The organism is Rhizobium sp. NZLR1 (genome assembly GCF_017357385.1).
Lineage (GTDB): Bacteria > Pseudomonadota > Alphaproteobacteria > Rhizobiales > Rhizobiaceae > Rhizobium.
This window is the reverse complement of record NZ_CP071632.1, coordinates 3449173-3561653: the sequence shown is the minus strand read 5'-3', so window position 1 is coordinate 3561653 and position 112481 is coordinate 3449173. Positions and strand designations below refer to the sequence as shown.

Below are 112481 nucleotides of genomic sequence, written 5' to 3'. Positions count from 1 at the left end.
GCTGTCGAGCTTGATCAGCAAGGCGACGAACAGAAGGAAAGGGGCGAGGACGAGGAGGGCGCTCAACGACGAAACGATGTCGAACGCCCGCTTCAAGACGAGATCCATCCACGGCGCCTGCGGCGCATCGCTATGGATGACAGGGGTCTGGATCTTCGGGCTGGGCTGCTGGCGGCGGCTTGGCCTAAAGGACTCTGTCGAAATGCTGTTGTTTAGTTCCGTGATGCTCAAGGATCGTACTCTGTTGTCTTCGAGGGGTGCGGCGGCAATAGGCGATCAATGGTTTACCCTGTCACCAGGGCTGCACTCAGGTCTTGGTAACCCTACTAAAACGGAAAAATGCGACAATTGTGTAATGGTGTCCAGAGAAATATCGCATCGCAGCAAATCTTTCGCATTTGCGATAAGTTGAGGCAAGCTCATGATATTTCGTTAATAATTGGAATTTCGTCAAGGTTTCTAGGCCTTTGGCGAGGGCTTCCAGGGGTGTTCCGACGTGCTGTTTCGGCACGCGACCGACGGTCGTCAGACGGTAATTTTAACGATTGCCGACGCGAAAACTTTTTAGCGAGGCTGCTCGATCATTCTCAAGCTGTGTCGGAATATGACAAAATCAAGGCGGAATGGGTCACGATCTGGCGTCGGAACGATGAAAAAACGGCGTCGCACCCCAGAATCACTTGATCCGCCCACGCCGTTTGCGAATCACTCTCAGACCACTGCTAGCGGTCCGGTCCCGTGGACAGCCGCTCGATCATGACAAGACGATATGACCTGGATCACGTGGCGCCCGCTTCCAAAGCGCGTGTTGTTGTCCCGGAACCGCTGCACACTTCCGGCAGACATTAGGAGAAAAGGGGCGGGCTCCAAGCCGGGGCCGGTTGCGACTGCCGCGGCAGGTGCAGAAATCGTCACGGTGCGAGAAATCGCGCCGCTGCCCGACGTTCAGGGATTGCTGCGGGTGGCTACACCGGTTCGAGGACGCGTTTGGTGCCGCCCCAGGAGATGAAGTTCGGGTTGGCAAAGTCGAAATCAGCGGCAGTTCCGGTCTTGCCGTAGCTCAGCGGCGCGCCGTCGAGCGTCACCGTCGAACCGCCAGCGGCGCGCAGCACCGCATCGCCAGCCGCCGTGTCCCATTCCATAGTACGCGTGAAGCGCGGATAGACGTCGGCCTTGCCTTCGGCCAGCAGGCAGAATTTCAGCGAGGAGCCGATATTCGTGCATTTGGAGATCGCGTGGTGGGCGAGGAAGTTTCCGGTCTCCGGGCTGTTGTGACGAAGGCTTGCAAGCGCCAGCCTGTCGTCCGGCTGTTCGCGCACGGCGATTGCGGCGCGTGCGCCAACCGCGAAATCATCGGTCACGACGAACCTTTGCGCCCGCCCCCGTTCTCCTGAGAAGGCAAGGCCGAGCGCCGGCGCATAGACGATGCCGGCCACCGGGGCGCCGTTCTCGATATAGGCGATGTTGACGGTGAATTCCTGCCGCCCATCGACGAATTCGCGCGTGCCGTCGAGAGGGTCGACCAGGAAGAAGCCTCGGCCGGCGATGTCGGGCACCTTTCCGGCGGCGACGGATTCTTCCGCCACGACGGGTATTTCGGGATAATCTCTGGCGAGATGAGCGAGGATGATGCGTTCGGCCTCCTCGTCGGCGACCGTCACTGGACTTGCATCCGCTTTCATGGCGACCGGGAAGCCATTGCGCAAGACCGTGATAATGGCCTTGCCGGCTTCGAGCGCCGCCCGTTCAAATGTCCTCAGCATTGTCCTTTTGCCGTTCGCCATGCGGCGAGCACCCCACGGTCGCTCATCCGCAAACCATCCCTTTCACCACATGCTTGATATGGTGCTTCCCGTCGCGCTCTGCATCCCCGATACCGCAGTTCCACGATGCTACCATAAGTTTTCAGTGATGTCAGACGAAGATCGGGCGTCTGCTGGTGAAATGGTATTCGTAAAAGAACCTGGGTTGGGGTTTGAATTTGCGCCATCTTCCAATTCTATGGAATAGCTTGTGCGACGAACGGCGTAGAAAATCGACGGCGACATCTTCGGATCGTTAACTCGCTGGCAGTTTATGACCAAAAATAGGTCCTTCCTTGCCGATTTTCTGTGGACTTTGGTTCAAAATGCGCCAGTTAGGCCTGTTCGGACAAGAATTTGTCGGAGTAAATCCTTTTTGTCTTCACATTTCCAACGAAACCGGTATGCATTCGGCCTATGAGGTTCTCTGAAACGGGGAACCAAAGAACCAAAAAGAGATGCAGCCTGTTGGGCTCGTATCCAGGGGAAAACGACATATGGAGTATTTCGTCCAGCAGCTCTTCAATGGGCTGACGCTCGGATCCATCTATGGCCTTGTGGCTATTGGCTATACGATGGTTTACGGCATTATCGGCATGATCAATTTCGCCCATGGCGACATTTTCATGCTCGGTGGTTTTGCCGCTCTTATCGTCTTTCTCGTCCTCACATCCATCTTCGCAGGTCTTCCGGTGGCGGTTCTGCTGCTGGCGATGCTTGTCGTCGCGATGCTGATGACGAGTTTGTGGAATTGGACGATCGAGCGAGTCGCATACCGTCCGCTGCGCGGTTCCTTCCGCCTGGCGCCGCTGATCACCGCCATCGGCATGTCGATCGTGCTGTCCAATTTCATCCAGGTGACGCAGGGTCCGCGCAACAAGCCGATCCCGCCGATGATCAGCTCGGTCTATCAGTTCGGCAACGTCTCGGTGTCGCTGAAACAGATCGTCATCATCGTGATCACGGTCGTGCTGCTCGCCGTCTTTTGGTACATCGTCAATCGTACCGCACTCGGCCGTGCCCAGCGCGCCACGGAGCAGGACCGCAAGATGGCGGCGCTGCTGGGCGTCAATGTCGACCAGACGATTTCGATCACCTTCGTCATGGGTGCGGCACTGGCCGCCGTCGCCGGCACGATGTACCTGATGTATTATGGTGTCGCCTCGTTCGCCGACGGCTTCACGCCGGGTGTCAAGGCATTTACGGCAGCCGTTCTCGGCGGCATCGGCTCATTGCCGGGCGCGGTTCTCGGCGGATTGATGATAGGCCTGATCGAATCGCTGTGGTCGGCCTATTTCACCATCGCGTACAAGGATGTCGCGACGTTCGCCATCCTCGCTTTCGTGCTGATCTTCAAGCCGACGGGTATTCTTGGACGGCCGGAAGTCGAGAAGGTGTAACGTCATGGCAAACATTGATAATTCCGCAGGCAAGCCCGATGCAGGACTTGTCCGTAAAGGCCTTACCGAAGCTCTTTTCGCCGCCATCCTGTCGTTCGGCATGTTCGTTTTGTATGTCGGCCTCAAGACCGATCAGAACATCAACAACGAGTTGATCATCGTCCAGCGCTGGGGGCTGCTTGCGATCTTCGTCGCTGTCGCCGCGATCGGCCGCTTCGCCACGGTGGTTTTCCTGCGGCCGCATCTCGACAGCCGCAAGCTGGCAAAGGCGAGACAGGGTGAACTCGCCATCTCAACCGAGAAGAGCTTCTTCCACCGGCATTTCCTAAAGATCGCGCTGATCGCGCTGCTGCTTTATCCCATGGTGGTGGTGGCGATCAAAGGGCCTCAGGGCTCGCTGACATATGTCGACAATTTCGGCATCCAGATCCTGATCTATGTGATGCTTGCCTGGGGGCTGAACATCGTCGTCGGCCTCGCCGGTCTTCTCGATCTCGGCTATGTCGCCTTCTACGCAGTCGGCGCCTATTCTTATGCGCTGCTTTCGAGCCATTTCGGCCTGTCCTTCTGGGTTCTCCTGCCGCTTTCCGGCATTTTCGCCGCACTCTGGGGCGTCATCCTCGGCTTCCCGGTGCTGCGCCTGCGCGGCGACTACCTCGCCATCGTGACGCTCGCCTTCGGCGAAATCATCCGCCTCGTCATCATCAACTGGACGGATGTCACCAAGGGGACTTTCGGTATCTCGAGCATTCCCAAGGTGACGCTCTTCGGCATTCCCTTCGATGCGACGGCCGGCGGCTTCGCCAAGCTTTTTCACCTGCCGATGTCCTCGGCTTACTACAAGATCTTCCTTTTTTACCTTATCCTGGCGCTCTGCATGCTGACCGCCTACGTGACCATCCGACTGCGCCGCATGCCGATCGGGCGCGCCTGGGAAGCGTTGCGCGAAGACGAGATCGCCTGCCGTTCGCTCGGCATCAATACGGTGACGACCAAACTCACGGCCTTTGCGACGGGAGCGATGTTTGCCGGTTTCGCCGGGTCCTTCTTTGCTGCCCGTCAGGGCTTCGTTTCGCCGGAATCCTTCGTCTTCTTGGAATCGGCCGTCATCCTCGCCATCGTCGTCCTCGGCGGCATGGGTTCTCTGACCGGCATTGCGATCGCCGCAATCGTCATGGTCGGCGGCACCGAGTTGCTGCGCGAAATGGACTTCCTGAAAGTGATCTTCGGGCCGACTTTCACGCCAGAATTGTATCGCATGCTGATCTTCGGCCTCGCCATGGTCGTGGTCATGCTGTTCAAGCCGCGCGGTTTCGTCGGTTCGCGTGAACCGACCGCCTTCCTCAAGGCGCGCAAGGCAATATCCGGAAGCTTCATCAAGGAGGGCCATGGTTGATGAGCCCCGTCACCAACACCATGTCCAGCGATACGCTTCTCAAGGTCGAACACCTGTCGATGAAGTTCGGCGGTCTGATGGCCATCAACGACTTCTCCTTCGAAGCCAAGCGCGGCGATATCACCGCGCTGATCGGGCCGAACGGTGCCGGCAAGACCACCGTCTTCAACTGCATCACCGGCTTCTACAAGCCGACGATGGGGATGATCACGCTCAACCAGAAGAGCGGCAAGCAGCACCTGCTGGAGCGTTTGCCGGACTTTCGCATCACTAAAGAAGCCAAGGTGGCGCGCACCTTCCAGAACATCCGGCTATTCTCCGGCCTGACGGTTCTCGAGAATCTGCTCGTCGCCCAGCACAACAAGCTGATGAAGGCGTCGGGTTATACGATCCTCGGCCTCATCGGCATCGGTCCCTACAAACGGGAGGCGGCCGCATCAATCGAGCTTGCGCGCTATTGGCTGGAGAAGGCCGATCTGATCGACCGCGCCGACGATCCGGCAGGCGATCTGCCCTACGGCGCCCAGCGGCGTCTAGAGATCGCCCGTGCCATGTGCACCGGCCCGGAACTGCTATGCCTGGACGAACCGGCCGCCGGCCTGAACCCGCGGGAATCGGCTACGCTCAACGCGCTGCTGCAGAGCATCCGCGCTGAAACCGGAACATCTATCCTGCTCATCGAGCACGACATGTCGGTGGTCATGGAAATATCCGACCACGTCGTCGTCCTAGAATACGGCCAGAAGATTTCAGATGGCACGCCGGATCACGTGAAGAACGATCCGAAGGTCATCGCGGCCTATCTCGGTGTCGAGGATGAAGAAGTGGAAGAGGTGATCGCAACCGTCGAGCAGCTCGAAGGAGGCGCAAACTGATGGGCGATGAAGTAATGACGGGTCAACCGCTCCTTCAGGTAAATGGCGTCGAAACCTATTATGGCAATATCCGTGCGCTGGCTGGCGTCGATGTCCAGGTCAACAAGGGCGAGATCGTCAGCCTGATCGGCGCCAACGGCGCCGGCAAGTCGACGCTGATGATGACGGTCTGCGGCAGCCCGCAGGCCCGTGTCGGTTCGGTCGTCTTCGAGGGCCGCGACATCACCAAGCTTCCGACCCATGAAATCGCCCGCCTGCGCATCGCGCAGTCGCCGGAAGGTCGCCGCATCTTCCCACGCATGACGGTTCTGGAGAACCTTCAGATGGGCGCCGGCCTCGACAATCTCAAATACTTCACCGAGGACGTCGAGAAGATATTCACGCTCTTCCCACGTCTCAAGGAACGCCATGCCCAGCGCGGCGGCACCCTTTCAGGCGGCGAGCAGCAGATGCTGTCGATCGGCCGCGCGCTGATGGCGCGCCCGAAGCTGCTGCTTCTCGACGAACCCTCGCTTGGTCTGGCGCCGCTGATCGTCAAGGGCATCTTCGAGGCGATTCGGAAGCTTAATGAACAGGAAGGGTTGACGGTGTTTCTTGTCGAACAGAACGCATTTGCCGCCCTCAGGCTTTCGCACCGCGCTTACGTGATGGTGAACGGCAAGGTAACGATGAGCGGCTCCGGCAAGGAGCTGCTCGCCAATCCTGAAGTCCGTGCTGCTTATCTCGAAGGCGGAAGACACTAGCTCGAAGGGGGAGTTTGACATGCAGGGACTTTTCTTCGAAAGCGATACCGGCGCCCGCTTGATCATCCGCGCGATCGTCGTGCTGATTGGCTTCTGGACGGCCTGGCGCGCCGGCAAGGCGGTTGCCGAAGGCTGGAACGACTATCCGCTGACTGTCGTCTACACCTTCCTACTCGCCTGGGCGATGCAGTTCCTGCACCACGCCCTGTTTGATGGGCCGATGCTCAGCACCCTCTACTACTGCATCGATTTCGTAATGCTGCTGGTCTTCTCGACGGCCGGCTTCCGCTTTCGCCGTACCAATCAGATGGTCAACAACTATTACTGGCTGTATGAAAAAACTTCCGCGTTTTCGTGGAAGGACAAACATTGACAGTCCGTTGAAACTAGGCATGAATTGCCTTCAGAGTGGAACAGCTTTCCTAGCGCAGTCAATGGTGGGTAGTGCGCTGGGCCTTGGACCGGAACCCGCCCAAAAATTGGGAGTAACAATATGAAGAAGTCTCTTCTGTCGGCAGTGGCTCTGACGGCGATGGTCGCCTTCAGCGGCAACGCATGGGCCGACGTCCTCATCGCAGTCGCTGGTCCGCTGACTGGCCCGAACGCCGCGTTCGGCGCTCAGCTCCAGAAGGGCGCCGAGCAGGCGGCCGCCGACATCAATGCTGCTGGCGGCATCAACGGCGAGCAGATCAAGCTCGAGCTCGGCGACGACGTCTCCGACCCGAAGCAGGGCATCTCGGTCGCCAACAAATTCGTTGCCGACGGCGTCAAGTTCGTCATCGGCCACTTCAACTCTGGCGTTTCGATCCCGGCTTCGGAAGTCTATGCCGAAAACGGTATCCTCGAAATCACCCCGGCCGCTACGAACCCGAAGTTTACGGAACGGGGCCTCTGGAACACGTTCCGCACCTGCGGCCGTGACGATCAGCAGGGCGCCATCGCCGGCAAGTATCTTGCCGATCACTTCAAGGACGCCAAGATCGCCGTCGTTCACGACAAGACACCTTACGGTCAGGGTCTTGCTGACGAAACCAAGAAGGCGATGAATGCCGCCGGTCTGACGGAAGTCATGTACGAAGGCATCAACGTCGGCGACAAGGACTTCTCAGCCCTCATCGCCAAGATGAAGGAAGCCGGCGTCTCGATCATCTATTGGGGCGGCCTGCACACGGAAGCCGGTCTCATCATCCGCCAGGCCGCCGATCAGGGCCTGAAGGCAACGCTGGTTTCGGGCGACGGTATCGTTTCGAACGAACTGGCCTCGATCGCTGGCGACGCTGTTGCCGGTACCTTGAACACTTTCGGTCCTGATCCGACGCTGAACCCGGCCAACAAGGAACTCGTCGAAAAGTTCAAGGCCGCCGGTTTCAACCCGGAAGCCTACACGCTCTATTCCTATGCTGCGATGCAGGCGATCGTCGGTGCCGCCAAGGCTGCCGGTTCGGTGGATCCTGAGGCTGTTGCTACGGCCATGAAGGAAAAGGGTCCGTTCCCGACGGTTCTCGGCGACATTTCGTTCGACGCAAAGGGCGACCCGAAGATCCCTGGTTACATCATGTACGAATGGAAGAAGGGCGCGGACGGCAAGTACACCTACGTCCCGCAGGGCAAGTAAGCTTTCGCTACCTTTGTGAGCGATGACTATCGAAGCCCGGTTCCGACCGGGCTTCTTTCTTTTTGCGAAACGTTCCAATTTCCGCCGGGCTGGTCTAAAGTTCGTCGCGATCTTTCGGAATCGCTCCTCGCGCTTTAGGTCTTTGTTTTTACGCAAGTCGTTAGCGCAAAACCGCTGCACACTTTTGCGCGACATGCTTTAACTCTCGTCATCCTTTTGAAGCGTCGAGTGGAGCCGCCCATGTCTAAACCCCGCATTCTCGTCACCCGGCGCTGGCCAGCCGCGGTGGAGGCCGTCCTTGCCGAACGTTTCGATGTGACGCTCAACGGCAACGACAGTCCGCTCGGCGAATATGAGCTGAGGCTGGCGCTTTCTACCTATGATGCGGTGCTGCCGACGGTTTCCGATCGGTTGCCGGTCGCCGTCTTCGAAGGCGCGCCTGTGGTCACTAAGATCCTCGGAAATTTTGGCGTCGGCTATAATCATATCGAGATATCAGCCGCCAGGGCGAAGGGCATTGCGGTGACGAATACGCCCGGCGTGCTGACCGACTGCACGGCCGATATCGCCGTGCTGCTGCTGCTCTCCGTTGCCCGGCGCGGCGGCGAGGGCGAACGGCAATTGCGCGGCGGCGAATGGACGGGCTGGTGCCCGACCCATATGATCGGCACCAAGGTAACCGGCAAGACGGTCGGCATCATCGGCTTCGGCCGGATCGGCAAGGCGTTTGCGCAACGCTGCCATTTCGGCTTCGGCATGGACGTCGTGTTCTTCAATCGCTCGACCGTCGATCCCGCGGAGGCGGCGCGGTACGGCGCGCGGCAATTGCCGGCGATCGAGGATGTGCTGGCGGCTGCCGATTTCGTTTCGTTGCACTGCCCTGGCGGAGCAGAGAACAGGCACCTGATGAATGCGGCGCGGCTTTCGACGATGAAGCCGAATGCTTTTCTCATCAATACCGCGCGCGGTGACGTGGTGGATGAGATGGCGCTCATTGCAGCACTTGAAGCGGGGACGATTCGTGGCGCCGGGCTTGACGTCTATGAGGCGGAACCTGACGTGCCGAAGGCGCTGCGGCGGATGGAGAACGTCATGGTGCTGCCGCATCTCGGCAGCGCTACGGAAGAGACGCGGACTGCCATGGGTATGAAGGTGGTCGACAACGTGACGGCATTCTTCGAGGGCAGGGACCTGCCGGATCGGGTGGCTTGATGCGGTTGTCGTCCCGTCCTCACATCTCGTGCAGCACGTGCGTGGCCTTGACGGCTGCTGACGCCCGGTTCTCAACGCCGAGCTTCACGTAGATCTGTTCGAGGTGCTTGTTCACCGTGCGCGCCGACAGTCCCAATATTTCGCCGATGTCGCGGTTAGCCTTGCCTTTGGCGATCCAGAGCAGAACTTCGGATTCGCGCTGGGTGAGCGAGAAGCGCTGGCGCAGTGCCTCGTCGTCGCGCCGCTGGTTGGCGGCGGTCAGGCGGAAGAGATATTCGTCAGGCCCGATTGCGCCAAGGAAGGCGAGTTGCAGCGCCGCCTGGCCGGCATGGGCGATAGAGATAACGCTATCGCGCACTGCGGCTGCGCGGTCGCGCATCCAGCCCGCGATATGGCGGACGACGATTTCCATGCCGTCGTCGCTGCCCATGGCGGCGTTGACGAGCCGTGTTGCTTGCGGCGTCGACCAATGGATGGCGCCATCGCCTTTGACGGCCAGCAAATGGCGGCCGGCTGCGTCGAGCGCGACGCGGGCGCTTTGGGCCGAGCGAGCATTGCGCAGATGGACACGAATGCGGGCGCGCAGTTCGTCGATATTGATCGGCTTGCTGAGATAGTCGACACCGCCGGATTCCAGCGCGTGCACGACATGTTCGGTCTCGGTCAGGCCGGTCATGAAGATGACGGGCACCTGCGCCACCGCGGCATTCGCCTTCAGCCGGCGGCAAGTCTCGAAGCCATCCATGGCGGGCATGACGGCGTCGAGCAGGATGAGATCGGGGGTGATGCGCTCGACGATACCCAGGGCCGCGGTGCCTGACGTGGCGATCAGTACGGAAAAGCCGGATTGTTCGAGCGCGTCGGTCAGGAAGCCGAGCGCTTCGGGCGAGTCGTCGACGAGCAGAACGATGTCGCGAGGGAGGGCCGGCTCAGCCAATGGGTTCCACCTTTTCGTCGAAGTCGTGCAGGAAGGTCATGAAGCCGGCGAGATCGAAGGCGGCGACATAGGCGCGAAGTTTCTCGGTGAATGGCTGATTTGCCTCCACCCTGGCAAGGTCCGAAAGCTTGGCTTCGATGCCTCTGATATAGCCGATCTCACCGAGCCGCAGCAATTCCTGCACATGGGCAGCACCTGGGCTCGGCATCGGCGCTTGGGTCTTAACGGGAACTGCGGGTGCAGCGTCGGCATAGACCCATTTCAACCCAAGATGCAAAGCGAGCTTGTCGCGGAGCTGGCGGATGTCGACCGGCTTGCCGATCGCATCATTGTGGCTGTCGTCACTGTCGCTGAGAACAGCGGCATCACCGATATTGGCCGAGAGCATCAGCACCGGCGCTGTCTGGCCGGCCTCGCGCAGACGCGAGACGAGCTGCCAGCCGTTCATGCCGGGCATCAGGATATCGACGAGGAAGAGGTCCGGCATGATGCCTTCGATCAGCGTCAGGCATTCGGCGCCGCCCGCCGCCGTCAGCATGATGAAATCGAGGGGTGCCAGGATTTCGCGCATCATCTCGCGATGGTCTTCGTTATCGTCGACGATAACGAGCGTGCGGCGCGGGCCGTCATAACCGGCGATGCGCTTCTCCTGCGGCGCGGCGGCCACGGCGCGCATGACGGCCGATAGCATGAGGCGGACGCGGAAAGTCGAGCCCTCGTCCTTGACGCTCGAAACCGAAATCTCGCCGCCGAGCGTGTTGGTCAGAAGCCGGGTGATGGTGAGGCCGAGGCCGAGGCCCGGCATCGGCCGCACGCTTTCGGCCTCGCCGCGCTGGAAGGGTTCGTAAATGCGGGGAAGATCTTTCTCGGTGATGCCGCGGCCGGTATCGGCAACGGTGAAGGTCGCCACCTGGTTGCGATAGCCGACATCGAAGGTGACGCTGCCTTCGTCGGTAAACTTGATGGCATTGGAGAGCAGGTTGACGAGGATCTGGCGCAGCCGCTTTTCGTCGGTACGGACGAATTGCGGCAAGGCCGGCGAGCGCTCGTGGATGAAGACGAGGCCTTTTGCCTGCGCCTGCGGGCGGAACAAATCGACGATCTGGTCGAGGAAATCCTGGATGTTGATCTCATTGGAGTAGACCTGCAGGCGGCCGGCCTCGATCTTGGAAATATCGAGCAGGCCGTCGATCAGTCCGGAAAGGTGTTCGGCGCTGCGGCGGATGACCTTGATCGAGGATTGACGTGGCGCCGGGATGGTTTCGTCGCGCTCAAGGATCTGGGCATAGCCGAGCACGGCGTTGAGCGGCGTGCGCAGTTCGTGGCTCAAGCCCACGACGTAGCGGCTCTTGGCGCGATTGGCGGCCTCTGCCGTCTCCTTGGCGCTCTGCAAGGCGGTGTCGGTCTTCTTGTGGGCGGCGATCTCCTTGAGCAGCAGCGTATTCTGGCGCGAGGATTCCTCCTCGGCGACGACGCGGCTGTCATGGGCGAGCACATAGAACCAGCAAACGACCCCTGATATCACCGAGAAGACGAAGAAGACGATGAGGATAGTGCGGTTGACGACCTCGGCTGTTTCAGGCGAGGCGGCGGCGACCTGATGGGCGATCATCGCCAGGATTGCGCCGATGGCGGTCAAGGCCAGCACGACGGCGATGCCGTAGCGGCCGAGTCGCGTCGTCAGCTTCCCCAGAATGGCGTCGGGCAGCAGTACCTTGGCGACGGTGCCGACCTGCGCGTTGAAACGGGCGGCCGGCTTGCACATGTCGTGGCAGCGGCTGTCGAGCGAGCAGCAGAGCGAACAGATCGGCGCGGCGTAGGCCGGACACCAGGCCATGTCCTCCGGCTCGAACGGGTGTTCGCAGACGGAGCAAGTGATGTTCGTCAGGTTCTTCCAACCGTGTCGCGGCTTGCGGGCGAGGTAAAACTTGCCTTTCGTCGCCCAAGCGAGCACCGGCGAGGCGATCAGCGCGATGACGAGGGTGATATAGGGAGCGAGCGAGGCGGCGATCTCGCCGAAGGCACCGAAATGGGCAATCAGCGACACCGTCGCCGACAGCGTCATGGCGCCAAGGCCGACCGGGTTGATGTCGTAGAGATGGGCACGCTTGAACTCGATGCCGGGTGGAGCGAGGCCAAGGGGCTTGTTGATGAAAAGATCGGCGGAGATCGTGCAGAGCCAGGCCATGGCGATGATCGAGAAGATGCCGAGCGTTTCCTCCAGCAGCCGGTAGATGCCAAGCTCCATCAAAAGCAGGGCGATCGCGACGTTGAAGACCAGCCAGATGACGCGGCCAGGATGGCTGTGGGTCAGCCGCGAGAAGAAATTCGACCAGGCGAGCGAGCCGGCATAGGCATTCATCACGTTGATCTTCAACTGCGAGATGACGACGAAGGCGGCCATCAACAACAGCGCAGCGTTGTGCCAGGGGACCATGTAGCCGAAAGCGGTCAGATACATCTGCGCCGGGTCCGCGGCACGATCAAGCGGCACGCCCGAGGCAAAGGTCAGCACGACGAGGAAGGAGCCGGCAAGCAGTTTCGGCGCGCCGATAATGACCCAGCCGGGTCCGGCGAGAAAAACAGCCAGGCGATGGCGCCACTTGCGCTGCGGGTCCGGCGGCAGGAAACGCAGGAAGTCGGCCTGTTCGCCGATCTGCGACATCAGCGCCAGGATAACGGCAGAGGCAGCACCGAACTCCACCAGATCGAAATCGGCGATGGTGCCGGGCGGACCGGAGGCATGGCGGATGCCGGCAAAGGCGCGCCAGAGATCGAACTTTTCCCAGTCCAAACAGGCGATGAAGATGAAAGGCAGGATATTCAGCACGATCCAGAAGGGCTGGGTCATCAGCTGGAACTTGCTGATCAGCCGCACGCCATGCGTCACCAGCGGGATCACCATGACGGCGCTGAGGATGTATCCGATCCAGAGCGGGATGCCGAGGGTGAGCTCCAATGCGCCGGACATGATCGAAGCCTCGATCGCAAACAGCATGAAGGTGAAGCTCGCATAGATCAGCGAGGTGATGGTCGAACCGATATAGCCGAAGCCGGCGCCGCGCGTCAGAAGATCGATGTCGACGCCGTGGCGGATGGCGTAGCGGCTGATCGGCAGGCCGATCGCCAGCATCGCGATGCTTGCGACGATAATGGCATAAAAGGCGTTGGTGGTGCCGTAGGAGAGGGTGATTGCGCCGCCGATCGCCTCGAGCGCCAGGAAAGAGATTGCGCCGATCGCCGTCTGCGAGATGCGTTGCGAAGAGAAATGGCGTGCGCTCTTTGCGGTGAAGCGCAACGCATAATCTTCCAGCGTCTGGTTGGCGACCCAGCGATTGTATTCGCGTCTTACCGGAATGATGCGTTGGCGCGCTGCCATGTCTTCCTTTCAGCATTCCGGTTGGGGCTCATCGTCTTCCAGCGAGTTTTGGCGGGATGGAGCGGAAAGGCAAGAGGCGGACGCCGGGTGGTTCACAGAATGGCAATATTTTTGAAATTGACCTGTCACACAAGAACTCTACCTCTCCCCGCGTTCGTTCAACTATTTCGGGTATTCCATGTCTGCTTTAAGCCTTTGCCGCCTGAGCACCGCCCTCGTCTGCCTTGTTTCCATCGTGCCTTCGTTTGCCAGCGCCGATCAGGCCACGGCGGCGAAAGCGCCCTATGCCGAAGCCGGAAACACCAACAAGCGCGGGGACGCCTGCTTCTCGACGGTCGACACCAACGCCGCCGTTCACCTCCTCTCCGGCTTCCTTGAAATCTGGACCCCGCGCACGTCCTTCGTCGATGCAGGTGTCGAAGCCCCGGCCAAGGACAATTGCCCGGCGGTCGCCAAGACGGATTGGGATGGCATTCCCTCCAGCAAGACCGACGGCCATATCGTCAACCAAGCCGTCCATGACGCCAACATCGCCTATGTCGTCAATGCGACGCGGGCGCGGACGGCCGATCAGGCGGTGGCCGCCTATCTCGACGACCGGCGCGGCAAGAATGCTAGCATCGTCGATGGCCTCGGTCCGCTGACGGATGCCTGGAAAGCCGGCTCGAAGCAGACCACCACGATCACCGAAGTGGCGGCTGATGCAACGACGGTCAAATATGACGACAAGGGCAACAATCGCGGCGCCGGCAGCAAGCGGGATACGGAAAACAAGACCGATGCAAACCCGGACATGGGCCTTGCTATCGATTTCATCAACGCCGCAAGCGGTGACGGCTCGACGGAACCCGCCAAGCGCTATTTCAAATATGGCCGCCCCTATCGCTGGAGCCAGGACGTGTCGGTCGTCCCGACGCTTGAGCCGGCCAAGAGCGGCAAGCCGGTCGAGGACGGCGGTTTCCCGAGCGGGCATACGGCGGAAGCCTGGCGGGATGCGCTTGCCATGGCCTATCTCGTGCCGCAGCGCTTTCAGGAAATGATCACGCGTGCCAGCGAACTGGGCGAGGATCGCATCCTCGCCGGCATGCATTCCCCTCTCGACGTGATGGGTGGCCGGATGCTCGGCACTGCGACGGTCGTCTATAATCTGAACAAGGCCGACAATGCCGCGCTGAAGAGCGATGCGTACACCCGGGCACAGTCATGGCTCCTCGCCAAATCAGGCGTTGCCGATGCGGGCGCGCTTGCAGTCGCCGCGCATGCGGCGCCGCTCGCCGCAGACCGTTTTGCCGATCATGACGCCAATCGCGCTTACGTGCTGCAGCGCCTGAGCTACGGAATGCCGACGATCCATGCGACCGATCAGCCGGCTCGCGTGCCGCAGGGCGCTGAAGCGCTTCTCGAAACGCGCCTGCCCTATCTCGACGTCGAACAGCGCCGCGACGTGCTGAAGACCACCGAAATCGCCTCGGGTTATCCGCTCATTGACGATGCGGAAGGTTACGGTCGTCTCAACCTGTTTGCCGCCGCCGATGGTTACGGTGCCTTCGAGCAGGATGTCACCGTGACGATGGACGCGGCAAAGGGCGGCTTCAATTCGATCGATACCTGGCGCAACGACATCGCCGGCAAAGGCAGGCTGGTAAAACGCGGCAGCGGCACTCTCGGGCTTTCGGGCGCCAACAGCTATGCCGGTGGCACCGTGCTCGAAGACGGCGCGCTGGTGGCTGGATCGCCCTCGGCCTTCGGTGCCGGCGCCCTTACGGTCAATGGCGGTTCGCTCGTCGTGGCGGCAGACAAGCCTTTGATCGTAGGCGGTGATTATCAGCAGCTCGCCCATGCAACGGTAAAGCTGGCGCTCGGCGCGAACGGCGCCGGCACGCTGGCCGTCGAGGGCAAGGCTGCGCTCGCCGGCGATCTCGAGGTGACGCTTGCCGATGGCATTACCCCTATACCCGGAACGAAGATCGAGATCCTGAAGGCGGGTGGTGTCGTCGGCACCTTGGGTAAGGTCACCGTTTCCGAGCACAAGGCCAGCCTCTCTTACGGCCCGACAGCCGTCATCTTGACGATCGACGAATAATTCTTCGCATAGAACCGACAGGGCATCTCCCGCTGGGGGGATGCCGCTTTCTTCGATCTGTCCGTTTGCCCCCGCGCCTACGTCATTTTGCGTATGTGTTTTTGCGATGCAGCACCCGATAGTCCCCTCGGCAACAGTTAAATTCCGTTTCCGGCCTGTTGCGGAACAAGAAGAGGGGCTCAACCAGATGAATCTCAGATCCACGATCACCGGCGCTGCGCTCGGTGCCGTCATGGCGGCATCGGCCGCATTCCACGGCGCGGTGGCCGCCGAGGACACGATTAAAGTCGGCGTATTGCATTCGCTTTCCGGCACGATGGCGATTTCCGAAACCACGCTGAAAGACGCCATGTTGATGCTCATCGACGAGCAGAACAAAAAGGGCGGCCTTCTCGGCAAGAAGCTCGAGGCCGTCGTCGTCGATCCGGCTTCCGACTGGCCGCTGTTTGCCGAAAAGGCCCGTGAACTGATCCAGAAGGACAAGGTTGCCGCCGTCTTCGGTTGCTGGACCTCGTCCTCGCGCAAATCCGTGCTGCCGGTATTCGAAGAGCTGAATTCGCTGCTCTTCTATCCCGTGCAGTATGAAGGCGAAGAATCCTCGCGCAACATCTTCTACACCGGTGCTGCTCCGAACCAGCAGGCCATTCCGGCCGTCGACTACCTGATGGAAAAAGAAGGCGTCAAGCGCTTCGTTCTTGAAGGGACCGACTACGTCTATCCGCGCACGACCAACAAAATTCTCGAGGCATACCTGATTTCGAAGGGTATTCCGAAAGAAGACATCATGACCAACTACACGCCGTTCGGCTTCTCCGACTGGCAGACCGAAGTTTCCAAGATCAAGGAATTCGGTTCGGCTGGCAAGAAGACCGCCGTCGTCTCGACGATCAACGGCGACGCCAACGTTCCGTTTTACAAGGAACTGGGCAACAAGGGCATCAAGGCAACCGACATTCCTGTCATCGCCTTCTCGGTCGGCGAAGAAGAACTTGCCGGTCTCGACACCAAGCCGCTTGTCGGCCATCTCGCTGCCTGGAACTATTTCGAGTCGGTCGAAAGCCCGGCCAACAAGAAGTTCATCAAGGACTGGCACGCATACACCAAGAACGACAAGCGCGTGACGAACGACCCGATGGAGGCTGCGTATATCGGCTTCAACGCATGGGTTAAGGCCGTCCAGGCTGCCGGCACGACCGATACCGACAAGGTTCTCGACTCCATCATCGGCGTCAGCGTTCCGAACCTCTCCGGCGGTTATGCGACCGTCATGCCGAACCACCACATCACCAAGCCAGTGCTGATCGGTGAAATCCAGGCCGACGGCCAGTTCGAAATCGTCCAGCAGACGCCCGCCGTGGTCGGCGACGAATGGTCCGATTACCTGCCTGATTCCAAGGACCTGATCTCCGATTGGCGCAAGCCGATGTCCTGCGGCAACTTCAACGTCGCTACCGGCAAGTGCGGCGGCAAGGGTTCCTGAGTACGACCCCGGTCAGATGATTGCCTGAAGACTTCCGTCCGGGTTTGATACCGGGCGGAAGCTCCGTCCCAGCGATTGCGCCGCGAGGCCAACACACTCAAGGGCGAGAAAGCTGATGTATCGCGCCATAAAGATTTTCCTCATCACGCTCTGCCTGACGTTCTCGGGCCTGACATTTTCCGGCCTCGCATTTCCGGGCCTGGCAACATCGAGCGAAGTTCGGGCAGAGGACGATATCCACGTGCTCATCGATGCGCTCGGCGCCGGCGACTTCCCGGAACGCGAGGCGGCCATCAAGGCGCTGGTCGCCTCCAAGGACCCGCATGTCAGCCAGATCCTGCAGCAGTTGAGCACCGGCTTTCTCTACGTCAATTCCGATGGCGGCCCAGTGCTCCTCCAGGGCGGCACCGATGACGAACCGACCTATTCCGATCCGATCACCGGCGAAGCCGCTGCCGATGTCGATCCGGATCTGATGACCAAGGTCAAGATCAACAATGCACTTCGCGGCGTCATCAGCGCCGCCACCAGCCAGCTGACGCTGATGAGCCCGGACCGTTCGGCGCGGCTCGCGGCGGCGCAGGGCCTGCTGAAAGACGCCAATCCCGCCAATCTCGACCTGCTGAACGCGGCGCTTGCGGCTGAAAAGGACGCCGAGATCAAGAATACGATGGAAGCGGCGCGCGCAGTGCTGCTGCTCAAGACGGATGCGAGCGTCGAAGACAAGAAGGCTGCGATCGATACGATCGCAGCTCGCGGTAATCGTGATGCACTGACCATTCTCACGACCACACTCGAAACTGCGCCCGATGATCTGAAGCCGGCGATCCAGGCAGATATCAGCACGATCAATCGCAGCCTGGCGCTGTGGGATGTCGTCCAGAACGTCTGGTACGGATTGTCGCTCGGCTCGGTGCTGTTGCTTGCCGCGATCGGCCTTGCCATCACCTTCGGCGTCATGGGCGTCATCAACATGGCGCATGGCGAAATGGTGATGATCGGCGCCTACACCACCTACGTGGTGCAGGAATACATTACCTCGACCTTTCCCGGTGTGGCGGACTATTCGCTTGCCTTTGCCGTGCCTGCCGCCTTCGTCTTTACCGGCTTCGTCGGCCTTGTCATCGAGCGCGCCGTCATTCGCTATCTCTACGGCCGCCCGCTCGAAACGCTGCTCGCCACCTGGGGCGTGTCGCTGATCCTGCAACAGGCCGTGCGCAGCATCTTCGGCCCAACCAACCGCGAGGTCCGCAATCCGACCTGGATGTCCGGTGTCTTCGATCTCGGCGGGCTCTCCATCACCTGGAACAGACTGTGGATCATCGTCTTTTCGATGGTCGTCTTCGTAACGCTGCTCCTGCTGCTCAAGCGGTCAGCTTTCGGGCTGCAGATGCGTGCCGTCACGCAGAACCGCCGCATGGCATCGTCGATGGGCATCCGCACAGGCTGGGTCGACGCCTTCACCTTCGCGCTCGGTTCGGGCATTGCCGGTATTGCCGGGGTGGCGCTCAGCCAGATCGACAACGTCTCGCCGAACCTCGGCCAATCCTACATCATCGACAGCTTCATGGTGGTCGTCTTCGGCGGTGTCGGCAATCTCTGGGGCACGCTGGTCGGGGCGCTGTCGCTCGGCGTCGTCAACAAGTTCCTCGAGCCCTTCGCCGGCGCCGTGCTCGGTAAGATCCTGGTGCTCGTCCTCATCATTCTCTTCATCCAGAGGCGTCCCCGCGGACTCTTCGCACTCAAAGGAAGGGCGGTGGAAGCATGATAACGGCCTTCCTTCTCCGATCACTCGATCGTAAGATCGTCATTGCCATCGCCCTGCTGCTTCTGGTCGCGGTTCTCGTGCCGGTGCTGAACCTGATGACCGGGCCGACCAATCCGCTGCACGTGCCGACCTATATCATGTCACTGTTCGGCAAGTATCTGACCTATGCGCTGCTGGCGCTGGCGCTCGATCTCGTCTGGGGCTTCTGCGGCATTCTCTCGCTCGGCCACGGTGCCTTCTTTGCGCTCGGCGGTTATGCGATGGGCATGTATCTTATGCGCCAGATCGGCACCCGCGGCAGCTACGGCGACCCAATCCTGCCCGATTTCATGGTGTTCCTGAACTGGAAGGATCTGCCCTGGTTCTGGTACGGCTTCAACCACTTGTGGTTTGCGGCGCTGATGGTGCTCGTCGTGCCCGGCCTGCTCGCCTTTGTCTTTGGCTGGTTCGCCTTCCGCTCACGCGTCAACGGCGTCTATCTCTCGATCATCACCCAGGCGATGACCTACGCGCTGCTGCTGGCCTTCTTCCGTAACGACATGGGCTTCGGCGGTAATAACGGCCTGACCGATTTCAAGGACATTATCGGCTTCAACGTCCAGGCTGACGGCACGCGTGCAGCCCTGTTTGCGGCAACCGCGGTCTTGCTGGCGCTGTCGCTGCTGCTTGCCTCGGCGATCGTTCGTTCGAAGTTCGGCAAGGTGCTGGTCGGCGTGCGTGATGCCGAAAGCCGCACGCGCTTCCTCGGTTACCGCGTCGAGCATTTCAAGCTCTTCACCTTCGTCGTCTCGGCGATGATGGCGGGCATTGCCGGCGCGCTCTATGTGCCGCAGGTCGGCATCATCAATCCCGGCGAATTCGCTCCTGCAAACTCGATCGAAGTGGTCATCTGGACAGCGGTCGGCGGACGGGCGACGCTGATCGGACCGATCATCGGCGCGATCCTCGTCAATGGCGGCAAGACGATCTTCACCGGCCTCTTCCCGGAGTTTTGGCTGTTTGCGCTCGGTGGTCTCTTCGTCGCCGTCACTCTGTTTCTGCCAAAGGGTGTCGTCGGCACGATCGCCCAATATCTCGGCAGGCGGAAAGCCGTCTCCAAGGCTGCCCCACCGGTGGCGCAGGAAGACGGCATCGAACCTAAAATCCAGGCCGCGGAGTGAGCAGCATGATCCCCGACGTCAAACCCACCAGCGTGCTTTATCTTAACGGCGTCTCGGTTTCCTTTGACGGCTTCAAGGCGCTGAATTCGCTGTCGATCGTGATCGAGCCCGGCGAACTGCGCGCCATCATCGGCCCGAACGGGGCCGGCAAGACCACGATGATGGATATCATCACCGGCAAGACGCGGCCCGATGAGGGTGAAGTGTTCTTCAATGGCATGATCGACCTTACCAAAAAGGACGAGGCCGATATCGCCGAGCTCGGCATCGGCCGCAAATTCCAGAAGCCGACGGTCTTCGAAAGCCACACGGTCTGGGACAATCTGGAACTGGCGCTGAACCGCCGCCGCGGCGTGTTCTCGACGCTGTTCTATCGGCTTTCGCGCGGGGACAAAGCACGCATCGAAGAAATCCTCGAAACGGTGCGGCTGACGTATCGGCGCGACGAATTCGCCGCCAACCTCTCGCATGGGCAGAAGCAGTGGTTGGAGATCGGCATGCTGCTGGCGCAGGAGCCGAAGCTCCTGCTCGTCGACGAGCCGGTGGCCGGGATGACGGATGCGGAGACGGCGGAAACGGCGATCCTGCTCAAGGACATCGCCAGGACCCGCTCGGTCGTCGTCGTCGAACACGACATGGGCTTCATCCGCGACCTCGGCGTCAAGGTGACCTGCCTTGCCGAAGGCTCGGTCCTGGCTGAGGGATCAATCGACTTTGTGAGTTCCGATCCGAAGGTGATCGAGAACTATCTGGGGCGGTGAGGGATGATGCGTCGATTGAATGTTGGTGGGTGTGTCACCCCTCTTCAACCCCTCCCCACAAGGGGGAGGGGCTTAACCTGGGCGCTCGCTCATCACTACGATTGCCAGCTTTCTTATGATCTCTTGGGAAGTGGGACGGTAGCTCCGAGCTTGTCCCTCTCCCTTGTGGGGAGGGGTTGGGGAGGGGTCTTTTTGGGACCCACAAAGATTCTGGAGACGGCATCATGCTGACAGTCGAAAACGTAAACCTGCACTATGGCGCCGCCCAGGCGTTGCGTGGCATCTCCGTCAAGGCGGAGATGGGAAAGATCACCTGCGTGCTGGGGCGGAACGGCGTGGGGAAGAGTTCGCTTCTGCGCGCCGTGACCGGCCAGCATCCACTGTCGGCCGGCACCGTTACCTTCAATGATACCAGACTCAATGGCCTGCCGCCTTTTGCCCGCGCCAAGCAGGGCATCGGCTATGTGCCGCAGGGGCGCGAGATCTTCCCGCTGCTGACAGTCAAGGAAAATCTCGAAACCGGCTTTGCTCCGCTTGGCCGCGGCGACCGGAATATTCCCGACGACATCTTCAGTCTCTTCCCGGTGCTGAAGTCGATGTTATCGCGTCGTGGCGGCGATCTTTCCGGTGGCCAGCAGCAGCAACTGGCGATCGGACGCGCCATGGTGACCCGGCCTCGGATTCTCGTGCTCGACGAGCCGACCGAGGGCATTCAGCCGTCGATCATCAAGGATATCGGCCGGGCCATCCGTTACCTGCGCGATTCCACCGGCATGGCGATTCTGCTTGTCGAGCAATATCTCGACTTTTGCCGGGAGCTTGCCGATTACGTCTACATCATGGATCGGGGCGAGATCGTGCATGAAGGCCTTGCCGAAACGCTGGATACGCCGGAGGCCCGCCGTCACCTGACCGTCTGATCGGCAAATGCTGCATTTTTCGGCAGCTAGCAGAGCGCCTTTCAAATCTTCCAGCTCCGCTGCGGGTATCCCTGGACGGCATGGGACTTGCTTGCTTTCCGTTATCCGCGCGATGGAATGAAACCGGTGGCGCGACCGAAAGGGACGGTACGATGATTGCGGCGGCAGGGACGAGACCGCAAAGAGCGGAGGGACGCGGGCATCTGGCGGCAAAGCTGTTTGATGGCCGCACGCGTCTGCGTGAACTCTATCAGGAGGGCGCGGCGAAGATCCGCCTGCCCGATACGTTCGATGCCTCGATGGAAGCCGTCATCATCAACACAGCAGGCGGGCTGACCGGCGGCGACCGGATGGACTGGAGCGTCGTGGCCGGTCCCGCCACGAAGATCGACGTCACCACCCAGGCCTGCGAGAAGATCTACAAGGCGTCGGCCGGCACGGCCGAGGTGACGACCAGCATTAAGGTCGGAGCCCAAGCGAGGGTCGACTGGCTGCCGCAGGAAACGATCCTCTTCGATCGGGCCGCACTTTTCCGCAGGCTCGATGTCGATCTTGACGAAGGCTCCGAATTTCTGGCCGTCGAAGCTGTGTTGCTCGGCCGCAAGGCGATGGGCGAGACGGTGGAAACCGGGCTGTTTCGCGACCGCTGGCGCATCCGACGCTCGGGTCAACTGATCCACGCCGAAGAGCTCAGACTTTCCGAAGGTGTCTCGGCACTGGCGGCGCGGCAGGCGGTGCTCGGCGGACAGGTGGCCTTTGCGACGCTGCTTTATGCCGGGCCGCTTTCGGAAGCCTATCTCGGCAGGGTGCGGCCGCTCATAGAAGGATCGATGGGCGGTGCGAGCGCCTGGGATGGCAAGCTCGTCGTCCGTCTTGCAGCGGCCGACGGCTTTGCACTTAGAAAAATCCTGATCCCGGTCATTTCCGCCTTGCGCAATGGTGCGCCTGTGCCGAAAGTCTGGAATCTATGAGTTCAATAGGCAGGTAGACGATGAACCTCACTCCGAGAGAAAAAGACAAGCTGCTGATATCCATGGCGGCGATGGTGGCGCAGCGGCGGCTGGAGCGTGGCGTCAAGCTGAATTATCCCGAGGCGATCGCGCTGATCAGCGATTTCGTCGTCGAAGGCGCCCGCGACGGCCGTCCTGTCGCCGAGCTGATGGAGGCCGGCGCCCATGTGATCGGCCGCGACCAGGTGATGGAGGGCATTGCCGAGATGATCCATGACGTGCAGGTGGAGGCGACGTTCCCGGATGGAACCAAGCTCGTCACCGTGCACGAACCGATTCGGTAAGGAGACAGGGATGCTCGAACTCAGGCCCAACTGCGAATGCTGCGACAAGGATCTGCCGCCGGAGAGCACCGAGGCACGGATTTGCACCTACGAATGCACCTTCTGCGCCGATTGCGTCGACGACGTGCTGAAGGGTGTCTGCCCCAACTGCGGCGGCAATCTCGTTGTCAGGCCTATTCGGCCGGCGGCGATGCTCGTCAAAAACCCGGCGTCGACAAAGCGTGTGCTGAAGGCCGAGGGCTGCGCGCCCAAGGCGGCTTAAGGAGGACGAGATGATTCCAGGCGAGATCATTGCCGCAAGCGGCGACATCGAACTGAATGCCGGCGCGCCGACGGTGACGTTGGATGTTTCCAATACGGGCGACCGGCCGGTGCAGGTCGGCAGCCACTATCATTTCGCCGAGACCAATGCCGGGCTCTCCTTCGATCGCGCGGCAGCGCATGGCACGCGGCTCGATATTCCGGCGGGAACGGCCGTGCGCTTCGAGCCGGGGCAGACGCGTTCGGTTACGCTCATCCCGCTTTCCGGCAAGCGCGAAGTCTATGGCTTCCGTCAGTTGGTAATGGGCAAGCTTTAACGGGAGAGGCGCATGCGCTTGAACATTTGCCTCATCGGGGCGGCGATGCTGGTAGCGGCTGGTACCGCCTCCGCTCAGGATGTCGATTGCAACAATCCGAAGACGCAATCGGAGATGACCGCCTGCGAGGCGGCGCGTCACGAGACCGCCGACAAGGCGCTGAATGCGCAATATAAGAAGACGCGTGCCGCCATGGTGGCGATCGACAAGGATCTGGATGGCGACATGAAAGGTGCGGAACAGGCGCTGGTCAAGGCTCAGCGCGCCTGGATCGATTATCGCGACGCCGAATGCGATGCCTTCGGCTTTCAGGCCCGCGGCGGCACGCTGGAGCCGATGCTGGTTGTTGGATGTCTCGCCGACATCACCGACAAACGCACGAAAGAGCTGAAAGAGCTTGAAGACACGATGAGCAACTAAGGTGACCAAGAAGATCATGATCGTCGGCAATGGCGAGATCGCAGAGAAAGAGGCAGGCGTCATCGATGCCGCTGATTTCGTCATCCGTTTCAATGATTGCCGTTCCTACGGGGCTGGCGGCAGCCGCACGGATGCCGTCGCGGTCTGCAATACCGGCCGGCCGGCAAAGGCGATGCTCGGTTCGCCACAATGGCGTGCCCATCCCGGCGTCGTTTCGGCGCGCGAAATCTGGAGTGTGCGCGATCCGGAAAAATTCGCCGCGATGCGGGCGCCGCTTGCCGTCTCACATCCGGAACTCGACGATTTCTGCGACGACTATACGGATGAATTCACTGCCTTCTGCGCTGATACCGGCAAGACGCATGTCGTCATCGGCAAGGCGGTCCACGAGGCTGTCGATGCCTCGCTGTCGGCCTTCGCGCCGGCGCCTTACATTGTGCCGAGCAGCGGCATGATCGTCATTGCCGAGGTGCTGAACAGCTATGCCGATGCCGAGGTGACGCTTGCCGGGTTCGGTCATGTCGGCTGGGAATGGCACCCGTTTGCCGCCGAAAGGCAGCTTGTCGATGCCTATATTGCCGCGGGCCGCCTCAAGCGGCTTAGCGGGGAAACGCTTATCTCTTCCTCCCATGGAGCCTGATGGATGCCCTACAAGATCTCGCGCGCCGCCTATGCCGGCATGTTTGGACCGACCACCGGCGACAAGGTGCGCCTTGCGGATACGGAACTCTTCATCGAGATCGAGAAGGACTTCACCACCTATGGCGAGGAGGTGAAGTTCGGCGGTGGCAAGGTCATTCGTGACGGCATGGGCCAGAGCCAGGTGACGCGGGCGGATGGTGCGGTCGATACCGTCATCACCAATGCCGTGATCGTCGATCACTCCGGCATCTACAAGGCCGATATCGGGCTTAAGGACGGGCGCATCGTTGCGATCGGCAAGGCGGGCAATCCCGATATGCAGCCTGGCGTCAATATCATCGTCGGTCCGGGCACGGAGGCGATTGCCGCCGAAGGCAAGATCGTCACTGCTGGCGGCATGGACAGCCATATTCACTTCATCGCGCCGCAACAGATCGAGGAAGCGCTGATGTCAGGCATGACCTGCATGCTCGGCGGCGGCACGGGACCGGCGCACGGCACGCTTGCCACCACTTGCACGCCCGGTCCCTGGCATCTCGCGCGCATGATCGAAGCGGCCGACGCCTTCCCGATGAACCTCGCCTTTGCCGGCAAGGGCAATGCGTCGTTGCCGGGGGCGCTGACCGAGATGGTGCTGGCCGGCGCCACCTCGCTGAAGCTGCACGAGGATTGGGGCACGACGCCAGGCGCTATCGATTGCTGCCTGTCGGTCGCCGACGAATATGACGTGCAGGTGATGATCCACACCGATACGCTGAACGAAAGCGGCTTTGTCGAAGATACGATCAGTGCCATCAAGGGCCGCACCATTCATGCTTTCCACACGGAAGGGGCGGGCGGTGGGCACGCGCCTGACATCATCAAGATCTGCGGTCAGCCGAACGTCATTCCGTCGTCTACCAACCCGACCCGGCCCTATACGGTCAACACCATCGCCGAACATCTCGACATGCTGATGGTCTGCCATCATCTGTCGCCGTCGATCCCCGAGGATATCGCCTTCGCGGAAAGCCGCATCCGCAAGGAGACGATCGCCGCCGAGGATATCCTGCACGATATCGGCGCCTTCTCGATCATCTCGTCCGACAGCCAGGCCATGGGCCGCGTCGGCGAGGTGGCGATCCGCACCTGGCAGACGGCCGACAAGATGAAGCGGCAGCGCGGCCGGCTGAAGGAGGAAAAGGGCGATAACGACAATTTCCGCGTCCGCCGTTATATCGCCAAATATACGATCAATCCGGCGATCGCTCATGGCCTCAGCCATGAGATTGGCTCGGTTGAGGTCGGCAAGCGTGCCGACCTGGTGCTCTGGAATCCGGCCTTCTTCGGCGTGAAGCCCGACATGGTGCTGCTCGGTGGCTCGATCGCCGCCGCGCCGATGGGGGATCCGAACGCGTCGATCCCGACGCCGCAGCCGGTGCACTACCGGCCGATGTTTGCTTCCTATGGCAAGAGCCTCACCAATTCCTCCGTCACCTTCGTCAGCCAGGCCTCGCTCGACGGTGGCTTGAGGGGCCGGCTCGGCGTCGCCAAGCAACTGGTCGCGGTGAAGAATACGCGCGGCGGCATCTCCAAGGCATCGATGATCCATAACGACCTGACACCCGAGATCGAGGTCGATCCGGAGACCTATGAGGTCAGGGCAAACGGCGAATTGCTGACTTGCGAGCCGGCGACGGTGCTGCCGATGGCGCAGCGCTATTTCCTGTTTTAGGCCGGCTCGCTCCGTGCGTCCCGGACGGTTCCGATGAGAACAGGCATCCGCTGGGTTTTACGGATCGTATTCCTGCTTGTGCTTTTGGTGGCTTGCGGAAGCTTCATTCCCCGGCCGCTGATTGCCCCGGTCAAGGCGTCGTCTGTGGCCGCGACGCATCGGATTCTCCTGCTGTCGGGACCGATCCACACCGATATTGCAATTCCGCTCGACGAGGAGGCGCGGAGTGCCTTTTCCTTTCTCGTCGATGACGGTTTTCCGCTCGGCCATCCGGATGCGGAATGGCTCATCGTCGGCTGGGGCGGCCGCGCCTTCTATCTGGAAACCCCGACCTGGGCGGAGCTGAAACCGCTGCCGGTGCTGCGAGCGCTGACAATCGACCGTTCGGTCCTGCATGTGGACCTTGCCGGTCATATCACCGAGCCGCAGTCCAGTGTTGCGCCATTCGATGTCAGTGACGATCAATTGGCGCGGCTGCGCAATTTTATCTCAGACAGCTTCGTTCGCGACGCGGGCTCGGTGGTGCCGATCCCGGATGCAGGTTACGGCGAAATCGACCGGTTCTTCGAGGCCAAGGGATATTTCAACGCCCTCTTCGGCTGTAACACCTGGACGGCTGCAGCGCTGCGCTCTGCGGGGCTTCGGACCGGCTTGTGGAACGCGTTTCCACAATCATTGCGATTGTCTGTTGCTGTCTACAATTGAGGCAGCCGATGGCCGTCCCGCTCTTAAAGTGAATTGTGAAGGGCACTCTCCATTCGGTTGTAAAAATCGTTGAAGAAACCGGTATTTTCTCCAGATAGATCATTCTGAAACAGCCCCATTCCCTGACCCCGTAAATCTGTTTTAAATCAATCGCCTAAGTGTGTCTGCGTACTGTCCGATTCAGGGATTGGAAGGCTGCATCTCCTGCTAGAAAAAATCTGTCCACCGAATCGTCTAAAACCGTTCGAATTTTAACGAGTCGATTAAGACACCCGCAGCAATTCGGCTCTTATCAATGTCTTGAAACGCCGGGCAGGAAGGTCGATTCTCATGAGAAACTGGATGTCGCTGCAGGCCGATTTCGGCAATTTTCAACATCGCAGGAATGTCTATCTCTTTGCGTTGAAGATGAGCTTTCTTGCAGTCATTCTCTCCGGCGTTATCATTTCGCTGACGATACCGCCGCTCGGCTTTTTCGGGCTGCTACCGATGACACTCGCGCACGCGATCGGCTTCGGAGCCATTTTTTCCTGGCTCGTTGGTGGGACGGTTTCCGGCATGCTATCGCTGGCCGCCGGTTTTGCCCTGCATGAGTTGACGCTGTCGCGGGCGGAGTTTGAAAAACTCAGCCGAACGGACACGCTCTCCGGACTATTGAACCGGCGCGCTTTCACAGAGGCGCTTGAAAACACCGAGGGCAACGCCTCGCTTGTTGTTTTCGATGTCGACCGCTTCAAGGCGATCAACGACCGCTTCGGCCATGCCTGCGGCGATGCCGTCATCACCGCGGTCTCGGCGATGCTCATATCCGCCTTCGATGAGATGTCCGTCGTGGCACGGTTGGGTGGGGAGGAGTTCGGCGTCATCGTCTCCGGCGAGCCGCTGGAGGCGCGGATGGAACGCGTCGAAGGTGTTCGAGCCCGGATCGCAAGCGGCGCCATCGCGGCCGAGGGGCACGATATCCGCATCACCGTTTCCGGCGGTGTTGCCGACCTCGCCGCCGGGCGCAACAAGCAGGCGGTCTACGCTTCGGCTGACCGGGCGCTCTATCTCGCCAAGGCGCTCGGGCGCAATCGCGTCGTACACGAGCGGGAAGGCTTGCATCATGCATGGCACGGGCTCGTCGACAATAGCCCCGATGCCGAGGGCAGGGGAACCGAGGGCGACAACATGATGCAGGCTTACGGAATATAAAAGCCCGACACGCGCACAAAGACCATTGGTGCTTGCATCGGGAAAGGCTATTTTGCATGGTCGTCGTCTCAGCAAAACGGACATATCATGCAGCGCGTTACCTCCTATCTCCCCGCCGGAACCCCGTCCTCCCATCCGACCGTCCAGGTCAAACTGCCGCACGATCTGCGCCATCTGCGCCGAAAGCTGCTGCATCTGGAAAATGGCGAGATGGTCATGCTCGATCTCAAGGACCCGGTGCTTTTCGCCAACGGCGACCTGCTGGTGCGCGACGACGGCGAACTGATCGAGATTCTCGCGGCTGATGAGAAGCTCTTCGAAATTCGCGGACGCAACCGCATGCACCTGGTCGAGCTTGCCTGGCATCTCGGCAACCGTCATCTCGCAGCCCAGATCGAGGAAGACCGCATCGTCATCCTGCGCGATCATGTCATCCGCACCATGCTGCAGGGCCTCGGCGCCACCGTCCTCGATATCGATGAGCCGTTCCAGCCTGCACGGGGAGCCTATCATTCCCATGGCGACCATTCGCATGAGCGCGATCATGATCACGGGCACATTCCTAACCAGGGTCATGACCACGATCATGAACATGGCTACGAGCATGAGCATGAGCACCGCCACGATCATGGTCATGACCATGACCATGATCACGGACATCACGGCCACAAGCACGACTGAAACCTAATGACCAGGGATCGTGAGCTGCACGCATTGCTGCGTCTAACGGCATGGCTTTCGCCGGCTTTTCCGATTGGCAGCTTTGCCTATTCGGGCGGGTTGGAGCGGGCGGTGGCCGACGGGCTGGTCACTGATGCGGCCTCGCTTGCGGCCTGGATCGGCACGCTGATCGGCCATGGTTCGGTTTGGAACGATGCGGTACTGCTGGCCGAAAGCCACAGGTGTCAGGAAGAACCCGTGCGCCTTGTCGAGATCGCCGCACTCGCCGCCGCACTTGCCGGATCGCGCGAGCGCCATCAGGAAATCATGCTGCTTGGCGAGGCGTTCCTGGCGGCGGCGCGGGCCTGGCCGGACGGCGTGTTCGATAGGTTGCCCGACAAGGTCGCTTATCCCGTTGCGGTCGGGGCGGTGACGGGTGCACACGGCATAGAGCCGGAGAAGGCGCTTGCTGCCTTCCTGCACGCCTATGTCTCACAAGCGGTTTCATCCGGCATCCGCCTCGGCGTCGCCGGCCAGAGGGACGGTGTTGCCGTGCTTGCCGGCCTCGAAGAGCGTATTGCGGAAGTCGCCCGGCGGGCGGCAGCCTCCTCGCTTGACGATCTGGGCTCGGCAACGGTGCAGGCCGATATTGCCGGCCTGCGCCACGAGACCCAGGCGACGCGGCTGTTCCGCTCGTGATGGTTCGAAATTATCACTGCGACTGCGTCATTTGACGGTGGCGTGCGATGGCAGCGTCGCTATCATCGGGGTTCGATTGGAGTAAGGCACATGAAATCAAGAAACGGACCTTTGCGGGTCGGCATTGGCGGGCCGGTCGGCTCGGGCAAGACGGCGCTGACAGAAAAGCTCTGCAAGGCGATGCGCGACGACTATTCCGTCGCGGTTGTAACCAACGACATCTACACGACCGAGGATGCCGAGGCCCTGGTGCGCATGCAGGCACTGACTTCGGACCGCATCGTCGGCGTCGAGACCGGGGGCTGCCCGCATACCGCCATTCGCGAGGACGCGACGATCAATCTCCAGGCGATCGCCGGCCTTAACCAGCGAATTCCCGATCTCGACGTCGTCTTCATCGAATCCGGCGGCGACAACCTGGCGGCAACCTTTTCGCCCGATCTTGCCGATATCACCATCTATGTCATCTCCGTCTGCCAAGGCGAGGAGATCCCGCGTAAGGGCGGCCCCGGCATCACCCGCTCGGACCTGCTCGTGATCAACAAGAAGGATCTGGCGCCCTATGTCGGCGCCGATCTCGAGGTAATGGATCGGGATGCCACGCGCATGCGCGCGGCGCGCCCCTTCGTCTTCTCCGACATGAAACGCGGCGACGGCGTCAGCTCGATCGTCAGCTTCCTCAGAGAGCAGGGGGGGCTCTGACGACCAGATCTGGCGGAAAAGATCGACGTCGCTGATAGCAGCGAAACGGCAAAACGAAACGGGCCGGGAGAGTGCTCCCGGCCCGTTGATTTTCTGGGCTTTGCTTATTCCGCTGCGAAGGGCGGCAGGCGCAGCACGTTGGTGTCGTTGCCCTTGGCGCTCTTGCGCTTGCTTTCCGGCTTTTCGATCGCGGTCAGCCGCTCCTCCAGCGAGTCGATCTCGCTGCGGTTCTCGCGGGTGACGCGAGTGAGATCCTCGCGCGACAGCGGCAGCTCCTCATTGTCCTTCCTGCCGACCAGGCGGCCGAACATCCAGCCGAGCAGGCGGGACAGATCGTCCATGATCAGGAAGAAGGAGGGCACGACGACGAGCGAGAGCACCGTCGAGACGATGATGCCGCCGATCACCGCGATCGCCATCGGCGCGCGGAACGAGCCGCCTTCGCCGACGCCGAGCGCGGAAGGCAGCATGCCGGCCGACATGGCGATTGAAGTCATGATGATCGGCCGGGCGCGTTTGCGGCCGGCTTCGACCATCGCCTCGACGCGGGCCATGCCCTGGTGGCGCATCTCGATCGCGAAATCGACGAGCAGGATGGCGTTCTTGGTGACGACACCCATCAGCATCAGGATGCCGATCATGACCGGCATAGACAGCGGGTTGCTGGTGATGATCAGAGCCGCCGCTACGCCGCCGATGGCGAGCGGCAGCGAGAGCAGGATGGTGAAGGGCTGGATCACGTCCTTGAAGAGCAGGATCAGCACTGTCAGCACCAGCAGGAGGCCCATCAACATGGCGTTGACGAAACTCTGCTGCATCTCGCTCTGCACCTTGGTGTCGCCGCTTTCGGCAAGATGCACCGTGGCCGGGATATTGGCTGATTTGACGATCTCGCGGAAGCGGGCCGAAGCCGTGTCGAGTGCTACGCCCTGCGGCAGGTCGGAGCCGATCGAAACGACGCGGTAACGGTTGTTGCGCTTGATCGAACTTACGCCTTCCGAGTAGTTGATATCGGCGACGCTTGAGAGCGGAACGGTGCCGCCGCTGGCGGTCTGGATCTTCAATGCACGGATCGCCGAGAGATCACGGCGCATGTCAACCGCCGCCTGGACCCGGATCGGGATCTGGCGATCGTCGAGCGAGATCTTGGCAAGAGCCGCATCGACATCGCCGATTGTGGCGACACGGATCGTTTCGGAGATCTGCTGCGGCGTGATCCCGAGGCGTGCGGCTTCGTCCTTGCGCGGATAAACCTGCAGTTCCGGACGGGGCAGGGCGCCGTCGGCGCTGACATTGGCAAGCAGCGGATCGGCACGGAGCTTGGATTCCAGAACGCCGACAGCGTCGTTCAGGTCTTTCTCGTTCTTGGAGAGGAAGTTAAAGGCGAGGTCGCGTTCGCCGCGATCGTTGAGTTTCAGGATATGGACGTCGGGAATGTCGCGCAGCTTGGCGAAAACTTCCTTTTCGATATCCCATTGCGGCCGTTCACGGCCGTGGACTTCCACCTTCGGCAGCATCGGACCGATGAGGGGGATGTGGCCGAGCCCGTCATTGACCATCTTCTTGACCAGCGATTGGTCGAGCTTATCAAGCGCGAGCGTGATGGTCGCACGGCGCAATTCGAGATCGCCCTTCGGCGATGCGCCGCCGAGGACGAAGACGCTTTCGACGCCGTTGATATCCTTGACCCTGTCATAGATCGCATCCGTCGTCTTCTCGGTATCGTCAAGCCGCGCATTGGGCGGCAATTCGACAGAAAGCACGATGCGCGAGGCATCTTCCGGTGGCAAAAAGCTGCCGGGAACCTGCATGAGCAGCAAAACGGAGCCGGCCAGGAAGCCGAACGCGACAAGCAGCGTCGCATAACGCGTGTACCAGCGCCCGGTCGTGCCACGTATGAGCCGTGTGTATCCACGCATCAGCAGGCTGTCATTGTCGTGATGATCGTCGACGCCGTCTTCGGCGCGCATCAGATAGGCGGCCATCATCGGGGTGATGAGGCGCGCGACCATCAGCGAGAAGAAGACGGAGAAGGCGACGGTCAGGCCGAACTGAATGAAGTACTGGCCCGGAATACCCGGCATGAAGGAAACCGGCACAAAGACGGCGATGATGGTGAAGGTGGTGGCGATGACGGCAAGGCCGATTTCATCAGCGGCCTCGATCGCCGCCCGGTAAGGGGTCTTGCCCATCTTGATGTGGCGGGCGATGTTTTCGATTTCGACGATCGCGTCGTCGACGAGGATGCCGGTCGCAAGCGTCAAAGCAAGGAAGCTGACGAGGTTCAGCGAGAAGCCCATCATGTCCATGATCCAGAAGGTCGGGATCGCAGATAACGGAAGGGCGATTGCCGAAATCAACGTCGCGCGCCAGTTCCTCAGGAACAGGAAGACGACGATGACGGCGAGCAGCGCGCCTTCGAGCAGCGTATCGATGGCGGCTTCGTAGTTACCGTAGGTGAAATAAACCGAATCGTCGATCAGTTCGATCTTCACGTTCGGGTTTTCGGTCCGGACCTTGTCGAGGCTCTGCGCTACGGTTTTGGCGACACTGACTTCGCTGGCGCCCTTCGAGCGGAAGACGCCGAAGGTGACAACCGGCGTGGCGTCGAAGCGCGAGAAGGATTTCGGCTCTTCATAGGTGTCCTTGATGACACCGAGATCGGACAGCTTGACGAAGCGGCCGTTCGGCAGCGCGATCGTGGTGTCGGCGAGCTCGGCGACGTTGCGGGCATCGCCCAGAACACGGATTGCCTGTTCGCTGCCGGCCACCTGGCCGCGGCCGGAGCCGAGATCGATATTGGTGCCGCGCAGTTGCTGGTTCACGCTTGCGGCGGTTATGCCATAGGCATCGAGCTTGCCAGGGGTGAGTTCGATGCGTACTTCGCGCTCTGCGCCGCCGTAACGATCGACGCGGCCGATGCCGGCCTGTCCCTGCAGCGATCGCTTGACGGTATCGTCGACGAACCAGGAGAGCTCTTCCAGCGACATGGCAGGCGAGGAAACGGCGAAGGTCTGGATCGCCTGGCCTTCGACATCGACCTTGGAGACGATCGGTGTTTCGGCCGTCGCCGGCAGATCGCTGCGGATGCGGTCGATCGCATCCTTGGTGTCCTGTACCGCCTGTTGCGTCGGCACTTCCATCCGGAACATGACGACGGTCTGCGAGCTGCCATCGGTCACTGTCGACTGGATTTCGTCGATGCCGGTGATGGAGGCGACCGCGTCTTCGATCTCCTTCGTCACCTGCATTTCGAGTTCGGCCGGCGAAGCGCCGCTCTGCGTCACGTTGATCGAAACGAGCGGCACGTCGATGTTTGGAAAGCGCGTGATCGGCAACGCATTGAAGGACTGCATGCCGATGAGCACCAGCAGGCAGAAGGCCAGGAGCGGCGCGATGGGATTTCGAATGGACCAGGCTGAAAAATTCATCGGATGGTCTCTTTAGTTGGAAGCCGAGGGCTGTTCACGCACCGGAGTGATGTGGTCGCCGTCACGGACATAAGCGCCCGCCTTGGCCACGACCTCGTCGCCGGTCTTCAATCCATCGACGATCTCGACATAGGCACCGTCCTGGATGCCGGTCTCGACCTTGGCGTATTTCACCACGCCATCCTCCACCTTGCGGGCGGAGGAGCCTTCGTTGCCGGTGAGCACGGCGGTCAGGGGAAGCGATACGCCCTCCGTCTCGCGAACGATGATCTCGGCGCTGCCATACATGCCGGAACGCGCCTTGCTGTCGTCGTCGATGGAGATATGGACGAGACCGAGGCGGGTGACCGGATCGACGGTCGGCGAAACCAGGCGCACGGCGCCGGAAAGCTTCTCGCGGCTGCCGGACAGCGAAATTGACGCTTTCTGGCCGCCCACCACCCTGACGATGTCGCTTTCGGCGACCTCGGCGACAAGCTCGATATCGCCGTCGCGAATGATGGTGAATAGCGGATCGCCGTTGCCGGCGGCAATGGCGCCGACCTTGGCGTTCTTCGCCGAGACCGTGCCGGCGACCGGTGTCTTCACATCGGTGCGCGCCAGCTTCAAATCGGCGTCGGCAATCTGGCTGTCGAAGACCTTGAGATCGGCTTCGGCGACTTCGATCGCCTGTTCGGCGGAGACAACGCGGGCATTGGCGGCGGCGGCAGTCGCATCGGCCTGCTCGACCTGGGCGGTGGAAACAGTGCCCTTTTTGCCCATTTCCTGGGCACGGGCCTGCTGCTGCCTTGCCTGTTCGGCATTGGCCTGCGCCTCGATGAGTTGGGCGCGCAGCTGGGCGAGGCTTGCCTCGCCCTTGGCTTTCGTCGCCATCATCTGGCTCTTTGCCAGGACCAGCGCGTCATCGTTGAGCGTCGCCAGCGTGCTCTCCACCTCAACCTTGTCGCCGATATCGGCTTTCAGCGTTCGGATCGATAGGCCCTCGACCTGCGGCTGGATATAGACTTCCTCGACGGGCTTGACCGTTCCCGTGCCGATGACACGGTCGACCAGCGTCCGGCTTGTCGCCTTGGTGACGACGATCGCCGGCAGATTCTGTTGCGGTTTTTCGACCGGCGTTTCCTGCGAGAATGCAGTGGATGCGGCGAGAGCCGCAGCAAAAAGGGTAGCGGTGCCTAGAATTCCAATCGGCTTGCGTGCCATGCGTCTTCGTCCAATCTTGTAACAAGCTTAGCCGAACTCGCGCGTGTGCCACTCAGCTCGCGACCAGGCCACTGCCTTTCCTGCATTCTCAGGGGTATCCACACATCATTGCCGTCTTCGTCCCTCGCCGGCAAATCGGCTTTTAATTGGTATCGATTTGCTCGATATGCAAGCCCGGCAGAAAACAATTCCCCATGAGCGATGATAGTTACCATCAGAACCTGAATCAATCACTGCAGGGTTATGTGAACATGACGATGATTGATCCTGCTTCCCTTATGACGTTTGACGCCGGACAAATGCGACAGTTGCAAGGCGTTTTTTCATCGGTGCCGAAAAAAAAGAAACGCGCGGAGATATCCCGCGCGTTTCGCTTTGCATTGCTTGCCGCGATTACTTAGAAGCGGCGTCGGTAATGTCGTGCGTCCAGGCGCCCGCGGGCTCCTTGCTGATGATCTTCTGGTCGAGTAGCGCCTTTGCGGTGCGGGCATAGAGTGCCTCGTCCAGCTTGCCGGAGCTGTCGCCGACCAGCTTGGCGACTTCGCCCATCATGCGCTTCTGGTGGTTGTCGTCCTGGCCGCCATTGTCCATGACGATCCCGGCGGCTTCGTCGGGGTTTTCGGTCGCATATTTCCAGCCCTTCATCGAGGCGCGAACGAACTTGACCATCTTTTCCTTGAAGGCCGGATCCTTCAGCTTGTCTTCCATCGCATAGAGACCGTCTTCGAGAAGGTCATTGCCCATCTCGGTGTAGTTGAAGACCGTCAGTTCTTCCGGCTTGAAGCCGGCATCGATCGCCTGCCAGTATTCATTATAGGTCATGACGGAGATGCAGTCGGCCTGCTTCTGGACCAGCGGCTGCACGTCGAAGCTCTGCTTCAGCACGGTGACGCCATTGGCGCCGCCTTCTGTGGACAGGCCGAGCTTGTTCATCCACGCGAAGAAGGGATATTCGTTGCCGAAGAACCAGACGCCGAGCGTGTGGCCCTTGAAGTCGGCTTCGGTCTTGATCGGGCCATCCTTGCGGCAGACCATTTCCAGGCCGGCCTTCTGATAGGGCTGGGCGATGTTGACGAGCGGAACGCCCTTTTCGCGGGCAACCAGCGCGCCGCCCATCCAGTCGACGATGACATCGGCGCCGCCGCCGGCGATCACCTGCTCCGGGGCGATATCGGGACCGCCCGGCTTAATATCGACGTCGAGGCCTTCTTCCTTGTAAAAGCCCTTGTCCTTGGCGACGTAATAGCCGCCGAACTGGCTCTGCGTGACCCATTTCAGCTGCAAAACCACCTTGTCGGCGGCCATCGCATGGGTTGCTGCCAGCGACATCGCGCTCGCCATCATTGCAACTATCAACTTTCTCATTTTCTTATCCTTACCCTCTGAAGTTATGCCCGGGCCGGTTCCAAAGCCCGGGCGCGTCTAGCCACCACGGATAGACGGATGCCAGAACGTCACCGCCCGTTCGGTCAGGGCGATGATGCCATAAAAGATCGAGCCGGCCAGCGCCGCGACGGCGATTTCCGCCCAGACCATGTCGACATTCATACGGCCGATCTCGGTGGAGATGCGGAAGCCCATGCCGACGATCGGCGTTCCGAAGAATTCCGCAACGATGGCACCAATCAGCGCCAGCGTCGAGTTGATCTTCAGTGCGTTGAAAATGAACGGCATGGCTGCCGGAAGCTTGAGCTTGAGCAGCGTCTGCCAGTCGCTCGAGGCATAGGTGCGCATCAGATCGCGCTCCATGCTGCCGGAGGCGACAAGGCCGGCGACAGTATTCACCAGCATCGGGAAGAAGGTCATGATGATGACGACCGCTGCCTTCGACGGCCAGTCGAAGCCGAACCACATGACCATGACAGGGGCGACGCCGATGATCGGCAGGGCCGATACCATGTTGCCGATCGGCAGGAGGCCGCGGCGCAGGAAGGTGATGCGGTCGGCGAGCACCGCGACGACAAAGCCGCTGAGGTTGCCGACGATGTAACCGATCAACACCGCCTTGAAGATCGTCTGCCTGACATCCGCACCGAGGATCGGCAGGGAGGCCGTGATGCGCATGCCGATGGCACTCGGCGGCGGCAGGATGATGAAGGGGATGCCGGCGCCACGCGTTGCTGCTTCCCAAAGGATGAGGATCCAGGCGCCGAAGATCGCCGGGATCAGCAGTTGGAGCGAAGATTTGCCGAAAGCAGTGACGGGCTGCAGTTTCGACAGCTCCGTGACGCATCGCCACGCAAGCAGCCAGCAGGAAAAGAGCGGCAGGAAGAAGGCTCTTGTCGCCAGACCCTCGTTGCCGGAAAGTGCGGAAAGCAGCATCCAGGCGGCACCATGCGCGCCGATGAACAGCACAGTGGCGCGGTAGGCCGGCGGTTGCGGCGCAAAAGATAGCAGGGCAGCCGCGACGACAATGATGAAGATGAGGCTTGCCGTACCGTCGGTTAAGGGGTGTGCCGCGCCTTCGGCGAAAAGCGGAAAGGTGATTAGCGACACGAGGCAGAGAAGGAGGGCCACCGTGCCCTGCCAGGAGAAGGTCAGATGTCTCATGCCGGTCTCCCGCCCATCGCGCGATCGACGATCTTCGCCGCAACCCCGACGATCGCGACCAGGATGCCGGCCAGCAACGATCCGGCGACCAGGGCCGCCCAGATATCGATGGTCTGGCTGTAATAGGAGCCGGCAAGCAGTTTGGAGCCGATGCCGGCGACAGCGCCTGTCGGCAGCTCGCCGACGATGGCGCCGACGAGGCTGGCGGCGATCGCCACCTTCATCGAGGTGAACAGGAACGGGATCGAGGCGGGAACGCGCAGTTTCCAGAAGGTTTGCATCGGGCTGGCATAATAGGTGCGCATTAGGTCGAGATGCATGATTTCAGGTGAACGCAAGCCCTTCACCATGCCGACGGCGACGGGGAAGAAAGAAAGATAGGTGGAGATCAGCGCCTTGGAGACGAGGCGGGAAGCATCGGAATCGAGGTTCAACAGATGCGCAAGCGCATTGTCGCCGGTCAGCACATTGTAGGAGATAATGACGATCATCGGGGCGATGGCGAGGATCGGTATGGTCTGGCTCGCCACCAGCCAGGGCATTAGCGAGCGGTCCATGGCGCGGTTGTGCACGATCAGCACCGCAAGAAGGATGCCAAGCAGCATGCCGAAACCGAAGCCGAGCAGGGTCGAGGAGAGCGTCACCCAGCTGTGATAGACGAGGCTGCGATTGCTGGAAAGGCTGCGCAGGACGGTGTTCTCGTAGACGTTCTGCGCCACCTGATGCGGCGCCGGCAGGATCGGCTTCGGCTGCGCCAGCGTCTTGCCGATGAATTCCAGGGTCGTCGGCGTGACGCCGGCGCGGCTGTCCATGTCGCGCTGAAACGGCGCGTTCATCAGGACGGCAGCGACATACCAGATAGCGACGAGGGCCAGCAGGATGGTGGTGACGGGGACGAGCTTGTCCTTGAAGGTATCGGGTTTCACAGCGACTGCCCCCATTTGTTGGCGTCGAATGCGCGGCCGCCCCCCTCTGCCCTGCCGGGCATCTCCCCCACAAGGAGGGAGATCGATATGTGGAAACGGCTTCCCAAAACAACGAAAGGCCCCTGATCCAGCGTGGAATCAGTGAGGACCGACGTCCTCTCCTCTTGCCGATCTCTCCCCTTGTGGGGGAGATGCCCGGCAGGGCAGAGGGGGGTGGCCCCCGAACTCAACGGCCTAAACCTCATGGCTATGTCCCGTCCTCAGCCCCTCGCGGACACGATGGGCGATTTCCAGGAATTCAGGGGTGTCGCGGATGTCGAGTGGGCGTTCGGCCGGCAGGGTAGAGTCGATCACATCGGTCACGCGGCCCGGGCGCGGCGACATGACCACGATCTTGGTCGAGAGATAGACCGCTTCGGGGATGGAGTGGGTGACGAAGCAGATCGTCTTGTTGGTGCGCGCCCAGAGTTTCAGTAGCTCTTCGTTTAGATGGTCGCGGACGATCTCGTCCAGCGCGCCGAAGGGCTCGTCCATCAACAAGAGGTCGGCGTCGAAGGCGAGCGCGCGGGCGATCGAGGCGCGCTGCTGCATGCCGCCGGAAAGCTGCCAGGGAAATTTCTTCTCGAAGCCGGACAGGCTGACGAGATCAAGCGCTTCGGCGATGCGCCTTGCGCGGTCGGCGCCGGAATAGCCCATGATCTCCAGCGGCAGGGCGATATTGTTTTCGATAGTGCGCCAGGGATAGAGCGCCGGCGCCTGGAAGACATAGCCGTAGGCGCGGGCTTTGCGGGCTTCCTCCGGCGTCATGCCATTGATCGAAATCTCGCCCGAGGTGCTCTTTTCGAGATCGGCGATGACACGCAGGAAGGTGGTCTTGCCGCAGCCGGACGGGCCGATGAAAGAGACGAAATCGCCCTTGCGGACATCGAGATTGACATCGCTCAGCGCACGCACCGGGCCGTCATTTGCCTGGTAGGTGAGACAGAGATCCTTGGCGGATACGACGGAGGGTGCTTGCATCAATGCGACCGTTCTTGTTTTCGCCGCGGGGACGCGGTTTGCATGTTACCATCGCCGCAGGCCCTGCCGGCGGCACATTTCATGGAGGAAGAGAATGGACGCGACATCAAAGCCCACCTGCCACATCGTTCGGCCCAACCATGCCTATGACGGCAAGCAGGGGCTCAGCTACTTCGAAGGGGTCGCGGCCGAGACGGTCGGCGCCAAAGGCATCTGCATGCACCTGCTGACGATCCCGCCGGGCGTGCGCGCCAAGGCGCATCTGCACGAGGCGCACGAGACGGCGATCTACATGCTCTCCGGCGAGGCGCATACCTGGTACGGAGACGAACTCGAGCATCATGTCATCGTTCATGCCGGTGAACTCTTCTATATCCCGGCCGGCGTGCCGCACCTGCCGGCAAACCTCAGCAGCACGCCGTGCACGGCGATCATCGCCCGCACCGACCCCAACGAGCAGGAAAGCGTCGTGCTTCTGCCGGAGCTGGATGGATTGGTGCCGGCCTGAGGTCATGCGCATGGAGGCAGCGGTCTCCGGTTGATGGGCGTCTTGTTGCGCACCATCGTCAGACGCCGCTCGCCGGGATGCCGTTGCGCGTCACCTTGCGCGGCGCGGTGATATCCTTCCACTGGGAAAGTGCCTTGCTGACCGCTGTCACCGGCTCGCGCCTGACGAATTCGCCGTGACCCTCCTGGGTTTTGATGGTGCTTTCCTCGATCGCGACGATCCCGCGCGTCAGCGTGTAGCGCGGCAGGCCGGTCACTTCCTTGCCTTCGAAGACGTTGTAGTCGATCGCCGACTGCTGGGCCTTAGACGAGATGGTCTTGGAACGTTTTGGATCCCAGACGACGATGTCGGCGTCGGCGCCGACAAGGATCGCGCCCTTCTTCGGATAGATGTTGAGGATTTTGGCGATGTTGGTCGAGGTGACGGCGACGAATTCGTTCATCGTCAGCCGGCCGGTGTTGACGCCGTGTGTCCAAAGCATCGGCATGCGGTCTTCGAGACCGCCGGTACCGTTGGGGATCTTGGTGAAATCCCCGACACCGAAACGCTTCTGCGCAGTGGTGAAGGCGCAATGGTCGGTGGCGACCACCTGCAGCGAGCCGGAGGCAAGCCCGGCCCAGAGCGAGTCCTGATGCTGCTTGTTGCGGAAGGGCGGCGACATGACACGGCGGGCGGCGTGGTCCCAGTCAGGATTGGAATATTCGCTCTCGTCGAGCGTCAGGTGCTGGATCAGCGGTTCGCCGTAGACGCGCATGCCCTTTTGGCGGGCGCGTCGGATCGCTTCGTGCGCCTGCTCGCAGGAGGTATGGACGATATAGACCGGGCAGCCGGCCATGTCGGCGATCATGATGGCGCGATTGGTGGCCTCGCCCTCGACTTCGGCCGGGCGGGAATAGGCATGCGCCTCGGGCCCGTTATTGCCTTCTGCCAGCAGCTTTGCCGACATCGAGGCGACGACGTCGCCGTTTTCGGCGTGCACCAAGGGAAGGGCGCCGAGTTCGGCGCAGCGCTGGAAGGAGGCGAACATCTCGTCATCGTCAACCATCAGCGCGCCCTTGTAAGCCATGAAGTGCTTGAAGGTGTTGATGCCCTTGTCGCGGACGATGGTCTCCATCTCCTTGAACACCTGCTCGCTCCACCAGGTGACCGCCATGTGGAAGGAATAGTCGCAATTGGCCCGCGTCGACTTGTTGTCCCACATTGTCAGCGCTTCCAGCAGCGACTGGCCGGGGGCGGGAAGGGCAAAATCGACAACCATGGTGGTGCCGCCGGAAAGGGCCGCACGCGTGCCGCTCTCGAAATCGTCGGAGGAATAGGTGCCCATGAAGGGCATTTCGAGATGGGTGTGCGGATCGATGCCGCCGGGCATGATGTAACAGCCCGTCGCATCCAGCGTCTCGTCGCCCGAGAGGCCCGGGCCGATCTCGACGATCTTGCCGCCGTCAATCTTGACGTCCGCCTTGTAGGTGAGGTCGGCCGTGACGATGGTGCCGTTTTTGATGACTGTGGTCATGGCTGCTATTCCTTCTCCCTGCGGTCTGTTGTTGTTACTGCTCAACTGCCATCGTGGGCGTACCACTTCGCAGGAGTGCTGCGCCCTTGGCGATAAGGCCGTAGATGGCCTCCTCACTCAGCTCATCGGGCGTGTCATGCTCTTCCTCACAATACCAGTCGGGCTGGTCAACGACATCAGTGCCGCCGACTGACATTGACCAAGAACCATCGCTTTCGCGAAAGTAGAAATCCTTGCCGTCGATCAGCCCGGTTGACTGTACGGGTTGGCTGCCTTTGGGGCGTTCGATCAATATGCCGGGCATGGAAGGGCCGAGTTCGATCCGAACGACGCTCGACCCACGCCCGAACACATAATAGGTTCGATGGGGCGTATGTGGGTCGCGGTCATCTGAATCGGCCAGTTGAACAGCAGTAGGTTTATATCGCCAGAAGCTCGATAATTGCGGAAGCCTGATTCGCTCGCCTGCTAGGTCGATGCCAATATAGTAAATTTGCGCGGCAGGGACGTCGCCCCACGGACCTTCGTTCACCGGCGTCACATTGGCATTGGCCCATGCAAGGTCGTCTGCAGTTCGCTGGTTATAGAACTTAAAAGCGTCAGCATAATCGAGATAAGTTGCTGGCTGGTCTGGCGCCATCACACCACGATCTCCGCCGTCTCCACCACCGCATGGAACAGCACGTCGGCGCCCGCCGTCGCCCATTCCTTGGAAATCTCCTCCGCCTCGTTGTGCGAGAGCCCGCCGACGCAGGGGCACATGACCATCGTCGCGGGCGCGACCTTGGCGGCCCAGCAGGCGTCGTGGCCGGCGCCGGAGATGAGGTTCATATGGCTGTAGCCAAGGCGCTCGGCGGCTGCGCGAACCGAGGCGACGAGCTTTTCGTCGAAGGTGATCGGCTCGAAGTGGCCGATCGCCTCGATGGAACAGCCGACACCCAGAGCATCGCAAATGTCAGGCGCTTCCGCTTCGATCTTTGCGCGCATGCGATCAAGCTTGGCCTTGTCGGGCGAGCGGATGTCGACGGTGAGGACCACCTTGCCGGGCAGCACGTTGCGCGAGTTCGGGGAGAAGAACACCTGGCCGACACCACCGACGGCGCCGGGCTGCTCGCCCATTGCCACGCCCTGAACCATTTCCAGGATACGGGCCATGGCGAGACCGGCATTGACGCGCAGGTTCATCGGCGTCGAGCCGGTATGGGCCTCCTTGCCGGTCAGCGTGAATTCCAGCCACCACAGGCCCTGGCAATGGGTGACGACGCCGATCTGTTTTTCCTCGGCTTCGAGGATCGGTCCCTGCTCGATGTGATATTCGAAATAGGCGTGCATCTTGCGGGCGCCGACCTCTTCGTCGCCAATCCAGCCGACGCGCTTCAACTCGTCGCCGAACAGATTGCCCTCGGGATCCTTGCGATTATAGGCAAAATCCAGGCTGTGCACGCCGGCGAAGACGCCTGAGGCCAGCATGGCAGGGGCAAAACGCGCGCCTTCTTCGTTGGTCCAGTTGGTCACGACAACAGGATGTTTGGTCTTGATGCCGAGATCGTTCATGGTGCGCACGACTTCGAGAGCTGCAAGCACGCCGAGCACACCGTCATATTTGCCGCCGGTCGGCTGGGTGTCGAGATGCGAACCGACATAGACGGGCAGGGCATCGGGATCGGTGCCGGGCCGCGTCGCGAACATCGTTCCCATGCGGTCGACGCCCATGGTCAGGCCGGCCTCGTCGCACCATGTCTTGAAGAGGCTGCGGCCTTCAGCATCGGCGTCCGTCAGCGTCTGACGATTGTTGCCGCCTGCAATGCCGGGGCCGATCTTCGCCATGTCCATGAGACTGTCCCAGAGACGGTCGCCATTGACGCGCATGTTTTCGCCTGGTGCTGCCACCATTCTTCAAGCCCTCACCTGTTTGCGGCAGCCATGCGAAGTGGCATGCCCGCCTGTTCCCGTGGTCCTTTCCTGCGCCCCCTTATTGGTTTTGTCGAGCGCCGGAAAATCGCCAGTTGCCTTTGTTTTTCATCTGGCGGATAATTTGACCGATTGGTAAACATTACAACTTCCACCGCCGGGCTCAAGACGAAAATCACGAAAATTGCCGATAAAAATACGGGCAGTTGCTCAAGAAAGCGGCAGGGTCGTCCTCCAGCTTAATCTTGAGCGAAGAAGTTGAATTTCAAGGGGAAACGACAGCCTGTGACCATACCGAGAGCAGCGAAAACCCTCAGACGAACGCGGATCCAGGAGGAGAAGGAAGAGCAGATCCTGGAGGCAGCGCTCGACGTGTTTTCGGCAAGCGGCTTCCGCGGCTCGACCATCGACCAGATCGCCGAAGTGGCCGGGATGTCGAAACCCAACCTGCTCTATTATTTCCGCACCAAGGAAGCGATGCACCGGGCGCTGATCGACCGGGTGCTCTACACCTGGCTGGAGCCGCTACGCGCCTTCGATGCCGAGGGCAATCCGGAGGAGGAGATCCGCAGCTATATAAGACGCAAGCTGGAGATGGCGCGCGATTTTCCCCGCGAGAGCCGGCTCTTCGCCAATGAGGTGCTACAGGGGGCGCCGCATATCGAAGACGAGTTGAAGGGGCCGCTGAAGGAACTGGTCGACGAGAAGGCGGAGGTGATCCGCGCCTGGGCGAAATCAGGCAAGATCGCCAAATGCGATCCTTACCACCTGATCTTTTCCATCTGGTCGACGACGCAGCACTATGCGGATTTCGACGTCCAGGTGCGTGCCGTGCTCGGGCAGGAACATTCCGGCGAGGGACGCTTCGAGGATGCGGCGCGGTTTCTGGAACAGCTCTTTATCGGCGGGCTGCGACCGGGTCGCTCCGAAGCCTGAGGTTTATTGCCTTTTGCGCAGCGGCACCCGGACCAGGGTGTCCGTCACGCCTTCCATCGTATAGGGCTTCTGCAACACGGGCGCGCCAGAATGGCTGTTCGCCTGGGCGATGCCTTCCCCGTAGCCTGTGGCAAAAACGAAGGGCACGCCGTCTGCTGCCAGTCGGTCGGCAATGCCGAAACTCGTCTCATCCCCGAGATTGACATCGAGAAGCGCCAGATCAAACGACTGGCCGGCGAGGATTTCCATCGCCTCAGCGACACTTGGCGCCGTTGCTACGTCGGCGCCCAGTCGGCGCAGGATGTCTTCCCCATCCATGGCGATGATCAGATTGTTTTCCACCAGCAGCACCTTCAGGCCCGAGAGCGGCTGATGATCGTCGGGGATTGTCTTGCGGTCGGCCGCGCCATCCGGAGCCGAATCTAACCGTTCGCTCGTCGCTTTGACGACATATCGTGCCGGAATACAGAAATCCGCTTCGACCCCGTCTTTGACGTAGCGGACCTCGGCCTTGCCGCTGAGGTCATAGGGAACCGAACGACGGATGATCGTTGAACCGAAGCCATGGCGTTTGGGTTCGACAACGGGCGGACCATCCTTTTCGCGCCAGGCAATGCGCAGATTGCCGTCGTCGTCGCAGTGCCAGCCGAGTTGGACGGTACCGCTGCCGGTGCCGGAAAGGCTGCCATATTTGGCGCTGTTGGTCATCAACTCGTGGAAAACCAGGGCGGCGGTGGAAAAGGCCTGCGGTGCCAAGAGCACGTCCTCGCCGCTCATCTGGATGCGTTGCGCATTTTTCCCGAGATAGGCAGCGGTCTCTGCCAGCAGCAATTGGCGCAGCGAAGCGGGCGCCCAATGATCGCGGGTGATCTGGTCATGGGCACGCGCGAGCGACTGGACGCGGCCCTCGATCTGGCGAATGTAGTCGTCAACGCTGACCGAGGTCCCCTGCGATTGCCGGATGATCCCGGTGATGAGGCTCAATATGTTGCGGACGCGGTGGTTCAGCTCGGCGATCAGCAGTTCCTGGCGCTCGTTTGCAGTCTGGCGCGCCATGCTGGCCTCGTCGGTGAGACGCAGTACCACCTCGATCAACGTGACGCGGATCGTTTCGGCGACGCGGCGCTCGGCCGCGGTAAAGGGGAGCGAGCGACCGCGCACCAGTTCAGACCAGGCCTCGAAACTCTTGCGCGGCGTCAGCCGCGGACCGTTCGGACCATATTCCACCGGCTTGTGCGGGTCGCCAGCCCAGCGGACGGTGCGCACCCGCTCCTGGCGGAAAAGCACGACATAGTCGCGCGGCGAACGCGAGATCGGGATGGCGAGCATGCCGGCCACCGCATCGTCGAGCTCGAGATCGGGATAGGTCTCAGCCAGCCTGTCGACGGCATAGATGCGGCCGGCGGCATTTCGGTTGAGGTGGCGGACGAGGGCTGCGAAGCTCTTCTCATCCGGCCCGATGCCAGCCAGTGCCAGCCGGCCGTTGATCCAGACGCCGATGCCATCGGCGGGAATGGCGTCGGCGAGCGCCTCGATCAACCAGGCGGGATCATCGAGCAGGCTGGCATTGTCTGCGACGGAGGTGAGAAGCCGATCGGCGATGCGACGCGCCTTGGTCTCGTAGTCAAGAGCGAGGCGCCGTTCGCGACTTTCAAGGCGCGAAGCAAACATCTGGCCGAAAAGTTCGGCGGTGGATCGGCTTTGCGCCGAGGGAAGACGTGGGCCGTAGTGATGGCAGGCAAACAGGCCCCAGAGCTTACCGTCGACGACGATCGATATGGAGAGCGACGCGCCGACGCCCATATTTTTCAGATATTCAATGTGGATTGGCGAGACCGAACGCAGGACCGACATGGAGAGATCGAGCGGCTGTCCGTACTCGTCGAGTTGCGGGAGGACCGGCACGGGGACGGCGTCGACATCGGCAATCATGCGGAACAGGTTGCGCAGATAAAGCGCGCGCGCCTGCACCGGAATGTCGGAAGCCGGATAGTGCAGCCCGAGGAACGAACCGATGCCAGCCCGGGCAGCTTCCGTCACCACCTCGCCGGAACCGCCGTCGTCGAAGCGATAGACCATGACCCGATCGAACCCGGTCAAAGCGCGCGCCTGCCTTGCCCCCTCGCGAAAGAAAGCCTCCATCGTTTCCGTGTGATCGAGGCGGGACATCATGCTGCGCATGGAGAGCGAAGGGGAGTCTCGTCTGTCTTCCTGGCAGCGCTCGCCTTCGATGATCACCTGACCTTCGTTCAGGTGCACGGCAACGTCGAACCGGTTTTGATCGGGCATCAGAGCGAGCCCGAAAATGCGCTCGACGACATCGGAACCGCGCAGCGTGGTCAGCTTGTTGCGGATCGTGTGGAGTGCCTCAGGCGTGATCAGCGAGGTGACAGGGCAGCCGAGCGCGTCGGCCTGCGCAATTCCGAGGAACTCCATCAGATTTTCCGAAGCGCGCGTGACAATCCAGTCCGAGGATATCGCCAACAGAAAGCCGAAGGGTTGAACCGATCCAAGCTGGTGGATGGGCTCACGGTCGCAATTGGTGAGATCGACGGGTTCAAACGTACCGCTCATGGGACGGCTTCCAGTTCGAGTTGCCCGGCTTTGAGGAAGAGGTCGAAGATGCTGCGGGCCGCGGAAATGGCAGCGGCCGGATCGTCTAGATCGCTGGCATCGAGACGATCCATGAAGCTCCTCATGGCGCCCTTCGGGCCTTGAAGGCGCAGGTAGCTGCTTGGCAGGTGATCGGGCACGGACTTGGCAAGCAGGGCGCCGCCGAGTTTGGAGCCTTCAAGCACGTAGAGGGCGCCCCAGAGCGCTGCCTCGCAGGACAATGCCGGCGGCGGAAGAGGCGGGGGCAACGAATCGCCGAGCTCCCGGATATCGGCGAGCAGTAGTTGCGTGCGCCGTCGTTCCGGCCAGTCGGGCAGCAGGCGGGCAATTCCTGCATCCTCGAGGGCCTCTTCGGCCGCCGGTACGACCCTGGCATGTGCACGCAAGAATGTTCTATATTGCTGTCTATTGGAGAGATCGAACGTGCCGAAAAGCTTGTCGACCTCGGCGTGGCAATCTGCTGTTTGTGCGCGCAGCACGCTGCGAAGTGACATGCGGACCGTGTTCTAAGTAAATGGCATTGGATGCCGTTCATGCGTGATGGCAAATTAGCGATATATTGCAGCATCCCGGTATTTCCAGGGAAACCCATAGAAAAACATGGGCTTCCGCTCCTTTTTGCAGCTCGTTGTTCGCCTCCGTCGGATTTTTAAGGCGCAGCCGGACGAGACTGCCAGAGAGCAACCTCAACCCATCAGGCGCGGCAGATCTGCTGCCAACATATCGATGGCAAGGCGCACCTTTGGCAACATCACGGGCGATCTCGGCCAGACGGCGTAGGCTTCGAAGACGCTCGGCGGTCTATCGGTCAGAACCCGCACGAGTTCGCCCGACAAGACCCTGTCGCGCACCAGCCAGCACGTGAGCCAGGCTAGCCCGCGCCCTTTTACCGCCGCGTCGGCTATCGAGGCGAGATCGTCAAGCCGCAGCCGCGATTTCGGCAGAACTTCGCGTGCGGGCCCTGCCGCTGCCGGAAAGGTCCAGGCTTTGTCGTTGTCGCCGCGGCGATAGACGATGCCCTGGTGATGAGCGATATCGTCCAGCGTTTGTGGCACCCCGTATTTTTCCAGATAGGCGGGCGAAGCGCAGACGGTCATGGGCTGTCGGGCGATCGCCCGCGTCATCAGGTCGGGATTGTCCTTCAGCGGACCGTTGCGCACGGCAAGGTCGAAGCCGTCCTCCAGAAGATCGACGACGCGGTCGCTGAAGGAGAAGTCGAGTTCGAGATTCGGATGGTCGTCGAGCAGGCGGGTCAGGATCGGAGCGGCACAATGGCGCCCGAAAAGCGCCGGCATCGATACACGCAGTCTGCCGCGGACTTCGCGCTTGCCCGATTCAAGCTGGGCCTCGCCGATGCGGATTTCCTCGACGGCTCTCAGGCAACGCTCGTAGAAGAACCGGCCTTCGTCGGTCAGGTTTTGGGCACGGGTCGTGCGGTTGAAGAGCCGGACGCCGAGCCGCTCTTCGAGCCTTGCAATCGTCTTGCTGACCGCCGAGCGAGTGAGATGGAGTCGCTCGGCCGCGGCCGAGAAACCACCGGCCTCGACCGTCTCGACAAAGATCGAAATTCCCTTCAACTGCTCCATCTTTGTTTCCTCAATGGCACCATTCTGGCGATTTAATATCTCAACTAGAGAGGAATATTCAACGATATATCTGCTGCTCCGCCTATTGAGAAGGAGCAGAAAGATGCAGACGACAAGGCAATGGCAGACCGATGCCATCGGCCCGGAGGCCAATCTGAAGATCGGCGAAGGCAGAATTCCTGAGGTGTCAGGCACGATGATCCGGGTGCGGACGCAGGCCGTCTCCCTCAATTTCCGCGACAGGCTGGTGCTTGATAGCGGCATGGGCCTGCCATTGCAGTTCCCCTTCGTGCCGGCCTCGGACATGGCAGGCGTAGTCGATGCCGTCGGGCCTGATGTCACGCGCTTCAAACCCGGCGATCGGGTGATCTCCACCTTTAACCCGGACTGGATCGATGGACGCGGGCCTGGAACTGCCCGCAATCCACATTATCAGACGCGCGGCGGCTTTTATTCTGGGGTACTTTCCGAGCACATGGTGCTTTCCGAGGAATGGTTCGCGCTTGCGCCTGATACACTCGATGCGGCTGAAGCAAGTACGCTGCCCTGCGCCGGGCTGACGGCGTGGTTTGCGCTCATCGAATGCGGCAAGCTCAAGGCCGGCGACAAGGTGCTGGTGCAGGGAACCGGCGGGGTTGCACTTTTCGGCCTGCAGATTGCCAAGGCGCATGGCGCCGAAGTCTTCATCACATCAGGCAGCAGCGAAAAGCTCGAACGTGCATCGGCGCTCGGGGCCGATCATCTGATCAACCGCCAGGAGCGCGACTGGGTGGAGCAGCTCTATCAACTGACCGGCGATTATGGCGCTGACCACGTGCTGGAAATCGTCGGTGGGCCGCATCTCGGCCGGGCGCTGGAGGCCGTGGCGGTCAACGGCCGGATTTCGGTGATTGGCGTGTTCGAGGGCTTTGAAGTCTCGGCGCCTGCTGCGCCCTTGCTTCTCAAGGCGCCCGTCGTGCAGGGAATTTCGGTCGGCCACCGCCGGGGGTTGGAGGATCTGGTGCGCGCCGTCGACCAGACGGGGCTGAAGCCTGTGATCGACAGACGTTATGCTTTCGAGGACCTGCCGCAGGCGCTCGATCATCTCTATCGCGGCCCGTTCGGCAAGGTCGTTATCGAGTTCTGAGACATGTGCTCCCCTCGCACCGTGAGGGGAGCGTTCTGCTATGCGGCGGCGATGGCTGCGCTTTCGAAGATAAAGCCCTCGTCGGCCCAGCCGGTCATGCCGCCGACCATCAGCTTGGCATGGAGGCCGAGATTGGCGAGACGGAAGGCGGCCTTGTCGGCGCCGTTGCAGTGAGGACCGGCGCAATAGACGACGAACAGGGTATCCCCCGACCATTCCGACATGCGGTGCGCGGTCATCTTGCCGTGCGGCAGGTTGATCGCGCCCGGTACATGGGCCTGCGCAAACAGTGCCGGCGAGCGGACGTCGAGAAGAATGAAATCGACCTTGGCGCCGGCAAAGGCGGCGTGGACATCCGAGCAGTCGGTTTCGAAGGCGAGCTTGGCGGCATAGTGGGCGGCGGCAGTATCGGGGGCTGCGGCAGGCATTTCGGCAACGGGGCTTGGCATCGTTTTTCCTTTCATGGTGCAATTGTCGCCTGGTATCGCCGATGCTAGAACTTTGCGAAACTGGCCATAACGACCGACAGCGTAAAGATCATGCCAAACTCATCACTGCCGCAGACGAAAGGACCATTGGTCGCAGCCCTTGCCTATGACGGGCTCTGCACCTTCGAGTTCGGCATCGCCTACGAAGTCTTCGGCCTGCCGCGCCCGGAGATGGGCGAAGACTGGTATCGCTTCTCGGTCTGCGGCATCGAACCGGGGCCGCTTCACGCCGCCGGAGGGCTGACGGTCGCGGTCGACAAGGGGCTGGAGGTGCTCGACGAGGCGGATCTGATCGTCGTGCCCGGCTGGCGGGCGATCGATGCGCCGGTGCCGGCGCCGCTCGCCGCAGCGCTCAAGGCGGCGCGTCAACGCGGCGCGCGCATCATGTCACTCTGCTCCGGCGTTGCGGTTCTTGCCGGATCGGGGCTGCTCGCCAACCGCAGGGCGACGACACATTGGCGCTATGTCGCCTCGATCGCCGCCCGTTATCCGGACATCGCCCTCGATCCCGACGTTCTCTACGTCGATGAAGGCAGCCTGCTGACGGCGGCGGGCAGTGCTGCCGGCATCGATCTTTGCCTGCATGTGGTGCGCGGCGATTTCGGCGCGGCGGCCGCAAACAGCGTCGCCCGCCGCCTCGTCGTGCCGCCGCACCGCGAAGGCGGACAGGTGCAGTTCATCCACGCGCCGGTTCCGCAGGAACGCGAGGGCATTCGCCTCGGGCCACTGATTGAATGGATGCGTCAAAGCCTTTCCGAGGAGCAGCCGATCAGCCTGCTTGCCAAAAGAGCAGGCATGAGCATGCGTACTTTTCAACGGCGCTTCGAAGCGACAACGGGTCTCAGTGTCGGCGAATGGCTGCTGAAGGAGCGGATGCGGCATGCGCGCGACCTTCTCGAAAGGGAGCTTGCGGTATCGCTCGATGATATCGCTGCCACCAGCGGCTTCGGCACGCTGGCGACAATGCGCCACCATTTCCGCAAACGGCTGGGCACGAGCCCGCATGCCTATCGGAAGTCATTCGGCGAAGGGGGCTGACGCTGCGAACGTTGCCGGCGAGATCCAACGCCGCGGATCATTGTTTCCGCGGCGTCGCAGATCGTTACTCCGCCGCCTGACGCGCCATCGGGTTGTTTGGGTGCGTCGTCCAGTTGGCGTAGTTTGGGTCGACGATGCGGCCGGTGCGCTTGTCGAGGGTGCCGGCGGGAAGCTGTTCCAGGGTGATGCAGTTCTCCACCGGGCAGACGCTGACGCAGAGATTGCAGCCGACGCATTCCTCGTCCATCACCTCGAAATGGCGAACGCCGTCGACGAAGTTGGTGATCGCCTGATGCGAAGTGTCCTCACAGGCGATGTAGCAGCGGCCGCATTTGATGCAGGCATCCTGATCGATCCTCGCCTTGGCGATATAGTTGAGGTTCAGATATTGCCAGTCGGTGACGTTGGGCACGGCGCGGCCGGTGATGTCGTCGAGGCTGCGATGGCCCTTTTCGTCCATCCAGTCGGAGAGGCCCGTGATCATCTCCTGCACGATCTTGAAGCCATAGGTCATCGCTGCCGTGCAGACCTGAACGTTGCCGGCGCCGAGGACGAGGAATTCGGCGGCGTCCCGCCAGGTGGTGATGCCGCCGATGCCTGAGATCGGCAGGCCGTAGGTTTCGGGATCACGGGCAATCTCGGCCACCATGTTGAGCGCGATCGGCTTGACGGCCGGGCCGCAATAACCGCCGTGGCTGCCCTTGCCGCCGACGGTCGGGTTCGGGGCGAAGTTGTCGAGATCGACGGAGACGATCGAATTGATCGTGTTGATCAGCGAGACGGCATCGGTGCCGCCGGCCTTGGCAGCGCGGGCAGGACGGCGGACATCGGTGATGTTCGGCGTCAGCTTTGTGATGACCGGCATGCGGGTGTACTGCTTGCACCAGCGTACGACCATTTCGATGTATTCCGGCACCTGGCCGACGGCGGAGCCCATGCCGCGCTCCGACATGCCGTGCGGACAGCCGAAATTGAGCTCGATACCGTCGGCGCCGGTTTCCTCGACCAAGGGCAGGATCGACTTCCAGGCCTCTTCCTCGCAGGGCACCATGATCGAAGCAATCAGCGCCCGATCGGGCCAATTCATCTTGACCTGCTTCATTTCCCTGAGGTTGGTATAGAGGTCGCGGTCGGTGATGAGTTCGATATTGTTCAGACCAAGCAGGCGGCGGTCGGCGCCCCAGATCGCGCCGTAGCGCGGGCCGTTGACGTTGACGACGGGCGGGCCTTCCTCGCCCAGCGTCTTCCAGACCACACCGCCCCAGCCTGCCTTGAAGGCGCGCTCGACGTTATAGGCCTTGTCGGTTGGCGGCGCGGACGCCAGCCAGAACGGGTTCGGAGACTTGATGCCGACGAAATTATTGCGGAGATCAGCCATTGTTCATTCTCCCCTTCAAGCAACCGCGACAGCCGGAGCGGCTGCAGCAGACAGGGTGCGATGGATGGATTCAGCTGCGTCGCGACCATGGGCGACGGCGGAAACCGTGAGATCGTCGCCGCCGAAGACGCAGTCGCCGCCGGCCCAGACGCCATCGAGCGAGGTGTGGCCTTCGACATCGACGGCGATGCGGCCGGATTCCATGCGCAGCGAACCGAGGCCCGAGGCGTCAAAGTTCTGGCCGATCGCCTTGAAAATCTGGTCGGCGGCGATCACGCCGGTCTCGCCGGTGCCGATGAGGCGGCCGTCAAGAACCCTCGTATATTCCACCTCGATGGCGGCAACCTTGCCGTCCTGTGACAGGATCGATTTCGGCGCCAGCCAGTGACGGATGATGACGCCCTTGGAGCTTGCCAGATCCTGCTCGAATTCCGACGCGTTCATGTGCTCCTTGCCGCGGCGGTAACAGATCGTCACCTCCTCGGCGCCGAGCAACTTTGCCTGAACGGCAGCGTCGATCGCCGTCATGCCGCCGCCGAGGACGACGACCCGGCGGCCGATAGCTATTTCGTTCTTTTCTTCGGCTTGGCGGAGTGCCGCGATGAAATCGACAGCGTCGTCGACGCCTGCAAGGTTCTCGCCGTCGATGCGCAGGGCGTTGACGCCGGCAAGGCCGATACCGAGAAAGACGGCGTCATACTGCGCCTGCAGATCGGAGAGCGAAAAATCGCGGCCGAGAAGAGCGCCTTGGCGAACTTCGATGCCGCCGATCGAGATGATGTAGTCGACTTCCTGCTGGGCGAAATCATCGACCGTCTTATAGGTGGCGATGCCGTATTCGTTGAGGCCGCCGGATTTTTCCCTGGCGTCATAGATGACGACGGAGTGGCCCTTCACGGCCAGACGATGGGCGGCGGCAAGGCCGGCTGGGCCTGCGCCGACGACGGCGATCGTCTTTCCTGATGCTTCGGCCCTGGCGTAGAACTGCCTGCCGGCCTGTATGGCGGCATCGGTCGCATAACGCTGCAGCCGGCCGATCTCGACGGGGCGTTCTTCTGCCGTGTTGCGCACACAGGCCTGTTCGCAAAGCTCTTCGGTGGGACAGACGCGAGCGCACATGCCGCCGAGGATGTTCTGATCGAAGATCGTCTTGGCCGAGCCGATCGGATTGCCGGTCGAAATCTGCCGGATGAACAGCGGAATATCGATCGAGGTCGGACAGGCCGTCATGCACGGCGCGTCGTAACAGAAATAACAGCGGTCGGCGGCGACCAGCGCCTCATGATTGTCGAGGCGCGGATGAAGATCGGAAAAATTAGCCTCATACTCGGCGGGCGAAAGCCGGCCGGCATGAATCCCCGTTTCCAGTCGTTCCATTGAAGTTCCCTCATTATTGGTAAACGGCCTGTGAGGGAAAGCGTAACTCAGGTTTAAAAATTTATCAAACGGTAAAATTTTGAGAGCGTTCTGTTGTTTATCCCTAGATAACTATCTGTTTCCTTTCACTGATTTTCACTGGTCGATATCGGTGAAATGGTGGGACGTGTGTCAGCGTCAGGACTTCCAAAAAAGATTCGAAAAAGTCGGATTTTTTTGTTGGTGGAGGGAACCAATGTTGGATGTCGTCGTTATTGCGATATCTGGATGGTGACCGCATCGACCCAACATGCGCGCCCCCAACCCACCATCCGGACGTACTCACGGTCCCCTCCCGGTGAGTGAAGACAGCTGGTGCGCCGCCCTCGCACCGGCTGTTTTTCCGTTTGCGACGGTTTGTTTTCTGGTTTGCTTTCACAGGCGCTTAAAGATTTCGAATTCGCTTTCCGGAATGGTCAGGCGATATTCGATGCGGCCGGGCACGAGGCTCAGCTCCGCCCTGCCGTTGACCGACGAGGGCACGACACGCTCCAGCACGGTGCGGCCGAAGCTGTTGTCGCTGAATTCGTGGATTTCCAACTGGTTCTGCAGCACCTCTACCCAGGTTATTTCGATCGCCTTCCTGTCGCCGATCATGGCGTCGCGGCAATTCAACGTGATCGAAGCGGCGCCACCGGAAATCGCGCCGTAGGAGGCGGAGTTGACGATGAGTTCATGGAGGGCGAGCCCGAGATGCACGGCGGCATTCGGCGTCAGATGGGCGTTGATGCCGTAGATCGGCATGGAGCCGGCCGTTTCCGGCCAGTAGGGGGCGAATTGCTTTTCGGCAAGTTCGAAGAGATAGGCGCCGCGCCAGCTCGAGTCTGTAATCAGATCCTGCGAATTGGAAAGCGATTGCAGCCGTCCGCGAAACTTGAGGAGGAAGCTGTCGAGAGAGAGCGTGTTGCGCGCCGTCTGGGTGGCGATGCCCTGGATGATGGCGAGAAGGTTCTTCGAGCGGTGCGAGAGTTCGCGCAGCAGCGATTTCAGCACTTTTTCACGATGTCGGCTTTCGGTGACTTCAGCCATTACCGACAGAAGTCCATGTGTGCCGCGTTCGCCGGTGCGCTGGATCTTCAGCTCATAACTGCGCATTTCGCCGTCGACTTCGATCTCGACCTCGGCATTGTTGGGGATACCGGTTTCCAGCACTTTGTGTTTTAGTGCCGTCAGATACCGGCCTTGCGCGTCGCCAAAGAGGGCAGCATCGCCGCCGCCCGGCATGAAGAGCGCCGCGAAATGCGGCGGCAGATTTTCGGCGTAGAAGATTGAAAGCCGGGCATCCTGACAGAGGATTGAAATCCCGGCGCTGCCGAGCGCGCGTTCCATCATTGCGGCTTTGCTTTCGAAGGTAAAAGGCATGCCGGACAATGGTTCAGTCGTATTCACTCGGCCGCCTTTCCTTGTGACATCTTGAACGTCGCTGAAGGACGCGCCCTTAGAGACGCCGCCGGTCAACTCTAGAACAAAGCGCTGCAAAAACCGTTAAAGCCACCGGAGCGTCCCGGTAACACCGGAACGCCTGTTTTGGCGATTTGGTTCCGAAGGCCGGAAAATTGCGTCTCAGGCAGCCACTCTGGTCGATTCGTTGAAGAAAAGAGCTTGGCTGATCAATGCCTTGACCATGTCTGGATTGAAGGGCTTGGTGACGAGGAATGTCGGTTCGGGCCGCTCGCCGGTCAAAAGCCTTTCCGGGAAAGCGGTGATGAAGATCACCGGCACGCTAGACGTCTTGAGGATGTCGTTGACAGCGTCGATGCCGGAGCTGCCGTCGGCCAGCTGGATGTCGGCCAAAACCATGCTCGGCTTGGTTTTGTTGTAGAGCGCAACGGCCTCGGCGTGCGTGCGGGCAATGCCGGTGACGCGATGGCCGAGGCTTTCGACCATTTGCTCGATATCCATGGCGATCAGCGGTTCGTCCTCGATGATCATGATGTCGGTTGCGACCTGACGGGAAATCTCCTGCGAGGCCATGTCGAGCAGACGCATGACATCCTGTTCGTCGAGTTCCAGGATTTCGCCGATCTCGGCGACGCGGAAATTCTCTACGGAGGCGAGCAGGAAGGCTTGACGGGCGCCTGGCGAAACCTTGGAAAGGTTGAGCGTGGCGCGCTGTTCCCAGGCATAGGGCGAGGTGGGTTCTGGAATCTGGACTGCGGTGGAACCAAACAATTGCGTAAACAGTTTGTAGAGTGCCACCCGGTCATTCGCCGTATCCGGGAAAATCGTGAGATCGGCGATGATGGCTTCGAGAACGGCGGCGACATACGCGTCGCCGGAAGTCTGAGTGCCGGTAAGGGCGCGGGAATAGCGGCGCAGATAAGGAAGGTGCGGCGCAATTCGAGTGGAAAGTGTCATTAAGGGCTCCCGTATGCAGGCCGGTCATTGGCTTCAATGAGCGGTAAACGTCACTTTGATAAAAAAGTTCCGGAATGGCAGGAACTTTTTTTGTCGCGCCGCATTATTCCAGCCGACGAGGAAAGGGCGTAGCGTTTTGACCCATGCAACAAAAGATGCCAGCGACATCGACAATCGGAGGGTCGGTGTCGATGGTTGAAATCGTGATCGATCCCATGCACGCCCCAACAGACAACCGGCGAGAAGACGAATTGATGATTACACGCAAGAAAGAAGCAGCCGACCAGCGCAAGCTGGAGCTGCGGGCAAGCGATATACTGGACCCGAACAATCAGATCGGCGTCAGGCTGCGGTCGCTGTATGCCTCTGCGCAAGGGGAGGCGATCCCCGATCGTTTTCTCGATCTTCTCGAAAAGCTCGACCATGCCGAAATGATGGCTTCTGCCAAGATGGCCGAATAGGATCGTGCGCATGGAAGATAAAGCGCAACCCAGCTTCAAGCGGGAACTGCTGGCGGCCCTCCCAAGTCTCCGCGCCTTCGCAATATCGCTCATCGGGCGGCATGATCGTGCCGACGATCTCGTCCAGGACACCATCATGAAGGCCTGGGCCAAGCAGGATCATTTTGAGATGGGCACGAATATGAAGGCCTGGCTGTTCACGATCCTGCGCAATGAACTCTACAGCCAGATGCGTAAGAGCGGCCGCGAGGTCCAGGACAGCGACGGGCTGTTCACGGAATCGATGGCGATGCACCCCTCGCAATACGGCGCGCTCGATCTGCAGGACTTCAAGAAAGCGCTCGACCAGTTGCCGCCGGACCAGCGCGAGGCGATCATCCTCGTCGGCGCCTCGGGTTTTTCCTACGAGGAGGCGGCCGAAATCTGCGGCTGCGCCGTCGGCACCATCAAGAGCCGCGTCAACCGCGCCCGTCAGCGGCTGCAGGAATTGCTGCAGATATCCGGCGAGGCCGATTTCGGCCCCGACGCCACCTCGGCGCCGCTGACGTCGAAGGCGTTTGCGTTCTGAAAATTATGATCGCGAAAAGCCGGCGGCCTCTTGGGGCGCCGGCTTTTTTGCGTTGTCGGGAGCGTGAGCAACCGCGCGGCGGAGACGGGGTTGCGGGTTGTTCCGCGGGATCCTCCTCTCCAACCTCATTCCTGTGACGAGCACAGGAATGAAGGAAGTTGGCATGGTGCTTCTGAATCCAAAGGCGATCGGGTGCTGCCGGTCCCCTCCCTCCTCAATCCTCGCGCTTCGAACCCATCAGATTGGCCGCGACGATGGCTGCCAGCACGCCGGCGGTCAGCAGCGGCTGGGCGCGGATGAGACCGAGGCCAACCGTTGCGAAGGATTCCAGCGCCGCGCGGCGCTCGCGGGCACGACGTTTCTCCCGGGCATTCATGACTGCCATGACCACCAAGGCGATGATAGCGATCAGCAACGCGCCCGCGGCCAGGAAGAGCACGGCGGCGAATGCGCCGTAGATGCCGGCGAGCCAGATGGCGCCGGCGGTGACTGCCAGCGCGTAGGCGGTGAGGAGAAAGAGCGCGGCAAGCGCGATGAAGATGCTATTGCGTTTGGCGCGCGCAACGGTCCGGTGCACGCTTGCGCCGGTCAGCAGGCTGAGGATCGAGAACAGCATCGCGCGTCCTCAGCGGCGGGCGAGGAAGGCGATAACCAGGCCGAAAGCGGCTGCGGCGCCGATCGTTGTCAGCGGATGTTTGCGGACGGTCTCGCGCATTTCGGTCGCGCTACGCTCGTAGCCGTGCTGCAATTCGCGTAGCAGATCCTCGCTGCGGCCGAGCAGGTCCTCATAACCGGCGCCGGCTTGACTGCGGATTTTTTCGCCCTGGTGGCGCGAACTCTTGCCGACGAGGCGTGTCAGTTCCGCGAGTTCGTCGCGCAGCGCCTCGACCTGCTCCTCGATGCCGGATTCCAGATTGTGGAAAGTACCATTGCGGCGGCTGCGGCCGGATTGGAAGATAGAATAGCTCATGGCTGTCTCCATTGGCTGGGGCGCGCGCAAGCCCGCCTATTTCGCACTGGGGTCGCCACCGTTCGTTGCATGAATGATATTGCCCGGCATTGACCCAGATCACTGCCGAAAACGTGCCGGGCGATCAAAAGTTCCGCGTGTGCTGGTCTAAGGACGGGATACGGCGCTGTGGGCAAGCACGAAGGGCGTGCCGTCGGCCGGCACCTGGTTGATCCGCAGCGCGCAGCCGAACACCGACAGCATTGTTTCGTCCGTCAACACGTCACTGACGCTGCCGGCGGCGGCGAGGCGGCCGGATTTCATCAGCACGATGCGGTCGGCAAAGAGCGCCGTCAGGTTGAGATCATGCATGACGGCGATGACGCCGCCGCCGCGTTCGCAGAAATTGCGGGCAAGCGTCATGATCGCCAGCTGGTGGCTGATGTCGAGGCTTGAGACCGGCTCGTCGAGCAGCAGCCAGCAGGGTTTGCCGTCGACGACAGGCTCGGCGATCTGGCAGAGCACGCGGGCAAGCTGCACGCGCTGCTGCTCGCCGCCGGAGAGTTCCTGATAGAAACGGCCTTCGAAGCCGGTCAAGTCGACGGAGGAAAGTGCGGCGGCGGCCGTCTGGTCGGCCTTGTCGGGATTGAGGTTGATGCCTGATGTCAGGCCCATGCGGACGATCTCTCGCACGGTGAAGGGAAAGGAGATCGTGCTTGCCTGCGGGAGCACGCCACGAACGGCGGCAAGCTGCCAGGGTGACAGTCCTTTGACCTCGTTGCCGCCGATGCGCACCGAGCCGCCATAGGCAAGTTCACCGGAGATTGCCTTCATCGTCGTCGTCTTGCCGGAGCCGTTCGGCCCGGCAATCGCCGTCAGCTCGCCGGCCTTTGCCGTGAAGGCGACGTCGCTGATGATGGCCTTGCCGGAAAGGCGCACCGAGACGCCGGAAACTTCGATCATCTCAGTCACTCAAAGGGCAAGGCGTGAACGCTGCCTCAGCAGGATCCACAGGAAGAAAGGCCCGCCGACGGCCGCGGTGATAATGCCGATCGGCAGTTCGGCCGGGGCGACAAGGGTGCGCGCCAGGACGTCGGCGAAGATCAGCAGTGAGCCGCCGAGAAGGGCTGCAGCCGGCAGCAGGAAACGATGGTCCGGGCCGATTGCCATGCGCAGGATATGCGGCACGACGATGCCGACGAAACCGATGCCGCCGCTGACGGCGACGGACGCGCCGGTCGCCGCGGCGACGCCGACGATCGCGATAGTCTTCAGCCGCTGGACCGGCACACCCATATGGAAGGCGGCGGCCTCGCCGAGCGTCATGGCATTGAGGCCGCGAGCCATGAAGGGCAGGGCCGTGAAGGACAACAGGATGATCGGGCCGGCGGCGGCGATCTTCATCCATGTGGCGCCGGCAAGCGAGCCCATGCTCCAGAATGTCAGGTCGCGCAGCTGCTGGTCGTTGGCCATGTAGATCAGCAGTCCTGTCATCGCCAGGGTGAGCGCGCCGAGAGCGATGCCGGCAAGCAGCATCGTCGCCACCGAGGTCTGACCGTGGCGGGTGGCGATCCTGTAGAGCAGCAGCGTCGTGACGAGACCGCCGCCAAAGGCGGCCGCCGGCAGGGCATAGATGCCGAGAAGCGCCTGGAGTGGAGCGGCAAGGCCACCGCCGAGCACGATGACGGTGACCGCACCGAGGCTTGCACCGGAGGAGACGCCGACGAGGCCGGGATCGGCCAGCGGATTGCGGAACAGGCCCTGCATCACCGTGCCGGAAACGGCCAGCGAGGCGCCGATCAGGAAGCCGAGGATCGCCCTCGGCAGGCGGATATCGAAGATGATGATCCGGCCACGCGTGCTGAGCGCCGTCTCGGAACCGGCCATGTTGCTGATAACGTCGAGGATCGAGACATCCGAGGCGCCCGTCGTCACCGAAAACAGCATCGAGAAGACCGAGCCGATGACGAGCAGCGCGATGACCAGCAAAGCGAGCCGCGTTCTGTCGCCCGCCCGCCGGTTTGCGCTGATCTCCGCCATCGGGAATGGTCGCCTTCGTTCCATCATGGCTTGCGGCAGGACCATGATCAGCCCCCGTAGATCGCCATGTTGAGCTCACGCGCGGCGGCGGCGGTGCGCGGGCCGAAGCCGAGCAGGTAGATGCCGTCCATGCGGATGATCGCCTTCTTCTCGCCAGCCGGCGTCAGCGCGATCGCCGGCCGGGCCAGCAGGTCCTCGTTCTTGGTGCCGGCGCCATCGCCGCGGTTCATCATCAGGATGATGTCGGGCTTGGCCTCGATGATCGCCTCGTCCGTCAGCGGTTTGTAGCCCGGGAATGCGCCGACGGCGTTGATGGCACCGGCGAGCTTGACGATGCCATCGGCCGCCGTGCCGGTGCCCGATGCCATGATCCGGCCGTTCTGGGCGCTGAGGATGAAGAGAACGCGCTTGCGCTCCGCCTCCGGACGCTTTTCGGCATCGGCGATCGCCGCGTCGAGATCGGTCGCAACCTTTTCTTCAAGCGCCTTCGCCTTGTCAGGCACGCCAAGCAGCAAGCCCACCCGGTCGATCTTGGCGATGATGCCATCGCGGGTAAAGGGGCTCGGCACGGTTTCGAAGGGCACGCTGGCACTCTTCAGCACAGCCAGCGCCTCCTTCGGGCCGGAACCCTCGACGGCGATGATCGCCGTCGGGTTCATGGCGAGGATACCTTCCGGCGAGAGCGCCCGCATGTAACCGACATTGGGCAGCTTCAGCGCCGCCTCGGGGTAGATGCTTGTCGTGTCGCGGGCGATCAGCCGGTTTTCCTCGCCGAGCGCATAGACGATCTCGGTGATATCACCGCCGACCGAAATCAGGCGCGAGGTGTCGAGCTTGTTTTCTTCGGCATGGGCGGCGCGGACGAAGGCGAAGCCTTTGACCGCCGGTGCCGACGGGATCAGCGGCAGTGCCATGACGGTCGCCGTCAGGGCGAGTTGCCAGGGGCGAATCCGGCGCAGATTGTTACGCATCGTCATCACAGCGATCCTTATGCGGCAACACTTGCTGCCCGCGGCAGATTTTCGATGATTGCGCGCCATTCGGCGCGTTCGTCGGAGCCTTCCTGCCGCTTGCCGAAGAACTGGATGATCATCTCGCCATCGGCATTGTAAGCCTCCAGCGAGGTGACATGCCCATCCTTGGTCGGCTTGCGCACGGCCCAGGTCTCGGCGATGTGATCCTGGCGCAGATGCAGATGGAAGGTAGGGTCCATGATATTGATCCACGGACCCATGGCCTGGACGTTGAAGATCGGGCCGGAATGGATCTGGACGATGCCGTTATTGGCGACGAAGCACATGATCGGCAGGCCGGATTTCACCGAGGCATGCATCATCTCCGAAGTCGCGGTGTTGTCCAGCTTCCAGGCATAATCGTCGCCGACGCTGCGGATGGCCGCCTGGCGGCCGATCTTCAGGCGTTTCAGCATGCCGAAGAACTCATGGGTATCGGTGAGCTTGTTCCAACTGTCGCGCAATTCGTCTCGGCTGACGTAGGCGGTTTCATCGACGGTATTCGAGGTCTCGGCCTCGACGAAGTCCTGAGACTGGTCTTCGAGTTTCAACTCGGCGACCATCGCGTGATAAGCCTCGACATTCGAATTCGGACGCAGGTGCAGCTTGTGCACGGCGCAGCCCGCCTTATCGAAATATTGCAGGCTGAGGCGCACCTGGTCGCCATCCTTCTTGGATACGGCGAAACCGTATTCCCAGCGGCTCGGGAAGATGCGCAGGTCGATATTCTCGCCGAGAACGATTGCGGCCTGCACGCCGCTTTTGATGTTTTCGAAGATGCCGATTTTTTCGTGCACGGCACTTTCGTTGCGCGACAGCGCCATCACTTCGCCGAGGCCGGCCACGCGTTCGAGGAGCATCAGCGCGCTGCCATCGATGCGGGTCACGCTGATGCCAGTTTCGGCGGCGACGAGAGCTGCCTCGGAAATCTTCAGCTGGGCAGCGATCTCGCGCTCGCGCATCTTCGGATTTTGGGCGCGAAACGCACGGATTTCGGCTGGCGCCGGTCTTGTCTGCTCGGTCATATCTTACCCTATTTATTGAGAATGAGCTTGCCCTGCCGGGTGATCTTCAGGCGATAGGTCAAACCGTCGTGTCTGATCATGATTTCGTTCGTGCCGCGGAAAAGATCCGCGCTTTCGACGATCCGGTGCTGCGCCGCAGGCGCGCTCGGCAGCGGCACGTGCTTAAAGTTATTTGGCTTTTCGACCATCATTTCGGTTGGCAATTCCGTGGGGCCGGGATTGGGGTCCCCGGTTGTGATGACAATTAACTTGACTTTCTTACTCATAGTTTTTTAAAGACGCAATAGGAGACTATTGCAGTCAAGTTTTTGAGATTGCTGATTTGAGGCTGCCTGGCGGCGGTTCGCGACAGAAGCGGAGAAGATAATGACGGTTAGGTTTGCGGCTGTTGCGGCCGGCGTGGTGATGGCGGTCTCAAGCATATGCCAGGCGCAGGATGCGGCAACCGCCAAGCTCGATGTCGAACTCAACGCTCTGGCGCCGTCGCAAAAGGGCTGCATGATGACCTTCGTTGCCGAGAACAATCTTCAGGCGCCGATCAACAAGATCTCTTTCGAGCTTGCCTTCTTCAACGACAAGAATGCCGTCGACCGCATCACCGTGCTCGATTTCCGCGATCTGCCGCAGGGCAAGAAACGCGTGCGCCAGTTCGACATGCCGAATGTCAAATGCGAAAGCGTGACCCGGATCCTCATCAACGACACGCCGGTCTGCGACGGGCCGGCGGCGGGCGAATGCATGAAGGGTCTCATCACCCGCTCGCAGATTTCCATTCCCTTCGAGGGCTAAATACGCCGGGGGCTGACCCCGGCGGACATGTTTCAGGCTGTCCGAGGCATAACAATGGCGATTTCAGCGAAGTCCAGATCGAGACAGGTGCTCATCGGGGAGCCGGACGCTGACGGCAGTCTCAACGACAATTACATGCATCCCGGCCATGAGCTTTCCGACCTGCGCAACGCGCCGCGGCAGCCGGCCGGCGAGGCGGTGGTCCACTATGCGCGTTTCGCGCAGATATCCTCCTTTCCCGATCATCCGGAAGCCGCATCAACTGCGCGTGCCGCAGCGCCGGCGATGGATGCGGCGGTGGAAAAGCAGGAAGGCGAGAAGAAACCGGTGCGGCGACGGCTGGCTTTGACTTGCGTCGGTTCGTTCTTTTTTCATGCCGCGTTGGCCGTCACGTTGCTTATGGTTATGCCCAAGCCCTCGGATGACACGCTGATGGAGGCAGGCGAAGCGATCAGCGTCGTCATGCTCGGGAGTTCCGACGCCGATCGGAGCGCAGCCGGCGAGACCGAGGTGACTATACAGGAAGAAGTCATTCCAGAAGCGGTTGAACCCGACACGGTCAAACCAGTCGAGACAGCGGAAGTACAGCCGGAAGCCATTCAGCCGACTGACGCGGAGCCGGTCGAGATCTTTCAGCCGATGCAGGAGGTTACGCGCCAGTCGGCGGAGACCGTGACCACTGCGGAACCAGAAGTGCTCGTATCGGAACCCCCTGCTGAAACTGCAGTTGCGCAGCCAATGTCGACAATGGTGCCGGAACAATCTCCGAAGATGCCCACAACATCCGCGGAGCCACCCGTCACAGCCGCGGTACAGCCCGAGCTGGAAGACATCAAACCTGTCGAGACGGCCGCGATTTCTCCTGAACCTGAGTCGCCGGAAGAGACGGTTACGCCACAGCTGAAGCCGAAGCGGGAAAAGCCCGCGGAAAAGAAGCCGGCGGAAAGAAAACAGCCGCCGAAAAAGGCGCAAGGTTCGGAGGGAGATGCCAAACAGGAGGCACGCAGGGGGGCGGTCGAAGGGCAGGCAGACGCCAATTCGAATGATAATTCGCGCACGTCGGGTGGGAGGAATGGAGCCGGCGGTGCGTTGGAAGCCAATTACAAAGGTAAGCTTGTTGCGCAATTGTTCCGTTGCGTCGACCGGATCGAGTCGCGGTATCGCACGGCTCACGCAACCTTGACTGTTCGCATCACGGTTAGTCGCGACGGCGATGTCACTGCATCGGGCATTGTTCGTGGCTCAAGCCTCCCCGAGGTTGACAGCGCCGCTCTTGCCAGGGTGACTTCATGCAATCTTCCGGCTATGCCGGATGACGTGGCGGCATCCTCGCGTAGCTACACCTTCCCGGTTCAGGTCACTCCGCGGTAAATATGATAAAAATTATCAACTTTATACTTTACTCTAAAAATCAAGTTTAATAAGGTCCACCCGCACACGCAGGAATCGTGTGACGATCAACGAGCGAACGGGTGGCATATGGCTCGCAAGGGTAAGAAGGGTTCGAACCGGGAGGCCCGCGCCAGCGCGGCCGAGGACGCCAGCCAGCTATCAGCCGGACGATCCAAACTGGATGGCCGCAGCTTTCTCTATGTCGGCGGGCGTGACTGCCAGGTGGCGCATCTTCGCCAGATCGCCAGCAATTTCGGTGCCGAGCTCCTTCATCATGACGGCGGCCTGCGCGAAGCGGTTTCCCGCATCGATACCGTGCTGCCCTCGGTCGACTGCGTGTTCTGCCCGATCGACTGTATCAGCCACGATGCCTGCCTGCGCGTGAAGACCGGCTGCAAGAAATTCGGTAAGGCCTTCATCCCGCTTCGCAACGGCAGCAAGTCCAGCCTGGAACGTGCGCTGCATACGATGAACGAACGAGACAATTCCCGATGAACGACCAGCGTCCCGACGGCTTCACCATGATCGGCCTGCACAAGCTTGGCGCGCAGACAGGCGAGGGCCTCGTGCCCGAGCTCTACGAACTTTTCCGGCAGCATGCCGATCGTCAGCAGATCTAACCGGAATGTGATGCTGTTCCCGGCTTGGGAAGCGCGCATGCCCGGAGAAGCGACGACGAGACCGCTTGGCCCGGCGGCAGCAAACGGCAATAATGTTCTCGCTTTTCCCTCCTATGCGGCAAGGGCCGGCAAGAGGAAGGCCTAAGGAGATCCCATGTATATCGCAATGAACCGCTTCAAGGTTGCAACCGGGAACGAAGGTGATTTCGAGACGGTCTGGCGCAATCGCGATTCCAGCCTGGCCGAAGTGCCCGGTTTCGTCGAATTCCGCCTGCTGCGCGGGAAGGCCAACGAAGAGGAGGGCTACACGCTCTATTCCTCGCACACGGTCTGGAACAGCGAAGCGGATTTTCAGAACTGGACCAAGTCCGAGAATTTTCGAGCGGCGCACCGCAATGCCGGCGACCGCAAGGCCATATACAAGGGGCCGCCTGCTTTCGAAGGCTTCAACGTGGTCGACGGCGTCTAACTGCGTACTCACCCTCATTCCTGTGACAAGCACAGGAATGAGGGAGGGGAGGTGAGACCTCCCATCAACCCTTTCGATAGGCCGATGAATCGAAGCCAGTTTGCAAAGCCCTCAAGGTCGTACCCGGAAAACGGCGCCGGCGGCAACGGCCAGCCAGCCAAGCATCATCGCCCAGCCGCCGGTCGGGGCGGCATAGGGGAAGAGGCTAGAGCCGGTGAAACGCAGAGTGACGAGATCGCCTGCAAAGAGCAGGGTTCCGATGATCATCAGAAAACCGGCCAGCCAGGCGGTTTTGAGCTTGGCGGTGCCGAGAGCCAATGCCAGCAGGGTAGGGGCGTGTGCGAGGCACATGGCGGATGCAGATGCCGCAAGGTTGGCTTCGCCGCCGCCATGGGCGGCAAGGGCGGCGAGCGCCACGCCGGCTACGCCGAACAGACCGGCAAAAAGATAGAGCACCGGCTCCAGGCGCGCATTCAAGCTCATGGTCATTCCTTTTCCTGTATGTCAGGGGCCTTGTTCTGCATGTGATAGGCGAGCCTTTCCACCGGCCCCCAGATGAGATCGCGCAGCGCCTGGCTTGATATCGTCTGGTCGAGGGCACGGCGGAAACAGAGCAGCCACTCGTCACGCTCGACGGGGCCGATCTCGGTGACGAAATGGCGGCTGCGCAGGCGCGGATGGCCGCGTTTGTCGGTATAGAGCGGCGGGCCGCCGAGATAACCGCTCATATATTCGTAGAATTTCTCTTCGCTGCCGGTAAGGCTCGGCGGATGCACGGCGCGCACGTTGCTTGCCTCCGGCAGCCTGTCCATCAGTTCGTAGAAACGCTGCGTCAGAGCCCGCACGACAGGATCGCCGCCGATCGCCTCATATAGAGTGGTGACCTTCTCCGTCACGAAACCATCCCCGATGCCCATCCATTGCCCCGGTCCTTCATGCACCGGGCGGCAAACGATCGCAACTGTCATCATAGCGACGCGGCAATTCGCGCATATTGCCAGGCGGGCAGGAGTTTCAGCCAATTCATCTTGACAAAACCGTCCAGACGGTATCTTTTGCTCGCATGTCGAACGCTCATCATCGCAAAAAGCAGCCTATCCTCGTGCGCCAACAGTTGCTGGATGTTGCGGCGCGCCTTGCTGCCAGCGCAGGCATGGCCGCGGTCACGCTCGATGCGGTGTCCGCCGCCTCCAGCGTCAGCAAGGGTGGGCTGCTGCATCACTTCCCGACGAAAAATGCGCTTCTTGATGCACTGTTCGAGAGCCTGCTCGAAAAGTTCGACGCGGATATAGAGGAGCTGATGCGCGGCGATCCGCTGCCGCAGGGACGCTTCACCCGCGCCTATCTCAGTGCGGTATCCGGTATCAAGGATCGTCCGGACGATTCCAGGGGTTGGACGCAGGTGACGATCGCGCTTCTTGCCGAACCCCGGTTACGCCTTCGATGGCGCCAATGGGTGCGGGCGCGGGCCGAGGAATATATCGGCACCGACTCCTCCCTCGACGCCCAGGTCGTGCGTTTTGCCGCCGACGGGTTGTGGTTCTCAGATACGTTGGAAAGCCATGATATCGACGGCGTTCTGAGGCGGGATCTCATTAATCGCCTTGTCGAACTGACCGGGAAGTAATCCGAAAAGGAATTCGCCATGAGCCAGGCCGCCGTCTACGGGCTGTTGTTTGCCGCCATCGTGCTCGAGGTCATCGGCACGACCGCGCTGCAGCTGTCGCAGCAGTTCACCCGCATCGGGCCGACGGCGCTTGTCGTCGCCTGTTATGCGGCCGCCTTCTATTGCCTGTCGCTGACGCTGAAAAGCATCCCTGTCGGCATTGCTTATGCAATTTGGAGCGCTTTGGGAATCGTGCTGATTTCCTCGGTCGGTCTGGTCTTCTTCAAGCAGCGGCTCGACCTGCCGGCAATCCTCGGGCTCGGGCTGATCATATCGGGCGTCGTCGTCGTCAACCTGTTCTCGAAATCCGTTTCGCATTGATATTGCTGCGATATTGCCGAGTAGAATTTCCGCCTTCTGCCGGTAAATTTTCCCCTTTGTCAAATTCCTGACAAAGGTCTATGTGTTGCTTAGACGTGGAGGAGACGAGGCGCAGCCAGCGCTGTTTTCCAAAGCGCTTTGAATCCTGCCTTTCCCGCCTACCGATACTTCCAGTTTCTACAGGAGCACATCATGGCCATTCGCACCGTCGTCTGGGGAGAGAATATCCACGAGACTACCAACGAAATCGTTCGTGGGATCTATCCCGAAGGCATGCACACGACGATCGCCAACGCGCTGAATAGGGATCCCGGTATCTCGGCAACTACGGCAACGCTGCAGGAGCCGGAACACGGCCTCAACGAGGCCCGCCTTGCCGAAACCGATGTGTTGACCTGGTGGGGCCATAAGGATCACGGCGCGGTCTCCGACGTCGTCGTCGAGCGGGTGGCCAGGCGTGTCTGGGAGGGTATGGGCCTCATCGTGCTGCATTCCGGCCATTTCTCCAAGATCTTCAAGCGGCTGATGGGCACGCCCTGCGCGCTGAAGTGGCGCGAAGCGGGCGAGCGCGAGCGTCTATGGACGATCAACCAGCGCCATCCGATCGCAGCGGGCATCGGCGAGCATTTCGAGCTCGAGAACGAAGAAATGTACGGCGAGCAGTTTTCGGTTCCGGAGCCGCTCGAAACGGTGTTCATCTCCTGGTTCCAGGGTGGCGAAGTATTCCGCTCGGGCCTGACCTGGCGGCGCGGCGCCGGCAACATCTTCTATTTTCGCCCCGGCCACGAGACCTATCCGACCTATCACGACGTCAATATCCAGAAGGTGCTGATCAACGGCGTGAAGTGGGCCTATAACCCTGAGGGATCGTTGACTGGTATTACCGACGCACCAAATGTGCCGGTAGAAAAGGCACTGGAGCCGATCGTCGAACGCGGCCCGAGACTGCACCAGGCCGGCGAAGCCGGTTACCGCTGAGGAGCATCCATGCGACTACTCGTTCTTGGCACGGGGGTGATGGCGAAAAACCAGCTCGCCCGCTTCCCCCTCATCGACGGCGTGACGGTGGTCGGCGCCGTCGACACCGATCCCGAGCGGCTTTCGGCCTTCGCCGACAAGTTCAACATCGAAAAGCGGTTTCTTTCACTGGAGGAGGCGATCGCCTGGGGTGAATTCGATGCGGCGACGAACGTCACGCCCGACCGGATCCATCACCCGACGACGATGGCGTTGATCGCCGCGGGCAAGCATGTGTTCTGCGAAAAGCCGCTGGCGGAGAACTATGCGAAGGCGCTGGAGATGACGGAGGCGGCGGAAAAGGCCGGCGTCATCAACATGGTGAACCTGACCTACCGCAATGTCGCGCCGTTGCAGCGCGCCCGCGAGATGGTGCTCGCCGGCGAGCTCGGCACGATCAGGCACGTGGAAGCCTCCTATCTCCAGAGCTGGCTCGTCTCGCGTGCCTGGGGCGACTGGCGCACGGAATCGACCTGGCTGTGGCGGCTTTCCACTGGCCACGGCTCGAACGGCGTGCTCGGCGACGTCGGCATCCATATCCTTGATTTTGCCGCCTATGGCGCGGCGACCGACATCGACCACGTCTTTGCGCGGCTGAAGACCTTCAACAAGGCGCCGGGCGGCCAGATCGGCGAATATCTGCTCGATGCCAATGACAGCTTCACCATGTCTGTCGATTTCGCCAACGGCGCGCTCGGCGTCGTCCATGCCAGCCGCTGGGCGACAGGGCATCTGAACGAGTTGAAGCTGCGCATTTATGGCGAGAGGGGCAGCCTTGAGGTCATCCATCGTCCCGGCGGTTCCGAGTTGCATGGCTGCCTCGGCGAAGGTGTCGAAACGGCCACCTGGACGCAGATCGAAGTTGAACCGGTGGCGACCAACTACGAGCGTTTTGCCGAGGCCGTGGCAACCGGCGTCCAGCCGGACCCGAACTTCCGCCACGCCGCCAACCTGCAGAAAGTGCTCGACCTTGCAATGGTGACCGAGCGCGAACGGCGCGAGTTGAAGGTGTGATCGTCCTTGAGATCGAGGAGTAACGGGACAAGGAACGCCGCATGAAAAGCCTTCTCACAAGCTGGCCGCTTTGGGCGCTTTTTTCCGCCGGCTTCGCAGCGCTCACGGCGATTTTCGCCAAAGTCGGCGTCGAGAACGTCAATTCCGACTTCGCGACCTTCATTCGCACCATCGTCATCCTGCTGGCGGCGGGGATGATGGTCTATGTCACCGGCAACTGGCAGGAACCGTCTTCGGTGTCGAGCAGGAGCTGGCTCTTCCTGGGGCTCTCGGGTCTTGCCACCGGCGCATCCTGGATTTGCTATTTCCGCGCTCTGAAGCTCGGTGATGCCGCCCGCGTCGCGCCGATCGACAAGCTATCCGTCGTCTTCGTGGCCGTCTTTGCCGTGCTGTTCCTGGGCGAACGCCTGACGCTGCCAAACTGGCTTGGCGTCGTGATGATTGCTGGAGGAGCCGTGCTCGTCGCTTACCGGGCATGAAGCCGCGGATCGAGCCTTACGATCATAAATTCGTCGCGCGTCGAGCCGCTTTCAGTTTGCGATATTTTCGCGTTATGCTTCCTCATGGGCAATTCAACGCTCTCCTTTGGTCCGTTCCTTTGCGATCCCGTAACAGGAAGCCTGTGGCGGGAAGGCAAGTCCGTGGCGATAGGACCACGACCGACAGCGCTGCTCGGCATGCTGCTGGAGGTCGAGGGTCGCGTCGTCACCAAAGCGGATCTGATGGAGCGGGCTTGGCCGGGGCCTGCCGTGGAGGAAGGCAACCTCACCGTTCAGATTGCCACGCTCAGGAAGCTTCTCGGCCCGAAGCCTGACGGCACGGAGTGGATCGTCACCGTTCCGAGGGTCGGTTATCGCCTGCCGCGCCAGGACGATGCCGGGGTGGCGTCGGTGGCGCCGCAGCCGCCTTCTCTCGCGGTTCTTCCCTTCGCCAATCTCGGTGGTGATGCCGACCAGGATTATTTTGCCGATGGCGTGGTGACGGAGATCATCACGGCCCTTGCCCGCTTCCGCTCCTTTTCGGTCGTCTCGCGATATTCCGCCTTCGTCTACAAGGGGCGCAGCATCGATGTGCGAGAGGTGGCCAGGGAATTGGGGTCCGCTACGTGCTCGAAGGCAGCATCCGGCGGGAAGGCGGGCAGGTGCGTATCAACGTGCAATTGGTCGATGGCGTGACGGCGACCAATCTTGGGCCGATCAATTCGAGGACGGCATCAGCGGCATCTTCGCCTTCCAGGACCATATTACCGAACACGTCGCTTCGATTGTCGAACCGGCAATCGAAATTGCCGAAATCCGGAGATCGCGCCGCGACCGGCCGAACAGTCCGGCGGTTTATGATCTCTATCTGCGCGCGCTTGCGGCGATAACCGACGAGTCGATCGAAAACAACGCCGTCGCCTATGCGCTGCTGCGCGAGGCCCTTGCCATGGAGCCGGAAAATGCGTTGATCCTGTCACTTGCCGCCTGGGCGCTCGAACATCGTACGACCATGGGCTGGCCGCCGCTCGGAGGGGACGACAAGGCGGATGCCTCAGGCTTGCACGCCGCGGCCTTCAGCATTCCGCCGGCGATCCCCGGGTGATGGTCCATTGCGGCATGGCGCTGCTGCAGACGGGCAAGGATTATGACGGCGGCATGGCCGTGCTGGAGGCCGCCGCCGCTGCCAATCCCAACGATCTTCGCGTTGCCGCCTGTTCCGGCATTGCGGCCCTGCACTGCGGCGATATCGATGGGCGCTCGAGCGTCTGCACCGCGCCGTGAGGCTGGGGCCGCGCGATCCGGATGCGCGTTTTTCGCTGACAGGCATCGCGATGGCCGAGATCTTCCGCGGCAATTACGAGGCAGCGCTTTCGTTTGCGTCACGATCGCTGGCGCTCAATGCCCATTTCGACCCGACCTACTGGATGCTAATCGCCGCACACGCGCATCTCGGCAATATTGAGAAGGCGCGGCAGTTGCTGCGCGCGCTGGAGGCGATTGCACCTGATGTGACACTGGAAGGCATTCTGGCGGGTCAGCCGGCCAAGAATCCCCAGCGTTTTGCGCCGGTTCTGGAAGGGCTGGCGCGCGCCGGGATGCGGCCGCGCTGAGAGGCATTTGGAAGTTTTAGCAGCTTTTATCCGGAGCATTAAGGACCCGGCCCCGTCGCTTCGGCGATGCTGATCCCATCAATCGATGGAGGATCGTCCCATGCTTTCCAACATGTATATTCTATCCCTTAAACAGGGCAGGCTTTACGGCGACCGGATCCGGATAGAGGCGCTGCCGCAAGGGTTCGCCCCGCCGCGACGGCTCGTTGCCCTGTTCGCGCTGATCGGCAGATGGCGCAAACACACGAAAAAAGACCCCGCCGAAGCGGGGCCGGAGTTGCCGAGCCGCAGCAGGCGGCACGGCGATCTGATTTTTCGGTGGTTTATTCTATGACCTGCACCACGCGGTGGGTGCGGGGTTCGACGATCACATGTTGATTGTTGATGACCGTATAGGCGTATTTCGGGTTGTCCGGCACCGGTGTGACGACGACATCGGCCGGAAGCGGCTTGCCGACGACGATTGGTTCCTGGACGACCACGGAGGCGGTCGGGGCCGGCTGCTGCTGGACGTAGGTGACTACCTCGCGCGGCGGCGGATCGACAACGGCGCCGGCGACACCACCGGCTACGCCGCCAATAGCGGCACCCACGGGGCCACCGACGATCGCGCCGGTGATGGCGCCGCCGGCTGCACCGGTCACGGCGCCATCAGCGAGCGCATTGGTTGCAAGTGACGACAGCGCAAGGGCGCTGGAGACAAGTAGAATCTTGTACATTTTGCTTCTCCTTTGCTGGGGTTGCGTTTGAGTAACGACCGCGCCAATCCGAGGTTCCGGCAGGAGAGAGTCACGCTTTGGAAGGTCGGTTCACATTCTGTGAGGCGGCCGAAGCGTTTGTCGCGATGCATTATTCCAGCCGCCGGCGGAAGAGCCATGCGGCGGCGCTGAGCGTGACGGCGGCGATCAGCGCCAGCGGGATCGTCTGGTTCACCACCTCGCTCAGCGGAATATCCTTCAGGAAAACACCTTTGACGATCACCAGGAAATAGCGCAGCGGATTGATCAAGGTCACCGGCTGCAGCCATGCCGGCATGTTCTCGATCGGCGTCGCGAAGCCGGAGAGCAGCATGGCCGGGACCATGAACAGGAAGGCGCCAAGGATCGCTTGCTGCTGGGTCATCGACAGCGCCGAGATGAAGAGGCCGAGACCGGCGACCGAACCGAGGTAGAAGATCGCGCTGCCGTAAAGCAGGAAGAGCGAGCCGCGCAGCGGCACGTCGAAAAGAAAGACTGCGGCCAGGATATAGACGGTGATGTGGAAGAGGCCGATCATCATCGGCGGGATCAGCTTGCCGATCAGGATTTCGTGCATGCGCAGCGGCGAGACCATCAACTGATCGAAGGTGCCGAGCTCGCGCTCGCGGGCGATCGACAAAGCCGTGACGATCAGGCCGATCAGGAGCGCGATGCTGGCGATCAGGTTCGGCACCATGAACCATTGGTAGGTGAGGTTCGGGTTGAACCAATTGCGCGGCACTGTCGAGACGATACCTGTGCCGGCGCGTCTGCCGGCTGGCGTCTCGGCGGCAAGTGTCGCGCCGATCTGCTGGAGATAGCCGGCGACGATCTGCGAGGCGTTGGAGCGGCGGCCGTCGAGCACCATCTGCAGGTCGGCCGGTATTCCCGCCTCGATATTGCGCGAAAAATCCGGGCCGATCTCGATCGCCGCGATCGCCGTCTGGTTGTCGATCGCCACCCTGATATCCGCCTGGCTTCCCGCCATCTCGATCCGGCGGAAGGTTGGCGAGCCATCGATGCGTTCGATCAGTTCCTGGCCCCAATGGCCGCTGTCGCGGTTGAGGATCATGACGTCCACATTGCGCACTTCGAGCGTCGCGGCATAGGAAAAGACGAGAAGCTGGACGATCGGCGGGCCGATCAGGATGGCGCGGCCCTTGGGGTCGCGCAGGACGGCAAGCAGTTCCTTGACGATGAGGGCGTAGAGCCTTGTCCACATCAGCCGATCCTCTTTCGGGTACTGCGCGCCGCAAGCACGAACATGACGGCGCCGATCGTCAGCATCACGCCGATCGCCTGCAGGAACATCGGCCAGATGTCGCCGGCTAGGAACACCGTCTGCAGGCTGGGGATCAGGTAGCGCGCCGGCACGATGAAGGTGATCCATTGGATGACGGCAGGCATGGAATTGATCTCGAACAGGAAGCCCGACAGCAGGAAGGCCGGCAGGAAGGCGGAGATCAGCGCCAGCTGCGAGGCGAGGAACTGGTTCTTCGTTGCCGTCGAGATCAACAGACCCTGGCCAAGCGCCGGGATCAGGAAAGCGGCCGACAAGGCGTAAAGCGCTGCGACCGATCCGCGGAACGGCACGCCGAAGAGAAAGACCGCAAACAGCACGCAGAGCGTCATCGAGGTGAGGCCGAGCACGAAATAGGGCAGGATTTTGCCGATGAGCAATTCAACCGCCGTTACCGGCGTCGCCATCATCGCCTCCATGGTGCCTCGCTCCCATTCGCGGGCGACGACGAGCGAGGTCAGAAGCGTGCCGACCAGGGTCATGACGATGGCGATCGAACCGGGCACGAGGAAATTGCGGCTGGTCAGTTCCGGATTGAACCAGAAGCGCTGTTCGACCGAGATGGCCGGATTGGAAGTGGCGACATCCGCCTGCCTCTGCCGTTCCCAATTGGCGACGGCGCCCTGGGCATAATTCTGCACGAAATTGGCCGTGTTCGGATCAGAGCCATCGACGATCACCTGAATATCCGGACGGTTGCCGGCGATATAGTCCGTGGTGAAATCGGCTGGGATGACGACGATGCCACGCACCTTGCCGAGCACGAGATCTTCCTCGAACAGGCGCCGGTCGCGGCCGACGGCGACTTCGAAATAACGCGAGGCCTGGAAACTTGCCGACAGATCCTGTGTCAGCGGCGTCATCTCCTCGGTCACGAGGCCGATGCGGGTGCGGGTGGTATCGAGCGAAACGCCGTAGCCGAAGAGTAAGAGCAGGATCAGCGGCAGCACGAAGGCAATGAGAATGCTGCTCGGATCGCGGATCGCCTGGTAGCTTTCCTTGCGCACCAGGGCTGAAAGACGCCGCAGCCGGCCAAGTTCGGGTTCGCGGGGGGAGGCGCTCATGCGGCATCCTCCGCTTCCGATTGCTGCACCAAGGCGATGAAGGCGTCCTCCATCGTCGGGTCGGGCAGATCTTTGGTTGCGACGCGGGCCTTCAACTCATCGGGCGAGCCGAGTGCGATCGAGCGGCCGCGATAGATCAGCGAGATGCGGTCGCAATATTCCGCCTCGTCCATGAAGTGAGTAGTGACGAGCACGGTGACGCCTTTTTCCACAAGCGCGTTGATATGCGTCCAGAATTCGCGCCGGGTGATCGGATCGACGCCGGAGGTCGGCTCGTCGAGGAAAAGGGCGCGCGGCTCGTGCATGACGGCGCAGGCAAGCGCCAGGCGCTGCTTCAGCCCGAGCGGCAGGTCCTTGGCGGGCTCGCAGGCGTGGCGGCCGAAATCGAAGATGCCGACCATCAGTTCGATGCGCTCGCGCTTGTGCTGGCCGCGAAGGCCATAGACGCCCGCGAAGAATTCGAGGTTCTGGATGACGGTGAGATCACCGTAGAGCGAGAATTTCTGCGCCATGTAACCAAGTTGGTTACGGGCTTCGGCAGCATCGCGGCGAAGATCGAAACCGGCGACCCGGCCTTCGCCGCCGCTCGGCTTCAGCAGGCCGCAGAGCATCTTGAAGGTGGTGGACTTGCCGGCGCCGTTCGGGCCGAGCAGGCCGAAGATCTCACCGCGGCGGATATCGAAGCTGATATCGTCGGCAGCGGTGAAATCGCCGAAACGCTTGGTCAGGCCCCTGGCCTCGATCACCGGCCGGTCGCCTTCAGCCTTCAGCGGCTCCTGCGCTTCCGCCAACCTGGAGCGGCCGCCGGGACCGCCGCCAAGCATGTCGACGAAGGCATCCTCGAAGCGGGGCGGGGCAGGGGCGAGCGTTGCGCCATCGCCGGCCGATCCGATATCCGGTTTCTTATCCTTGGCGGCGACGAGGCGGATCGCCTCGCCCTGGATCACGCCGTCGATGACGCCATCTGCCTGCAGAAGCCCGGCAAGCACTTGCCGGCGGCGCCCCGATATGCCCGAGACGCGGAAGACCCGATCGCTGACGCGGCCGGTCATCTCAGCCGGTTTTCCCGAAAACAGCAGCTTTCCCTGGTTCAACAGCAGCACGTGGTCGCAGGCCTCAGCCTCATCCAGATAGGCGGTCGACCAGAGCACGCCGATGCCTTCCTTGGTCAGGTTCTCGACCATCTTCCAGAGGTCGCGACGCGAGATCGGGTCGACGCCGACGCCCGGCTCGTCGAGCAACAGCAGGCGCGGTTTTTTGAGAAGTGCGCAGGCAAGGCCGAGCTTCTGCTTCATGCCGCCGGAGAGTTTGCCGGCAAGCCTGCCGGTGAAGCGCTTGAGATCGGTGAAGGTCAGCAGCTCGTCGAAGGCACCGGCGCGTTCGCTCTTCGGCAGGCCGCGCAGATCGGCATAGAGATCGAGGTTTTCCTGCACCGACAGGTCCTCATAGAGGCCGAAACGCTGGGGCATGTAGCCGATGGCCGCCTGGATGCCGGCGGCATTCTTGCTCGTGTCGAAGCCGAGAACTTCCACCGTTCCGGTATCGGGCAGCATCAGGCCGGTCATCAGCCGGATCAGTGTCGTCTTGCCGGCGCCGTCGGGACCGACGAGGCCGGTGATCGCACCGCCGCCGATCGCGCCGGAGACGGCGTCGAGAGCAGGGGGCGCATCGCCGAAGCGCTTAGTGACGCCGTCGATCCGGACGAGCGGCTTGTCGTCCCGGCCGGGTTCGGCGGTCATTGTCCACCCGCCGCAGGCGGCGGAAGCCGCACGGTGACCGGCATGCCCTGGCGCAGATCCGGGCCGGGCTGGTCGATGACGATCCTCAGGCGATAGACGAGATCGGTCCTGAGTTCCGGCGTCTCCACCGATTTCGGGGTGAATTCGGCGACCGGCGAGATAAAGCCGATCGTGCCTTCATAGGGTTTGTCGGGCGCCGTATCGGAGGCGACGGAAACCTTCATGCCGGGGTGGAGGCGGCCGAGATCGGGTTCGGCGACATAGCTGCGCACCCAGACGGGCTCGGTCAGGGACAATACGAAGACGGTATCCGCCGGCGAGACGATCGCACCATTTTCCCGCACACGTGAGAGGATGACGCCGTCGTTCGGGGCGCGAAGCTCGGTATCTGCAAGCGAGGTGCGGGCCGAGGCAAGGCTCGCCTCGGCAGCCTTCACCTGCGCGTCGGCGGCGGCGATATCCTCGACGCGCGAGCCTTCCTGCAGCAGCTTCAGCGCCTCGCTGGCGGAATCGGAGCGGGCGGCGGCCATGGCCCTTGCGGCGGTCGCCTGGTCAAGGCTCGCCTCGGAAATCGTGCCCTGCGGGCGAAGCTGGCGGGCGCGGTCATAGGCGAGGTTGGCATTTTCGAGATCCGCCAGGCTTTCATCATAGGCGGCGCGCGCCTGGGCGATCTCTGTCGGGCGCGGGCCGGCCTTCAGCTTGTCGAGCGTTGCGCGAAGAGCTGCGGCGGTGGCTTCGCCGGAGCGGACGGCGAATTCATAGGGTGCGGCATCGAGTTCGGCCAGAACCGTTCCGCTCTTGACGACATCGCCCTCGTCGACGTGAAGTTCAGAAAGGCGGCCGCTGACACGGAAGCCGAGCGAGACCTGGCGGATATCGACATTGCCGTAAAGGACAAATTCGCGGTGGGCCTCGGGCAGCCAGCCGAGCTTTTCGGGCAGGCCGTACCACCAGGCGGCGGCACCCGCCGCAACGAGGAGAAGGAGGGCGAGGATGCGTTTCATGCCGCACCTGCCTTGGACGGGCCGAGCACATCGACCAGTTCAGCGGCGAGGCCGCGCAAGATTTCCACCTGTTCCGGGCCGACGGCGTCCCATTCCATCTGGGCAAGCACGGCGGCATGGGTGACGCGAAAGACGAGGATGCTGCCGAGAAGGGTGAAGGTGCGCAGGCGCACATGTTCCGAGGCGGGATCTTCACGCAGGATGACGCCGATCAGCCGCCGGCCCATCTCGATCATCGGCCGCATGATGCCCTGATAAACCCTTGCGAAGGCTTCGGTTGGCTCCATCTGCTCGCGGATCAGGAAGCGCGCCCAGGATTCGGATTCCTTGCCGACGAAAAGCGTCACCATGGTCTGGAGAATGTCTGTCAGGAAGCGACGAGCCTCGGTTTCTCCGAGCGGTTCGCCAGCGGCATCGAGCGTCATGAGATATGTGCCGATGCGCGCCCTCATGTCACCGACATGCGTATCGATGCGGGCCATCAGATACTCGGCCGTGGCGATGTAAAGACCTTCCTTGCTGCCGAAATAATAGGGGATCGCCTGCAGGTTGACGCCGGCGGCCTCGGTCAGCTGACGTGTCGAGGCGCCGTCGAAGCCGTAGCGGCCAAAGACGTCGAGGGCGGCGGAAAGCATCTTCTGACGCGCGATCTCGGCGCGGGCGGATGCTGGCGGGGTTCGGGCGTCGCGTTCCTGGTTCATGATGGTTTTATAACTCCGAACGGATAATAAGTCAATCGATTGATATATTCCTGAAGAAGGAATTCGACCCGAGATCTATCGCTGGCATGAACAGGCGTTTAGCCGAGATTGATGTCAGCTCTGCGCATCAGGTGATTCAGTTACCCGCGGGAAACATCGGCAGGAAAAGGCAAAGAGGCCCGTGGCGAACGGACCTCTCAGGGTTCTCAGGGTGGGAAAGAGAAACCAAGCCTGGGGGTTGGCTGCTAACAGGTAGCGATGCGCTATCGCTAATTTTCGCGACACTAATGTGTCTGGCGCCACTCATTGCGGGACAAAAAAGGCCGGCGTTTTTTACTATTTCTACGATCATTTTCTGACACAAATCTGCCTTGCTCTTTCAGTATCGCCGATGAGATGCGTATCCAAATTTATATTATTGCGCTCCTCTTGAGCGCCATCATGTGGTCGATCTCGTTCGATGCGGCGCGTGAATCCTATCATGCTGCGCAAAGTGCGGGGTTGATGCCGAACCTGCATATCAACAAGAGGCTGGATCGCGTTCTTTAGATTGCGATCAGCGTTCAAATCATTGGTATATTGCACCGACGTCGCTTTCCCAGCCCTGCGGGTCGGCGAACCTATTTTCCTGGTGAGTGCTGAGGCCTTCCAAAGAAAATCAAATTTCGTAAAATTTGACTGACCTGCTTAAAAGCCCTGCAAATACTGATGTGTAGAGTGGTCTCATGAAAGCGACCGAAGCGTGGACAGACGCGTCGATCGTTTGGAGACGGGCGAAGCGAAGCCCGCCGATCCGCAAACGGGGACTTCGACATGCACAAAATTCTCGCCGCCATGGCTTTGACTCTGACCATCACCGGCGCTGCCGGGCCGGCGCTCGCCATCGGTCCCGCCAGCCTTGCCCGCGACCTGATGTACACCTCCGCCATCGGCCATTCGCCCGAAATTCCTTTGACGACACGGGCCGGTTTCGTGCGCCCGGCGGTTCCTTTCGTCCTGCGCAGCCCGGCTGAAGTCGAGGGTGAGAACTACCAGCTCAAGGCCTATTCGCAGAGCCTGACCGTGGTCGTCGACTATGTGTTCTCGAAGGCGGTCAATGCCGTGCACGCGGTGACGTTTCTCCGCTGACATTCTGGACCGACCGGAAACAGTCCGGCAAATAGGTTAGGCGTCGAGTTCGCCGCGGACGTCGAGATACCACTCGACGAAGGCCTTGACGCCGACTTCCAACGTCGTATCCGGCTTGTAACCTGTCAGCGCGACGAGCAGATCGGGGGCTGCGAAGGTGCGCGGCACGTCACCCTTCTGCATCGCCAGCATCTTGCGCATGGCAGGACGGCCGAGCGCTTTCTCGACCGTTTCGACGAAATCCATCAGGCTGACCGGCTGGCCGCCGCCAATATTGACGACCCGAAAGGGCGCCTGGCGCGAAAGCGTTTCGACAGCCACGTTGTCGAGACGGTTTTCCTCGCCAGGGGCGATTGCCGACAGCCTGGCGATCGCTTCAATGAGATCGTCGATATAGGTGAAATCACGGCTCATGTTGCCTTCGCCATAGATCTCGATCGGCTGGTCTTCGAGCATGTTCTTGGTGAATTTGAACAGGGCCATGTCGGGCCGACCCCACGGGCCATAAACGGTGAAGAAGCGAAAGGCCGTGGTCGGAATCTTGTGCAGATGCGCATAACTATGCGCCATCAACTCCATCGATTTCTTCGTCGCGGCATAAATGGTCAGCGGTTCGTCGGCGCGATCGGTCTCATGAAAGGGGACGGTCGCATTGGCGCCATAGATCGATGATGTCGAGGCCAGCATCAGGTGACGAATTTCGACGCGCCGCGCGATTTCCATGATGTTCCACGAGCCTTCGACGTTCGAACGAAGATAGGCCTCAGGATTCTCAAGGCTATAGCGCACGCCGGCCTGTGCGGCGAGGTGGATCAGGATGTCGGGCTTGGCCGCCAGAACAGCCGCTTCCAGAGCTGGCCGATCCTCGAGCATTGATATGACGGGTGTGAAGGTCGGAAATTGGGAGAGTGCCGCATGACGCATCTCCTTGAGCTTGACATTGTAATAGGGAGTAAGGCCGTCGAAGCCTGTGACTTCATGCCCTTCCTGCAGCAGACGCCTGGCCAGATGAAAACCGATAAAGCCGGCGGTCCCGGTAATGAAGTAGCGCATTCCCACCTTCTCTCGGCTCACTGCCGACGGCAAAAAGCCGATTCCCTATCACGTGACCCCTTACAGGATAAGAAGAGGCCGAGTCGATAGTTCTTTGAAAGAGAAGGCGGCGGCCGCCCTCGCTGCGGTCGTCGGCGTATTCGCCGGCTGCCCCGCCGAATGACGGAGAGGTCGTCGATATCATCTGAGGTCAGCCGCGGCCATCGGCTGTTATGCTGCATTGCAACATGTTGGCCTGCGTGTTATGGCCGGCCGGTCGGCTGCAAGCAGGTCAGGATCGATGAGAGAGATAATTTATTGGATTCTCTGTGCGTTTCTGACCGTTGCGATCGCGATCGTGTCTCTACGCTTTGTCACGAACTTCTGGCTGCTGTCCTTCCTCTACAGCTTTCAGGTTCATTTCGGCGTCCTCTTTGTTGCCGCCAGCCTTATCATTCTGGCTGTCAGGAGACGGATCTACGGCTTCGTCCTTCTGTTTGCCTCGCTTCTTCTCATCTTTCACGGCGTCATCACGCTGCGCGAGTTTTCTGAGGACGACGGAGGCACGGACAGGCCGCCACTTTTTCGGCTGATGTCGTTCAATATCGCGATCGACAACTGGAAAAACTCGACTGCAATCACCGATATGGTGATCGCTTCGAATGCCGATGTCGTCAATTTGCTCGAAGCCAAGCCGCTGACGTTCCATCTGCAGCAATTGTTCAAGGCCTATCCCTATCACATCGGTTGCGAAAGCGGGAAGGATACGTGCGATACGCTGGTGCTGTCCAAACGCCCGTTCGTCAGCCGACAGGTCGCAAGCATGGGCAGTCTCCGGAAAAACAGGCTGGTTATATCGAGCGTCGACTTCGGCGGCGAAACCATCAATCTGGTTTCGGCGCACCTCACCAAACCCTATTTCGACGATTTCCAGATGGCTGAATTGGAAGATCTCGCCAAAACGCTTGGATTGATCGACGGTCCTCTGGTGCTGTCGGGTGATTTCAACTCCTCGGTGATCGCCCCGAGCATCCAGGGTTTCCTGCGCGACCAGAAGCTGAAAACAATCGTGCCGGAACCGGAAACATGGCCGGTCGGCGCCGGCTTGCTCGGGATCGCCATCGATCACATATTTGCGCGCGCGCCGCTTCATCTGACATCGCTGAAACGTCTTGATGACAGTCTTGGCTCGAACCATTCAGGCCTGATCGCCGAATTCGTCCTCGACAAAAGCGGCGAAACCTCACCGGCAAGATAAGCCTGCCGGGCAAAGTCAAAATTTCGTTCTGCCGCCTTTCTTGTCGATCATCTGAAATTTCTCGCCGTCGGTCTTCACGCTGACGCAGTCGGTCGACTTGTTGGGAAACCGGACGCAGACTTGGCCATTTGTTATTTTATAGCCATTGGCGTTGCCCTTGCGATATTCGTAACCGTTGCTGCTTTCTTTCAGTTCCGACGTGCCCGGCAGGTGTTCGCGAATTTCAGCCTCGCTTGCGGTTCGCATCTTTGCGGTTTCGGCAAACGCCATTCCCGGTACCATGATTGAAAGAAATCCGGCGAGGGCGGGCAAGATGCGCATCAGGGAGATATCTCCAGTCATGTCTTCGGTATGCCCATTCTACGAGAATTCCGATAGCGAATTCAACAGCGATGGCGGTCGTGCCGGAAAAGCGGCCAATTGTTTGGACGCCGCCACCGGTTTGGCTGCGACGCTACGTTCTTCCGAACTCGTCGACGATGCGGATAATGTCGTCCTCGCCGAGATAGGAGCCCGTCTGCACCTCGATCAGTTCGAGAAGGATCTTGCCGGGGTTGGCGAGGCGATGGACTTCGCCAAGCGGAATATAGACGCTCTCGTTCTCGCGCAGCATCCGCACGGTCTCTCCGACCGTCACCTCGGCGGTTCCCTTGACGACGACCCAGTGTTCGGAGCGATGATGGTGTTTTTGCAGCGAAAGTTTCTTGCCCGGCGTGACAAAGATGCGCTTCACCTGAAAGCGATCGCCATTGAAGATGGAGGTGTAGCCGCCCCACGGCCGGTAGGAGGTCGGGTGGGTTTCGGTGAATTTCGCCGTCGCGGAAGAGGAGGCCAGCATCTTGACCAATTGCCCGACATTCTGGCTGTCTTTGAGTGGTCCGACATAGACGGCGTCCTCGCTGGCAATGACGGCGACATCCTCCATGCCCTGGACGGCAAGATGCACGCCATGGGTCATGACCAGTGAGTTGCGGGTATTGACGACGGTGGTGTTTGCGGCGGCGACATTGCCGTTGTCGTCGCGGACGCCGGATTTCCAGACAGCATCCCAGCTTCCCATGTCCGACCATTTGAACGGCGAGGGGACGACCACGGCCTTGGAGGTTTTTTCCATGATCGCGTAGTCGATGGAGATATCGGGGCTCTTGGCAAAATGGTCGGCCTCAAGACGGGTAAAGTCGAGGTCGCGGCTTGCCTTGGAAACGGCCTTGCTTGCCGCCTTCAGCACATCGGGGGCATATTCCTGCAGTTCGGCAATAAGTTCCGCAACCGGGAACATGAAGATGCCGGAGTTCCAGTAGAAGCCGCCGTCGGCGAGCATCTGCTCGGCCTTTTCCAGTGTCGGTTTTTCCACAAAACGGCTGACCTTGTGGGCGCCGTTTTCGAGCGCATCGCCGATTTCGATATAGCCGTAACCGGTCGCCGGCTCGGTAGGGCTGATGCCGAAGGTTACGAGCTTGCCGTCGGCTGCGGCATCGCGGGCGATGCGGATGCAATCGAAATAGCTGTTGTCGGCGAGGATTTCGTGATCCGAGGCGAGCATCTGGATGATGGTGCCCTTGCCGAAAAGCTCAGCGGCAAGTGTTGCGGCGGCGGCCACCGCTGCGGCGGTGTTGCGGGCGACTGGTTCAAGCAGCACCGCGGCGAGCGGGACGGCCAGCGCACGGGCCTGCTCGGCGACCAGAAAGCGAAATTCCTCGTTGGTGACGACGATCGGAGCCTCATAGAGCTCCGGGTTGGAAACGCGTTCGAGCGTCTCCTGAAACAGCGTCTTGTTGCCGACGAACTGGATGAACTGTTTCGGGGCGGTGGCACGGGAAAGCGGCCAGAGCCGCGTGCCTTTGCCGCCGGCCATGATCACGGGAACGATTTTCTGCGTCATAGGCGGGTTCCTTGAAAAAATCTTGTTCGTGGCATGTTTAGCGGGCGTCTGCCCAGTTCGTTATTTGGGTGAGCCCTGTCTTCAGCAGATCCAGGGCTGCAGTTTCGCTCCCGGCTTCGACGTAGCAGCGCATTTCCGGCGCATTGCCGGAGGGGCGGAAATGCATGATCCTGCCGTCTTTCAGCGTCACGCGAAGTCCGTCGATGTCGGATTTCGTCGCCACCTCGCCGACCGGCTGCAGGAAGGCAGCAAGGTTTTCATTGGAGGCGCGCAGATGCTCCATCAGCGCCGCGCTCGTCTGCACCGGAAAATTCTCCAGGCGATCGGCGGCGGCAAAGGGCAGGTGATAGGAGGCGGCAATGGCCGAGAGCGGCTGCCGGCGAACGGCGGCGAGCGACAGGATCGCGAGCATCGGGATAAAACAGTCGCGCGTCGGCAAGGCGCGCACATTTTGGCCGTTGATATCGAAAGGGGTTGCAGTCAGCAGCCCGCCATTGGCTTCAAAGCCCATGACATGATCCCCGCCGGCCGCCACGGCCTCTTCCATGCCTGCGATGACGAAGGGCGAGCCGACGCGGGTGCGCCTGACGGCGAAAGAACCCGCCGCCTCAATGCCGGAATTGGAGGTTACCGGTGTCACCACCGTGCTGGCGCCAAGAAAATTGGCTGCGACAAGGCCGAGAAGGTCGCCGCGCAACGGCGTGCCGGTTTCGTCGGTGACCAGCGGGCGGTCACCGTCGCCATCGGTCGAGACGATCGCATCGCATTTATGCTCGGACACCCAGTGCTTCATCAGTGTGACCGTCTCCTCGGAAACGGCTTCGGTGTCGACGGGAATGAAACTCTCCGAACGCCCGAGAGCGGTGATCTCGGCGCCGTAATGGGCGAGAACGTCAACCAGAAGGTCGCGGGCGACGGTGCTGTGCTGGTAGACGCCGATCTTCAGACCGGATAGCGCGCCTTGCGGCAGCAGCGCGGCATTGCGTTGGAAAAAGAGCTGCCGGCAGATCGCCTCATGATCTTCGTTTATGGCCGGTGCCTCTGCAACGGCCTCGCCTGTTCGTTCGATCTCGGCCGCCAATGCGGTGATATCAGCCTCGTCCGACTTGTCGATCTCGCCGTCCGGGCGATAGAACTTAATGCCGTTGCGGTCCGCCGGAATATGCGAACCGGTGACCATCAGACATGCAGCATTGCTCTTGAGACCATAGAGGGCAAGGGCGGGTGTCGGTACATTGCCGCAGTCGAATACCCGGAAGCCGAGAGCGGCGAGTGCGCCGGCACAATTTCCCGAAATATCGGGGCTCGAATCGCGAAAATCGCGGCCGATCAGAATGGCATCGCCGACCTGCGCCTTGCCGGTCTGCAGCAGATATTTGCCGAACGCCGTCGCATAAAGCGCAGAGGCGCGTCCCTTGAGATCCACTGAAAGTCCGCGAAGGCCGCTCGTGCCGAATTTCATTTGAAGACATGTCCCCGGTTTATGATCAAGGTTCTACTCAGGCCACCTGCCGGCGTAAATACCGAAGACGTCATATAGTTAAACACGGACGACCGTGCCTCGCACAGCCTCTCGCAATCTTCTCTCGCCTATCCCAAAGGCGTAGACCCATTGCCGAGCGGACAGGCATTGCAGCGTAGATCGATTTTGTTAGAACCGTGTGTCCGTTGTTTCGTCGTATGCGAAGGGTTTGCTGGATGAGCGATACGTCAGTCAGTCTCGAAGAGAGCTGGAAGGCCGCCTTGGCGGCGGAGTTCTCGAGCCCCTATATGCAGCAACTCAAATCCTTTCTTGTGACGCAAAAGCAGGTCGGTAAACGGATTTTCCCCCGCGGCAGCGAATATTTCCGCGCCCTCGACCTGACGCCGATCTCCAACGTCAAGGTCGTCATTCTCGGCCAAGACCCCTATCATGGGCAGGGGCAAGCCCACGGGCTGTGCTTCAGCGTGCGGCCGGGCGTGCGCATCCCGCCTTCCCTCGTCAATATCTACAAGGAGATGAAGACGGATCTCGGCATAGCGCCGGCGCGTCACGGCTTCCTCGAACATTGGGCAAGACAGGGCGTGCTGCTGCTGAACAGCGTGTTGACCGTCGAGGAAGGGCAGGCGGCGGCCCATCAGGGCAAGGGGTGGGAGCGCTTCACCGACGCCGTCATCCGCAAGATCAACGACGAATGCGAATCCGTCGTCTTCATGCTCTGGGGCTCCTATGCCCAGCGCAAGGCCGCCTTCGTGGATACGACGCGGCATCTCGTGCTCAGGGCGCCGCATCCCTCGCCGCTTTCGGCTCATAGCGGGTTTTTCGGCTGCGGGCATTTTTCGAAGGCGAATGGCTTCCTGCAATCGCGGGGACGCGAGCCGATCGACTGGCAATTGCCGGTCGATCCCCACGACACCGAACTGTGAACGCGCGGTAGTCTTCGTTCACTAAAAGAAGACAATGCGTTTTGCTCTACGGGTCTGTTCGCAGGGAGCCTGAGCGCGCATCTTAGCCTCATCGAAAGCCCGCGAGCTGCGGGCAAGAAAGGGGTCTCACATGCTCGATCAGATCAGGGGTCTGCACCACGTCACGGCGATGGCGGAGGACGCCCATACCAACAACCAGTTCTTCACCAATGCGCTTGGCTTGCGCCGCGTCAAGAAGACAGTGAACTTCGACGCGCCTGACGTCTATCATCTCTATTATGGTGATGAGACAGGTGCGCCGGGCACTGTCATGACCTATTTCCCATTCCCGAAGATGGCGCAGGGCCGTCCGGGCACAGGGGAGGTCGGCACGACAGTGTTTTCCGTTCCGCAAGGCTCGCTTGGCTTCTGGAGCGATCGTTTCAGCACGTTGAACATCGGCGGGCTGAAGGCCGAGGAAAGCTTCGGCGAGAAGCGCCTGAATTTTTCCGGCCCCGACGGTGACGGTTTTGCGCTCGTCGAGGTCAGGGACGATACCCGTCAAGCCTGGACACATGCCGGCATCAGCGAAGACCACGCCATTCGCGGCTTCCATTCCGTCGCCATGCGCCTGCGGGATGAGGGCGCCACTGCCGAACTCCTGAAGTTCATGGGCTACGAGGTCGTCGAGGAACGGGACGGTGTCAAGCGGCTGATCAAGCCTGACGGCAACGGCGCGCATCTCATCGATCTCGAGACCATGCCGAACATCGCCCGCGCGCTTCCCGGCGCCGGTTCCGTCCACCACGTCGCCTTCGCCGTCGAAAATCGCGAGAAGCAGCTCGAAGTGCGCAAGGCGCTGATGGACACCGGCTATCAGGTGACCCCGGTGATCGACCGCGATTATTTCTGGGCGATCTATTTCCGCACGCCGGGCGGCGTGCTGTTCGAGGTCGCGACCAATGAGCCGGGCTTTGACCGCGATGAGGATACGGCCCACCTCGGCGAAGCTCTAAAGCTGCCGCCGCAGCACGCTCATCTTCGCGCGCTGCTCGAGCAACACCTGCAGCCGCTCGAAGCGTAAGGAGAGGTGATATGACCGAAGCTGGATATGTGCACCGGCTGCATGCCGGTGCACCTGATAAACCCATTCTGCTGGTGCTGCACGGCACCGGTGGCGACGAGAACCAGTTCTTCGACCTCGGCCGGCGCCTGTTGCCCCAAGCGACGGTTCTCTCGCCGCGCGGCGACGTTTCCGAACATGGCGCGGCGCGGTTCTTCCGGCGCACCGGGGAGGGGGTCTACGACATGGCCGACCTTTCACGAGCGACGGAGAAGATGGCCACCTATGTTAGTTCATTGGCTGAGGAGCACCAGGCTTCCCAGATTCTCGGCCTGGGTTTTTCGAACGGCGCAAACATTCTTGCCAATATGCTGATCGAGAAGGGTATCTTCGATGCCGTGGTTCTGATGCACCCGCTCATTCCGTTTCAGCCTGAAGCCCAGGCAACGCTTGCGGGGAGAAAGGTGCTGGTGACGGCCGGCCAGCGGGATCCGATCGCTCCTGTCCCCGTGACCGAGGCGCTGTCGGAGCATCTGAAAGATCGCGGGGCTGATGTCAGGACGGTATGGCATCCCGGCGGCCATGAGATTGCGCCGCTCGAGATCAATGCAGTTCGCGATTTCTTCAGTGGCTATTGATGGAATGTGCCGCCACTCGGTGGTGCTGATTTGCGGGGCCGGTAAATGCCGGTCCCGCATCTCGGCTGGAATGATAGATCCTTAGGGACGGGGAGGATATTTGCCTCTGATTGCCGTCATATAAAAATTTCCCGGGGATTCCGCCATCGTCAAGCCGACGACGACGCCCTTGGGGACGCCTTCATATTCTCGCCTCTGACCGTTTGTCAGATAGACCCGTAGATGCCGGCTGTCTTCGTCGTAGGTGATCGCCTCGATAAGTTTCGAATCAACCGCAGTTTCCACTTCGCACCCCGCAGTTTTTGATCTGAGATTTGGTGAAGGATGTCATTCACGCTGCAATGCGCCATCATCATGCGGCGCCGCGGCAGCGTCAAGCATGATAATCTTAAGCGTTCATTTTTTTATGTTGGCTCTCGTTATAGTTGATTTTTGCAGCTTTTCAGGAGGCATTGCCTGTGGAAATCCGATTGCCACAAGTTCTCTCGCTTGGAGCGCCGGTGATTGACACAGCCGCTTACGGAACCAGTAATTTGATTTAACGCTGAATTAACCATCGCATACCAAAATGCTGTCGCAATAATAGCCGTGACGCCTTCTAAAATGACCGACTACAACTGGCGTTTCTAGCAGGCGCGTCGCGTGAGCGGCGGAACGAGTGCCTCGGAAAGCCGATCTGCAAAGGTGGCGATGTAAGGATTGATTCGACGCGAAGGTGCGGTGTCCCGTGCGGAGGAGACGGTCCGGCAGTGATGGAGGCGCCAGCTCGGCTCAGCCGGCGCAGCAAATAGCGACGGATTATATCGTAATATCGCAACCGGTTCCGGTTACTCTTTCCAAGAGGCGGTGATCAGGCCTACTTCTTTTTGAACACTGAGCTTCATCCCGTGCAGGGATGGGTAAGGAATGGAGCTTATCCGACAGCCTCGTGTGCTATCGGATCGCATAAATGGGTTACATGTTTAACTATCTCGGGCCGTGGCGACGACAGATACCGATACTGGCCGCTAACCGCAAAGGACGCGCTCGGCTGACGTTTGCCGAAGGCGACTTCGCTGCGGTCTACGCGATGAGCGATGTTCACGGATGTTATAACGAGCTTGTCGAGGCGCATCGCCGCATCGAGGAGGACGCCGCGCGCATTCCGGGGCCGAAACTTATCGTCTTGCTCGGCGATTATGTCGACCGCGGGCCTGATTCGAGTGCGGTGCTGGAGTTCCTGAGCAAGACCCCGCCGCCGGGATTTCAGCGTTTCGCGCTGTGCGGCAATCACGACGCGGAGCTGGTGAAGCTTTATCGCAAACCGGCGCGCATTCTTGAATGGCTGGGTTTTGCCGGGACGGAGACGTTGCATTCATACGGTATCGATATCGAGCATCTGCTGCAGTCGGCGGCCGGAAGCGAAATGATTGCCCGCGTCATTCGCCACATGATCCCCGAGAGGCATATCGAATTCCTGGAATCGCTGCCGATCATGCTGCGGATGGGAAGGGTGGTCTTCGTCCATGCCGGCATCAAACCGGGCGTCGACCTCAAGAGGCAGAAGGACAGCGATCTGATGTGGATCCGTCAGCCCTTCCTGGATGAAGGACCGCAGCTTCCCGTCCTCGTGATCCATGGGCATACCCCGGCGCGAATCCCGACATTCGGCCCGCAGCGAATCGGTATCGACACCGCAGTTTCGGCGACGGGCCGGCTGACCGTGCTGACGATAAAAGGGACGCGGGTCGGGATCCTCAATTAGATCTGCAGGCGTGACCCGACCGTTCAGGGTTTCGGCGCGGTACTCCAAAAACCAAACGCCGCGGGATTTTGCTCCGCGGCGTCAGGACAATTACCGGTTCATCAGAGCCTGTCAGGCGGTTGTCGATTCCTGATAGAGATTGGTGCCGATGCCCGTATAGGTAAAGCCGTGTTTGCGCACCTCGTCGCTGCGGTAGATATTGCGCAGGTCGACCAAGACTGGGGCGCGCATCGACTGCTTCAGGCGATTGAAATCGAGTGCGCGGAACTGGTTCCATTCGGTGACGATGACGAGCGCATCCGCACCAGCGGCCGCTTCATAGGGACCGCTCGCATATTCGATGTTCTCGATCACCTTGCGGGCATTCTCCATGCCCTCAGGATCGTAGCCGACCACCTGGGCGCCGGCGTCCTGCAAGGTCTGGATGACGGCAATCGCCGGGCTGTCGCGCATGTCGTCGGTGTTCGGCTTGAAGGTCAGGCCTAAGATGGCAATCTTCTTGCCGCGAATATCACCGCCGACAGCCGAAATGACCTTGCGTCCCATCGCCCGTTTGCGGTTGTCGTTGATCGAAATCGTCGTCTCGATGAGACGGACCGGCGCGTCGAAATCCTGCGCCGTCTTGGCAAGGGCAAGCGTATCCTTGGGGAAGCACGAACCGCCGTAACCCGGCCCGGCATGCAGGAACTTGGCGCCGATACGGCCATCGAGACCGATGCCGCGCGAAACGTCCTGGACGTTTGCATCGACCCGCTCGCACAGATCAGCGATCTCGTTGATGAAGGTAATCTTCATCGCGAGGAATGCATTGGCCGCATATTTGATCAGTTCCGACGTGCGGCGGGTGGTGAAGACCAGGGGTGCCTGGTTGAGGTAAAGCGGCCGATAGACCTCGGTCATGGTTTCGCGCGCCCGATCGTCATTCAGCCCGATGACGATACGGTCGGGACGCTTGAAATCTTCGATCGCCGCGCCTTCGCGCAGGAACTCCGGATTGGAAACGACCGCGACATCCGCCGCAGGGTTGGTTTCGCGCATGATGCGCTCGACTTCGTCGCCGGTGCCGACCGGCACCGTCGACTTGGTGACGATAACGGTGAAGCCTTCCACGTAGGCAGCTATCTCGCGCGCAGCGGCGTAGACATAGGAAAGATCCGCGTGGCCGTCGCCGCGCCGCGATGGTGTACCGACCGCGATAAACACGACATCGGCGCTACGGACGCTTTCGCCGACATCCGTCGAAAACGACAGGCGGCCAGTGCTGGTATTTTCGGCGACCAATTGCTCGAGACCCGGCTCGAAGATCGGAATGCGGCCGTCGCGAAGGGCTTCGATCTTACTCAGATCCTTGTCGACGCAGATGACGTCGTGGCCGAAATCCGCAAAGCAAACGCCTGAAACGAGGCCGACATAGCCTGATCCAATCATCGTGATGCGCATATTTCCCTCAAATCATTAGAGTAGAACGTCATGCTGCGTCGCAGCATGGCGACCGTCATACTTAATCTGGGCGAAAAGACAATATCGAAGATCGCTTGATACCCACACCGGAAATCGAACCCTGGGCGCTGCAGCTTTCTGTCGGCGGCCGCGTCAATGGCAAAAAACATAGGTTTGTGTGGGCAATATGACAAGTCGAGCCGTTCGTCAGAGCGGCTCGACTTCGATCTCTAAGAAGGTGCGTTCAGTTTATTTTGCTGCGCCCGCTGTCACAGCCGGTACCAGACATAGGGGTCTGTTCCCGATTGAATCTTGTCCCAGCGCAGATCGGTATCCCGCCAGTTCTTGATGCTGCTTTGCCTGTTGTCGAGCACGAGGTCGCCCTTGTCGGTCCTGACCACCAGGACGGCATGCCCTTCACCGGAGGGTGTATATGCGGTCGCGATTCGCAAAGCGCGCGACGACCAGCCCATCGCGATCAGCCGGCTGCGCTTGGTGAGCGCGAAATCTTCGCAGTCACCGCTGCGGACATTCACCTTCCAGACATCGCCGTTCAATTCGGTGCGGGAATCGTTTCGGCCGATCATCGTACGATTGACGGTGCCGTTCACGTTCTTCAACTGCAGCATCTGCTCATCCGTGAGCGCGACGACCGAAAGACCGTTGTTGTCTCGGCATTCGGCCGGGTTCTGAGCACAGAACAACACCTGGGCGAAGGGCGGAATGATCTTGCCTTTTTCAGAGATATAGCTGACCGCCGAATTGCCGTTCAAACCTCGGGCGAAACCTGCGGGACCGGCGGCAAATGCCGAACAGGCATTCCCTGCTGTAAAGGCCAGCGCCAGAAGTGTAACGAATGTTTTCTTCATCTGTTAAATCCCCGTTCAGGACAACCGATTGAGATCAGGCTTGCCTTTTGTCTCAGTCAATGGCATGGCGATTTAGTGATCTGCCAAGTATTGACTGCAGAACGTCTGTCCCGTTCCTGCTGCTTGACGGAGCATAGCCGGGGCTTGTCTCGATTGGCTTAAGTCTTTCGCGACAATTTTAAACGATGTGAAATTCTGTTACACTTTAACACGCAAGCCCTTGATATGCAACCTATGTTAGTACGTGTATATTAACCTCTCTGGTTGTAATTCTGCCATTGCCGCTCGCTGGCGAAGAGATCGAATGTTATCCAACCTCATCAACAGGCAGGTCTTGCGAGAGGCTCTTCTCTTTGCCTTTATCGGTCTCGTTATACTGACGCTCATTCCGTTCGGGAGCGTCACGCCCTTTCCCTTTGCCTTTGCCGCGATCGGCATGTTTACCCTCGGTGCCATTTCGGCACTGCTGGTCGAAGAGCCAAGACAAAGCAGATGGGTTTTTAGCAGCGCTCTGTTGATGCTCGTCGTGGTGACAGGCTGGACGTGCATCCAGACCATCGAACTGCCTTCCAACTGGCTGGCAAATCCGGCCTGGAGTGCTGCGCGTGACTTGGCAGGTGTCGAGTACGCGGCAATCTCGGTCGAACCGGCCGACACTCTGGCGTCGATCCTCTCGGTGGCGCTGCCGTTCGTTACGTTCCTGACGGGGCTTCTGTTATGCGATACCGATCAGCGCGCGAGGAAAGTGTTGACCCTCCTCGGGCTTTCTGCGGGCGGCATTGCTGTTTTCGGCCTGCTGCAGTTTTCGCTGTTTCCCAACATATTGATTGTCGTGGAGAAACACGCCTACCTCGACAGCCTCACCGCGGTCTTCGTCAACCGCAACACCGCCGCGACCTTCCTTGGACTTGGAACGCTGCTGATGCTGACCCTGGTCAGAGACATTGCCCGTTCCTATTCAAACCACCCGCCCGGCGAGCCAGGCCGAAACACTCTTGTCTTGAAATCGTGGATCTACGTCCTGCTCTTGTGCGCGTGTTTCACCGCGCTGATGTTAACCCGCTCGCGCGCTGGGATATTTGCGACCTTTGTTGCCGCTCTCATCTATTTTCCGTGGCTTGTCATCAATTGGAACGGCTCGAGGCGTCACTTGAGACCGGCGCCAAGATGGCATTCCATGCTGAAGCTCCTCTCGGCAATCGTTTTCGTTGTCGTGCTGCTGACGGTGTTTGCGGGTCAGGCGATTTTGCGCGCACAAGAGCGGCGGCTCGAGGATGATGATCGTTTCTGCATCCTGCCGGGCATATGGCGCGCCATCTCGGATCATTGGTTGACCGGGACCGGCCTCGGAACTTTCCGGACCGTGTTTTCTGCCTATCGTGATCCGGCCTGCGGAATCTTCGGAATCTTTGACCGAGCGCACAATTTCTATCTCGAAGGATTTCTGGGGCTGGGGATCTTGTTCCCGATTGCGGCGATCCTTGCCTTCTCTGTCCTCGCCAGGGTGTTCTGGCAAGGGCTCGCTCAAAGGCGGCGCCTCAGGCATTATGTTCTTCTCGGCCTGGCGGCGACGGTTTTGGTCGCTCTTCACGCGGCGGTCGATTTCTCGCTGCAAATACCGGGTTTCGCCGTATTTTTCTCCGCTTTCCTGAGTGCGGTTGTGGCGATAAGCCTTGGGCGCAACCATGGGGAGGCGGATGCGGCAATATGAGCTTGTTCTTTTAAATGGATGTTTTTTATGAAGGTTTTTCGAAAATGCCAATTGCGCGGGTACCGCGCTGTTGACTCTGAAACGCAAGAGATTTTATAGCGGGTCTAGCCTTTAGATTATTGTCGGCGCCAGAAGAGCCGGGCTTGGGCCGTTTTCGCTTCCTTGAGGTGCTGGTCGTTGCCAGCTTGCCACAGTTAGAGAATGTTAATCGGCTTTCAGTGATTATAGATCGGGGATTGTCTTGTATTTTGTCAGATTGCGGGGCAGTAGCTTCAGGGGCGTCAACACAGGTTATTCTATGGGTTGTTCTCGTATCGGTAGTACACGCGTCGCCATTGTTGTAGCGCTAACGACTATATTGGCAAGCTGCACCTCGTTGCCAAGATCCGGTCCCGATCACAAAGACGTTGATCGAGATGCGGCGGTGAAAGTGACAACGAAGGAGCGTCGTGTCGGCATCGACTACGCTCTGATTGATCTCAGCAAGAACGTTCTGACATATTTTACCGCTCCTCAGCCGACTTCGTTCAAGGGGTTTGGCGGCGGCCGAGGCGGAGCGCCTGAAATTCCACTCGGTTTCGGTGACGTCGTTCAGGTCGCCATCTTCGAAGCTCAGTCCGGTGGTCTCTTCATTCCGTCCGATGCTGGTAGCCGACCCGGCAATTACATCTCTCTGCCTGAGCAGACCATCGATAGAAACGGAACGATCACAATCCCCTATGCGGGTCGGGTTCCGGCTGCCGGTCGCCTCAAAGAGACGGTGGAACAGGACGTCGAGGATCGTCTGGCGAGCCGTGCGATCGAGCCGCAGGTGGTTATCACGACAACGACGAGTCGCTCCAGCCAGGTTGCTGTGCTGGGCGACGTCAATAATCCCCAGCGCGTCCAGATCAGCCCGGCCGGTGAGCGCGTTCTCGACGTTATTTCCGCAGCGGGCGGTTTGACGACCAACAATATCGAAACGAATGTGACGCTGCAGCGCCGCGGCAAGACTGCAACCGTCGCCTACAGCACGCTGCTGAAGAATCCGGTGGAAAATATCTATGTTGCGCCGGATGATACGATCTCGATCGACCATGAGCGCCGCACCTATCTTATGCTCGGCGCCGCAGGCACCAGCGGCCGCTTCGATTTCGAAGAGTCCGACCTGACCCTTGGAGAGGCAATCGCCAAGGCGGGCGGTCTGCGTGACGACCGCGCCGATCCGGCTCAGGTCCTGCTCTATCGCCTTGTTCCAAAGAAAACGGTTCAGGCGATGCACGTGGACACGACGAGATTTGCAGGTGAGACGGTTCCGGTGATCGTCCGCGCGAATCTTCGCGATCCGGCAACCTTGTTTGCCGTTCAGCAATTCAAGATGGAAGACAAGGATATTATCTATATTTCCAATTCGGACTCTGTTGAACTGGTCAAGTTCCTTGACATCGTAAACTCGGTATCGTCCACTGTTTCCGGCGTGGCCGACGATGCGAAAGATACCCGCAACGCGGTCGAGGATCTCGGAAATTGATTGAAATAGGCGAGCCGGCATCGATCGCGAGTGATCAATGCCGGCGGCTTATAGCGGATTTGATGAAGGACTATGTTATGGCAAGGTCAGGTGTTTATCGTAAGCTTGCGTATAGCGGAATTGTCGTCGCGATGTTTGCCGGCATGACGTCGAGCGCCTTTGCGGCTGCTTGCCTGGGGCCGGCAAATCTGACTTCGGTCGATGTTACTGGTTTCACGGCTAATCCCGCGATTTTGCTCGACATGTCCGATCCGTTGGTTCTGTCATCGCGTGTTCGCGCACTGGTCGGCAGCAGCAACGACGCTCTGTCGCCGGTGATCGAGCAGGCCAAGAAGGCCAATGCCGCACAGATGGCGGCGATCGGCTCCGGTCTCGGACGGGCGGCAAACAGCTGCCAAGTGACGGACCCGCAGTTCAAGCTGGCGATCGAAAAAGCTGTTGCCGATGCGGCAAGTGCCGATCCCAACCTTGCGCCGTTGCTCGCCGCCTTTGCGAAGGTCCTCGCCGAAGGCGGAACTGCAGCGCTCGGCCCGGGTGGAAGTGCGTCTGCCGCAGCCGGCATCGGCAATACGGGGTCGATTGGGCAGACAGGTCCTGGATCGGACGATGGCACGCCCTTCGATGGCGCCCCGACGACTGCCGGTTCGCTGGTCTCGAACGCCGGTGACGGAGATAACTCGTCCTCGACCTCGACGACCACAAGGATATTCCTCACCGTAAATGGGGGAGGGCAGTCGTCCACCGACCCGACGGGATCGACCAGTCCGAGCACACCGGTCATACAATAGCTGGAATTGCCCGTAGATCTTGGCGCTTGACGCCTTAGTTGGAGATCGAAATTGCTATCGCCAGATAAACTTACGCCACGTATCGACCCCTCCCGCGATACGGGAAACGAAGCTGACTTCATCGATTTCGACAAGCTCATCGCGATTGCCCGCCGACAGTGGCGGATGGTTGCGGCGTGCGCTTTCGCCTTCGCTATTCTCGGCATTGTATATGTGCTGACTTCGGTGCCGGTCTACACCGCCGACACAAGCGTGCTGATCGACCGCAGCGACAACCAGGTGATCAACCAGTTGGCGGCTTTCGGCCAGATGGATGATGACGAAGGTACTGTCCTCAGCCAGGTCGAGCTGTTGAAGTCCGACACGATCGCCTATGCCGTCGTCGATAAGCTGAAACTGGTCGACGATCCGGTGTTCAATGCACAGCGGAATTCGCTGTTTTCAGTCGCAACGCTGAAATCCCTGGTGAATTTCAGATCATGGTTTGCCGATGACGCGGCAGTAGCGCCCGATCCCGAAATGCAGCGGCGGTACGCTGCGGAAACCGTGGCCGGCAATATCGATGTCGAGCGTGTCGGCAAATCCTACGTTCTCGATGTCAGTTATACCTCGCAGTCACCCGATATGGCTCGTCAGATCGCAGCGGCCATTGCCGACGTCTATCTGGTCGATAAACTCAATTCGAAATATGAGGCGACACGCCGCGCCGGCCAATGGCTGCAGGAGCGTATCGAGGAACTCCGGCAGCAGGCGCTGGACACCGACCTTGCGGTTCAGAAATTCCGCAGCGAGCATGGGCTTGTCGAGGCCGGATCCGGCACGCTGATCAGCGAGCAGCAGCTTTCCGAGATAAACACGCAATTGATCAATGCCCAGGCCGAGACGGCGAAGGCCGAGGCAAAATATGCGCGCGTCAAATCGATCATCGACGCCAAGCAGACCGATGCGATCGTCACGGATGTGCTCGACAGCTCCATTTCGAACGAGCTGCGCAAGAAATATCTGGAGGCTTCCAAGCTCGAAACCGAAATTGAGGCGCGGCTCGGTCCCGATCACGTCCAGGCGGTTCGGCTTCGTGCGGAGATGGAAGAATATAAGAGACTCATGTTCGATGAGTTGAACCGCATCGCCGAGAGCTACCAAAGCGAGCTGCAGGTCGCGAAGTCGCGGGAAAATTCCTTGCGTGACAGTGTGACGCAGGCGACGGGCGTTGCTGCGACGGCCGGCGAAACGCAGGTGCAGGTTCGCGAACTCGAGCGCACGCGCGATACCTACAAGAATCTCTATCAGAGCTTCCTGACGCGCTACCAAGAAGCAATTCAGCAGCAGAGCTTCCCGATTACGGCTGCCCGCATCATCACGATGGCGGAAACCCCAACGAAGCCGAGTGCACCGAAGAGAGCCCTCGTCGTCGCTTTTGCGATGTTCCTCGGATGTGCGGTCGGAAGCGGTATAGGCGCTTTCCGGGAATTCCGGGATCGGTTCTTCCGTACCGGCGATGACATCAAGGAAGTACTCGATGTCGAGTCGCTTGGCGTCATGCCGCTGGTTGACGATAACGTCGATGATCCGTCCCTCGTCGATCCAAGCAATCCGCGAAGCATCGCCAGGGGTAGCAAGACCACGACCTATGTCGAGGAGCACCCGCTCTCAGCGTTTGCCGAGACGCTTCGGAGTGCCAAGATCGCGATCGACCTCAGTGCGGCCGATCAGCGCTGCAAGGTCATAGGCGTGGTGTCGAGCCTGCCCGGAGAGGGGAAGTCGACGACATCCATCAATTTTGCCAAGCTTCTGGCAATGCAGGGCGCCCGTTGCCTGCTTATCGACGGCGACATGCGCAATCCCGGTTCGACCCGGGCAATCGGCCGTCATGCCGAGGCCGGCTTGCTCGAGGCGATCGTCGATGGCCGTCCTCTCAAGGATCTGATCCTTCTCGATCCCAGAACGAAGCTTGCATTTCTGCCGACGGTTGCAAGGTATCGTGTCCCGCATTCCTCGGAGCTGCTCGCCTCACGCGGCATGGATCAACTTCTCGAAATGGCGCGTCAAAGCTTCGACTACATTATTGTCGACCTGCCGCCTTTGGCGCCTGTTGTGGATGCGCGCGCCATCAACTCCAAGCTCGATGCAGTGGTTTTCGTTATCGAGTGGGGGAAAACATCGCGTAAGGTCGTGCAGTCCACCCTGCTGTCCGAGCCGGAGCTCTATGCGAAATGCGTCGGTGCGATATTGACCAAGGTCGACCCGTCGCAGATGAAGCTTTATCGCACATTCGGCTCTAGCGAGTATTATTATAAGCGGTACTCGCGATACTACACTGAAAGCTGATGCTTCGCGGTCAGTTCGTTTCGGTTACTAGGATTGTTTTCGTTGTCGTCGCCGTCGCCTTTGCGATGTTCGCCGGTCGAGAGCTGTACGCTTCGATAAGAACGGCCAGCATCTCGATCGTCGCGGAAAGGATCGAGCGTGGCGACACGGTCGCGAATGACGTCACCGCCAAATACGCGGCGCGGACCGTCGCCATGGTTGACGGGCATTATTGCCGATCCGACATCGTGGCTCCTGGCGTTACTCTCGTCTTGGCGCAACTCGATCGGCAGAATATCGATGTCGATTACGACGCCTGGGCTGCGGCCGCATCGGGTGCCCGTCACTTTCTACAGCATGCGGTTTCGTGCATGCCGACGAACAGCAATTTTTGGCTTCGTCTCGCGGCCGTCCAGTCTGTGATTGCGGAAGAGCCGCTTTCGATTGCCGGAATGATGAAGCGTTCGGTTGCTCTCGCGCCCCACGACGAGTCGATGATTTTGACCCGGTTTTATTTCTGGAACGATTTTACTGACGCAACGCTTTCAGCGGCAAAGACTGCGCTCGATAGCGATCTCACGACGATGCTGAAACTTGGCGACCGTTGCAGGGTCAACGTCACCATTAAAGTCATCAGCCCACAACTCCGCCCTATCTTCGACCGAACCTGGGCAGGCGTTGGGGACCGAGCGACAGCGCGATTCCGGCAGCGCTGCAGCAAATAATCATCAGCGTTTTTCTGCCGAAGGCTCCGGGGGTCACAACGTCCGTTGTTCAACGCTCGCCGCGACGCTCGGGCGGCGGGCGTTGTCGATTGATTGGCTATTGATCAGACGGTGGCGCCTGAGACAAAATCCGTGCCCGTAATATTGAGCGTCAAAATACCGGCATCCGTGTGACCTTGGCCGTCGGAGATCTTATAATACTGGATGGTTTCTGTGACGTGATCGCCCGGTGCGATATCTGCTGCCAGATCATAGGTGAATGAGCCGTCGGCCTTGACATGGAACGTACCATAGGTGCCGGCGACGTCGGTGGTTGCGCTCGGGTTGCCGTTGACGTTCGTGCCGGCGAACTGACGGAGGAAGAGATGTCCATTGTCGCCGGGAATGTCGTTGTCGAGCGCATTGCCGCCGATCGGGCTGCCTTCGTTGAAGCTGTAATGGTCGTCGACAGCGATCGGCTTGACCTGAGTGACGCCCTGAATATTCAGGGTGAATAGGCCGACATCGGTATGACCGCTGCCGTCGGAGATCTTGTACGAGACCTTTTCCTGGAGCAATTCACCATTGGTGAAGTTGACCTTCGCAGCAGCGCTCAGAACATAGGTGTAGCTGCCGTCCGGTTTGACGAAGAAGGTGCCGTAGTCGCCCTGGATTTCAGTAACCTGGCTGTTGCCCTGCTTGGCGCCAACGCTCTGCTGGTCGAATGCGCGAAGGAATAGGTGGCCGTTGTCAGATGAATCGTTGCTCAGCAAGTTTCCCGAGATGACGTCGGTTTCCAGAAATGTTGCAGTATCGTCGGTTGCGTGAATAGCCATTGTTGTCTCTCCTTGAATTGATCTTCGCTGGCCAATTTTAACCTTAGCGACGGGTAGGATTAAGGATATGTTAATACACAGAGTCAAGGCTGAGATTAACATGATATGAACATTAGAGCGCCTTATATGCAATAATGGCACACCTACAATCGGGGTAATAGGATGAAACACTGGCAGCTTAGTGCATTAATAATAAGTGAATACGCAGTGTAACGGACGGCTGCATATATTTCTTCAGAATGTAAGGAATTTTATTCTGAGGCAATCAATGGGAATACAGATATTCACTTCCATGTCGATGAAATTGTCAAATAATCACATTGGGCTACCAATCTCTTTTGATGATTTTGCCGTGTAGTCTCGATACCCATCTCACATCATATTAAGTTCATCACTGTCATTTCCATTGTAGGATACGCTGAGGGAGAACCTTCGCAGTTGTGGCGGCATGATCACAGCAATCCGCCGGTTACGCAAAATGGACTGCTATCGAACTGACATTCTAGTAAAAATACATATCTTTTGTGCGTTACAACTTTGGCGCCATGAAAAATTACCTTGAAGACGAAGAAAGTACCCCCTGCGATCAAGAATATCGACAGATAGAAAGAATTTTAGTGTTTCATTTTAGCTGACGGAGAGAGAGGCGGGCTTAGAAGATTTCCATTACCTCCGGGAGATCAGAGCATGACCGTCTACTACGTGAATTCAGCGACAGGATCCGACCACAATAGCGGAACCACGGAGAATTCGGCTTTCGCGACATTGTCCGCCGTCGAGTCACTGAGGCTGAACCCCGGCGACAGCGTGCTGCTTGCTGCCGGAAGCGTGTTCAATGAACAATTCGATTTGAAATACTCCGGAAGCGTCACGGCTCCGATCACGATTGGCAGCTACGGTCTTGGCGACGCACCGGTCATTCACAGCAGCAATGATGGCATCCATGGTTCCAAGGCCTCGAATATCGTTATCGAGAATATCAAGATCGCCGATACTGGGGCGAACGCGATATATGCAGGGAACGTGTCCAACTGGGTCGTGCGGAACGTCGAGGTGACGAATACGGGCCTTGCCGGAAAGCCCGGATCCGTCAGTTTCCAAAGCAGCCAGAACATCACCATCGAGAACAGCACGCTGACCGGTGTCCATTCCGATGGGATTTGGATGGAGAAGGTCAACGGCGTCACCTTGATCAACAACACCGTCACCAACGCCCAGGGAAGCGCGGCAGACGCCATTCAGCTCAACGACAGCAGCAACATTCTCGTCAAGGACAATCATCTGGAGCAGACGCAAACCAACAGCGCCAAAGGTGTCCTGGTGCTGATCCGAGCTCAGGATGCCCTGGTCGAGGGCAACACGCTCATCGGCGGCGGCTTCGGCTTGAGTGCTCAGGCGGGCACCAATATAGCCATCCACGATAACAACATCTCGGGATATGGCGGCTACAGTTGGTCCTATGGCATCGGCCTTGGCGATCAGGGCGATGCGAAAAACTATGACATCAGCGGAAATTATATCCATGGCGGGGTTTATGGGGTTCTGGTCAGCGCCGCCGGCAACCCCGTCTATATTCGCGAGAATATCGATGTTCATGACAACGTTTTTGACGATCTGTCCTCCGCGGCACTTAAGGTCGACCGGCCTGCGTCGGGCTCCTTCCATGATAATATTATAGATAGCGACGTATTGACGCTGACGATGCCGGCCGCAATCGCCGCGCAAAACACGTTCTTTGTTGGTGAGAACAAGACGTTCGAGCAAGCACAGGCCGAGGTCGACAGCGCCGCCGGCAGCACGGATGGTGGTACGTCGTCGAACCACGAGCAGGCGCCTGCTGAACCGGTGGTCGATCACCCTGCGGAAGTGGCCGCGCCGCCGCAACATAGCACCCCGGCGCCTGCGACGGAAACGACGGTCGCGACCGTACCTGCAGTCGCCGCGCCGAAAATTGTCGCAGTCCATGACAACTTGAAGATTTCGACCGATACTGGCAGCGCTTATCACGGCAATCTTCTTGATAACGACAATGCTCTTAACGGAATCGTGCTGCTCCGCCGCTTCGGTGACAGCGCAGTAGATAAGCATGGCCTGACGCTGACCGGGAAATATGGGGTCATCCATCTCGAGAGCGATGGCGACTATACCTATACAGTAGACGTGACGAAACTCGCCGGCCTCAGCGGCAACGTCAGCGAAACCTTCCAGTACAAAATTTCTGACGGCGCTTCGCACATCGACACGGACTCGCTCGGTGTGTCCATCAATGTCGATGCATTCCATTCCAGCCAAGCCGCGCACCTGCTGATCTGAGGCAGGCCAACGCTGAGAGAGCGTCGGACGGTTGTCATCGTCCGACTGACGTTTTCCGGCTTCAACGTTCGATCATGAATTGCTGCCGGCTATCGGAATGGACTAAAGGAACGCTGGAAAAATATTTCAGCCGTTCATAAGCAGAGCGAACTATAGTTTAAATTTATAGTTAATACAACAGTAAGCATCGTGTTTATGGCGCGCGACACGGTCATCGCTTTGAGCCGTAATTGGGCGGTTTGCGATTTTCACTTGCTTAGGCCGGTATATTTAGCGTAGCTTTAACGTAGAACCCCTGAAATCACGCGCTATCAATTGGTTTTTTTGTTGGTCACTTTTCGGTGGGATTCATATAATAGGCTGTGGACTTGCAAGCGGAATTTGGCACCGGTGCCGAGGGTCCAAAGGCAGTCATGTCATTGATCGGGTTTTGATGGACCCGTAGCTGCAGTGCACGCTCGCCTTTTGGGGTTGTGTGCCATGCGGTATGAGAGGAATATTTCGTGTTTCAGAGTTCGGCAACCGATGTCAGCGAGCCATCCCAAGCTTTACGGAAGTGCAAAGGGGGGCTTATCTTCATTGGCATAGCTAGCGCGCTTATCAATATCCTTTATCTTACAAGTTCATTTTTTATGCTTGAGGTGTATGACAGAGTCATCCCAAGCAAAAGCATACCGACGCTGACTGCCTTGGCAATACTTGCGTTAACTCTTTACGCCTTCCAGGGAGCGTTCGAAGTTCTCAGAAGCAGAATGCTCGTGCGTGTTGCCGGTGCGCTCGACGAGATGATGAATGGACGTGTGTTCCGGGCGCTCATCAAGGCGCCGTTGAAGGTCAAAATCGGCGGGGACGGGCTTCAGCCGTTGCGCGACTTCGACCAGATCAGAACCTTCCTGTCCGGCATGGGCCCGACGGCGATGTTCGATCTGCCCTGGCTTCCCTTCTATATCGTCATCTGCTTCCTGTTTCATCCAGCGATCGGATATATCGCGATTGGTGGATCTCTGGTTCTGGCCATCTTGACGTTCTTGACCAACCAGGGAACGCGTACGGTTTCAAAACGGCAGTCCGACGCCGCCAATATGCGAAATGCGTTTGCGCAGACCTCGATCCGCAATTCCGAGGTCATTCACGCAATGGGCATGGCGGGCACCATGGCTGAAATCTGGGAACGCAAGAACGGGGAATACCGGGGCATCAACCGGCAAGCATCGGATGTCGGCAACGGATATGCGACCCTTTCGAAGATTTTCCGTATCGCCTTGCAATCGGGAACGCTTGCGACCGGCGCGATCCTGGTCATTCAAGGACAGGCCTCTTCAGGCATCATCATCGCGGGCTCCATTCTGACATCTCGCGCGCTGGCTCCTGTGGAAGCAGCGATCGGAAATTGGCGCGGGTTCGTTTCCGCCCAGCAAAGCTGGGGGCGGCTTGCGAACCTGCTGAAAACCATTCCGGAAATTCCAGCCCCCCTCGCGCTTGCGGCGCCTTCCAAGCAGGTTACGGTGGAGGGACTGGCAAGCGGGCCGCCGGCTGGCCAACGCTTGGTGATTTCCGATGTCAGCTTCGGGCTGAGAGCAGGAAGCGCACTTGGGGTTATCGGTTTCAGCGCCTCGGGCAAGTCATCTTTGGCGCGGGCGATGATGGGCATCTGGCCGACCGCCAGGGGATCCATCCGCCTCGATGGCGCAGCACTCGACCAGTGGGATGGTGACGCGCTTGGCCGGCACATTGGTTATCTGCCGCAGGACGTCGAACTGTTCTCGGGGACCGTCGCGCAGAATATCTGCCGTTTCGCGAAGGATATGTCGCCTGAGACCGTGGTTGCCGCGGCGAGGGCGGCGCGTGTTCACGATCTCATTCTTCGTCTGCCGAATGGTTACGAAACCGAAATCGGTGAAGGGGGGCAGCGCTTTCGGCCGGCCAGAGACAGCGTATCGCACTGGCAAGAGCGCTTTACGCGGACCCCTTCCTCGTCGTGCTCGACGAACCGAACTCCAATCTCGATGAAGAAGGCGAACGGGCACTGAGTGCCGCGATCATGAGCGTGCGCGCACGCGGCGGCATCGTCGTTGTCATCGCACATCGATCCGGCGTTCTGGCCGTGTGCGACTTCGTGTTGATGATGCAGGACGGCCGGATGATCGCATTCGGTCCCAAGGAGGAAGTTCTGGCACGGGTCAGCCGACCGGAAGCAGCGCGCACACCGATTGAAGCAGCGCGTACACCGATTGCCGAGCGTGTGGCTCAGCTCAAAGTCGTGGTCGACGGCATGAATGCGGCCGAATAGGCCGGAGGGAAAATTTTGAACAAGATTATCAGCGAATCCAAACGTTCCCTCAATCGTCATGTCGCCATTGTCGGCGTGTTGTCGCTAGCTCTCGTTTGCGGCATTGGCGGTTGGGCAGCAACGACGGAACTTTCGAGCGCCGTCATCGGCGAAGGCGTGGTCGTCGTCAATGGTGATGTCAAGAAGGTCCAGCACCTGATCGGTGGTATCGTCTCGAAACTGCTGGTTTCCGAAAATGACCATGTGACGGCTGGACAGGTGTTGATACAGCTCGATGGCACGACGACAAAAGCACAGCTTTCGATCGTCGAGAGCACGCTCGCTCAGCTTTATGCGCGCCGTGCCCGACTGAAGGCCGAACGGATCGACGCCGAGTCATTCGATGTCGAGGAAAACATCAGTGATCTGACATCCAGCACCGCCGCGCGGGATCTGCTCGACGGCGAGACGAAGTTGTTCGATAGCCGCAGATCGGCGCTGATCGGCATGAAGAGCCAGTTGGCGTCGCGCAAGGATCAGCTGGCCGAGCAGATCAAGGGCTTGGTCGTTCAGATCGACGCCACCAATGATTCCCTAGGCCTGATCGAACAGGAGCTCGAGGGCGTCGATACGCTCTACAAGAAGGGGCTGGTTACGCTCCAGCGTTTGAATGCGCTCAAGCGCGCCCGCGCCGAACTCAAGGGTAACAGCGGCCAGGAAATCGCCGCAAAGGCGGAGGCCGAAGGCAAGGCAATCGAGATCGATCGCCAGTCAATCCAGCTGGACGAGGATCGTCGTTCGGAGATCGCGAAAGAACTGACCGACGTTGAGGCGAAGATCGCCGAGAATGAAGAGCGCCGCGGAACCGCTGTCGATCAACTCCGCCGTCTCGACATTACCGCGCCGCTCAGTGGGCGCGTTCACGAACTCTCTGTTCACACGGTCAATGGCGTCGTCAATCCTGGTGAGACGCTGATGCTCGTCGTTCCCGAAAATGACGATCTGACGGTTCAGGCGAAAGTCGCCACTCGCGATATCGACCAGGTTCACGTCGGCCAGTCCGTCGATGTGCGTTTCAGCGCCTTTGATCAGCGCACGACGCCTGATGTGCGCGGCGAGATCACCTCGATTGCACCTGATATCGTCAAGGATGAGCGGACGGGCATCAGCTATTATCCCCTTCGCGTCAAGCCGGAGGCTGCAAGCATCGCGAAGCTGAAGTCGATAAAGCTCTATCCCGGCATGCCGGCCGAAGTCTTTATCAAGATCGCCGACAGGAACGTCATCTCCTATCTGACGAAGCCGCTGACCGATCAGATGCAGCACGTATTTCGTGAGGAGTGATGGCGCTTGGACCGCGTCGTTGCGAGGGTCCTGACATATGGCATTTCCGATCAGCGAGGCCGCATGAGGCCATAGCCGCGTCAAACCCGGCATGAGTGGTCGACTTCAGAAACTTGTAATCCTGCTGCCGCTTGGTTCAAGGAAGGACGCGTGACCTCTGGGCTCCGCCGAGATATGGTTTCTCCATGATACGTTTGCGGCTTTGGAGCACGGTGCCAACTGAGAGACGATCGGTCTATGGATGGCTTCTGCTTTCGGCGTGTCTGGTTATGCTCTCAGCGCCCGAAAGCGGTTATGCCGAAAATTCCCCGCCGATGAAAATAGTAGCCTTCGGAACATCTTTGACGGCCCGCGGGGGGTGGCAATCGTCTCTCGAGACGGCGCTTGCAGCCTGCCTGCAAAGGCCGGTGACGGTCGAGAGCGTCGCAAAGAGTGGCGAGACGTCGCTATGGGCTCTCACCCAGATCGATCGCGTTATTGCCGAGCAGCCGGATATCGTGCTGATCGAGCTTTACGCCAACGATGCGGCATTGCAGCGGTTTGTGTCGCTTGCGCAAAGCCGAAAGGATATCGGCGATATCCTCGACCAGATTCGGCTGCGCCTGCCGCACGCGCGGATCATCGTCATGGCGATGAATCCGTTTTCGGGACTGCGTGGCCTTATCCGCCCCTTTGTCGGCAGCTACATCTCGGCCCATGAGGCGGAGGCCCAGAAACGAGGTCTGGAGTTTGTCGACCACCGGCCCAACTGGCAGCGTCTGACATCGGGGGATCTGGCCGCAGCGATTCCTGATGGTGCCCATCCGCTGCCCGACATTGCTTCCAAAATCATCGTGCCGGAACTTGTCAAACATATCGCCGGCGGCAACTGCAAAGACTGAAGATTCCTGCCTTGCCGATAAAGCGTGTCGCGATCTTTCAGATTCGCTTGTCACGCTTTAGGTCTTTGTTTTTACGCATGTCTTTATCGCAAAACCGCGGCACACTTTTGCGAGACATGCTCTAGGGTCCGCGGGGGGGCTTGGGGTCAGACTGTCGCCAGATAGCCTTTAAGGTAGGTGACCAGCGAAGCCCGTCCAACCTCTGACGGGTCCTCGTGAGACGGGCTGTCCAGATCGTCGAGAAGATAGTTTTTGAGATCCTCGTCGGTATGCGCGACATAGATGCCCGGTCGGCCGGCGAGCTGGCCTACCGTGGCAAGCTGATGATCGTTTCGATGCTCGCCAAGCGACGCCTGCCGGGGAACGAGAATGATCGGTTTTCCAAAACGTTTTGCGGTCAGCACCGTGCCAATTCCCGCATGCGAGACGATAACGCTTGCATCGAAAAAGACCCTATCGAAGTCCGCGGGCTCGATATTCTTGATCCATTTCATATTCTGTGGCGTGTAGGTGCCCTTGCCGATTTGCGCCAGAACCGGCTTGGAAAGTTCTTTCGCGAAGGTGTCGACTGCCTTGACGAGGCGATCAAACGGCAGCTGCGTTCCGACGGTGACAAGGATCAAAGGACAGCTCCTGCGTAGTGGGGGCCATCCGGCCGCGACAAATGTTGCCATTGCGTGAGCCAGAGCGACGCGATACGGCCAGCCAATTTTCCCGATAGGGAGAGCTTCTCGACATTGGCGACACTATCGATCCAGATCGTCCGCTTGCCCGTCAGTTTGCCGGCAAGCAGGCAAAAAAGGCCGGGCGCCGCACCTGTGGAGATGACGACGTCGGGCTTGTGTTTGATAACGATGGCGAAGGCGCTGAAAAAGCACCGGATCGACATGGTAATCGAGTCGCGGCTGCAATCGGGAAGGACCAGGCCGTCGCGAATGTCGTATTTGGCAAGCAGCCCTGGGATGGTCGTTGCAAAGACGATATCGCAGCCCTCGAAAGCGCTCCGCATGGCCATCATCTGCTCCCAGTGGCCGCCTCCCGAGGAGGCAGCGAGAACCTTCAATTTTTTCTCAGTCATAGACAGGCATCCCCTATATTTGACCGACGACAAGAGCGAAAAACCGTTCGGTTCGAACAGCAGTTGTGTCAGAGTAATTCAGTGAAAGTCTACCATTCTTGGCCCGGTTGGTTGAATCCATGAAGTTCATCGACGCCGTTACGCATGATGCTTTTGGCTGAAACATAGTAAGGGCCAGAAATTCTCCAAGGGCGTTTGCGCAAACAATATCAGAGGGCGGCATTGGGCTTGTATTCCTGATAGGCATGTCCGAGAATCCCGTTAACCATGCCGGCGCCGCGCAGGATATGCGTGAGAGCCCGCATACCCCAGTAGGGTGAAATCAAGATCGCCGGCAGCATGACCAGTCCAAGCACGACTCTCGTGGCGCCATAGGCGGCGCGATAAATCCGGCGCTTGAGGTTGCCATGCAGAACCTCGCTGACTGCGAAGGTATTGCCCAGCCGGTACTGTCTTTGCAACACCCATTTCCAGGTCATTCGGTTTGCCGGAATGATGTCATAGACAAGGGCCTTGTCAGCCCAGAAAACCTGCATGCCGCGGCGGATGGCCTGATTGAAGAAAAGATAGTCCGTGCCGCCGGTGAAGCGCATTTTCTCCTCAAAACGAAGATTCCACGAGCGGATCAGGGGATAGTCGAACATGACGTTATTCGAAGCCGCATAACCGATACGCTGGCCGTCCACGTTCTTCTTGCGCTCGAATACCCTGGCCTTGATGAAATATTCCGGTGGGTTTTCCGGATAGACCGGCTGGACGGGGCCGTAGACGCAATCGGCGCGGCTTTTCTGGCGAGTCTCCAGCATAGCGTCCAGCCAGCCGTCGACCGGCCATTCGTCATCGTCGAGAAAGCAGAAGAGGTCTGTGCCCGGAGGTGCCGAATCCAGCGCGCGGTTGCGGGCAAAGGGGATGCCCTGGTTTTGCTCGACGACGTAGATCAGGTCGTAGGCGCCTGTCTGGCCGAAGCTCTCCACCGTTGCCTTGGCGCTGCCGGCCGCATCATTATCCACGATCACCATGGTGAGATGATAGGGGCGGACGGGGTGCCTGATCTGGCGCGTCATGACGTCAAGCAGCTTGGCGATCCCGTCCAGACGCCGATAGGTCAGCACGCCGACGGCGATCTTCAACGGCGCTGCGCCGACGTCGGTACCGGCTGCTGAATGCGGGAAAGTTTCTTGCTGGTTCACGACTGTCCCCTCCGCAGCATCTTTCCCAAACGCTTGCGCGCCGCCATCAAGGCCAATTCGGTCGCGGCATCATCGCCGAACGGACCGCCCGCCACCATGTTGCGCGCTTCGCTCCGGAGCTTCAGCAGCGATGTCGTTTCGGCAATGCCGCCGGCCACCAGGCTCTTGCCGAGCGCCTGCAGCCCGTCGTAGCGGCGTGCCAGTTCCAGCCCTGTCGCGATCATGATCCGCGGGCGCAGCGTCTTTGCCCTGCTTGTGCCCGTATAGCGGTTTGAGGCATGAATGCGCTGAAACGTCAGCGGTGTTTCGACGATGGCGCCGCGGCCGAGATAGGCTGCGGCAAACTTAATATAATTGTCGCTCAGAACGACGTCGGTCGCGACGGACATCGGCAATATCTGGGACAGCAGGCTGCGGCGGAAGCTCAAGCCCGATGTCGGAACCGGAAGCGAAGGGAAGCCGCCATTGCGAAGCGCGTGCCGCTTGTCGAACAGCGTCACTTGAAGCTCTGCAGGAGGCTGGTCATTTTCCTCGGTCGTCACCCGGTCGAAACACCAGTCGATCTCGTTGCGATCGTAGATCTCGGCAATCCGTGCGAGTTTACCGGGCAAGAACGCATCATCGGCATCCAGGAGAAAGAGGATATCGCCGCTTGCCGCCGCAAAGCCTGCATTGAAGCTCGACGCCTGACCACCGTTTTCCTTCAATATAGTCAGAATCCGTTCCCCGTAGGAGGCAAGAATCTCACGGGAATCGTCGGTCGATCCGTCGTCGACCACCACCACTTCGAAGTCAGGGTAGGTCTGCGACAGAACGCTATCGATGCATGGGCGCAGGAAGCGACCATAATTGAAATTATTGATGAGCACCGAGAGTTTCAAATCATCGCCTCCTGGACAATCGATCACCGCGCCAGCGTCTGAGGCGCATATCGGCGAATTCCAGCACGATACCCCCGCATGTAGTAATATTTCCAGATAGCCCAGAAACGCTTCTTTGATTGCGGCAAGAGATAAAGCGTGGCTGCCCGCAATGCCCATTGCGCGCTTTCGATCCAGGTCGGAAGCGGAACTCCACTTAGCCTTACCCCTCCAGGCACTTCGTCGGGAAAGAGCGCCGGCATGCCATAACCAAGCCGCTCGCCGCGTTTTTGCACCCAGTCCTCGGTGACACTTGCTGCCGGAATCCAGTGATGAACCACGGCTTCGGCGCATCGATAGGATTTGGCGCCATTTGCCGCCAAACGAATGATGATCTCCGCATCTTCGCCCATGGCAAATATCTTACCTGGAAGAGGACCGATATCTTCCCGGTAGCGCACGCTCGGTCCAAGCAGCTCACGTCGAATGATCGTATTGGGGCCCCAGACCTTTGTCGGGTCGCACGGTCCGCTTTGCGTTTCATTCACGATCGCAAAGGTGGATCCCATGGGAATCCACTCGATAAAGCGGGCCGTCGGCTCCTTTTCCCAATCAGGGACGATTCGGCCCCCGAAGACGCCATAGCCCGGATGGGCGGTGGCGCAGTCGACGATCGCCTTCAGCCAATTCGGTTCGGCGCGAATATCGTCATCCGTAAAGACGACAAGATCTCCCTTCACCCGATCCAAAGCCAAGTTCAGCGCGCCGGACTTTCCGGGCTTGTGCTGTTGCAGGATGATGATCGGGAGCTTGTCGCTATAGGATTTCAAAAGATCAAACGTGTCGTCATTGCTGTTATTGTCGACAGCAATCAGTTCCCATCGATCATGAGGAAGCTCCTGGCGCACCAAGGAATCCAAAGTGTGGCGCAGCCGGCGGCTGGCGCCATTGTAGGATGAAAAGATAACGCTGACGAATAGATCCGACATCAGTTACCAACCCTCTTGGTGAAGTCGAAAGAGAAAAGCCTCATATTTTGACTGCCTGTGCGATGTTCGGGTGAAAGGGTTTTAGGCTGGATTCGACCGCGTCTTGCCGAAGAATTCGCGCCTATGAGTTTCGCCGAGCACCCTCAGCTTACGAAGATTACGCAACCAGCGCCGCGGTTTGGTGAGCACGCCGCGGTTCAGGAAATACTGTCGCAGCAGGCTTGGTGCCTGACTGTGCGATCCGCCATGGGCAACCCGATAGACCGCCCCGCGAAAGGGAAGTTTCGCAAGCGGCGCTCCGCGTTGCGCCAGAATTTTCGCGATACGGACATGGCTACCAAGCATCGACTTGATCCAGTCAAGCGAAGCATCCTCAAATCGGTTCGGCAGATCGTAGAGATCGGCACGAACGATCAAGGATGTGCCGCAGAGATGGCTGAAGTCATCATGGCCGAACAGGAAATTGCCGCCATCGTCCCATATGTAACCATGGTCGATCGTCCACCCGTTGGCGTCCCGATTTTCGGATGCATGTTGCACGATTCGAGAACTGACGAAATCGTCATCGTCGACAATCATGAAGAAGCGGCTGTCGGCGGCGTTCAACATGCCGCTCAAAACACGCCGGCCTTTGTCAGCCCGGAAGGCATCGAGGAAGTCTTCCTTGCTGCCTTTTCCAAGCTCATGCAGGTCGTTTGGCGGAAAAGTCACGCGCAAGGCGGAAAATTTTTCCGGCAGATCAGGCAGATCGGCCCCTTCGTTCGCCACGATGATTCCGCGCCAGTCCCCATTGGTCTGGTTGGAAATGGAGGCCACGGTCTGGGTGAGATTTGCCTTCAGCCTGCTCCAATCGCGGGCATTGTCCTGATGCCGGACCGGTATAATGAAGGTGACGAGTGGCATCGAATTCTCCCTACGCCCGCAAGCTCATGGCTTCTTTTCGACCGGCATGGTCCATCGCCGCCTGGTGACGCGCCCATTCGATCCCGTCGTCGAGCGAGGTTGCCTTGTATGAAAGATCCGTTCCGCCGGAGAAAGCATTCATGAAGCGGCGAATTTTTCCGTAGCTGTTGTCCAGCACGGCGTGTGGGCGGCCGAGCAGCAACGAGCAAATATGGACGTGCAGACGATCGGTGACGATTGCGCGAGCACGCGAGATCTGACTGATGCCGCGCTCGAAACGGTTGTGCGCTGCGGCGTCCAGCCTCCGCAATGCAACTTCGCTTGGCTTCAATGCGAGATAGGCCGACGCCACCCCCAGCTTCTTGGCGATATCTACCTTCCGTTTCGACTCCGTGATCCAGTCTTCCACAGGAATTTCGGAAGGAATGTTGCGATCGGTGCCGCCGACCCGTTCTGCGTCCTCTCTCAACATGGCGAGAACGGGAATCTGGGTGGCCCTGTCCGGAAGTGGGCCGATGGCAAAGGCCATATCCGGGCATAGCCGTACGGTGCAGTCGAAGTGTTTTTCGGAAAATTCCTTCGATTCTTCGTCTCGCACGAGCAGCACGAAATTCTTGTGGCGACCGATTGCCCGTTTGGACTGCTCGATGCGCTCAGGCGAACTATAGTGGATCGACTGCGGGAACTGGATGATCTGCCGATCGGGGAAACGCTCCATGATCGCTTCGCGGAAATCCTGGTGGGCAACCCAGATATCGCCGAAATTGCCGCCGCCGTGAATGAAGATCGGGCCTGTGGGAACTCGCCGTTTCAGCTCTTCGGCTGAGAAATCGTACAGCCTGGAAACATAGTCCGGGCGCTTGCCGAAGCGATCCTTGAGATAGGCCATCTCACCCAGCCAGATCGCCGAGTCGCCGCAATTGCGGATGTCGGGGAAGTCGAGAATCGCGAGCGGTTCGTCGCGCGAGACATAGTCCTTCAGGCAATCATGGATCATGCCATTGAGTTTTGCGATCAGCTCAGATCTGGATAGGCTGGTCATTCTGCCTCACTTGTTAATGTTCGTTTTAGCTTTAAGCCGACTTGGGAACGGCAATACGTTTGGCTTTTGACAGGAACTTGGCAAAGATACGCTGAACTTCGGTTTCCGGGCCATTTGGCTTGTTCATTGCGAGCCACAGGACAAAGCTGGAACCGACATAGAGAATACCGCCCGTGATGACCAGAATGGCCAGGTG

109 protein-coding genes and 3 pseudogenes (2 of these 112 only partly in view) are annotated in these 112481 nt (G+C 60.1%); 59 read left to right on the top strand and 53 right to left on the bottom strand.

The annotated features are described in order from the left end of the window. Together J3O30_RS17690 and cysQ are read right to left on the bottom strand one after the other, a co-directional pair. Positions 1 to 231: the 5' end (the start) of a sugar transferase gene (locus J3O30_RS17690; RefSeq protein ID WP_164014068.1), read on the bottom strand. Its footprint begins 495 nt before the window's first position; only the first 231 of its 726 coding nucleotides appear in the window; the start codon lies at positions 229 to 231; its stop codon lies off the left edge, out of view. Positions 232 to 965: 734 nt separating this feature from the next. After that, the gene (gene cysQ, locus J3O30_RS17685; RefSeq protein WP_207581538.1) at positions 966 to 1763 is read right to left on the bottom strand and encodes a 3'(2'),5'-bisphosphate nucleotidase CysQ; all 798 of its coding nucleotides are present in this window, start codon (positions 1761 to 1763) and stop codon (positions 966 to 968) included. 536 nt (positions 1764 to 2299) lie between these two features. On the opposite strand from cysQ, the gene J3O30_RS17680 reads away from it, so the two are divergent. The 7 genes from J3O30_RS17680 to J3O30_RS17650 all read left to right on the top strand — a co-directional run bounded on the left by J3O30_RS17680 (position 2300) and on the right by J3O30_RS17650 (position 9043). Beyond that, entirely contained in the window at positions 2300 to 3202 is a 903-nt protein-coding gene (locus tag J3O30_RS17680) for a branched-chain amino acid ABC transporter permease LivH (protein WP_207581537.1), read from the top strand. A 4-nt stretch (positions 3203 to 3206) separates the two neighbouring features. Continuing rightward, positions 3207 to 4598: a high-affinity branched-chain amino acid ABC transporter permease LivM gene (gene livM / locus J3O30_RS17675; protein WP_164014065.1), complete on the top strand. Its 1392-nt coding sequence runs from the start codon at positions 3207 to 3209 to the stop codon at positions 4596 to 4598. Beyond that, the gene (locus tag J3O30_RS17670; RefSeq protein WP_207581536.1) at positions 4598 to 5473 is read left to right on the top strand and encodes an ABC transporter ATP-binding protein; all 876 of its coding nucleotides are present in this window, start codon (positions 4598 to 4600) and stop codon (positions 5471 to 5473) included. The genes livM and J3O30_RS17670 overlap by 1 nt, the downstream gene beginning before the upstream one ends. After that, on the top strand, positions 5473 to 6216 hold the full coding sequence (locus J3O30_RS17665; RefSeq protein ID WP_207581535.1) for an ABC transporter ATP-binding protein: 744 nt from the start codon (positions 5473 to 5475) through the stop codon (positions 6214 to 6216). Before J3O30_RS17670 ends, J3O30_RS17665 begins: the two co-directional genes overlap by 1 nt. A 19-nt stretch (positions 6217 to 6235) precedes the next feature. Then, complete coding sequence (locus J3O30_RS17660; protein WP_207581534.1) at positions 6236 to 6589, top strand: DUF6867 family protein; 354 nt, start codon at positions 6236 to 6238, stop codon at positions 6587 to 6589. Positions 6590 to 6709: 120 nt separating this feature from the next. Continuing rightward, on the top strand, positions 6710 to 7831 hold the full coding sequence (locus J3O30_RS17655) for a branched-chain amino acid ABC transporter substrate-binding protein (RefSeq protein ID WP_207581533.1): 1122 nt from the start codon (positions 6710 to 6712) through the stop codon (positions 7829 to 7831). A gap of 240 nt (positions 7832 to 8071) precedes the next feature. Next, on the top strand, positions 8072 to 9043 hold the full coding sequence (locus tag J3O30_RS17650; protein WP_207581532.1) for a D-glycerate dehydrogenase: 972 nt from the start codon (positions 8072 to 8074) through the stop codon (positions 9041 to 9043). A gap of 19 nt (positions 9044 to 9062) precedes the next feature. Here the strand turns inward: J3O30_RS17650 and J3O30_RS17645 are convergent, their stop codons facing one another. Both J3O30_RS17645 and J3O30_RS17640 read right to left on the bottom strand, forming a co-directional pair. Next, positions 9063 to 9980: a response regulator transcription factor gene (locus tag J3O30_RS17645; RefSeq protein WP_207581531.1), complete on the bottom strand. Its 918-nt coding sequence runs from the start codon at positions 9978 to 9980 to the stop codon at positions 9063 to 9065. After that, entirely contained in the window at positions 9973 to 13359 is a 3387-nt protein-coding gene (locus J3O30_RS17640; protein WP_207581530.1) for an ATP-binding protein, read from the bottom strand. The genes J3O30_RS17645 and J3O30_RS17640 overlap by 8 nt, the downstream gene beginning before the upstream one ends. A 178-nt stretch (positions 13360 to 13537) precedes the next feature. Between J3O30_RS17640 and J3O30_RS17635 the strand changes: the two genes are divergently transcribed. The 18 genes from J3O30_RS17635 to ureG all read left to right on the top strand — a co-directional run bounded on the left by J3O30_RS17635 (position 13538) and on the right by ureG (position 30139). After that, complete coding sequence (locus tag J3O30_RS17635; RefSeq protein WP_207581529.1) at positions 13538 to 15442, top strand: phosphatase PAP2 family protein; 1905 nt, start codon at positions 13538 to 13540, stop codon at positions 15440 to 15442. A gap of 187 nt (positions 15443 to 15629) precedes the next feature. Next, on the top strand, positions 15630 to 16922 hold the full coding sequence (gene urtA / locus J3O30_RS17630; protein WP_164014049.1) for an urea ABC transporter substrate-binding protein: 1293 nt from the start codon (positions 15630 to 15632) through the stop codon (positions 16920 to 16922). Between the two features lie 115 nt (positions 16923 to 17037). Next, on the top strand, positions 17038 to 18690 hold the full coding sequence (gene urtB, locus J3O30_RS17625; RefSeq protein WP_207581528.1) for an urea ABC transporter permease subunit UrtB: 1653 nt from the start codon (positions 17038 to 17040) through the stop codon (positions 18688 to 18690). After that, on the top strand, positions 18687 to 19850 hold the full coding sequence (gene urtC, locus J3O30_RS17620; protein ID WP_207581527.1) for an urea ABC transporter permease subunit UrtC: 1164 nt from the start codon (positions 18687 to 18689) through the stop codon (positions 19848 to 19850). Before urtB ends, urtC begins: the two co-directional genes overlap by 4 nt. A gap of 5 nt (positions 19851 to 19855) precedes the next feature. Then, the gene (gene urtD, locus J3O30_RS17615; protein WP_207581526.1) at positions 19856 to 20611 is read left to right on the top strand and encodes an urea ABC transporter ATP-binding protein UrtD; all 756 of its coding nucleotides are present in this window, start codon (positions 19856 to 19858) and stop codon (positions 20609 to 20611) included. A 224-nt stretch (positions 20612 to 20835) separates the two neighbouring features. Continuing rightward, on the top strand, positions 20836 to 21531 hold the full coding sequence (gene urtE, locus J3O30_RS17610; RefSeq protein ID WP_207581525.1) for an urea ABC transporter ATP-binding subunit UrtE: 696 nt from the start codon (positions 20836 to 20838) through the stop codon (positions 21529 to 21531). Between the two features lie 152 nt (positions 21532 to 21683). Next, positions 21684 to 22502: an urease accessory protein UreD gene (locus J3O30_RS17605; protein ID WP_207581524.1), complete on the top strand. Its 819-nt coding sequence runs from the start codon at positions 21684 to 21686 to the stop codon at positions 22500 to 22502. A 20-nt stretch (positions 22503 to 22522) separates the two neighbouring features. Beyond that, positions 22523 to 22825 (top strand): urease subunit gamma, encoded by a 303-nt coding sequence (locus J3O30_RS17600; protein WP_028743291.1) that lies wholly within the window; start codon positions 22523 to 22525, stop codon positions 22823 to 22825. A gap of 10 nt (positions 22826 to 22835) precedes the next feature. Then, positions 22836 to 23087, top strand: a complete 252-nt coding sequence (locus tag J3O30_RS17595; RefSeq protein ID WP_207581523.1) for a DUF1272 domain-containing protein — start codon at positions 22836 to 22838, stop codon at positions 23085 to 23087. Between the two features lie 10 nt (positions 23088 to 23097). After that, positions 23098 to 23403, top strand: coding sequence for an urease subunit beta (locus tag J3O30_RS17590; RefSeq protein ID WP_207581522.1), 306 nt, complete (start codon positions 23098 to 23100; stop codon positions 23401 to 23403). Positions 23404 to 23415: 12 nt separating this feature from the next. Continuing rightward, positions 23416 to 23823 carry a lysozyme inhibitor LprI family protein gene (locus tag J3O30_RS17585; RefSeq protein WP_207581521.1) on the top strand — a complete coding sequence of 136 codons (408 nt, stop codon included), beginning with the start codon at positions 23416 to 23418 and terminating at the stop codon, positions 23821 to 23823. A 16-nt stretch (positions 23824 to 23839) separates the two neighbouring features. Beyond that, a complete protein-coding gene (locus J3O30_RS17580; protein WP_207584363.1) occupies positions 23840 to 24463 on the top strand; it encodes a Urease operon accessory protein in 624 nt (207 codons plus the stop codon). Between the two features lie 3 nt (positions 24464 to 24466). Beyond that, positions 24467 to 26179: an urease subunit alpha gene (gene ureC / locus J3O30_RS17575; protein ID WP_207581520.1), complete on the top strand. Its 1713-nt coding sequence runs from the start codon at positions 24467 to 24469 to the stop codon at positions 26177 to 26179. 33 nt (positions 26180 to 26212) lie between these two features. After that, positions 26213 to 26884, top strand: a complete 672-nt coding sequence (locus J3O30_RS17570; RefSeq protein ID WP_207581519.1) for a TIGR02117 family protein — start codon at positions 26213 to 26215, stop codon at positions 26882 to 26884. Between the two features lie 330 nt (positions 26885 to 27214). Then, complete coding sequence (locus tag J3O30_RS17565; protein ID WP_207581518.1) at positions 27215 to 28078, top strand: GGDEF domain-containing protein; 864 nt, start codon at positions 27215 to 27217, stop codon at positions 28076 to 28078. An 87-nt stretch (positions 28079 to 28165) separates the two neighbouring features. After that, on the top strand, positions 28166 to 28759 hold the full coding sequence (gene ureE, locus J3O30_RS17560; RefSeq protein ID WP_207581517.1) for an urease accessory protein UreE: 594 nt from the start codon (positions 28166 to 28168) through the stop codon (positions 28757 to 28759). A 6-nt stretch (positions 28760 to 28765) separates the two neighbouring features. After that, positions 28766 to 29437 carry an urease accessory protein UreF gene (locus J3O30_RS17555; RefSeq protein ID WP_207581516.1) on the top strand — a complete coding sequence of 224 codons (672 nt, stop codon included), beginning with the start codon at positions 28766 to 28768 and terminating at the stop codon, positions 29435 to 29437. Between the two features lie 90 nt (positions 29438 to 29527). Beyond that, positions 29528 to 30139, top strand: a complete 612-nt coding sequence (gene ureG, locus J3O30_RS17550) for an urease accessory protein UreG (RefSeq protein WP_207581515.1) — start codon at positions 29528 to 29530, stop codon at positions 30137 to 30139. A 104-nt stretch (positions 30140 to 30243) separates the two neighbouring features. On the opposite strand, the gene J3O30_RS17545 is transcribed toward ureG, so the two are convergent. Together J3O30_RS17545 and J3O30_RS17540 are read right to left on the bottom strand one after the other, a co-directional pair. Further along, positions 30244 to 33570 (bottom strand): efflux RND transporter permease subunit, encoded by a 3327-nt coding sequence (locus J3O30_RS17545; protein ID WP_207581514.1) that lies wholly within the window; start codon positions 33568 to 33570, stop codon positions 30244 to 30246. Positions 33571 to 33582: 12 nt separating this feature from the next. Next, entirely contained in the window at positions 33583 to 34773 is a 1191-nt protein-coding gene (locus tag J3O30_RS17540; protein ID WP_207581513.1) for an efflux RND transporter periplasmic adaptor subunit, read from the bottom strand. Positions 34774 to 34967: 194 nt separating this feature from the next. Here J3O30_RS17540 and J3O30_RS17535 point away from each other — a divergent pair, with 194 nt between their 5' ends. After that, positions 34968 to 35174: a hypothetical protein gene (locus J3O30_RS17535; RefSeq protein ID WP_207581512.1), complete on the top strand. Its 207-nt coding sequence runs from the start codon at positions 34968 to 34970 to the stop codon at positions 35172 to 35174. On the opposite strand, the gene J3O30_RS17530 is transcribed toward J3O30_RS17535, so the two are convergent. The 4 genes from J3O30_RS17530 to J3O30_RS17515 form a co-directional block, all read right to left on the bottom strand. Then, entirely contained in the window at positions 35167 to 36138 is a 972-nt protein-coding gene (locus tag J3O30_RS17530; protein WP_207581511.1) for an ABC transporter substrate-binding protein, read from the bottom strand. The two genes, J3O30_RS17535 and J3O30_RS17530, sit on opposite strands and share 8 nt — an antisense overlap. A 57-nt stretch (positions 36139 to 36195) precedes the next feature. Next, positions 36196 to 37323 carry an ABC transporter permease gene (locus J3O30_RS17525; protein WP_207581510.1) on the bottom strand — a complete coding sequence of 376 codons (1128 nt, stop codon included), beginning with the start codon at positions 37321 to 37323 and terminating at the stop codon, positions 36196 to 36198. Continuing rightward, the gene (locus J3O30_RS17520; RefSeq protein ID WP_207581509.1) at positions 37320 to 38249 is read right to left on the bottom strand and encodes an ABC transporter permease; all 930 of its coding nucleotides are present in this window, start codon (positions 38247 to 38249) and stop codon (positions 37320 to 37322) included. Before J3O30_RS17520 ends, J3O30_RS17525 begins: the two co-directional genes overlap by 4 nt. 234 nt (positions 38250 to 38483) lie before the next feature. After that, a complete protein-coding gene (locus tag J3O30_RS17515) occupies positions 38484 to 39269 on the bottom strand; it encodes an ABC transporter ATP-binding protein (RefSeq protein WP_164014014.1) in 786 nt (261 codons plus the stop codon). 94 nt (positions 39270 to 39363) lie between these two features. Here J3O30_RS17515 and J3O30_RS17510 point away from each other — a divergent pair, with 94 nt between their 5' ends. Next, a complete protein-coding gene (locus J3O30_RS17510; RefSeq protein WP_207581508.1) occupies positions 39364 to 39777 on the top strand; it encodes a cupin domain-containing protein in 414 nt (137 codons plus the stop codon). Between the two features lie 58 nt (positions 39778 to 39835). Here the strand turns inward: J3O30_RS17510 and hydA are convergent, their stop codons facing one another. From hydA to J3O30_RS17495, 3 genes are read right to left on the bottom strand one after another with little or no spacing between them, the layout of a single operon-like run. Further along, positions 39836 to 41290: a dihydropyrimidinase gene (gene hydA / locus J3O30_RS17505; RefSeq protein WP_207581507.1), complete on the bottom strand. Its 1455-nt coding sequence runs from the start codon at positions 41288 to 41290 to the stop codon at positions 39836 to 39838. 34 nt (positions 41291 to 41324) lie between these two features. Then, on the bottom strand, positions 41325 to 41930 hold the full coding sequence (locus J3O30_RS17500) for a hypothetical protein (protein ID WP_207581506.1): 606 nt from the start codon (positions 41928 to 41930) through the stop codon (positions 41325 to 41327). Next, positions 41930 to 43183, bottom strand: a complete 1254-nt coding sequence (locus tag J3O30_RS17495; protein ID WP_207581505.1) for a Zn-dependent hydrolase — start codon at positions 43181 to 43183, stop codon at positions 41930 to 41932. Before J3O30_RS17495 ends, J3O30_RS17500 begins: the two co-directional genes overlap by 1 nt. Positions 43184 to 43459: 276 nt before the next feature. On the opposite strand from J3O30_RS17495, the gene J3O30_RS17490 reads away from it, so the two are divergent. Continuing rightward, a complete protein-coding gene (locus tag J3O30_RS17490; RefSeq protein WP_207581504.1) occupies positions 43460 to 44137 on the top strand; it encodes a TetR family transcriptional regulator C-terminal domain-containing protein in 678 nt (225 codons plus the stop codon). 3 nt (positions 44138 to 44140) lie between these two features. Here J3O30_RS17490 and J3O30_RS17485 read toward each other — a convergent pair whose 3' ends face one another. From J3O30_RS17485 to J3O30_RS17475, 3 genes are all read right to left on the bottom strand, one after another. Beyond that, positions 44141 to 46711, bottom strand: a complete 2571-nt coding sequence (locus tag J3O30_RS17485) for an HWE histidine kinase domain-containing protein (protein WP_207581503.1) — start codon at positions 46709 to 46711, stop codon at positions 44141 to 44143. Beyond that, positions 46708 to 47244 carry a biliverdin-producing heme oxygenase gene (locus J3O30_RS17480; RefSeq protein WP_207581502.1) on the bottom strand — a complete coding sequence of 179 codons (537 nt, stop codon included), beginning with the start codon at positions 47242 to 47244 and terminating at the stop codon, positions 46708 to 46710. Before J3O30_RS17480 ends, J3O30_RS17485 begins: the two co-directional genes overlap by 4 nt. 192 nt (positions 47245 to 47436) lie before the next feature. Further along, positions 47437 to 48336, bottom strand: coding sequence for a LysR family transcriptional regulator (locus J3O30_RS17475; protein WP_207581501.1), 900 nt, complete (start codon positions 48334 to 48336; stop codon positions 47437 to 47439). 103 nt (positions 48337 to 48439) lie between these two features. Between J3O30_RS17475 and J3O30_RS17470 the strand changes: the two genes are divergently transcribed. Further along, the gene (locus tag J3O30_RS17470; RefSeq protein ID WP_207581500.1) at positions 48440 to 49462 is read left to right on the top strand and encodes an NAD(P)-dependent alcohol dehydrogenase; all 1023 of its coding nucleotides are present in this window, start codon (positions 48440 to 48442) and stop codon (positions 49460 to 49462) included. A 38-nt stretch (positions 49463 to 49500) separates the two neighbouring features. On the opposite strand, the gene J3O30_RS17465 is transcribed toward J3O30_RS17470, so the two are convergent. Continuing rightward, positions 49501 to 49911: a rhodanese-like domain-containing protein gene (locus J3O30_RS17465; RefSeq protein ID WP_207581499.1), complete on the bottom strand. Its 411-nt coding sequence runs from the start codon at positions 49909 to 49911 to the stop codon at positions 49501 to 49503. Positions 49912 to 50001: 90 nt separating this feature from the next. On the opposite strand from J3O30_RS17465, the gene ftrA reads away from it, so the two are divergent. Next, entirely contained in the window at positions 50002 to 50988 is a 987-nt protein-coding gene (ftrA, locus tag J3O30_RS17460; RefSeq protein WP_207581498.1) for a transcriptional regulator FtrA, read from the top strand. Positions 50989 to 51052: 64 nt separating this feature from the next. On the opposite strand, the gene preA is transcribed toward ftrA, so the two are convergent. The 4 genes from preA to J3O30_RS17440 all read right to left on the bottom strand — a co-directional run bounded on the left by preA (position 51053) and on the right by J3O30_RS17440 (position 56140). Further along, complete coding sequence (gene preA, locus J3O30_RS17455; RefSeq protein WP_207581497.1) at positions 51053 to 52366, bottom strand: NAD-dependent dihydropyrimidine dehydrogenase subunit PreA; 1314 nt, start codon at positions 52364 to 52366, stop codon at positions 51053 to 51055. Between the two features lie 15 nt (positions 52367 to 52381). Further along, complete coding sequence (locus J3O30_RS17450; RefSeq protein ID WP_207581496.1) at positions 52382 to 53743, bottom strand: NAD(P)-dependent oxidoreductase; 1362 nt, start codon at positions 53741 to 53743, stop codon at positions 52382 to 52384. A 414-nt stretch (positions 53744 to 54157) separates the two neighbouring features. Beyond that, entirely contained in the window at positions 54158 to 55153 is a 996-nt protein-coding gene (locus J3O30_RS17445) for a sensor histidine kinase (RefSeq protein ID WP_207584362.1), read from the bottom strand. 192 nt (positions 55154 to 55345) lie between these two features. Then, positions 55346 to 56140, bottom strand: a complete 795-nt coding sequence (locus J3O30_RS17440; protein WP_003581798.1) for a response regulator — start codon at positions 56138 to 56140, stop codon at positions 55346 to 55348. A gap of 254 nt (positions 56141 to 56394) precedes the next feature. Between J3O30_RS17440 and J3O30_RS17435 the strand changes: the two genes are divergently transcribed. Together J3O30_RS17435 and J3O30_RS17430 are read left to right on the top strand one after the other, a co-directional pair. Then, positions 56395 to 56601 carry a NepR family anti-sigma factor gene (locus tag J3O30_RS17435; RefSeq protein WP_207584361.1) on the top strand — a complete coding sequence of 69 codons (207 nt, stop codon included), beginning with the start codon at positions 56395 to 56397 and terminating at the stop codon, positions 56599 to 56601. A gap of 10 nt (positions 56602 to 56611) precedes the next feature. After that, a complete protein-coding gene (locus J3O30_RS17430) occupies positions 56612 to 57169 on the top strand; it encodes an RNA polymerase sigma factor (protein ID WP_007630757.1) in 558 nt (185 codons plus the stop codon). 214 nt (positions 57170 to 57383) lie between these two features. On the opposite strand, the gene J3O30_RS17425 is transcribed toward J3O30_RS17430, so the two are convergent. The 7 genes from J3O30_RS17425 to J3O30_RS17395 form a co-directional block, all read right to left on the bottom strand. Then, on the bottom strand, positions 57384 to 57785 hold the full coding sequence (locus J3O30_RS17425) for a hypothetical protein (protein WP_207581495.1): 402 nt from the start codon (positions 57783 to 57785) through the stop codon (positions 57384 to 57386). 9 nt (positions 57786 to 57794) lie between these two features. Further along, complete coding sequence (locus J3O30_RS17420) at positions 57795 to 58139, bottom strand: DUF883 family protein (RefSeq protein ID WP_207581494.1); 345 nt, start codon at positions 58137 to 58139, stop codon at positions 57795 to 57797. A 147-nt stretch (positions 58140 to 58286) separates the two neighbouring features. Then, a complete protein-coding gene (locus J3O30_RS17415; protein WP_207581493.1) occupies positions 58287 to 59081 on the bottom strand; it encodes a heme ABC transporter ATP-binding protein in 795 nt (264 codons plus the stop codon). Between the two features lie 9 nt (positions 59082 to 59090). Further along, a complete protein-coding gene (locus J3O30_RS17410) occupies positions 59091 to 60203 on the bottom strand; it encodes an iron ABC transporter permease (RefSeq protein ID WP_207581492.1) in 1113 nt (370 codons plus the stop codon). A gap of 2 nt (positions 60204 to 60205) precedes the next feature. After that, positions 60206 to 61135: a hemin ABC transporter substrate-binding protein gene (locus tag J3O30_RS17405; RefSeq protein ID WP_207581491.1), complete on the bottom strand. Its 930-nt coding sequence runs from the start codon at positions 61133 to 61135 to the stop codon at positions 60206 to 60208. 11 nt (positions 61136 to 61146) lie between these two features. Then, positions 61147 to 62196, bottom strand: a complete 1050-nt coding sequence (locus J3O30_RS17400; protein ID WP_207581490.1) for a ChuX/HutX family heme-like substrate-binding protein — start codon at positions 62194 to 62196, stop codon at positions 61147 to 61149. Between the two features lie 8 nt (positions 62197 to 62204). After that, positions 62205 to 62387: a hemin uptake protein HemP gene (locus tag J3O30_RS17395; RefSeq protein ID WP_207584360.1), complete on the bottom strand. Its 183-nt coding sequence runs from the start codon at positions 62385 to 62387 to the stop codon at positions 62205 to 62207. Between the two features lie 175 nt (positions 62388 to 62562). On the opposite strand from J3O30_RS17395, the gene J3O30_RS17390 reads away from it, so the two are divergent. The 5 genes and pseudogenes from J3O30_RS17390 to J3O30_RS17370 all read left to right on the top strand — a co-directional run bounded on the left by J3O30_RS17390 (position 62563) and on the right by J3O30_RS17370 (position 65466). Then, positions 62563 to 62985: a hypothetical protein gene (locus J3O30_RS17390; protein WP_207581489.1), complete on the top strand. Its 423-nt coding sequence runs from the start codon at positions 62563 to 62565 to the stop codon at positions 62983 to 62985. A 54-nt stretch (positions 62986 to 63039) separates the two neighbouring features. After that, the gene (locus tag J3O30_RS17385; RefSeq protein WP_207581488.1) at positions 63040 to 64356 is read left to right on the top strand and encodes a TonB family protein; all 1317 of its coding nucleotides are present in this window, start codon (positions 63040 to 63042) and stop codon (positions 64354 to 64356) included. A gap of 108 nt (positions 64357 to 64464) precedes the next feature. After that, positions 64465 to 64872, top strand: coding sequence for a DUF2325 domain-containing protein (locus J3O30_RS17380; protein WP_207581487.1), 408 nt, complete (start codon positions 64465 to 64467; stop codon positions 64870 to 64872). Next, positions 64869 to 65142 (top strand): annotated as a pseudogene (locus tag J3O30_RS17375) (hypothetical protein). The gene J3O30_RS17380 and the pseudogene J3O30_RS17375 overlap by 4 nt, the downstream one beginning before the upstream one ends. 9 nt (positions 65143 to 65151) lie before the next feature. Further along, complete coding sequence (locus J3O30_RS17370; protein WP_207581486.1) at positions 65152 to 65466, top strand: antibiotic biosynthesis monooxygenase; 315 nt, start codon at positions 65152 to 65154, stop codon at positions 65464 to 65466. A gap of 111 nt (positions 65467 to 65577) precedes the next feature. On the opposite strand, the gene J3O30_RS17365 is transcribed toward J3O30_RS17370, so the two are convergent. Next, positions 65578 to 65949 carry a DUF423 domain-containing protein gene (locus tag J3O30_RS17365; protein ID WP_207584359.1) on the bottom strand — a complete coding sequence of 124 codons (372 nt, stop codon included), beginning with the start codon at positions 65947 to 65949 and terminating at the stop codon, positions 65578 to 65580. A gap of 2 nt (positions 65950 to 65951) precedes the next feature. Further along, the gene (locus J3O30_RS17360; protein WP_207581485.1) at positions 65952 to 66362 is read right to left on the bottom strand and encodes a group II truncated hemoglobin; all 411 of its coding nucleotides are present in this window, start codon (positions 66360 to 66362) and stop codon (positions 65952 to 65954) included. 167 nt (positions 66363 to 66529) lie between these two features. Between J3O30_RS17360 and J3O30_RS17355 the strand changes: the two genes are divergently transcribed. From J3O30_RS17355 to J3O30_RS17325, 7 genes and pseudogenes are all read left to right on the top strand, one after another. Then, entirely contained in the window at positions 66530 to 67093 is a 564-nt protein-coding gene (locus J3O30_RS17355) for a TetR/AcrR family transcriptional regulator (RefSeq protein ID WP_207581484.1), read from the top strand. A gap of 18 nt (positions 67094 to 67111) precedes the next feature. After that, positions 67112 to 67453: an SMR family transporter gene (locus J3O30_RS17350; RefSeq protein WP_207581483.1), complete on the top strand. Its 342-nt coding sequence runs from the start codon at positions 67112 to 67114 to the stop codon at positions 67451 to 67453. Between the two features lie 192 nt (positions 67454 to 67645). Then, positions 67646 to 68431 carry a ThuA domain-containing protein gene (locus tag J3O30_RS17345; RefSeq protein ID WP_207581482.1) on the top strand — a complete coding sequence of 262 codons (786 nt, stop codon included), beginning with the start codon at positions 67646 to 67648 and terminating at the stop codon, positions 68429 to 68431. Between the two features lie 9 nt (positions 68432 to 68440). Continuing rightward, entirely contained in the window at positions 68441 to 69484 is a 1044-nt protein-coding gene (locus tag J3O30_RS17340; protein ID WP_207581481.1) for a Gfo/Idh/MocA family oxidoreductase, read from the top strand. A gap of 41 nt (positions 69485 to 69525) precedes the next feature. Further along, entirely contained in the window at positions 69526 to 69963 is a 438-nt protein-coding gene (locus tag J3O30_RS17335; protein WP_207581480.1) for an EamA family transporter, read from the top strand. A gap of 84 nt (positions 69964 to 70047) precedes the next feature. Then, positions 70048 to 71576: pseudogene (locus J3O30_RS17330) on the top strand (winged helix-turn-helix domain-containing tetratricopeptide repeat protein). Between the two features lie 100 nt (positions 71577 to 71676). Further along, entirely contained in the window at positions 71677 to 71910 is a 234-nt protein-coding gene (locus J3O30_RS17325) for a hypothetical protein (protein ID WP_246762685.1), read from the top strand. Here the strand turns inward: J3O30_RS17325 and J3O30_RS17320 are convergent. The 7 genes from J3O30_RS17320 to J3O30_RS17290 all read right to left on the bottom strand — a co-directional run bounded on the left by J3O30_RS17320 (position 71900) and on the right by J3O30_RS17290 (position 78706). Next, entirely contained in the window at positions 71900 to 72295 is a 396-nt protein-coding gene (locus tag J3O30_RS17320) for a DUF1236 domain-containing protein (protein ID WP_003542187.1), read from the bottom strand. The two genes, J3O30_RS17325 and J3O30_RS17320, sit on opposite strands and share 11 nt — an antisense overlap. Positions 72296 to 72425: 130 nt before the next feature. Beyond that, positions 72426 to 73535, bottom strand: coding sequence for an ABC transporter permease (locus tag J3O30_RS17315; RefSeq protein ID WP_207581478.1), 1110 nt, complete (start codon positions 73533 to 73535; stop codon positions 72426 to 72428). Beyond that, positions 73535 to 74677, bottom strand: coding sequence for an ABC transporter permease (locus tag J3O30_RS17310; protein ID WP_207581477.1), 1143 nt, complete (start codon positions 74675 to 74677; stop codon positions 73535 to 73537). The genes J3O30_RS17315 and J3O30_RS17310 overlap by 1 nt, the downstream gene beginning before the upstream one ends. After that, on the bottom strand, positions 74674 to 76416 hold the full coding sequence (locus tag J3O30_RS17305; RefSeq protein WP_207581476.1) for an ATP-binding cassette domain-containing protein: 1743 nt from the start codon (positions 76414 to 76416) through the stop codon (positions 74674 to 74676). The genes J3O30_RS17310 and J3O30_RS17305 overlap by 4 nt, the downstream gene beginning before the upstream one ends. After that, positions 76413 to 77420, bottom strand: a complete 1008-nt coding sequence (hlyD, locus tag J3O30_RS17300) for a secretion protein HlyD (protein WP_207581475.1) — start codon at positions 77418 to 77420, stop codon at positions 76413 to 76415. The genes J3O30_RS17305 and hlyD overlap by 4 nt, the downstream gene beginning before the upstream one ends. Beyond that, a complete protein-coding gene (locus J3O30_RS17295) occupies positions 77417 to 78121 on the bottom strand; it encodes a CerR family C-terminal domain-containing protein (protein ID WP_207581474.1) in 705 nt (234 codons plus the stop codon). Before J3O30_RS17295 ends, hlyD begins: the two co-directional genes overlap by 4 nt. Positions 78122 to 78469: 348 nt before the next feature. Further along, the gene (locus tag J3O30_RS17290; RefSeq protein ID WP_207581473.1) at positions 78470 to 78706 is read right to left on the bottom strand and encodes a hypothetical protein; all 237 of its coding nucleotides are present in this window, start codon (positions 78704 to 78706) and stop codon (positions 78470 to 78472) included. A gap of 228 nt (positions 78707 to 78934) precedes the next feature. On the opposite strand from J3O30_RS17290, the gene J3O30_RS17285 reads away from it, so the two are divergent. Further along, the gene (locus J3O30_RS17285) at positions 78935 to 79249 is read left to right on the top strand and encodes a hypothetical protein (RefSeq protein ID WP_207581472.1); all 315 of its coding nucleotides are present in this window, start codon (positions 78935 to 78937) and stop codon (positions 79247 to 79249) included. 36 nt (positions 79250 to 79285) lie between these two features. Here the strand turns inward: J3O30_RS17285 and J3O30_RS17280 are convergent, their stop codons facing one another. Next, positions 79286 to 80302 (bottom strand): NAD-dependent epimerase/dehydratase family protein, encoded by a 1017-nt coding sequence (locus tag J3O30_RS17280; protein WP_207581471.1) that lies wholly within the window; start codon positions 80300 to 80302, stop codon positions 79286 to 79288. Positions 80303 to 80582: 280 nt separating this feature from the next. On the opposite strand from J3O30_RS17280, the gene J3O30_RS17275 reads away from it, so the two are divergent. Continuing rightward, positions 80583 to 81539, top strand: a complete 957-nt coding sequence (locus J3O30_RS17275) for an endonuclease/exonuclease/phosphatase family protein (protein ID WP_207581470.1) — start codon at positions 80583 to 80585, stop codon at positions 81537 to 81539. Between the two features lie 15 nt (positions 81540 to 81554). Here J3O30_RS17275 and J3O30_RS17270 read toward each other — a convergent pair whose 3' ends face one another. From J3O30_RS17270 to J3O30_RS17260, 3 genes are all read right to left on the bottom strand, one after another. After that, positions 81555 to 81860, bottom strand: a complete 306-nt coding sequence (locus J3O30_RS17270) for a hypothetical protein (protein ID WP_164014133.1) — start codon at positions 81858 to 81860, stop codon at positions 81555 to 81557. A gap of 133 nt (positions 81861 to 81993) precedes the next feature. Next, positions 81994 to 83421, bottom strand: a complete 1428-nt coding sequence (locus J3O30_RS17265) for a mannose-1-phosphate guanylyltransferase/mannose-6-phosphate isomerase (protein WP_207581469.1) — start codon at positions 83419 to 83421, stop codon at positions 81994 to 81996. 37 nt (positions 83422 to 83458) lie between these two features. Beyond that, positions 83459 to 84883 (bottom strand): phosphomannomutase, encoded by a 1425-nt coding sequence (locus tag J3O30_RS17260; protein ID WP_207581468.1) that lies wholly within the window; start codon positions 84881 to 84883, stop codon positions 83459 to 83461. Between the two features lie 236 nt (positions 84884 to 85119). Between J3O30_RS17260 and ung the strand changes: the two genes are divergently transcribed. The 3 genes from ung (at position 85120) to J3O30_RS17245 (ending at position 87507) form a co-directional block, all read left to right on the top strand. Then, the gene (ung, locus tag J3O30_RS17255; protein ID WP_207581467.1) at positions 85120 to 85827 is read left to right on the top strand and encodes a uracil-DNA glycosylase; all 708 of its coding nucleotides are present in this window, start codon (positions 85120 to 85122) and stop codon (positions 85825 to 85827) included. Between the two features lie 130 nt (positions 85828 to 85957). Next, positions 85958 to 86890: a VOC family protein gene (locus J3O30_RS17250; RefSeq protein WP_207581466.1), complete on the top strand. Its 933-nt coding sequence runs from the start codon at positions 85958 to 85960 to the stop codon at positions 86888 to 86890. A gap of 11 nt (positions 86891 to 86901) precedes the next feature. After that, entirely contained in the window at positions 86902 to 87507 is a 606-nt protein-coding gene (locus J3O30_RS17245) for an alpha/beta hydrolase (protein ID WP_207581465.1), read from the top strand. A gap of 81 nt (positions 87508 to 87588) precedes the next feature. Here the strand turns inward: J3O30_RS17245 and J3O30_RS17240 are convergent, their stop codons facing one another. Continuing rightward, the gene (locus tag J3O30_RS17240; RefSeq protein WP_007630795.1) at positions 87589 to 87792 is read right to left on the bottom strand and encodes a KTSC domain-containing protein; all 204 of its coding nucleotides are present in this window, start codon (positions 87790 to 87792) and stop codon (positions 87589 to 87591) included. Positions 87793 to 88456: 664 nt separating this feature from the next. Between J3O30_RS17240 and J3O30_RS17235 the strand changes: the two genes are divergently transcribed. After that, positions 88457 to 89251: a metallophosphoesterase gene (locus tag J3O30_RS17235; RefSeq protein WP_207581464.1), complete on the top strand. Its 795-nt coding sequence runs from the start codon at positions 88457 to 88459 to the stop codon at positions 89249 to 89251. Positions 89252 to 89362: 111 nt separating this feature from the next. Here J3O30_RS17235 and J3O30_RS17230 read toward each other — a convergent pair whose 3' ends face one another. Next, positions 89363 to 90691 (bottom strand): UDP-glucose/GDP-mannose dehydrogenase family protein, encoded by a 1329-nt coding sequence (locus tag J3O30_RS17230; RefSeq protein WP_207581463.1) that lies wholly within the window; start codon positions 90689 to 90691, stop codon positions 89363 to 89365. A 269-nt stretch (positions 90692 to 90960) separates the two neighbouring features. Beyond that, on the bottom strand, positions 90961 to 91560 hold the full coding sequence (locus J3O30_RS17225) for a transglutaminase-like cysteine peptidase (protein WP_207581462.1): 600 nt from the start codon (positions 91558 to 91560) through the stop codon (positions 90961 to 90963). A 304-nt stretch (positions 91561 to 91864) separates the two neighbouring features. Here J3O30_RS17225 and J3O30_RS17220 point away from each other — a divergent pair, with 304 nt between their 5' ends. The 5 genes from J3O30_RS17220 (at position 91865) to J3O30_RS17200 (ending at position 98601) form a co-directional block, all read left to right on the top strand. Beyond that, the gene (locus tag J3O30_RS17220) at positions 91865 to 93271 is read left to right on the top strand and encodes an O-antigen ligase family protein (RefSeq protein WP_207584358.1); all 1407 of its coding nucleotides are present in this window, start codon (positions 91865 to 91867) and stop codon (positions 93269 to 93271) included. 298 nt (positions 93272 to 93569) lie between these two features. Next, positions 93570 to 94781 carry a polysaccharide biosynthesis/export family protein gene (locus tag J3O30_RS17215; RefSeq protein ID WP_164014128.1) on the top strand — a complete coding sequence of 404 codons (1212 nt, stop codon included), beginning with the start codon at positions 93570 to 93572 and terminating at the stop codon, positions 94779 to 94781. 77 nt (positions 94782 to 94858) lie between these two features. Next, positions 94859 to 95569 carry a sugar transporter gene (locus J3O30_RS17210; RefSeq protein WP_207581461.1) on the top strand — a complete coding sequence of 237 codons (711 nt, stop codon included), beginning with the start codon at positions 94859 to 94861 and terminating at the stop codon, positions 95567 to 95569. Positions 95570 to 95620: 51 nt separating this feature from the next. After that, positions 95621 to 97897, top strand: a complete 2277-nt coding sequence (locus J3O30_RS17205) for a polysaccharide biosynthesis tyrosine autokinase (protein ID WP_207581460.1) — start codon at positions 95621 to 95623, stop codon at positions 97895 to 97897. Further along, entirely contained in the window at positions 97897 to 98601 is a 705-nt protein-coding gene (locus J3O30_RS17200) for a hypothetical protein (RefSeq protein ID WP_207581459.1), read from the top strand. Before J3O30_RS17205 ends, J3O30_RS17200 begins: the two co-directional genes overlap by 1 nt. A 104-nt stretch (positions 98602 to 98705) precedes the next feature. Here the strand turns inward: J3O30_RS17200 and J3O30_RS17195 are convergent, their stop codons facing one another. Beyond that, positions 98706 to 99416, bottom strand: coding sequence for an Ig-like domain-containing protein (locus J3O30_RS17195; protein ID WP_207581458.1), 711 nt, complete (start codon positions 99414 to 99416; stop codon positions 98706 to 98708). 687 nt (positions 99417 to 100103) lie between these two features. Here J3O30_RS17195 and J3O30_RS17190 point away from each other — a divergent pair. From J3O30_RS17190 to J3O30_RS17175, 4 genes and pseudogenes are all read left to right on the top strand, one after another. Continuing rightward, positions 100104 to 101729 (top strand): right-handed parallel beta-helix repeat-containing protein, encoded by a 1626-nt coding sequence (locus tag J3O30_RS17190; RefSeq protein ID WP_207581457.1) that lies wholly within the window; start codon positions 100104 to 100106, stop codon positions 101727 to 101729. Between the two features lie 503 nt (positions 101730 to 102232). Next, positions 102233 to 104019 (top strand): annotated as a pseudogene (locus J3O30_RS17185) (type I secretion system permease/ATPase). Positions 104020 to 104034: 15 nt separating this feature from the next. After that, a complete protein-coding gene (locus J3O30_RS17180; RefSeq protein ID WP_207581456.1) occupies positions 104035 to 105342 on the top strand; it encodes an HlyD family type I secretion periplasmic adaptor subunit in 1308 nt (435 codons plus the stop codon). Positions 105343 to 105527: 185 nt separating this feature from the next. Continuing rightward, on the top strand, positions 105528 to 106223 hold the full coding sequence (locus J3O30_RS17175; protein WP_207581455.1) for an SGNH/GDSL hydrolase family protein: 696 nt from the start codon (positions 105528 to 105530) through the stop codon (positions 106221 to 106223). A 146-nt stretch (positions 106224 to 106369) separates the two neighbouring features. On the opposite strand, the gene J3O30_RS17170 is transcribed toward J3O30_RS17175, so the two are convergent. From J3O30_RS17170 to J3O30_RS17135, 8 genes are all read right to left on the bottom strand, one after another. Further along, positions 106370 to 106846, bottom strand: coding sequence for a glycosyltransferase (locus tag J3O30_RS17170; protein ID WP_207581454.1), 477 nt, complete (start codon positions 106844 to 106846; stop codon positions 106370 to 106372). Next, entirely contained in the window at positions 106843 to 107301 is a 459-nt protein-coding gene (locus J3O30_RS17165; RefSeq protein WP_207581453.1) for a glucuronosyltransferase, read from the bottom strand. Before J3O30_RS17165 ends, J3O30_RS17170 begins: the two co-directional genes overlap by 4 nt. Before the next feature lie 209 nt (positions 107302 to 107510). Further along, a complete protein-coding gene (locus J3O30_RS17160) occupies positions 107511 to 108491 on the bottom strand; it encodes a glycosyltransferase family 2 protein (protein ID WP_207581452.1) in 981 nt (326 codons plus the stop codon). Then, positions 108488 to 109372 carry a glycosyltransferase family 2 protein gene (locus J3O30_RS17155; RefSeq protein ID WP_207584357.1) on the bottom strand — a complete coding sequence of 295 codons (885 nt, stop codon included), beginning with the start codon at positions 109370 to 109372 and terminating at the stop codon, positions 108488 to 108490. The genes J3O30_RS17160 and J3O30_RS17155 overlap by 4 nt, the downstream gene beginning before the upstream one ends. A gap of 23 nt (positions 109373 to 109395) precedes the next feature. After that, a complete protein-coding gene (locus J3O30_RS17150; protein ID WP_207581451.1) occupies positions 109396 to 110340 on the bottom strand; it encodes a glycosyltransferase family A protein in 945 nt (314 codons plus the stop codon). A gap of 81 nt (positions 110341 to 110421) precedes the next feature. Next, positions 110422 to 111243 carry a galactosyl transferase gene (locus J3O30_RS17145; RefSeq protein WP_207581450.1) on the bottom strand — a complete coding sequence of 274 codons (822 nt, stop codon included), beginning with the start codon at positions 111241 to 111243 and terminating at the stop codon, positions 110422 to 110424. Between the two features lie 10 nt (positions 111244 to 111253). After that, a complete protein-coding gene (locus J3O30_RS17140; RefSeq protein ID WP_207581449.1) occupies positions 111254 to 112285 on the bottom strand; it encodes a polysaccharide pyruvyl transferase family protein in 1032 nt (343 codons plus the stop codon). Positions 112286 to 112316: 31 nt separating this feature from the next. Continuing rightward, a protein-coding gene (locus tag J3O30_RS17135; RefSeq protein ID WP_207581448.1) for a lipopolysaccharide biosynthesis protein crosses the window boundary here: on the bottom strand, positions 112317 to 112481 show its 3' portion. It continues 1338 nt past the right edge of the window; only the last 165 of its 1503 coding nucleotides appear in the window; its start codon lies off the right edge, out of view; its stop codon occupies positions 112317 to 112319.

Bases quoted from the DNA above. Each gene is read 5' to 3' on its own strand.
- cysQ (WP_207581538.1), bottom strand. From the start codon at position 1,763: ATGCTGAGGACATTTGAACGGGCGGCGCTCGAAGCCGGCAAGGCCATT.
- J3O30_RS17680 (WP_207581537.1), top strand. From the start codon at position 2,300: ATGGAGTATTTCGTCCAGCAGCTCTTCAATGGGCTGACGCTCGGATCC.
- livM (WP_164014065.1), top strand. From the start codon at position 3,207: ATGGCAAACATTGATAATTCCGCAGGCAAGCCCGATGCAGGACTTGTC.
- J3O30_RS17670 (WP_207581536.1), top strand. From the start codon at position 4,598: ATGAGCCCCGTCACCAACACCATGTCCAGCGATACGCTTCTCAAGGTC.
- J3O30_RS17665 (WP_207581535.1), top strand. From the start codon at position 5,473: ATGGGCGATGAAGTAATGACGGGTCAACCGCTCCTTCAGGTAAATGGC.
- J3O30_RS17660 (WP_207581534.1), top strand. From the start codon at position 6,236: ATGCAGGGACTTTTCTTCGAAAGCGATACCGGCGCCCGCTTGATCATC.
- J3O30_RS17655 (WP_207581533.1), top strand. From the start codon at position 6,710: ATGAAGAAGTCTCTTCTGTCGGCAGTGGCTCTGACGGCGATGGTCGCC.
- J3O30_RS17650 (WP_207581532.1), top strand. From the start codon at position 8,072: ATGTCTAAACCCCGCATTCTCGTCACCCGGCGCTGGCCAGCCGCGGTG.
- J3O30_RS17640 (WP_207581530.1), bottom strand. From the start codon at position 13,359: ATGGCAGCGCGCCAACGCATCATTCCGGTAAGACGCGAATACAATCGC.
- J3O30_RS17635 (WP_207581529.1), top strand. From the start codon at position 13,538: ATGTCTGCTTTAAGCCTTTGCCGCCTGAGCACCGCCCTCGTCTGCCTT.
- urtA (WP_164014049.1), top strand. From the start codon at position 15,630: ATGAATCTCAGATCCACGATCACCGGCGCTGCGCTCGGTGCCGTCATG.
- urtB (WP_207581528.1), top strand. From the start codon at position 17,038: ATGTATCGCGCCATAAAGATTTTCCTCATCACGCTCTGCCTGACGTTC.
- urtC (WP_207581527.1), top strand. From the start codon at position 18,687: ATGATAACGGCCTTCCTTCTCCGATCACTCGATCGTAAGATCGTCATT.
- urtD (WP_207581526.1), top strand. From the start codon at position 19,856: ATGATCCCCGACGTCAAACCCACCAGCGTGCTTTATCTTAACGGCGTC.
- urtE (WP_207581525.1), top strand. From the start codon at position 20,836: ATGCTGACAGTCGAAAACGTAAACCTGCACTATGGCGCCGCCCAGGCG.
- J3O30_RS17605 (WP_207581524.1), top strand. From the start codon at position 21,684: ATGATTGCGGCGGCAGGGACGAGACCGCAAAGAGCGGAGGGACGCGGG.
- J3O30_RS17600 (WP_028743291.1), top strand. From the start codon at position 22,523: ATGAACCTCACTCCGAGAGAAAAAGACAAGCTGCTGATATCCATGGCG.
- J3O30_RS17595 (WP_207581523.1), top strand. From the start codon at position 22,836: ATGCTCGAACTCAGGCCCAACTGCGAATGCTGCGACAAGGATCTGCCG.
- J3O30_RS17590 (WP_207581522.1), top strand. From the start codon at position 23,098: ATGATTCCAGGCGAGATCATTGCCGCAAGCGGCGACATCGAACTGAAT.
- J3O30_RS17585 (WP_207581521.1), top strand. From the start codon at position 23,416: ATGCGCTTGAACATTTGCCTCATCGGGGCGGCGATGCTGGTAGCGGCT.
- J3O30_RS17580 (WP_207584363.1), top strand. From the start codon at position 23,840: ATGATCGTCGGCAATGGCGAGATCGCAGAGAAAGAGGCAGGCGTCATC.
- ureC (WP_207581520.1), top strand. From the start codon at position 24,467: ATGCCCTACAAGATCTCGCGCGCCGCCTATGCCGGCATGTTTGGACCG.
- J3O30_RS17570 (WP_207581519.1), top strand. From the start codon at position 26,213: ATGAGAACAGGCATCCGCTGGGTTTTACGGATCGTATTCCTGCTTGTG.
- J3O30_RS17565 (WP_207581518.1), top strand. From the start codon at position 27,215: ATGAGAAACTGGATGTCGCTGCAGGCCGATTTCGGCAATTTTCAACAT.
- ureE (WP_207581517.1), top strand. From the start codon at position 28,166: ATGCAGCGCGTTACCTCCTATCTCCCCGCCGGAACCCCGTCCTCCCAT.
- J3O30_RS17555 (WP_207581516.1), top strand. From the start codon at position 28,766: ATGACCAGGGATCGTGAGCTGCACGCATTGCTGCGTCTAACGGCATGG.
- ureG (WP_207581515.1), top strand. From the start codon at position 29,528: ATGAAATCAAGAAACGGACCTTTGCGGGTCGGCATTGGCGGGCCGGTC.
- J3O30_RS17545 (WP_207581514.1), bottom strand. From the start codon at position 33,570: ATGAATTTTTCAGCCTGGTCCATTCGAAATCCCATCGCGCCGCTCCTG.
- J3O30_RS17540 (WP_207581513.1), bottom strand. From the start codon at position 34,773: ATGGCACGCAAGCCGATTGGAATTCTAGGCACCGCTACCCTTTTTGCT.
- J3O30_RS17535 (WP_207581512.1), top strand. From the start codon at position 34,968: ATGAGCGATGATAGTTACCATCAGAACCTGAATCAATCACTGCAGGGT.
- J3O30_RS17530 (WP_207581511.1), bottom strand. From the start codon at position 36,138: ATGAGAAAGTTGATAGTTGCAATGATGGCGAGCGCGATGTCGCTGGCA.
- J3O30_RS17525 (WP_207581510.1), bottom strand. From the start codon at position 37,323: ATGAGACATCTGACCTTCTCCTGGCAGGGCACGGTGGCCCTCCTTCTC.
- J3O30_RS17515 (WP_164014014.1), bottom strand. From the start codon at position 39,269: ATGCAAGCACCCTCCGTCGTATCCGCCAAGGATCTCTGTCTCACCTAC.
- J3O30_RS17510 (WP_207581508.1), top strand. From the start codon at position 39,364: ATGGACGCGACATCAAAGCCCACCTGCCACATCGTTCGGCCCAACCAT.
- hydA (WP_207581507.1), bottom strand. From the start codon at position 41,290: ATGACCACAGTCATCAAAAACGGCACCATCGTCACGGCCGACCTCACC.
- J3O30_RS17500 (WP_207581506.1), bottom strand. From the start codon at position 41,930: ATGGCGCCAGACCAGCCAGCAACTTATCTCGATTATGCTGACGCTTTT.
- J3O30_RS17495 (WP_207581505.1), bottom strand. From the start codon at position 43,183: ATGGTGGCAGCACCAGGCGAAAACATGCGCGTCAATGGCGACCGTCTC.
- J3O30_RS17485 (WP_207581503.1), bottom strand. From the start codon at position 46,711: ATGAGCGGTACGTTTGAACCCGTCGATCTCACCAATTGCGACCGTGAG.
- J3O30_RS17480 (WP_207581502.1), bottom strand. From the start codon at position 47,244: ATGTCACTTCGCAGCGTGCTGCGCGCACAAACAGCAGATTGCCACGCC.
- J3O30_RS17475 (WP_207581501.1), bottom strand. From the start codon at position 48,336: ATGGAGCAGTTGAAGGGAATTTCGATCTTTGTCGAGACGGTCGAGGCC.
- J3O30_RS17470 (WP_207581500.1), top strand. From the start codon at position 48,440: ATGCAGACGACAAGGCAATGGCAGACCGATGCCATCGGCCCGGAGGCC.
- J3O30_RS17465 (WP_207581499.1), bottom strand. From the start codon at position 49,911: ATGCCAAGCCCCGTTGCCGAAATGCCTGCCGCAGCCCCCGATACTGCC.
- ftrA (WP_207581498.1), top strand. From the start codon at position 50,002: ATGCCAAACTCATCACTGCCGCAGACGAAAGGACCATTGGTCGCAGCC.
- preA (WP_207581497.1), bottom strand. From the start codon at position 52,366: ATGGCTGATCTCCGCAATAATTTCGTCGGCATCAAGTCTCCGAACCCG.
- J3O30_RS17450 (WP_207581496.1), bottom strand. From the start codon at position 53,743: ATGGAACGACTGGAAACGGGGATTCATGCCGGCCGGCTTTCGCCCGCC.
- J3O30_RS17440 (WP_003581798.1), bottom strand. From the start codon at position 56,140: ATGACACTTTCCACTCGAATTGCGCCGCACCTTCCTTATCTGCGCCGC.
- J3O30_RS17435 (WP_207584361.1), top strand. From the start codon at position 56,395: ATGATTACACGCAAGAAAGAAGCAGCCGACCAGCGCAAGCTGGAGCTG.
- J3O30_RS17430 (WP_007630757.1), top strand. From the start codon at position 56,612: ATGGAAGATAAAGCGCAACCCAGCTTCAAGCGGGAACTGCTGGCGGCC.
- J3O30_RS17425 (WP_207581495.1), bottom strand. From the start codon at position 57,785: ATGCTGTTCTCGATCCTCAGCCTGCTGACCGGCGCAAGCGTGCACCGG.
- J3O30_RS17420 (WP_207581494.1), bottom strand. From the start codon at position 58,139: ATGAGCTATTCTATCTTCCAATCCGGCCGCAGCCGCCGCAATGGTACT.
- J3O30_RS17415 (WP_207581493.1), bottom strand. From the start codon at position 59,081: ATGATCGAAGTTTCCGGCGTCTCGGTGCGCCTTTCCGGCAAGGCCATC.
- J3O30_RS17410 (WP_207581492.1), bottom strand. From the start codon at position 60,203: ATGGTCCTGCCGCAAGCCATGATGGAACGAAGGCGACCATTCCCGATG.
- J3O30_RS17405 (WP_207581491.1), bottom strand. From the start codon at position 61,135: ATGACGATGCGTAACAATCTGCGCCGGATTCGCCCCTGGCAACTCGCC.
- J3O30_RS17400 (WP_207581490.1), bottom strand. From the start codon at position 62,196: ATGACCGAGCAGACAAGACCGGCGCCAGCCGAAATCCGTGCGTTTCGC.
- J3O30_RS17395 (WP_207584360.1), bottom strand. From the start codon at position 62,387: ATGATGGTCGAAAAGCCAAATAACTTTAAGCACGTGCCGCTGCCGAGC.
- J3O30_RS17390 (WP_207581489.1), top strand. From the start codon at position 62,563: ATGACGGTTAGGTTTGCGGCTGTTGCGGCCGGCGTGGTGATGGCGGTC.
- J3O30_RS17385 (WP_207581488.1), top strand. From the start codon at position 63,040: ATGGCGATTTCAGCGAAGTCCAGATCGAGACAGGTGCTCATCGGGGAG.
- J3O30_RS17380 (WP_207581487.1), top strand. From the start codon at position 64,465: ATGGCTCGCAAGGGTAAGAAGGGTTCGAACCGGGAGGCCCGCGCCAGC.
- J3O30_RS17370 (WP_207581486.1), top strand. From the start codon at position 65,152: ATGTATATCGCAATGAACCGCTTCAAGGTTGCAACCGGGAACGAAGGT.
- J3O30_RS17365 (WP_207584359.1), bottom strand. From the start codon at position 65,949: ATGAGCTTGAATGCGCGCCTGGAGCCGGTGCTCTATCTTTTTGCCGGT.
- J3O30_RS17355 (WP_207581484.1), top strand. From the start codon at position 66,530: ATGTCGAACGCTCATCATCGCAAAAAGCAGCCTATCCTCGTGCGCCAA.
- J3O30_RS17350 (WP_207581483.1), top strand. From the start codon at position 67,112: ATGAGCCAGGCCGCCGTCTACGGGCTGTTGTTTGCCGCCATCGTGCTC.
- J3O30_RS17345 (WP_207581482.1), top strand. From the start codon at position 67,646: ATGGCCATTCGCACCGTCGTCTGGGGAGAGAATATCCACGAGACTACC.
- J3O30_RS17340 (WP_207581481.1), top strand. From the start codon at position 68,441: ATGCGACTACTCGTTCTTGGCACGGGGGTGATGGCGAAAAACCAGCTC.
- J3O30_RS17335 (WP_207581480.1), top strand. From the start codon at position 69,526: ATGAAAAGCCTTCTCACAAGCTGGCCGCTTTGGGCGCTTTTTTCCGCC.
- J3O30_RS17325 (WP_246762685.1), top strand. From the start codon at position 71,677: ATGCTTTCCAACATGTATATTCTATCCCTTAAACAGGGCAGGCTTTAC.
- J3O30_RS17320 (WP_003542187.1), bottom strand. From the start codon at position 72,295: ATGTACAAGATTCTACTTGTCTCCAGCGCCCTTGCGCTGTCGTCACTT.
- J3O30_RS17315 (WP_207581478.1), bottom strand. From the start codon at position 73,535: ATGTGGACAAGGCTCTACGCCCTCATCGTCAAGGAACTGCTTGCCGTC.
- J3O30_RS17310 (WP_207581477.1), bottom strand. From the start codon at position 74,677: ATGAGCGCCTCCCCCCGCGAACCCGAACTTGGCCGGCTGCGGCGTCTT.
- J3O30_RS17305 (WP_207581476.1), bottom strand. From the start codon at position 76,416: ATGACCGCCGAACCCGGCCGGGACGACAAGCCGCTCGTCCGGATCGAC.
- hlyD (WP_207581475.1), bottom strand. From the start codon at position 77,420: ATGAAACGCATCCTCGCCCTCCTTCTCCTCGTTGCGGCGGGTGCCGCC.
- J3O30_RS17295 (WP_207581474.1), bottom strand. From the start codon at position 78,121: ATGAACCAGGAACGCGACGCCCGAACCCCGCCAGCATCCGCCCGCGCC.
- J3O30_RS17285 (WP_207581472.1), top strand. From the start codon at position 78,935: ATGCACAAAATTCTCGCCGCCATGGCTTTGACTCTGACCATCACCGGC.
- J3O30_RS17280 (WP_207581471.1), bottom strand. From the start codon at position 80,302: ATGCGCTACTTCATTACCGGGACCGCCGGCTTTATCGGTTTTCATCTG.
- J3O30_RS17275 (WP_207581470.1), top strand. From the start codon at position 80,583: ATGAGAGAGATAATTTATTGGATTCTCTGTGCGTTTCTGACCGTTGCG.
- J3O30_RS17270 (WP_164014133.1), bottom strand. From the start codon at position 81,860: ATGCGCATCTTGCCCGCCCTCGCCGGATTTCTTTCAATCATGGTACCG.
- J3O30_RS17265 (WP_207581469.1), bottom strand. From the start codon at position 83,421: ATGACGCAGAAAATCGTTCCCGTGATCATGGCCGGCGGCAAAGGCACG.
- J3O30_RS17260 (WP_207581468.1), bottom strand. From the start codon at position 84,883: ATGAAATTCGGCACGAGCGGCCTTCGCGGACTTTCAGTGGATCTCAAG.
- ung (WP_207581467.1), top strand. From the start codon at position 85,120: ATGAGCGATACGTCAGTCAGTCTCGAAGAGAGCTGGAAGGCCGCCTTG.
- J3O30_RS17250 (WP_207581466.1), top strand. From the start codon at position 85,958: ATGCTCGATCAGATCAGGGGTCTGCACCACGTCACGGCGATGGCGGAG.
- J3O30_RS17245 (WP_207581465.1), top strand. From the start codon at position 86,902: ATGACCGAAGCTGGATATGTGCACCGGCTGCATGCCGGTGCACCTGAT.
- J3O30_RS17235 (WP_207581464.1), top strand. From the start codon at position 88,457: ATGGGTTACATGTTTAACTATCTCGGGCCGTGGCGACGACAGATACCG.
- J3O30_RS17230 (WP_207581463.1), bottom strand. From the start codon at position 90,691: ATGCGCATCACGATGATTGGATCAGGCTATGTCGGCCTCGTTTCAGGC.
- J3O30_RS17225 (WP_207581462.1), bottom strand. From the start codon at position 91,560: ATGAAGAAAACATTCGTTACACTTCTGGCGCTGGCCTTTACAGCAGGG.
- J3O30_RS17220 (WP_207584358.1), top strand. From the start codon at position 91,865: ATGTTATCCAACCTCATCAACAGGCAGGTCTTGCGAGAGGCTCTTCTC.
- J3O30_RS17215 (WP_164014128.1), top strand. From the start codon at position 93,570: ATGGGTTGTTCTCGTATCGGTAGTACACGCGTCGCCATTGTTGTAGCG.
- J3O30_RS17210 (WP_207581461.1), top strand. From the start codon at position 94,859: ATGGCAAGGTCAGGTGTTTATCGTAAGCTTGCGTATAGCGGAATTGTC.
- J3O30_RS17200 (WP_207581459.1), top strand. From the start codon at position 97,897: ATGCTTCGCGGTCAGTTCGTTTCGGTTACTAGGATTGTTTTCGTTGTC.
- J3O30_RS17195 (WP_207581458.1), bottom strand. From the start codon at position 99,416: ATGGCTATTCACGCAACCGACGATACTGCAACATTTCTGGAAACCGAC.
- J3O30_RS17190 (WP_207581457.1), top strand. From the start codon at position 100,104: ATGACCGTCTACTACGTGAATTCAGCGACAGGATCCGACCACAATAGC.
- J3O30_RS17175 (WP_207581455.1), top strand. From the start codon at position 105,528: ATGATACGTTTGCGGCTTTGGAGCACGGTGCCAACTGAGAGACGATCG.
- J3O30_RS17165 (WP_207581453.1), bottom strand. From the start codon at position 107,301: ATGACTGAGAAAAAATTGAAGGTTCTCGCTGCCTCCTCGGGAGGCGGC.
- J3O30_RS17150 (WP_207581451.1), bottom strand. From the start codon at position 110,340: ATGTCGGATCTATTCGTCAGCGTTATCTTTTCATCCTACAATGGCGCC.
- J3O30_RS17145 (WP_207581450.1), bottom strand. From the start codon at position 111,243: ATGCCACTCGTCACCTTCATTATACCGGTCCGGCATCAGGACAATGCC.
- J3O30_RS17140 (WP_207581449.1), bottom strand. From the start codon at position 112,285: ATGACCAGCCTATCCAGATCTGAGCTGATCGCAAAACTCAATGGCATG.